87 protein-coding genes, 1 tRNA gene, 2 pseudogenes and 1 riboswitch are annotated in these 104,041 nt (G+C 72.9%); of the genes and pseudogenes, 35 read left to right on the top strand and 55 right to left on the bottom strand.

The window, feature by feature from the left end; all coding sequences use genetic code 11:
- From IF37_RS41890 to IF37_RS0111420, 7 genes are all read right to left on the bottom strand, one after another.
- Window positions 1-126, bottom strand: a 126-nt coding sequence (locus tag IF37_RS41890) for an adenosylhomocysteinase (protein WP_158727326.1), incomplete at its 3' end; no start/stop codon positions are given.
- 324 nt (window positions 127-450) lie between these two features.
- Window positions 451-1,431 (bottom strand): cation diffusion facilitator family transporter, encoded by a 981-nt coding sequence (locus IF37_RS0111445; RefSeq protein ID WP_030740113.1) that lies wholly within the window; start codon window positions 1,429-1,431, stop codon window positions 451-453.
- A gap of 167 nt (window positions 1,432-1,598) precedes the next feature.
- Window positions 1,599-2,750, bottom strand: a complete 1,152-nt coding sequence (gene manA / locus IF37_RS0111440) for a mannose-6-phosphate isomerase, class I (protein WP_030740110.1) — start codon at window positions 2,748-2,750, stop codon at window positions 1,599-1,601.
- Between the two features lie 91 nt (window positions 2,751-2,841).
- The gene (locus tag IF37_RS0111435; protein ID WP_030740107.1) at window positions 2,842-3,969 is read right to left on the bottom strand and encodes an SIS domain-containing protein; all 1,128 of its coding nucleotides are present in this window, start codon (window positions 3,967-3,969) and stop codon (window positions 2,842-2,844) included.
- Window positions 3,970-4,026: 57 nt separating this feature from the next.
- A complete protein-coding gene (locus IF37_RS41885; RefSeq protein WP_079165669.1) occupies window positions 4,027-4,197 on the bottom strand; it encodes a Trm112 family protein in 171 nt (56 codons plus the stop codon).
- Between the two features lie 72 nt (window positions 4,198-4,269).
- Window positions 4,270-5,634, bottom strand: coding sequence for a phosphomannomutase/phosphoglucomutase (locus IF37_RS0111425; RefSeq protein WP_030740105.1), 1,365 nt, complete (start codon window positions 5,632-5,634; stop codon window positions 4,270-4,272).
- 156 nt (window positions 5,635-5,790) lie between these two features.
- On the bottom strand, window positions 5,791-6,216 hold the full coding sequence (locus IF37_RS0111420) for a DUF3499 domain-containing protein (protein WP_079165668.1): 426 nt from the start codon (window positions 6,214-6,216) through the stop codon (window positions 5,791-5,793).
- A gap of 352 nt (window positions 6,217-6,568) precedes the next feature.
- Here IF37_RS0111420 and IF37_RS0111415 point away from each other — a divergent pair, with 352 nt between their 5' ends.
- Complete coding sequence (locus tag IF37_RS0111415) at window positions 6,569-6,955, top strand: metallopeptidase family protein (RefSeq protein ID WP_030740099.1); 387 nt, start codon at window positions 6,569-6,571, stop codon at window positions 6,953-6,955.
- Between the two features lie 111 nt (window positions 6,956-7,066).
- On the opposite strand, the gene IF37_RS0111410 is transcribed toward IF37_RS0111415, so the two are convergent.
- From IF37_RS0111410 to IF37_RS0111400, 3 genes are all read right to left on the bottom strand, one after another.
- On the bottom strand, window positions 7,067-8,548 hold the full coding sequence (locus IF37_RS0111410) for a DUF5719 family protein (RefSeq protein ID WP_030740095.1): 1,482 nt from the start codon (window positions 8,546-8,548) through the stop codon (window positions 7,067-7,069).
- Window positions 8,545-12,318: a glycosyltransferase family 2 protein gene (locus IF37_RS0111405; protein ID WP_106981755.1), complete on the bottom strand. Its 3,774-nt coding sequence runs from the start codon at window positions 12,316-12,318 to the stop codon at window positions 8,545-8,547. Before IF37_RS0111405 ends, IF37_RS0111410 begins: the two co-directional genes overlap by 4 nt.
- Window positions 12,319-12,534: 216 nt before the next feature.
- A complete protein-coding gene (locus IF37_RS0111400; RefSeq protein WP_003975777.1) occupies window positions 12,535-12,798 on the bottom strand; it encodes a WhiB family transcriptional regulator in 264 nt (87 codons plus the stop codon).
- A gap of 691 nt (window positions 12,799-13,489) precedes the next feature.
- Between IF37_RS0111400 and IF37_RS0111395 the strand changes: the two genes are divergently transcribed.
- From IF37_RS0111395 to IF37_RS0111380, 4 genes are all read left to right on the top strand, one after another.
- The gene (locus IF37_RS0111395) at window positions 13,490-14,068 is read left to right on the top strand and encodes a cysteine dioxygenase family protein (protein ID WP_253915730.1); all 579 of its coding nucleotides are present in this window, start codon (window positions 13,490-13,492) and stop codon (window positions 14,066-14,068) included.
- Window positions 14,069-14,102: 34 nt separating this feature from the next.
- Window positions 14,103-15,062 carry a 2-phospho-L-lactate transferase gene (cofD, locus tag IF37_RS0111390; protein ID WP_030740084.1) on the top strand — a complete coding sequence of 320 codons (960 nt, stop codon included), beginning with the start codon at window positions 14,103-14,105 and terminating at the stop codon, window positions 15,060-15,062.
- Window positions 15,059-16,387: a coenzyme F420-0:L-glutamate ligase gene (locus IF37_RS0111385; RefSeq protein WP_030740072.1), complete on the top strand. Its 1,329-nt coding sequence runs from the start codon at window positions 15,059-15,061 to the stop codon at window positions 16,385-16,387. The genes cofD and IF37_RS0111385 overlap by 4 nt, the downstream gene beginning before the upstream one ends.
- 101 nt (window positions 16,388-16,488) lie before the next feature.
- On the top strand, window positions 16,489-17,511 hold the full coding sequence (locus IF37_RS0111380; RefSeq protein ID WP_030740069.1) for a DNA-3-methyladenine glycosylase: 1,023 nt from the start codon (window positions 16,489-16,491) through the stop codon (window positions 17,509-17,511).
- 89 nt (window positions 17,512-17,600) lie between these two features.
- Here IF37_RS0111380 and IF37_RS0111375 read toward each other — a convergent pair whose 3' ends face one another.
- A complete protein-coding gene (locus IF37_RS0111375; RefSeq protein ID WP_030740067.1) occupies window positions 17,601-18,683 on the bottom strand; it encodes an NDP-sugar synthase in 1,083 nt (360 codons plus the stop codon).
- Window positions 18,684-18,884: 201 nt separating this feature from the next.
- Here IF37_RS0111375 and IF37_RS0111370 point away from each other — a divergent pair, with 201 nt between their 5' ends.
- The 4 genes from IF37_RS0111370 (at window position 18,885) to IF37_RS0111355 (ending at window position 24,773) form a co-directional block, all read left to right on the top strand.
- Entirely contained in the window at window positions 18,885-19,640 is a 756-nt protein-coding gene (locus IF37_RS0111370; protein ID WP_030740065.1) for a TIGR03089 family protein, read from the top strand.
- A 153-nt stretch (window positions 19,641-19,793) separates the two neighbouring features.
- Window positions 19,794-20,981 carry an LCP family protein gene (locus IF37_RS0111365; protein ID WP_030740063.1) on the top strand — a complete coding sequence of 396 codons (1,188 nt, stop codon included), beginning with the start codon at window positions 19,794-19,796 and terminating at the stop codon, window positions 20,979-20,981.
- 231 nt (window positions 20,982-21,212) lie between these two features.
- Window positions 21,213-23,039, top strand: coding sequence for an LCP family protein (locus tag IF37_RS0111360; protein ID WP_030740059.1), 1,827 nt, complete (start codon window positions 21,213-21,215; stop codon window positions 23,037-23,039).
- Between the two features lie 81 nt (window positions 23,040-23,120).
- Window positions 23,121-24,773 carry an LCP family protein gene (locus IF37_RS0111355; protein ID WP_253915729.1) on the top strand — a complete coding sequence of 551 codons (1,653 nt, stop codon included), beginning with the start codon at window positions 23,121-23,123 and terminating at the stop codon, window positions 24,771-24,773.
- Between the two features lie 115 nt (window positions 24,774-24,888).
- Here the strand turns inward: IF37_RS0111355 and IF37_RS0111350 are convergent, their stop codons facing one another.
- Entirely contained in the window at window positions 24,889-25,917 is a 1,029-nt protein-coding gene (locus IF37_RS0111350; RefSeq protein WP_030740054.1) for a glycosyltransferase family 2 protein, read from the bottom strand.
- A gap of 250 nt (window positions 25,918-26,167) precedes the next feature.
- Between IF37_RS0111350 and IF37_RS0111345 the strand changes: the two genes are divergently transcribed.
- Complete coding sequence (locus IF37_RS0111345; protein WP_030740051.1) at window positions 26,168-27,541, top strand: LCP family protein; 1,374 nt, start codon at window positions 26,168-26,170, stop codon at window positions 27,539-27,541.
- Window positions 27,542-27,557: 16 nt separating this feature from the next.
- Here IF37_RS0111345 and IF37_RS0111340 read toward each other — a convergent pair whose 3' ends face one another.
- Window positions 27,558-28,118: an acyl-CoA thioesterase gene (locus IF37_RS0111340; RefSeq protein WP_030740048.1), complete on the bottom strand. Its 561-nt coding sequence runs from the start codon at window positions 28,116-28,118 to the stop codon at window positions 27,558-27,560.
- Between the two features lie 118 nt (window positions 28,119-28,236).
- On the opposite strand from IF37_RS0111340, the gene IF37_RS0111335 reads away from it, so the two are divergent.
- Window positions 28,237-29,550, top strand: a complete 1,314-nt coding sequence (locus IF37_RS0111335) for an LCP family protein (RefSeq protein ID WP_030740018.1) — start codon at window positions 28,237-28,239, stop codon at window positions 29,548-29,550.
- Between the two features lie 70 nt (window positions 29,551-29,620).
- Here the strand turns inward: IF37_RS0111335 and IF37_RS0111330 are convergent, their stop codons facing one another.
- The gene (locus IF37_RS0111330; RefSeq protein ID WP_030740014.1) at window positions 29,621-29,986 is read right to left on the bottom strand and encodes a four-helix bundle copper-binding protein; all 366 of its coding nucleotides are present in this window, start codon (window positions 29,984-29,986) and stop codon (window positions 29,621-29,623) included.
- 185 nt (window positions 29,987-30,171) lie between these two features.
- Window positions 30,172-31,329, bottom strand: a complete 1,158-nt coding sequence (locus tag IF37_RS0111325; RefSeq protein WP_030740011.1) for an acyl-CoA dehydrogenase family protein — start codon at window positions 31,327-31,329, stop codon at window positions 30,172-30,174.
- Window positions 31,330-31,509: 180 nt separating this feature from the next.
- On the opposite strand from IF37_RS0111325, the gene IF37_RS0111320 reads away from it, so the two are divergent.
- Window positions 31,510-32,853, top strand: coding sequence for a UDP-glucose/GDP-mannose dehydrogenase family protein (locus IF37_RS0111320; RefSeq protein WP_030740008.1), 1,344 nt, complete (start codon window positions 31,510-31,512; stop codon window positions 32,851-32,853).
- A gap of 94 nt (window positions 32,854-32,947) precedes the next feature.
- Here the strand turns inward: IF37_RS0111320 and IF37_RS0111315 are convergent, their stop codons facing one another.
- Entirely contained in the window at window positions 32,948-33,454 is a 507-nt protein-coding gene (locus IF37_RS0111315; RefSeq protein ID WP_030740005.1) for a CGNR zinc finger domain-containing protein, read from the bottom strand.
- Between the two features lie 85 nt (window positions 33,455-33,539).
- Between IF37_RS0111315 and IF37_RS0111310 the strand changes: the two genes are divergently transcribed.
- Together IF37_RS0111310 and IF37_RS0111305 are read left to right on the top strand one after the other, a co-directional pair.
- Window positions 33,540-33,899 carry a VOC family protein gene (locus IF37_RS0111310; protein ID WP_030740002.1) on the top strand — a complete coding sequence of 120 codons (360 nt, stop codon included), beginning with the start codon at window positions 33,540-33,542 and terminating at the stop codon, window positions 33,897-33,899.
- A gap of 34 nt (window positions 33,900-33,933) precedes the next feature.
- The gene (locus IF37_RS0111305; protein ID WP_030739999.1) at window positions 33,934-34,326 is read left to right on the top strand and encodes a VOC family protein; all 393 of its coding nucleotides are present in this window, start codon (window positions 33,934-33,936) and stop codon (window positions 34,324-34,326) included.
- A gap of 105 nt (window positions 34,327-34,431) precedes the next feature.
- Here IF37_RS0111305 and IF37_RS0111300 read toward each other — a convergent pair whose 3' ends face one another.
- The 3 genes from IF37_RS0111300 to IF37_RS0111290 are packed head-to-tail and all read right to left on the bottom strand — an operon-like array spanning window position 34,432 to window position 37,273.
- Window positions 34,432-35,610 (bottom strand): dipeptidase, encoded by a 1,179-nt coding sequence (locus tag IF37_RS0111300; RefSeq protein WP_030739996.1) that lies wholly within the window; start codon window positions 35,608-35,610, stop codon window positions 34,432-34,434.
- A 5-nt stretch (window positions 35,611-35,615) separates the two neighbouring features.
- Window positions 35,616-36,137, bottom strand: coding sequence for a 5-(carboxyamino)imidazole ribonucleotide mutase (gene purE / locus IF37_RS0111295; RefSeq protein WP_079165667.1), 522 nt, complete (start codon window positions 36,135-36,137; stop codon window positions 35,616-35,618).
- Window positions 36,134-37,273, bottom strand: coding sequence for a 5-(carboxyamino)imidazole ribonucleotide synthase (locus IF37_RS0111290; protein WP_030739980.1), 1,140 nt, complete (start codon window positions 37,271-37,273; stop codon window positions 36,134-36,136). The genes purE and IF37_RS0111290 overlap by 4 nt, the downstream gene beginning before the upstream one ends.
- Before the next feature lie 194 nt (window positions 37,274-37,467).
- Between IF37_RS0111290 and IF37_RS0111285 the strand changes: the two genes are divergently transcribed.
- Window positions 37,468-37,971, top strand: coding sequence for a GtrA family protein (locus tag IF37_RS0111285; protein ID WP_030739977.1), 504 nt, complete (start codon window positions 37,468-37,470; stop codon window positions 37,969-37,971).
- Window positions 37,972-38,056: 85 nt separating this feature from the next.
- On the opposite strand, the gene IF37_RS0111280 is transcribed toward IF37_RS0111285, so the two are convergent.
- Window positions 38,057-39,328 (bottom strand): ATP-binding protein, encoded by a 1,272-nt coding sequence (locus IF37_RS0111280; protein WP_030739974.1) that lies wholly within the window; start codon window positions 39,326-39,328, stop codon window positions 38,057-38,059.
- A 35-nt stretch (window positions 39,329-39,363) separates the two neighbouring features.
- Complete coding sequence (locus tag IF37_RS0111275; RefSeq protein ID WP_030653180.1) at window positions 39,364-40,041, bottom strand: response regulator transcription factor; 678 nt, start codon at window positions 40,039-40,041, stop codon at window positions 39,364-39,366.
- A 491-nt stretch (window positions 40,042-40,532) separates the two neighbouring features.
- Here IF37_RS0111275 and IF37_RS0111270 point away from each other — a divergent pair, with 491 nt between their 5' ends.
- Window positions 40,533-42,038 (top strand): peptide MFS transporter, encoded by a 1,506-nt coding sequence (locus IF37_RS0111270; protein WP_030739971.1) that lies wholly within the window; start codon window positions 40,533-40,535, stop codon window positions 42,036-42,038.
- A 167-nt stretch (window positions 42,039-42,205) separates the two neighbouring features.
- On the opposite strand, the gene IF37_RS0111265 is transcribed toward IF37_RS0111270, so the two are convergent.
- The 3 genes from IF37_RS0111265 to IF37_RS0111255 all read right to left on the bottom strand — a co-directional run bounded on the left by IF37_RS0111265 (window position 42,206) and on the right by IF37_RS0111255 (window position 44,058).
- Entirely contained in the window at window positions 42,206-42,436 is a 231-nt protein-coding gene (locus IF37_RS0111265; RefSeq protein WP_301540319.1) for a hypothetical protein, read from the bottom strand.
- 289 nt (window positions 42,437-42,725) lie between these two features.
- On the bottom strand, window positions 42,726-43,295 hold the full coding sequence (locus tag IF37_RS0111260; protein WP_030739966.1) for an ATP-binding protein: 570 nt from the start codon (window positions 43,293-43,295) through the stop codon (window positions 42,726-42,728).
- Window positions 43,296-43,680: 385 nt separating this feature from the next.
- On the bottom strand, window positions 43,681-44,058 hold the full coding sequence (locus tag IF37_RS0111255) for an STAS domain-containing protein (RefSeq protein WP_030739962.1): 378 nt from the start codon (window positions 44,056-44,058) through the stop codon (window positions 43,681-43,683).
- A 247-nt stretch (window positions 44,059-44,305) separates the two neighbouring features.
- Here IF37_RS0111255 and IF37_RS0111250 point away from each other — a divergent pair, with 247 nt between their 5' ends.
- Complete coding sequence (locus IF37_RS0111250; RefSeq protein WP_030739960.1) at window positions 44,306-45,202, top strand: RNA polymerase sigma factor SigF; 897 nt, start codon at window positions 44,306-44,308, stop codon at window positions 45,200-45,202.
- A 335-nt stretch (window positions 45,203-45,537) separates the two neighbouring features.
- Here IF37_RS0111250 and hutI read toward each other — a convergent pair whose 3' ends face one another.
- The 4 genes from hutI to hutU form a co-directional block, all read right to left on the bottom strand.
- Complete coding sequence (hutI, locus tag IF37_RS0111245; RefSeq protein ID WP_030739958.1) at window positions 45,538-46,710, bottom strand: imidazolonepropionase; 1,173 nt, start codon at window positions 46,708-46,710, stop codon at window positions 45,538-45,540.
- A 32-nt stretch (window positions 46,711-46,742) separates the two neighbouring features.
- Entirely contained in the window at window positions 46,743-48,080 is a 1,338-nt protein-coding gene (locus IF37_RS0111240; protein ID WP_030739956.1) for a formimidoylglutamate deiminase, read from the bottom strand.
- Entirely contained in the window at window positions 48,077-49,279 is a 1,203-nt protein-coding gene (locus IF37_RS0111235) for an allantoate amidohydrolase (protein WP_030739954.1), read from the bottom strand. Before IF37_RS0111235 ends, IF37_RS0111240 begins: the two co-directional genes overlap by 4 nt.
- Window positions 49,280-49,353: 74 nt before the next feature.
- The gene (hutU, locus tag IF37_RS0111230; RefSeq protein ID WP_030739951.1) at window positions 49,354-51,018 is read right to left on the bottom strand and encodes a urocanate hydratase; all 1,665 of its coding nucleotides are present in this window, start codon (window positions 51,016-51,018) and stop codon (window positions 49,354-49,356) included.
- Between hutU and IF37_RS0111225 the strand changes: the two genes are divergently transcribed.
- From IF37_RS0111225 to IF37_RS0111205, 5 genes are all read left to right on the top strand, one after another.
- Entirely contained in the window at window positions 50,991-52,556 is a 1,566-nt protein-coding gene (locus IF37_RS0111225; protein WP_301540318.1) for a diaminopimelate decarboxylase, read from the top strand. The genes hutU and IF37_RS0111225 overlap by 28 nt on opposite strands.
- A gap of 180 nt (window positions 52,557-52,736) precedes the next feature.
- Window positions 52,737-53,120 carry a hypothetical protein gene (locus IF37_RS0111220; RefSeq protein ID WP_079165665.1) on the top strand — a complete coding sequence of 128 codons (384 nt, stop codon included), beginning with the start codon at window positions 52,737-52,739 and terminating at the stop codon, window positions 53,118-53,120.
- Window positions 53,117-53,932: a hypothetical protein gene (locus IF37_RS0111215; RefSeq protein WP_030739945.1), complete on the top strand. Its 816-nt coding sequence runs from the start codon at window positions 53,117-53,119 to the stop codon at window positions 53,930-53,932. Before IF37_RS0111220 ends, IF37_RS0111215 begins: the two co-directional genes overlap by 4 nt.
- A 31-nt stretch (window positions 53,933-53,963) precedes the next feature.
- Window positions 53,964-54,443: a roadblock/LC7 domain-containing protein gene (locus IF37_RS0111210; protein ID WP_030739942.1), complete on the top strand. Its 480-nt coding sequence runs from the start codon at window positions 53,964-53,966 to the stop codon at window positions 54,441-54,443.
- Window positions 54,444-54,453: 10 nt separating this feature from the next.
- Entirely contained in the window at window positions 54,454-54,828 is a 375-nt protein-coding gene (locus IF37_RS0111205) for a hypothetical protein (protein WP_030739940.1), read from the top strand.
- Between the two features lie 7 nt (window positions 54,829-54,835).
- On the opposite strand, the gene IF37_RS0111200 is transcribed toward IF37_RS0111205, so the two are convergent.
- Together IF37_RS0111200 and IF37_RS0111195 are read right to left on the bottom strand one after the other, a co-directional pair.
- Entirely contained in the window at window positions 54,836-55,420 is a 585-nt protein-coding gene (locus tag IF37_RS0111200; protein WP_030739938.1) for a hypothetical protein, read from the bottom strand.
- Window positions 55,421-55,541: 121 nt separating this feature from the next.
- Window positions 55,542-56,384, bottom strand: coding sequence for a MurR/RpiR family transcriptional regulator (locus IF37_RS0111195; RefSeq protein ID WP_030739936.1), 843 nt, complete (start codon window positions 56,382-56,384; stop codon window positions 55,542-55,544).
- Window positions 56,385-56,512: 128 nt separating this feature from the next.
- Between IF37_RS0111195 and IF37_RS0111190 the strand changes: the two genes are divergently transcribed.
- Window positions 56,513-57,925 (top strand): cytosine permease, encoded by a 1,413-nt coding sequence (locus tag IF37_RS0111190; RefSeq protein WP_030739933.1) that lies wholly within the window; start codon window positions 56,513-56,515, stop codon window positions 57,923-57,925.
- Window positions 57,926-57,935: 10 nt separating this feature from the next.
- A complete protein-coding gene (locus IF37_RS0111185) occupies window positions 57,936-58,400 on the top strand; it encodes a hypothetical protein (RefSeq protein ID WP_030739930.1) in 465 nt (154 codons plus the stop codon).
- Between the two features lie 482 nt (window positions 58,401-58,882).
- On the opposite strand, the gene IF37_RS0111180 is transcribed toward IF37_RS0111185, so the two are convergent.
- A complete protein-coding gene (locus tag IF37_RS0111180; RefSeq protein WP_030739927.1) occupies window positions 58,883-60,274 on the bottom strand; it encodes a cystathionine beta-synthase in 1,392 nt (463 codons plus the stop codon).
- Between the two features lie 160 nt (window positions 60,275-60,434).
- Between IF37_RS0111180 and IF37_RS0111175 the strand changes: the two genes are divergently transcribed.
- The 3 genes from IF37_RS0111175 to IF37_RS0111165 all read left to right on the top strand — a co-directional run bounded on the left by IF37_RS0111175 (window position 60,435) and on the right by IF37_RS0111165 (window position 63,926).
- The gene (locus tag IF37_RS0111175; protein WP_030739923.1) at window positions 60,435-61,454 is read left to right on the top strand and encodes an SGNH/GDSL hydrolase family protein; all 1,020 of its coding nucleotides are present in this window, start codon (window positions 60,435-60,437) and stop codon (window positions 61,452-61,454) included.
- 141 nt (window positions 61,455-61,595) lie between these two features.
- Window positions 61,596-62,816, top strand: a complete 1,221-nt coding sequence (locus IF37_RS0111170) for an acetyl-CoA C-acetyltransferase (RefSeq protein WP_030739920.1) — start codon at window positions 61,596-61,598, stop codon at window positions 62,814-62,816.
- A gap of 327 nt (window positions 62,817-63,143) precedes the next feature.
- Complete coding sequence (locus IF37_RS0111165; protein ID WP_030739917.1) at window positions 63,144-63,926, top strand: hypothetical protein; 783 nt, start codon at window positions 63,144-63,146, stop codon at window positions 63,924-63,926.
- A 21-nt stretch (window positions 63,927-63,947) separates the two neighbouring features.
- Here the strand turns inward: IF37_RS0111165 and IF37_RS0111160 are convergent, their stop codons facing one another.
- Complete coding sequence (locus IF37_RS0111160; protein WP_253915728.1) at window positions 63,948-64,259, bottom strand: hypothetical protein; 312 nt, start codon at window positions 64,257-64,259, stop codon at window positions 63,948-63,950.
- 99 nt (window positions 64,260-64,358) lie between these two features.
- On the opposite strand from IF37_RS0111160, the gene IF37_RS0111155 reads away from it, so the two are divergent.
- Window positions 64,359-64,589 carry a DUF4287 domain-containing protein gene (locus IF37_RS0111155; protein ID WP_030653267.1) on the top strand — a complete coding sequence of 77 codons (231 nt, stop codon included), beginning with the start codon at window positions 64,359-64,361 and terminating at the stop codon, window positions 64,587-64,589.
- 55 nt (window positions 64,590-64,644) lie between these two features.
- On the opposite strand, the gene IF37_RS0111150 is transcribed toward IF37_RS0111155, so the two are convergent.
- Both IF37_RS0111150 and IF37_RS0111145 read right to left on the bottom strand, forming a co-directional pair.
- Window positions 64,645-65,505: a Bax inhibitor-1/YccA family protein gene (locus tag IF37_RS0111150; RefSeq protein WP_030739911.1), complete on the bottom strand. Its 861-nt coding sequence runs from the start codon at window positions 65,503-65,505 to the stop codon at window positions 64,645-64,647.
- Between the two features lie 362 nt (window positions 65,506-65,867).
- A tRNA-Leu gene (locus IF37_RS0111145) sits at window positions 65,868-65,951 on the bottom strand.
- Between the two features lie 425 nt (window positions 65,952-66,376).
- Here IF37_RS0111145 and IF37_RS0111140 point away from each other — a divergent pair.
- Entirely contained in the window at window positions 66,377-67,147 is a 771-nt protein-coding gene (locus IF37_RS0111140) for an ABC transporter ATP-binding protein (protein WP_030739909.1), read from the top strand.
- Complete coding sequence (locus IF37_RS0111135; RefSeq protein ID WP_030739907.1) at window positions 67,147-69,675, top strand: ABC transporter permease; 2,529 nt, start codon at window positions 67,147-67,149, stop codon at window positions 69,673-69,675. Before IF37_RS0111140 ends, IF37_RS0111135 begins: the two co-directional genes overlap by 1 nt.
- A gap of 87 nt (window positions 69,676-69,762) precedes the next feature.
- Here the strand turns inward: IF37_RS0111135 and IF37_RS0111130 are convergent, their stop codons facing one another.
- Entirely contained in the window at window positions 69,763-71,055 is a 1,293-nt protein-coding gene (locus IF37_RS0111130; protein ID WP_030739905.1) for a cyclopropane-fatty-acyl-phospholipid synthase family protein, read from the bottom strand.
- Window positions 71,056-71,274: 219 nt separating this feature from the next.
- Entirely contained in the window at window positions 71,275-72,654 is a 1,380-nt protein-coding gene (locus IF37_RS0111125; RefSeq protein WP_079165664.1) for an NAD(P)/FAD-dependent oxidoreductase, read from the bottom strand.
- 539 nt (window positions 72,655-73,193) lie between these two features.
- Here IF37_RS0111125 and IF37_RS0111120 point away from each other — a divergent pair.
- Window positions 73,194-73,466 (top strand): type II toxin-antitoxin system Phd/YefM family antitoxin, encoded by a 273-nt coding sequence (locus IF37_RS0111120; RefSeq protein ID WP_030739901.1) that lies wholly within the window; start codon window positions 73,194-73,196, stop codon window positions 73,464-73,466.
- On the top strand, window positions 73,463-73,732 hold the full coding sequence (locus tag IF37_RS0111115; protein ID WP_030739898.1) for a type II toxin-antitoxin system RelE/ParE family toxin: 270 nt from the start codon (window positions 73,463-73,465) through the stop codon (window positions 73,730-73,732). The genes IF37_RS0111120 and IF37_RS0111115 overlap by 4 nt, the downstream gene beginning before the upstream one ends.
- A gap of 5 nt (window positions 73,733-73,737) precedes the next feature.
- On the opposite strand, the gene IF37_RS0111110 is transcribed toward IF37_RS0111115, so the two are convergent.
- The 13 genes and pseudogenes from IF37_RS0111110 to IF37_RS0111050 all read right to left on the bottom strand — a co-directional run bounded on the left by IF37_RS0111110 (window position 73,738) and on the right by IF37_RS0111050 (window position 88,334).
- Window positions 73,738-74,679: a Ppx/GppA phosphatase family protein gene (locus tag IF37_RS0111110; RefSeq protein ID WP_030739895.1), complete on the bottom strand. Its 942-nt coding sequence runs from the start codon at window positions 74,677-74,679 to the stop codon at window positions 73,738-73,740.
- Complete coding sequence (locus IF37_RS0111105; RefSeq protein ID WP_030739892.1) at window positions 74,676-75,212, bottom strand: DUF501 domain-containing protein; 537 nt, start codon at window positions 75,210-75,212, stop codon at window positions 74,676-74,678. The genes IF37_RS0111110 and IF37_RS0111105 overlap by 4 nt, the downstream gene beginning before the upstream one ends.
- A gap of 29 nt (window positions 75,213-75,241) precedes the next feature.
- The gene (locus IF37_RS0111100; RefSeq protein ID WP_030739889.1) at window positions 75,242-75,718 is read right to left on the bottom strand and encodes a septum formation initiator family protein; all 477 of its coding nucleotides are present in this window, start codon (window positions 75,716-75,718) and stop codon (window positions 75,242-75,244) included.
- Window positions 75,719-75,821: 103 nt separating this feature from the next.
- Window positions 75,822-77,108, bottom strand: coding sequence for a phosphopyruvate hydratase (gene eno, locus IF37_RS0111095; protein ID WP_030739886.1), 1,287 nt, complete (start codon window positions 77,106-77,108; stop codon window positions 75,822-75,824).
- 309 nt (window positions 77,109-77,417) lie between these two features.
- On the bottom strand, window positions 77,418-78,155 hold the full coding sequence (locus IF37_RS0111090; RefSeq protein ID WP_030739883.1) for a transglycosylase family protein: 738 nt from the start codon (window positions 78,153-78,155) through the stop codon (window positions 77,418-77,420).
- A 4-nt stretch (window positions 78,156-78,159) separates the two neighbouring features.
- A riboswitch (cyclic di-AMP (ydaO/yuaA leader) is annotated at window positions 78,160-78,334 on the bottom strand.
- A gap of 183 nt (window positions 78,335-78,517) precedes the next feature.
- On the bottom strand, window positions 78,518-79,669 hold the full coding sequence (locus IF37_RS0111085) for a transglycosylase family protein (protein ID WP_030739881.1): 1,152 nt from the start codon (window positions 79,667-79,669) through the stop codon (window positions 78,518-78,520).
- Between the two features lie 232 nt (window positions 79,670-79,901).
- On the bottom strand, window positions 79,902-81,173 hold the full coding sequence (locus IF37_RS0111080) for a cytochrome P450 (protein WP_030739878.1): 1,272 nt from the start codon (window positions 81,171-81,173) through the stop codon (window positions 79,902-79,904).
- Between the two features lie 218 nt (window positions 81,174-81,391).
- The gene (locus tag IF37_RS0111075) at window positions 81,392-82,453 is read right to left on the bottom strand and encodes a nucleoside triphosphate pyrophosphohydrolase (protein ID WP_079165670.1); all 1,062 of its coding nucleotides are present in this window, start codon (window positions 82,451-82,453) and stop codon (window positions 81,392-81,394) included.
- 95 nt (window positions 82,454-82,548) lie between these two features.
- Window positions 82,549-83,211 carry a SurA N-terminal domain-containing protein gene (locus tag IF37_RS0111070; protein ID WP_030739872.1) on the bottom strand — a complete coding sequence of 221 codons (663 nt, stop codon included), beginning with the start codon at window positions 83,209-83,211 and terminating at the stop codon, window positions 82,549-82,551.
- A gap of 198 nt (window positions 83,212-83,409) precedes the next feature.
- Window positions 83,410-83,562, bottom strand: a pseudogene (locus tag IF37_RS45660) (peptidoglycan-binding protein); the annotation flags it as partial.
- Between the two features lie 300 nt (window positions 83,563-83,862).
- Complete coding sequence (locus IF37_RS0111060; RefSeq protein WP_301540321.1) at window positions 83,863-85,356, bottom strand: serine/threonine-protein kinase; 1,494 nt, start codon at window positions 85,354-85,356, stop codon at window positions 83,863-83,865.
- A 38-nt stretch (window positions 85,357-85,394) separates the two neighbouring features.
- The gene (locus IF37_RS0111055; protein ID WP_052845096.1) at window positions 85,395-85,955 is read right to left on the bottom strand and encodes a hypothetical protein; all 561 of its coding nucleotides are present in this window, start codon (window positions 85,953-85,955) and stop codon (window positions 85,395-85,397) included.
- Window positions 85,956-86,099: 144 nt separating this feature from the next.
- Window positions 86,100-88,334 carry an N-6 DNA methylase gene (locus IF37_RS0111050; protein ID WP_030739862.1) on the bottom strand — a complete coding sequence of 745 codons (2,235 nt, stop codon included), beginning with the start codon at window positions 88,332-88,334 and terminating at the stop codon, window positions 86,100-86,102.
- Between the two features lie 189 nt (window positions 88,335-88,523).
- Between IF37_RS0111050 and IF37_RS0111045 the strand changes: the two genes are divergently transcribed.
- Both IF37_RS0111045 and IF37_RS0111040 read left to right on the top strand, forming a co-directional pair.
- Complete coding sequence (locus IF37_RS0111045) at window positions 88,524-89,216, top strand: hypothetical protein (RefSeq protein ID WP_030739859.1); 693 nt, start codon at window positions 88,524-88,526, stop codon at window positions 89,214-89,216.
- A 128-nt stretch (window positions 89,217-89,344) separates the two neighbouring features.
- Complete coding sequence (locus IF37_RS0111040; RefSeq protein ID WP_030739856.1) at window positions 89,345-90,103, top strand: hypothetical protein; 759 nt, start codon at window positions 89,345-89,347, stop codon at window positions 90,101-90,103.
- Between the two features lie 81 nt (window positions 90,104-90,184).
- Here IF37_RS0111040 and IF37_RS0111035 read toward each other — a convergent pair whose 3' ends face one another.
- The 4 genes from IF37_RS0111035 to IF37_RS0111020 form a co-directional block, all read right to left on the bottom strand.
- Window positions 90,185-90,901: an HNH endonuclease family protein gene (locus IF37_RS0111035; RefSeq protein WP_030739854.1), complete on the bottom strand. Its 717-nt coding sequence runs from the start codon at window positions 90,899-90,901 to the stop codon at window positions 90,185-90,187.
- Between the two features lie 411 nt (window positions 90,902-91,312).
- Entirely contained in the window at window positions 91,313-94,843 is a 3,531-nt protein-coding gene (gene mfd, locus IF37_RS0111030; protein ID WP_030739852.1) for a transcription-repair coupling factor, read from the bottom strand.
- A 229-nt stretch (window positions 94,844-95,072) separates the two neighbouring features.
- Window positions 95,073-97,655, bottom strand: coding sequence for an ABC transporter permease (locus IF37_RS0111025; protein WP_030739850.1), 2,583 nt, complete (start codon window positions 97,653-97,655; stop codon window positions 95,073-95,075).
- Window positions 97,652-98,440 (bottom strand): ABC transporter ATP-binding protein, encoded by a 789-nt coding sequence (locus IF37_RS0111020; protein ID WP_030739849.1) that lies wholly within the window; start codon window positions 98,438-98,440, stop codon window positions 97,652-97,654. Before IF37_RS0111020 ends, IF37_RS0111025 begins: the two co-directional genes overlap by 4 nt.
- 445 nt (window positions 98,441-98,885) lie before the next feature.
- On the opposite strand from IF37_RS0111020, the pseudogene IF37_RS39245 reads away from it, so the two are divergent.
- Window positions 98,886-100,381 (top strand): annotated as a pseudogene (locus IF37_RS39245) (MFS transporter).
- Window positions 100,382-100,513: 132 nt separating this feature from the next.
- Here the strand turns inward: IF37_RS39245 and IF37_RS0111010 are convergent.
- Both IF37_RS0111010 and IF37_RS41870 read right to left on the bottom strand, forming a co-directional pair.
- On the bottom strand, window positions 100,514-101,386 hold the full coding sequence (locus IF37_RS0111010) for a hypothetical protein (protein WP_030739846.1): 873 nt from the start codon (window positions 101,384-101,386) through the stop codon (window positions 100,514-100,516).
- A gap of 195 nt (window positions 101,387-101,581) precedes the next feature.
- On the bottom strand, window positions 101,582-104,041 hold a 2,460-nt coding region (locus IF37_RS41870), incomplete at its 5' end, for an SUKH-4 family immunity protein (protein WP_106981753.1).

Here is a 104,041-nt window from a genome sequence, read left to right as displayed (position 1 = left end):
ATACTCCTTGCGGATCGCCATCAGACCGGGCATCTCATGCTCGGCGAGGGTGATCTCCTTACGGCCGAACTCGGCCAGCGACAGGTCGGCGACCTTGAAGTCCTGTCGGTTCTCGACAGTCGTCATTGCGAGCTGCTCCTCGGGGTTGGGGCGAGGTGGGTACGGCTGGTCTGCGCGGCGGCGGACACAGGGGTGCCCGAGAAGAGGACACAGGCATGCCCGCGTGCGCGCAGCGCAGTCCGTCGGAGGCCCTCTCTCCCTCGGCCGGTCCATGGTGACCACCCGACCGCCATCAGCAGCGACGTCTGGCTCCGTCCCAAGCTACACCGCACGCCCCCGTGGGCCCCAGTCCGCCGTCGGATTCCTCTGGTCTTCCTCCGGCCGTTCTCGAGGCGGGCGGTACGCCGGCAGCGTGCCGGGGCGGGGCGGGGAACCGGCCGGCTGCCCGGGTCAGTGACCGGCGGGGTGCGGGTTGGGGCCGCCCGGGGTGGCCTCCGGGTCCGGGCCCTTGGCGGCCTCGGTCTCGCTGTATATGTCGGGCTCCAGGTAGATCACGCGGGCGATGGGGACGGCGGCGCGGATGCGGGCCTCGGCGGCGTCGATGGCGGTCGCGACCTCGGCGGCGGTGTCGTCGTGCCGGACGGCGATCTTCGCGGCGATCAGCAGTTCCTCGGGGCCGAGGTGCAGCGTGCGCATGTGGATGATGCGGGTGACCGTGTCGCCGTCGACGATCGCGGCCTCGATCTTCTTGACGTCCTCGACGCCCGCGGCCTCGCCCAGCAGCAGCGACTTGGTCTCGGCGGCCAGGACCAGGGCGATCAGGACGAGCAGGACACCGATGCAGACGGTGCCGATGCCGTCCCAGACGCCGTCGCCGGTGAGCAGGGAGAGGCCGACGCCGCCGAGGGCGAGGGCCAGACCGATGAGCGCGCCGAAGTCCTCCAGGAGGACGACGGGCAGCTCGGGCGCCTTGGCGCGGCGGATGAACTGGGCCCAGGAGAGCCTGCCGCGCAGCTCGTTGGACTCCTTGATGGCGGTGCGGAAGGAGAAGCCCTCGGCGATGATCGCGAAGAGGAGGACGCCGACCGGCCAGTACCAGTGCTCCAGTTCGTGCGGGTGGCGGATCTTCTCGAAACCCTCGTAGACGGCGAACATGCCGCCGACGGAGAAGAGGACGATGGAGACCAGGAAGGCGTAGATGTACCGCTCGCGGCCGTAGCCGAAGGGGTGTTGCGGGGTGGCCTCGCGCTGTGCCTTCTTGCCGCCGACGAGCAGCAGGAACTGGTTGCCCGAGTCGGCGAGCGAGTGGACGCCCTCGGCGAGCATCGAGGAGGAGCCGCTGAACGCGAACGCCACGAACTTCGATGCCGCGATCGCGAGGTTGGCGCCGAGTGCCGCCACGATCGCCTTGGTACCGCCTGACGCGCTCATGTGTCCGCGTTGTCCCTTCGCCTGTGCCGGCCTCGTACTTCTGTCCGGGCAGGTACCCGGCTTTGCCCGGCCTTTGCCGGTGGATCATTCTTGCAGCCCGCCGGGCACCGACGCGTCAGGTGTCCACAACCCCGGTCATATGATCCGCGGTCTGTCCACAGCCCCGGTCAGACGATCACGGTGGCGCGGAAGACGGTGCCCGTTCCCGAGATCTCCGCCTGCTCGCCGGCCGGGACGAACACCGAGCGGCCGGGGCCCAGTTCCTGCTCGCCGGCCCGGACGGCACCGGCCGTGCAGAGCAGGATCTGCGGGGTGTCCCGGGTGAGGTCGTGGCTGGCGCCGCCCTCGGGGAGGACGTAGCGGGAGAGCCGGAACTCGTCGATCGGCGTCTCGTAGACCTCTTCGCCGTCCGGCGACGCCTCCGGGCGCAGCACGCCCGGGTCGCTCGGGGTGAAGCGGACGATCCGCAGCAGTTCGGGGACGTCGACGTGCTTGGGGGTCAGGCCGCAGCGCAGGACGTTGTCGGAGTTGGCCATGATCTCGACGCCGAGGCCGCTGAGGTAGGCGTGCGGGATGCCGGCGCCGAGGAAGAGGGCCTCGCCGGGCTGGAGCCGGACGTGGTTGAGGAGCATGGCGGCGATGACGCCCGGGTCGCCCGGGTAGTGGCGGGCGATGTCGGCGTAGGGGGCGTAGGCGCCGCCGAGGCGGACGCAGGCCGCGGCGGCCTCGGCGACCGTGCGGGCGGTCTCCTCGGGGTCGGCGCTGAGGATCGCGGTGAGGACCTCGCGCAGGGCGGCGTCCTCGGGGTGGGCGTGCAGCAGGTCGACGTACGGCTTGAGGGAGTCCACGCCGAGTCCGTCGAGCAGACCGGCGGCCTGGAGCGGGGCGCGGAAGCCGCACAGGCCGTCGAACTCGGTGAGCGCGCAGATCAGCTCGGGCTTGTGGTTGGCGTCCTTGTAGTTGCGGTACGGGGCGTCGATCGGGACGCCGCGCCGCTCCTCGTCGGCGTACCCCTCCTGGGCCTGCTTCAGGTCGGGGTGCACCTGGAGCGACAGGGGGGCGCCGGCGGCGAGGATCTTGAGCAGGAACGGCAGGTGGGGGCCGAACTTCGCGACCGCGCGGGCGCCGAGTTCGCGTTCCGGGTCGGCCTGGATGACCTCGACGAGGGTGCCGCGGTGGGTGCGCGACGGGGCGCCCGGGTGCGCTCCCATCCACATCTCCGCCTGGGGCTCGCCGGTCGGCGCGACGCCGAGCAGGTGCGGGATGGCGGTGGGGGAACCCCAGGCGTAGGGGCGGACGGTGTTGTCGAGGCGGTCCATGTGTCTTCTCTGTCTCCGTACGTACGCGACTCGGCCGGCGTCGTCGCTTCCCCCCGCGCCGCTGGGCGCGGGGGGCCGGCCACGAGTCAGATCAGGCCCCCGAAGCGAGCGCCAGGTAAACGGCGGCGAAATCCGTGACGGCGATCAGTTCCGCCAGGGTCTCCAGTTCGCCGCCCTCCTCCGGCTCCAGTTCGCTGATCGGCGTGTCGTGGCTGAGGGCCACGTCCCGGGCGGCCGGGGCGGCGGTGAGGCCGCCGATCGGGCGGTCGCGGAGCAGCACCACGCGCGCGTGCAGCGCGGGCGGCTCCTCCACGCGGTCGCGGAAGAAGTCGTCCGGGTCGGCGCTGGCGGCGAGCGGACCGGCCAGCAGGGCGCTGTGCTCGGCGAGCGCCTCGGGCAGTTCCGCGACCAGGGCGGGGCGGCCGGCGAGCTCGGCGAGGGCGGCGGCGAACCGGCGGCCCGCCGGACCGGCCGAGGTGCCCTCCGTCCACACGACGGGGAGCGCGTCGGCGAGTTCGGCGGCGAGGGTCTTGGCCGAGTTGCTGTAGGTCGCGATGGCGGGGCCGCAGCGCTCGGCGATGTGGTCGAGGCGGTCGGCGACCTTCTCCAGGGCCTCCGGCGGGGCGCTGAGCAGGCCGATGCGGTCCAGCAGCGCCAGCAGCGGGGTGAGCAGCGCCCAGAAGACGCCCGGGGAGGACGCGGCGACCGGCTCCCCCTGGTCGTAGGGGGCCGTGGCCATCGGCACGAACAGGCCGTGGGCGCCGTCGACCGCCTCGGCGAGCGGGGTGTGGGGCGGAGCCACGCCGACGACGGTGCAGCCGCGGCGGTAGGCCTGGTCGGCGAGGAGGGAGAGGCTCGGTTCGGTGCCGTCCGGGGTGGCGATGAGCAGCAGGTCCACGGAGCCGGCCCAGCCCGGGAGTTCCCAGCGCAGGGCGCCCGCGGCCGGGGCCACGCCGACGGGGGCGAGCCGGACTACGGGGCTGCCGACACCGGCCAGGGTGCCGAGGAGGTCGGCGGTGTGGGTGGCGGCGGCGCCGGGGCCGGCGATGAGGACGGCGCGGGGGCGGCCGTCGGGCTTGAGGTCGCCGACGCCGGCCTCGGCGGCGTGCCGGGCGGCGGTGCGGACGCGGGCGCCGGCCTCCGCCGCGCCGCGCAGCAGACCTAGGCGGTCGGCCGCGGCGAGGCCCTCCGGGGTGTCGAGCAGCGATTCGTCCAGCATGGGCGGCAGCCTCCGATCGCCGGGGTCCTGTGGGTGCTACGAGGGGCGGGTGCCGCGTCAGACGGGGCGGCGGGCCTCGTCGACCAGCAGGACCGGGATGCCGTCGCGGACCGGGTAGGCGAGGCCGCAGTCCTGGCCGGTGCAGATCAGCTCGCTGTCCTGCTCCTTCAGGGGGGCGTGGCAGGCCGGGCAGGCGAGGATCTCCAGGAGGCCGGCTTCGAGCGCCATGGGGTGTCCCTTCGGGAGCGGGGGTGGGTCTGTGGACATGCCCGGTCAGCGTACCGCCGTTGGGCAGGCGGATCAGCCCCTGATGATCGCCAGCGCCTCGTCGCGGATCTTGGCCATCGTCGCCGCGTCCTCGGCCTCGGCGTTCAGGCGGAGCAGCGGTTCCGTGTTGGACGGGCGGACGTTGAACCACCAGTCGGCCGCGGCGACCGTGAGGCCGTCGAGGTCGTCGAGGGTGACGCCGGGGCGGCCCTCGTACGCGGCCCGGATCGCGGCGAGGCGGGCGGCCTGGTCGGCGACGGTGGAGTTGATCTCGCCGGAGCCCGTGTAGCGGTCGTACTGGGCGACCAGGGCGGAGAGCGGGCCTTCCTGGCCGCCGAGGGCCGCGAGGACGTGCAGGGCGGCCAGCATGCCGGTGTCGGCGTTCCAGAAGTCCTTGAAGTAGTAGTGCGCCGAGTGCTCGCCGCCGAAGATGGCGCCGGTGCGGGCCATCTCGGCCTTGATGAAGGAGTGGCCGACCCGGGTACGGGCCGGGGTGCCGCCGTGTTCCCGCACGACCTCGGGGACGGTGCGGGACGTGATCAGGTTGTGGATGACGGTGCCCGTGCCGCCGTTGCGGGCCAGTTCGCGGGCGGCGACCAGCGCGGTGATCGCGGACGGGGAGACCGGGTCGCCGTTCTCGTCCACGACGAAGCAGCGGTCGGCGTCGCCGTCGAAGGCGATGCCGAGGTCGGCGCCCTCCGCGGGGACCCTCTTCTGGAGGTCCACGAGGTTGGCCGGGTCGAGCGGGTTGGCCTCGTGGTTGGGGAAGGTGCCGTCCAGTTCGAAGTACATCGGGACGAGGGTCAGGGGCAGGCCGTCGAAGACCGAGGGGACCGTGTGGCCGCCCATGCCGTTGCCGGCGTCGACCACGACCTTCAGCGGGCGGATGGAGGAGAGGTCGACGAGGGAGCGGAGGTACGCCGCGTAGTCCTCCAACGTCTCGCGGGAGGTGAGGGTTCCCGGGCGGTCGACGGGGCGCGGGGCGCCCTCCGCCAGCCAGCGCTCGGCCAGCTCGCGGATCCGCGCCAGGCCGGTGTCCTGGCCGACCGGGGCGGCACCCGCGCGGCACAGCTTGATGCCGTTGTACCGGGCCGGGTTGTGGGAGGCCGTGAACATGGCGCCGGGGAGGTCCAGCGCGCCGGAGGCGTAGTACAGCTGGTCCGTGGAGCACAGGCCGATCTCGGTGACGTCCACGCCGCGGTCCGCCGCGCCGCGCGCGAAGGCGCGGGAGAGGGCGGGGGACGAGGGCCGCATGTCGTGGCCGACGACGATGGCCGCCGCCCCCGTCACGTCCGCGAAGGCGGCGCCGAAGAGTGCGGCCAGTTCCTCGTCCCACTGGTCCGGGACCACTCCGCGCACGTCGTACGCCTTCACGATCTGTGACAGATCAGCAGTCACGGCCAACCCTCCTGAAGTCCTATGGGTGCCCACAAACTACCCGTCCGGGGTGAGCGGGGGACGTGCGGACACCGGGTGGACCCGCCGTGGGCCCCCTGCGGTAACGCCCGCGCGAGGCGAATCGTCACGCCTGGCGGGGGCGGCGCGGGCCGGCCTTCACTTGTCCGGGGAGCGCAGCACTCTCAGGTGGCCGCGGCGGGCGACCTCCATGGGGTCCGCGGCACGGGTCGTGCCACCGCCCGCCTCGGCCGTGCGCTCCTGCGGGCGGGCCGCCTCGCGCACGGCGTTGGCCAGCGCCTCCAGGTCGTCTCCGCTGGGCCGCGCGGGCGCGGAGCCGTCGAGGAGCCGTACGACCTCCCAGCCGCGCGGGGCGGTGAGGCGCTCGGAGTGCTCGGCGCACAGGTCGTAGCAGTGGGGTTCGGCGTAGGTGGCGAGCGGGCCGAGGACCGCGGTCGAGTCGGCGTAGACGTACGTCAGCGTCGCGACGGCGGGTCGGCCGCAGGCGGTGCGCGAACAGCGACGTACAGGGCTCACGACGATGGACGGTACCGCACTCTTGAGCGGGCCGCGACGACTCCCCACCAGGTCACTCCACCGTGTCGCGCTGTGATCCGCCCCACACCCCCTTGGGGACGGACCCCGCTGACCTGCGCGGACCGGGCCATAAGGGGTGCCGGACGGGCCGCTGCCCGGTCATGACTCGGTACAAACACCGTCAATTGCCTTGAGTTCGGCGGTCTGGGAGAGTTACGGAAACGAGCCAGACGTTGGCTGGAACGGTCATCCCGCGACACGGGGAGCCGGGGGCCGGTTCGCCGCGTGGAACCGGACGGGCGCAGGGCGCGGGGACTACGCTTCACCAGTGATGGACAACCGTGTACCGCCCCGTGCCACCGGACCCGGACCCCGTCGCCGTGATCGCCACGGGCGGGGCATGCGAGGGCCGATCGCGCCGCCGCAGGTGCCGCTGGCGGCCAGCCGCGCCGAGGTGTTCGCGGACCTGGTGCAGGACTCCGTGGAACGTCTGGAACGGCACTGGCCGCAGCTGGCCGACATCGACTTCCTGGTGCTGGAGGTGCCCCGGCTGGACGGGCGGGGCGAGCAGGCGGCATGGGCGGACGGGACCGTGCCGCTCGGTGGCACCCTCCCCGCGCAAGACGGTCGGCGGGCCCGGGTGGTCGTGTACCGGCGGCCGGTGGAGATCCGGACCAAGGGACGGGACGAGCGCGCGGCGCTGGTGCACGAGGTCGTGGTGGAGCAGGTGGCCGAGCTGCTCGGGCTGACGCCGGAGACGGTGGATCCGCGGTACGGGGAGGACTGAGGAGCGGGGAGTTCCGTCGGACTCCCGCCGTCCGCCCCGTACCGGTGCCGGCTCCGGGGTTCCCTCGGAGCCGGGGTCACCTCTGAAGCCGGGGCGCCGAAGGAGCCGGGGTCACCTCTGGAGTATCGAGAGGTCTTCCCGCGTCTGGGGTACCGCCACCGTCCCGTGGTCGTTCGACACGGTCTGGACGGTGAAGGCGGGGACGCCCCCCTCGCTGACCGCGAGGGTGCGGGAGGCGTAGACCGGGGCGCCGGAGACGGGTTCCACCGTGAGGGCGTACGTGCCCTTGCCGCCCGCCGGGACCGGGGCGTCGATGTTCTGGGTGGTGCCGGACTTGATCGTGTACGTCTTCGTCACCGGGCTCCCGCCCTCGCTGCCGGCCGACGCCGTGACCTTGACCGTGGCCGTTCCGCCGGGGGCCGTCAGGGCCAGGGTCGTGCCCTTGGCGCTGTTGTCGGCCGAGGTCGCACGGGTGCCGACGGCGGCGGTGGCCGGGATGAACGCCATCTCCTTCCTGTCCCCCTCGCCCCGGACCACCTGGAGGGCCGCGACGACCGGGACCTGCTGCCGGCCGGTGGGGGTGAGGACCAGGGAGCCGGCCTCGCCCCGGGTGACGTCACCGAGGTCGACCGCCGTCGTCATGCCGGACTTGACGTGCACGCTCTCGTTCCCGGCCGGGGTGATCAGGCCCTGGGGCGAGGCCAGGCGGATCTTCAGGTCGGCGTCCTCGTCGCCGGGGGCGAAGGCGATCAGACGGACGTCGGTGGCGTCCTTCGGGATGCCGGGCAGGACCAGGCTGCCGGCCGGGTCGGCGGCGGCGGCCAGCCAGTCGCCGCCCGCCTTGTCGTCGAGGGCCTGCACGGCCGCGCCGACCCGGCCGCTGCGCACGCTGACGTGCACGGTCAGGTCGGTCTGCCGTTCGTCGGTGAGCGTGGACAGCAGGATCGCGTCGCTCGCGTGCGGCTTGACGGTGAGGTTCTCGCCCAGCGGGGCCTTGAGCGCGCCGTCCTTGCCGTACAGCCCGATGTCGACGACGGCTGCGGCCGAGTCGTCGGGGTTGGTCAGGTGGACGTAGTCGGTGCGGCCGGCGGCGGTGCTCGCGCCGGGGAACCAGAACTCGGTGTCCGGGCCGGCGCAGTTGACACCCAGGAGGCCGCGGCCGGTGCCGACGGCGACCTCGGTGGTCTCCTGGACGGTCCAGCCGGGCGCGAACCCGCCGTCCGCGGTGCCGATGAGCGCCGACGCGTCGCCGCCGGAGGTGTCGCCGGTGGCCGGCGTGCCCGGCGCCTTCGGCGTGAGCACGGGCTGCCCGGTCTTCTTCCCGGTGCCCTTGCCGGTCCCGTCGGCCGCCACCAGCCGGGCCGCGCCGTCGCGCGCGGCGCCCCGGGTGACGGGGGTGAACGAGGTGTACGACGTGTCGGCGATGTCCGAGGAGCTCGGCGCCGGGCAGAGCAGGCCGGTGCGCTCCACGGGCAGGTGCGCGGCGGCCACCGGGGCGGCGCCCGACGCGGCCGGTGGGTCGAACGCGGCGAACGCGGTGACGGCGGCCAGTGCGGCCGTGCCGGCGATCAGGGACAGGGTGGTGCGGTTCACTGCTGGCTCCCGTCGGGACGCCGGCCGCCGGTGCCGTGGGGGTGCTGGGCCTGGTCGTAACCCTGCTGGGCGGGGTCGTAGCCCTGCTGGGCCTGGTCGTAGCCCTGCTGGGCCTGGTCGTAGCCCTGCTGGGCCTGGTCGTACCCCTGGTGCCCGTAGGCCGAGGGATCGTAGGCCGCCGGGTCGTAGGGCGGCTGGTCGTCGGTGCCGTTGTAGCCGTACGGGTCGTACGGGGTCGTCTGGTAGGGGTCGGGCTGCTGATACGGCTGCTGGTCGTAGCCGGTCGCGGTCTGGTACGGGTCCGTGCCGTAGCCGGAGTGCCCGGCGGACTCGTAGGAGGCCGGGTCGTACCCGTCGTAGGACTGCTGGTGGGGCACGGCGGCCGGGGCCTGGTCCGGGAGCGGGGGCTGGTCCGGGAGCGGCTCGTCCGGGAGCGGCGTGTCCGGCCGGTCCTCGGCGGGCGGTTGCTGCTCCTCGGTCTGGGCGCGCAGGCGGCGGGCGCGGCGGCCCTCGCCCGTGGCGGCCTGGGCGGGCACGGGCTGCTCCTCGGGCAGGTCGTCGTCGACGTCGCGGCGGCGGCCGGGCAGGGCGAGGACGACCAGGACGACGGCGAGGGCGCCCTGCGCCCAGAGCCAGGCGGTGTGGGCGAGCGGGGCGTCGTAGGTGACGTCCAGCCGGCCTCCGCCGGCGGGCAGCCGGAAGCCCTGGGCCCAGCCGTCGACCGTGGTGCGGGTGAGCGGCTTGCCGTCGAGGGTGGCCATCCAGCCGTCGGCGGCGCTGTCGGCGAGGCGCAGGACGCGGTCGCCGGAGCCGGAGGGGATCGTGGTGTGGATCTCCACCGGGCCCGCGGCGACCGGCTGGGCCTTGCCGGAGCCGTCGGCGGCCACCACGGCCGCGCGGGCGACCTCCTGGTCGACGCGCCACAGGGCGCTGCCGTCCTGCTGGCTGAGCCTGCTCAGGCCGGGGGTGGCGTCGAGGACGCGGGCGATCTCGCGGGGGGCGCCCTTGTGGACGAGGACGTAGCGCACGGCGAAGCCGCCGAGTTCGTCGGCCTGGTCGGCGCCGGAGCCGGCGACCAGGTTGGCGACGGTCTTGTCCAGGCGGGCGTTCCCGCCGTCGGCGGCGGCGAGTTCGGCGTCGCCCATGCGGGCACCGGAGCCGCGGACCAGGCTGTAGCGCACGCGCGCGGTGGAGTCGCTGTCCAGGACCAGGGTGCGGGCCTGGTCGCCGCCGGCGGAGTCCTCGGCGACGAACGCGGGCACCTGGGCCGGGTCGCGGCGCTCCAGGGGGCCGTCGGCGCCGCGGATCATCCAGCCGGCGGCGACGAGCAGCGGACCGGCGGCCGAGGCGAAGGCGATCAGGGCGGCGACGGGCTGGCGCCAGCCGAAGCTCTGCTCGGCCACGCGCGCGCGGGCGCCGTCGGCGCCGAGCGCGGCGGCGGCCAGCAGGGCGATGCCGTAGACCAGGGTGGCCGGGCCGGCCCAGGCGGACTTGTCGGACAGGACCGCGAAGACGAGGCCGGTCAGGGCGACGGCCCAGGCGGTGCGGATGCCGAGCTGCCGTTCGGAGCGCAGCAGGGCGGCGAGCGCGGCGAGCACGATGCCGATGAGCATCAGGCCGTGCACGGTGCCGGGGCCGCCGGGGGTGGCGCCGAGCAGGTCGAGCGCGGAGGCGGCCGAGGCGCCGTACTCCAGTCCGGCCTCCTGGAAGAAGCCGGTCGGCAGGAGGGTCAGCGACCAGGGGGCGAGGACCAGCAGCGGGGTGCCGAGCTGGGCGAGGAAGCGCAGGCCGTGGGCGACGAGGTCGCCGCGGCGCAGCACGAGCACGCCGAGGCCGAGCAGCAGCGCGATGGGCCAGACGATCGGTGTGAAGGCGGTGGTGAGGGTCAGCAGCAGTGCGTACGCCCAGGTGGCACGCCAGCTGCCGCGGGCGCCGCCGCGGTTGGCCAGGCCGCTCGCCGCGATGCCCGCGCGCGCGATGAGCGGCAGCAGCACGGCGAGGACGGCGGTGCCGACGCGTCCGCCGGCCAGGGCGCCGGTGGTGGCCGGCAGGAAGGCGTAGGCGATGGCGGCCCAGGCGCGCAGCAGCCGGGAGGTGACCAGGGGCCGGGAGGCGAAGTAGGCGGTGAGTCCGGCGAGCGGCACCGAGCAGACCAGCAGGATGGTGACGGCGAGTCCGGTGGAGCCGAACAGCAGCGAGGCGAGGGTCGCGACGATCGCCAGGTAGGGCGGGGCGGACGAGGTGGCGCCGGTGCCCGACGGGTGCCAGGCGTCCAGGTACCGCGACCACAGGTCGCCCGCGCCGGCCGGGGCGGGCAGCAGGGCGCCGCCGCCGAGCGCGCCGCCGCCGAGCAGGGCGCGGCAGGCGGCGAGGGAGATGAGCAGCAGCGCGAGGAAGAGCACCGGGCCGGGTCTGCGGGCGATCCGCTTGAGCCGGGCGAACTGCTCGACCTCCAGGAAGTCGGCGTCGTCGCCGCCGGGTCCGGACTCCACGGCGCCGCCGTGCCGGCCGGCCGAGGAGGTGTCGGTGTCGTGGCCGCTGCTGAGGTTGCCGGCGATCTGTTCCACGGTGGCCCGGACGGTGGCGCCGGGCGGCGGGAAGAGCTGGCGCAGTTCGCCCTTGTCGATCCGGGAGGGTCCGCGGCGGCGCCGGGCGGCGATGATCCGCTCCGGCCGCAGCAGGGTGCTCAGCAGACCGCGGATCTCGTCGACGGCCTGGCCGGGGACCTTGCCGACGAGGTAGGCGAGGGTGCGCAGCACGGTGCCGAGGACGAGTCGCAGCAGCACCCAGGGCAGCGCGGCCGTACGGGTGTTGACGAGCAGGGTGTAGACGGCGCCGGCCTTGTCGACCTTGTGCGGGGAGGCGGCGGTGCGGCCGGCGCAGTCGACCGTGCGGCGCTCGCGCGAGGCGGCCTCGGCGTGCCGGACGACGGCGTCGGGGGCGATCAGGACGCGGTGGCCGGCGGTGTGGACGCGCCAGCACAGGTCGATGTCGTCGCGCATCAGGGGCAGCCGGCGGTCGAAGCCGCCGAGCTGTTCGAAGACGTCGCGGCGGATGAGCATGCCGGCGGTGGAGACGGCCAGCACGCCGCGGACGTGGTCGTGCTGGCCCTGGTCCTGTTCGCGGCGGTCCAGGCCGGTCCAGCGGCGGCCGGAGTTGGCGATGGAGACGCCGACCTCCAGCAGTTGGCGGCGGTCGTACCAGCCGCGCAGCTTGGGTCCGACCACCGCGACGTCGTCGCGGCCGAGTTCGAGTTCGTTGTCGACGACCCGCAGCATCTGGGCGAGGGCGTCGGGTTCGGGGGCGCAGTCGTCGTGCAGCAGCCACAGCCACTGGACCGGCTCGCCGTGCGGCAGTTCGGGCAGGTCGTAGGCGTCGTCGCGCCAGGTGCGCGTGACGGGGTCCCAGCCGCTGGGGCGCTTGAGGTAGGGCAGGTCCTCCGGGGTGAGGACGGGGGCGGTGCGGCTCGCCTCCTCCACTGCCTGGCCGAAGCCGGTGCGGCGGGCGAGGTGCAGGACGCCCGCGTCGCCGAGGGCGTCGCCGAGCAGCCGGGCGGAGTCGTCCGCGCTGCCGGTGTCGGCGGCCACCGCGTGCTGGACGGGGCGCTCCTGGCCGAGCAGCCCGGCGAGGGCGTCGGGCAGCCAGCGGGCGCCGTCGTGGGAGACGAGGACCGCGGTCACCACATGGCGCGGGAACTCGGGCGGGCGGGACGGGTCAAACACGGCGGTGGCAGCGCCGTGTCGGGCTGCCGCATGGCTGTGCACGGACATCGAGGTACGGGCCCCGGTTCGATGGACTGCGGTGGACGCCTCTGTCTCCCCGTGCGTCGGGGGACAGCGGGGCGCCTCGGACGAGCGACCACACTATCGGCTGCCCAGGGCGAGAGCCCGCCGCCTGTGGACAACCCACCGGTTACGCACCGTTGGTGACGTTCCCACGCATACGCGCGCGGGTGTCCGTGAGTACCGCGCGCGTGGGCGACCGCCTCAGACGGCGGCCTTCTTGAGGCGGCGGCGCTCACGCTCCGACAGACCGCCCCAGATGCCGAAGCGCTCGTCGTTGGCGAGGGCGTATTCCAGGCACTCGGAGCGGACCTCGCAGGCGAGGCAGACCTTCTTCGCCTCTCTGGTGGAGCCGCCCTTCTCGGGGAAAAAGGACTCCGGGTCGGTCTGGGCGCAGAGCGCGCGCTCCTGCCAGCCGAGTTCCTCGTCCGCGTCGTCGACCAGCAGTTGCTGCACCAGCTCGGTCATGTGCGCCCCTCGTCAGTCTTTCGCGTCCCCGTGCGTGGCCGTCACCGTTCTCGGCTGAACGACACGAGTGAAATTACAAGTGTGCTGCTCCGGGCGAGTCAAGCCGAGATCTGCTATTGGGCCCGTTATTCACTCTGCGGAACCAAGGCCAAGCGGAAAGTGTTCAAATCGCCATAAACCTTGACACGCAGCCGGACCCACGGGGGCGATCGGACCCCGTACAGCGTCTCTGTACGAGTGAAGACGCCTCCGTGTTCGATCGCGTTCCGCGGGGCTCTAGCGCTCGGATGTGCCCCATGTGTCCCGAGACCCGCGAGAACAAACCTTTCATCTGCCAGATCGACCGGATGAGGTGAAACATGTCCCACATGGCGGGCCCCGAGTTGACAGTGCGGGTGTGAACCGATGTCCTAGTGGGCATGCTCGCGAACTTGGCACTCACCTCGACCCGCACCGCCGGGTCCCTCGGTGCCGCCCGCGCGCGCTGTAGCTGTTGCCGCTGTCACAGCTGTTGAGCCAAGCCCGCTCCGGCTGTCCCCGAGTCCATCCCGGCTCGGTCGCGTTCCGCGTTCCCCGATCCCTCATCCAGGGCATCCTCGCCCGCCCGTGACCCGGGCGGACCGTACGCGTCACCCCAGTACCGCCTCCCGGCTCCGGCCCCCCACTCTTCCGCCGAGGACCACCGCACCCGATGAACAGCGACAACGACCTCCAGATCGCCGGCGACATCCTCGAAGTCCCGCACCTGCTCCAGCCGCCGCGCGAACACCCGGCCACCGTCGCCGAGTTCGTGGGGCTCGCCCGCTCGATCGCCGCCGACCGGGACCAGTGGGCGCACCTGGTCCGGTACGACGCCACCACCCGCTGGTACCACCGGCTGCGCACCGGCCCCGGTTACGAGGTCTGGCTGCTGTCCTGGGTGCCCGGGCAGGGCAGCGGACGGCACGACCACGGCCGCTCCTCCGGCGTGCTCAGCCTCCTGGAGGGCACCCTCACCGAGCACACCGCGCGCGGCACGCGCACGCTGACGGCGGGCGCCCAGCGGGTGTTCGGGCCGGGGTACGCCCACGAGGTCGTCAACGACGCGCTGGAGCCCGCGGTCAGCCTGCACGTCTACCACCCGGGCCTGACCGAGATGCCGATGCTCCCCCGGTCCGGGCCCGGGACGGCCGGGGAGACGGGCGGGGGAACGGCAGCGGGTACCACCGAAGGCGCCCTCACGTCCCCGCACTGCGCGCCGCACCCCGGACCGCACCAGGTGTCCGCCTGACGCGTTGTCGTATCCGCCTGCCAGACTGGCTCCCATGCGCATTGTGGTTCTGGCAGGCGGCATCGGCGGTGCCCGTTTCCTGCGTGGTCTGAAGCGGGCCGTGCCGGACGCGGACGTCACGGTCATCGGCAACACCGGCGACGACATCCATCTCTTCGGGCTGAAGGTCTGCCCGGACCTCGACACGGTGATGTACACGCTGGGCGGCGGCATCAACGAGGAGCAGGGCTGGGGGCGGAGCGACGAGAGCTTCCACCTCAAGGAGGAACTGGCGGCCTACGGGGTCGGGCCGGAGTGGTTCGGGCTCGGGGACCGGGACTTCGCCACGCACATCGTGCGGACGCAGATGCTCGGCGCGGGCTATCCGCTCAGCGCGGTCACCGACGCGCTGTGCGACCGCTGGCAGCCGGGCGTGAAGCTGATCCCGATGTCGGACGACCGCGTCGAGACGCACGTGGCGGTCGAGCTGGAAGGCGAGCGCAAGGCGATCCACTTCCAGGAGTACTGGGTGCGGCTGCGCGCCTCCGTCCCGGCCCAGGCGATCGTCCCGGTCGGTGCCGAGCAGGCCAAGCCGGCGCCGGGCGTGCTGGAGGCCATCGCCCAGGCGGACGTCATCCTCTTCCCGCCGTCCAACCCGGTGGTGTCCATCGGCACGATCCTCGCCGTGCCCGGCATCCGCGAGGCCATCGCGGAGGCGGGCGTGCCCGTGGTCGGCCTCTCCCCGATCGTCGGGGACGCGCCCGTGCGCGGGATGGCCGACAAGGTGCTCGCCGCGGTCGGCGTGGAGTCCACGGCCGCCGCGGTCGCCGCGCACTACGGCTCCGGTCTGCTGGACGGCTGGCTGGTCGACACCGTGGACGCGGGCGCGGTCGAGCGGATCGAGGCGGACGGCATCCGCTGCCGGGCCGTGCCGCTGATGATGACCGACGTCGACGCGGCCGCGCGGATGGCGCGGGAGGCGCTGGCGCTGGCCGAGGAGGTGCGGGGAGCGTGAGCGGGACGGCGTCCGCCGGGACGGGCGAGCGGCCGGAGTACCGGGTATGGGCCCTGTCCGGCATCCCCGAGGTGCGGCCGGGCGACGACCTCGCCAAGCTGATCGCCGCGGCCGGGCCGGACCTCGCCGACGGGGATGTCGTCGTCGTCACCTCGAAGATCGTCTCCAAGGCCGAGGGCCGCGTCGTGCGGGCGGCGGACCGGGAGGCGGCGATCGACGCGGAGACCGTCCGCGTCGTGGCCCGGCGCGGCACGCTGCGCATCGTGGAGAACCGGCAGGGCCTGGTCATGGCCGCCGCCGGGGTCGACGCCTCCAACACCCCCGCCGGGACCGTCCTGCTGCTGCCCGAGGACCCGGACGCGTCCGCGCGCGCCATCCGGGCGGGCCTGCGCGACGCCCTCGGTGTCGACGTCGGCGTCCTCGTCACCGACACCTTCGGGCGGCCCTGGCGCGCGGGGCTCACGGACGTCGCGATCGGCGCCGCCGGGCTGCGTGTGCTGGACGATCTGCGCGGGGGCACGGACGCCCACGGCAATCCGCTCAGCGCGACCGTCGTCGCCACGGCGGACGAGCTGGCCGCCGCCGGTGACCTGGTCAAGGGCAAGGCGGCGGGCCGCCCGGTGGCCGTGGTGCGCGGACTGCCGCACCTGCTGGATCCCGCCGCCGGCGCGGGCGCGCGGGCGCTGGTGCGCTCCGCCCGGGACGACATGTTCCGGCTCGGCACGTCGGAGGCGGTGCGGGAGGCCGTCACCCGGCGCCGTACCGTGCGGTCCTTCACCGATGAGGCCGTGGACCCCGGTGCCGTCCGCCGCGCGGTGGCCGCCGCGGTCACCGCGCCCGCCCCGCACCACACCACGCCCTGGCGGTTCGTGCTGCTGGAGTCGGCCGAGTCGCGGCTACGGCTGCTCGACGCGATGCGCGACGCCTGGATCGCGGACCTGCGCCGGGACGGCAGGAGCGAGGAGTCCATCGCGAAGCGGATCCGGCGCGGTGACGTGCTGCGCGACGCGCCGTACCTGATCGTGCCCTGCCTCGTCATGGACGGCTCGCACACCTACGGGGACGCCCGGCGGGACGGTGCCGAGCGGGAGATGTTCGTGGTCGCGATGGGCGCGGGCGTGCAGAACCTGCTGGTGGCGCTGGCCGGGGAACAACTCGGCTCGGCGTGGGTGTCGTCGACGATGTTCTGCCGGGACGTGGTCCGCGAGGTGCTGGAGCTGCCGGCGCACTGGGATCCGATGGGCGCGGTGGCGGTCGGCCGCGCGGCGCGGGAGCCCGGCGAGCGGCCGGAACGGGACGTACGGGCCTTCGTCGAGGTGCGGTGAGACCGGGGCGGGCGGCACGGCCGGCTCCCGCCGCTCCCCGCGAACGCCTAGTCTCGTAGGACTGGCACCGGCACCTCAAGGCACTACCCCGGGACTCATTCGTGGCAGGACGCTTCCCCCAGCGGCCCACGCGCAGCACCGTGCGCGGCGGGCAGGTGGCGGTGCCCGCGGGGGCCGCCGCCGCGATACCCCGGCAGGCGGTGGTGCCCGCGCGGACCCGGCGGTGGGCGCCGGACGGGCCGCTGGACCTCGGGCTGACCCTCGGGCCGCTGCGGCGCGGGCCCGCCGACCCGACGTTCCGGGCCACCGCGGACGGGTCCGTGTGGCGGGCCTGCCGTACGCCCGCCGGGCCGGGCACGCTGCGCGTACGCGCGTACGGCGGTGAGGTGCTCGGCGAGGCGTGGGGGCCGGGCGCCGGGTGGCTGCTGGAGCAGCTGCCGGAGCTGCTCGGCGGCGCCGACGACCCCGGGGCGTTCGTGCCGCGGCACCGGGTGGTCGCCCAGGCGTGGCACCGGCGACCGGGGCTCCGGCTCACCCGGACCGGGCTGGTGCTGGAGTCGCTGATCCCGTCCGTGCTGGAGCAGAAGGTGACGACCGACGAGGCGTACCGGGCGTGGCGGCTGCTCGTGCGCGGGTTCGGGGAGCCGGCGCCGGGGCCCGCGGGGACGGGCGACCGGCCGATGTTCGTGATGCCGGCGGCGCGGACGTGGGCGCTGATCCCCTCCTGGGAGTGGCACCGGGCCGGTGTGGACGACAAGCGCGCGTCGACGATCCTGCGGGCCGTGCGGGTCGCCGCGCGGCTGGAGCAGGCCGTGGGGATGGAGCCGGTGCAGGCCCGGGCGCGGCTGGAGGTCGTGCCGGGGGTGGGGCCGTGGACGTCGGCGGAGGTGGTGCAGCGCAGTCACGGGGCGGCGGACGAGGTGACCGTCGGGGACCTGCATCTGCCGGGGATCGTCGGGTGGGCGCTGGCGGACGACCGGGACGCGGACGACGCCGGGATGCTGCGGCTGCTGGAGCCGTACGCCGGGCAGCGGCACCGGGCCGCCCGGCTGATCCTGCTGAGCGGCCGGATACCGGCCCGGCGCAAGCCGAAGATGCCCCGGGTGGACATCGGCCTGCTGTGAGGCTCCCCGGCGGTAACGCCCCCGGGGGGCTCCCGCCGCCGGGACCCCTCACGCGGGATGCCGCCCGGCGCCGGCGGAACGCCGCCGGGCTACTGGTCCGGGGAGAACCGCACCGCCCCCGCCGGGATGCGGGCGTCGCACCACACCCGTACTCCCTCGCGCAGCTCGTTGTCCGCGCCCACGACCGCGCCGTCGCCGACCACCGCGCCGGTGAGGACGGAGCGTTCGCCGACGCGGGCGCGGGCGCCGATGAGGGAGTCGGTGATGACGGCGCCGGGTTCGATCACGGCGCCGGGAAGGATGGCCGAGCCGAAGACGCGTGCCCCCGCCGCCACGAACGCGCCCTCGCCGACCACCGTGCCGCCGGTCAGCTTGGCGTCGGGGGCGACCTCGGCCGTGGGCAGCACCAGGCGGTCGCCGCAGCGCCCGGGCACGGCGGGCGAGGGCGCGCGGCCGAGGACCAGGTCGGCCGAGCCGCGGACGAAGGCGGCCGGGGTGCCGAGGTCCAGCCAGTAGGTGGAGTCGACCATGCCCTGGAGGTGGGCGCCGGCCGCGAGCAGGCCGGGGAAGGTCTCGCGTTCGACGGAGACCGTGCGGCCCGCCGGGATCGTGTCGATGACCGAGCGGCGGAAGACGTACGCCCCCGCGTTGATCTGGTCGGTGACGATCTCCTGCGGGGTCTGCGGCTTCTCCAGGAACGCCAGCACCCGGCCCGTCGCGTCGGTGGGCACGAGGCCGTAGGCGCGCGGGTCGGTCACTCGCGTCAGGTGGAGCGAGACGTCCGCGCCCGTCGACTCGTGGGTGTCGACCAGGGCCGCGATGTCCAGGCCGGTCAGGATGTCGCCGTTGAAGACCAGTACCGGGTCGTCGGGACCGGAGTGCAGCCGGGCGGCGACGTTGCGGAGGGCGCCGCCCGTGCCGAGCGGCTCCTCCTCGGTCACGTACTCCAGGTGCAGGCCCAGCGCGGAGCCGTCGCCGAAGTACGGCTCGAAGACCTCGGCCAGATAGCTGGTGGCGAGGACGATGTGCTCGACGCCCGCCGCCCGCGCCCGCGCCAGCTGGTGGGTGAGGAACGGCACCCCGGCGGCCGGGACCATCGGTTTGGGCGTGTGCACCGTGAGCGGTCGCAGCCGGGTGCCTTTGCCGCCGACCAGGAGGATCGCTTCTGTCACCTGTCGTCTCTGCTTCCTGCCGGGACCGGCCGCACTACTCGTGTCACTCGTTTCGGCCGGTCAGTGTATGCAGACCGGGCGACGCCGCCTTCGGTGGCCGCGCGGTGTCCCGCGAGATCGGCGCACGGTTCCCCCGTCCGCGCGGGCCGGTCCCCCGTCCGGCCCCCGTGCGCGCACCCGCCCGCGCGTACGCTGTGCCGGGTGAACGCCACCGATCGCACCCCTGCCGACCTGCTGTCCTCCGCGCTCGCCGCGGACCCCGGCCGCCCCCTGGTGACCTTCTACGACGACGCCACGGGTGAACGCGTCGAGCTCTCCGTGGCCACCTTCGCCAACTGGGTGGCCAAGACCGCCAACCTCCTCCAGGGCGATCTCGCCGCCGGGCCCGGCGACCGGGTCGCGCTGCTGCTGCCCGCGCACTGGCAGACGGCGGTGTGGCTGCTGGCCTGTTCCGCGGTGGGCGCGGTCGCGGACGTCGCCGGGGACCCGGCGGTGGCCGATGTCGTCGTCAGCGGGCCCGACTCGCTCGACGCCGCCCGCGCGTGTCCCGGCGAGCGGGTGGCGCTGGCGCTGCGACCGCTCGGCGGACGGTTCCCGCAGACCCCCGCCGGGTTCCTCGACTACGCCGTGGAGGTGCCGGGCCAGGGCGACCGGTTCGCCCCGTTCGCCCCGGTGGACCCCGAGGCACCCGCGCTCATCGTCGCCGGGCGGGAGTTCAGCGGGGCGGAGGTCGTCGAACGGGCCGCGGCCGAGGCGCCCTCGCTGGGTCTGACGGGTCCCGGGTCGCGCCTGCTGTCCGCGGTGCCGTACGACACCTGGGAAGGGCTCGGCGCGGGACTGTACGCGCCGCTGGCCGTGGGGGGCTCCGTGGTGCTGTGCCGGAACCTGGACCGGCTGGACGAGGACGCCCTGGCCAAGCGCATCGAGAGCGAGCGGGTGACGGCCGTACGGCGGTGACGCCGGCGGCCGGTCCGGGACCCGGTCCGCCGCGCCCCGGACCGGCCGCCCTCACCCGAGTGGAGCAGCAAAGGGCGCTGCCCCGGCCCCTCCCCCGCCATCGTCGTAAGTGCAGCACGCGACGCGCGTACGCCATGAGGGGATGGCCTCACCGTGAGCGACACCGCAGGCAAGCCCCCCGGCCCCGACCCCGGGCCGGGGGCCTCGGCCACCGGGGACGGGCTGGCACGGCGCCGATGGCGGCGCCGGCTACGGAACTCGGCGCTGGGAACGGCCGCGCTCCTCGTCGTGGCCGGCGGCGCCGGCTGGGCCGTCTACGCCAAGCTCAGCGGCAACATCACGGCCGACGAGGCGGCCGCCGCCGAACTGGCGCGCTACGAGCGGGAGCGGCCCACCTCACTGGTCCGGGGCGCGCAGAACATCCTGCTGATCGGGTCCGACACACGGGCCGGGGACGGCAACGGCGCGTACGGCAAGGATCTCGGCACCGAGCGGTCGGACACCACGATCCTGCTGCACCTGGCCGCGGACCGGGGCAGCGCCACCGCCGTCTCGCTGCCCCGGGACCTGATGGTGGACATCCCCGCGTGCCGGCAGCCGGACGGCAGGCGCAGCGATCCGGTGTTCGCGATGTTCAACCAGGCGTTCCAGGTGGGCGGTTCGGCGTGCACGATCCGGACCGTCGAGAGACTCACGGGCATCCGCGTCGACCACCACATGGTGCTGGACTTCAGCGGGTTCAAGGAGATGGTGGACGCCCTCGACGGCGTCCAGGTCTGCCTGCGCGAACCCGTGGACGACAAGGCGGCGAGACTGCGGCTGCCGGCCGGGAAGGTCACGCTCGACGGTGAGCAGGCGCTGGGCTTCGTACGCGCCCGCGAGTCGCTCGGCAACGGCAGCGACACCGGGCGGATGGAGCGTCAGCAGCGGTTCCTCGGCGCGCTCGTCGCCAAGGTGCGGAGCGAGGACGTCCTGCTGAACCCGGTGAAGCTGTATCCGCTGCTGGACGCGGCGACCTCCGCGCTGACCACCGATCCGGAACTGGCGAGCCTGCGCGGTCTGTACCAGTTGGCGCGCGGACTGCGCGACACCCCCACCGAGCGGGTGCGGTTCCTGACGGTCCCGCGGGAGTCGTACGTCTACGACGCCAACCGTGACCAGCTCGTGGAGCCCGAGGCCGAGGAATTGTTCGCACGGCTGCGCGCCGATCGGCCGGTGGCGGTGGCCGAGGAGAATTCACAGGATGTTCCCGGGGAAGTCACAGGCGCGGACGACCCGCAAGGCCCGTCGCCCGCCCCCACGTTCAGCGGCCGCACCGCCGCCGATCACTCCTGCGGGTAAGGGGTTGGCCAAGAGCGCGGACTTTCATTCAGAAAATGAGATGGATTGCCCGGTTGTAGGGACGTCGAATTTGTCACCGGCGTCGCTCGACGCTGAACTGGGCGGATAGTGTGAGCGATCCGGTGCACCATGCCGCGAGGTCCGTCCTGGGGTCGTGCACTGTTTCACCGAGACCCGTGCGCCTTGGAGGGGGAAGGCGCCGCGTGGCCCCGACGGAGGATTCGGACAACCGTGGACGCGCAAGGCCGTGGGCGGGCGGAGAACATCGACCCCGCAGACCAGTGGGTACTCAATCCGAACACCGGCGAATACGAACTGCGACTGGGTCCTTCCACAGCGCAGTCGCCGGTTCCCGGACCACGTAGACCCTCCTCCCGGGACGGCGGTGACGAAGCCGGCGGCCGTTCCCGGCCGACGCCCGGGGAGAACCGACGGACGACGGAGGAGAACCGGCGGGCGTCCGGGGAGACCCGGCGGACGACCGGGGAGACCCGGCAGGGATCCCGGGCGCGCGGCGCCGAGGTGCCCGCGCCGCGTTCGGCCCGGCGCCGGGGCGGCGAGCCCGAGCCCGCCCAGGGGCGGCGCGCCTCCCGGCGGCCGGCGAAGAAGAAGTCGACGGCGAAGAAGGCGCTGCTGTGGACCGGCGGGACGATGGCGTTCGTGATGGTCGCCGCGGCCGGCGCCGGCTACCTGTACGTCAAGCACCTGAACGACAACATCACGTCCGTCCCCGACGACGGGGCCAGCACCGGCGGCTTCCGCAAGGACGAGGCGATCAACATCCTGCTGATCGGCACGGACAAGCGCACCGGCAAGGGCAACGAGGGCTACGGCGACGCGGGCAGCGTCGGCCACGCCGACACCAACATCCTGCTGCACGTCTCCAAGGACCGCTCCAACGCGACCGCGCTGAGCATCCCGCGTGACCTGATCGTCGACGTCCCGGACTGCCCCACCACGCAGGAGGACGGCAGCCAGAAGGTCATCCCCGGCACGCAGGGCGTCCGCTTCAACACGAGCCTCGGGCAGGACGGCCGCACGCCGAGCTGCACCATGCGCACGGTGACCGAACTGACCGGGATCACACCGGACGACTTCATGGTCGCCGACTTCAACGCCGTCAAGACGCTGACGGAGGCGGTCGACGGCGTCGACGTCTGTCTGGGCAAGGACATCGACGACCCGGACTCGCACCTGAAGCTCTCCGAGGGCACGCACCGGATCTCCGGCGAGCAGGCGCTGGCGTTCGTCCGCACCCGGCACTCCGTCGGCTTCGGCGGCGACCTGAGCCGGATCGGGCTCCAGCAGCAGTTCCTGGGCGCGCTGATGCGCAAGCTGAAGGGCAACGACACCCTCACCAGCCCGACGAAGATGGTGAAGCTGGCGGAGGCGGGCACCAAGGCGCTGACCGTCGACGACAAGCTGGACAGCATCGGCAAGCTGAAGGACCTGGGCCTGGAGCTGGGCAAGCTCGATCCGAAGAACCTGGCCTTCACGACGCTGCCGGTCAAGGACAACCCGGCCGACGGTGTCGTGCACAAGACGGTGATCGTCGACGAGGCCCTGGCGCCGCAGGTCTTCAGCGCCATCCAGAACGACGTCTCCTTCACCGACGTGAAGAAGAAGCAGCAGAAGGAGAAGAAGGACGCCCAGGCCGCCCGGCTGAAGGGCCCCAAGGCGCCCGCCTCCGAGGTGCGGGTGCGCATCCTCAACGGCGGTGCCCAGACCGGCAGCGCCCAGGCGGCGCTCAACTGGCTCCAGAACGACCAGGGCGTCACCAAGTCGGAGAACGCCGGCAACGCCCCCGCGCAGCTGAGCAGGACCACGCTGGAGTACGCGCCCGACCAGGCGGCCCAGGCGCGCCGGCTGGCCGCCCTCATGGGACTGTCCGGGTCGGCGCTGAAGCCTGGCGAGAGCGTGACCAACTCCCAGGGCCTGCCGGCGATGACGCTGACCCTGGGCAAGGACTTCAAGGGGGCGGGGGTCTCCCTGACGGCCCCGGCGAAGGCGCCGGACGTCGACAAGTCCACAGCAGACAAGGTTCAGTGCGCCAAGTAGGTAACCCAACGGGCCCGTCGCGCGTCTAACCCGGCGCGGGACGGGCCCGTTGCCCGGCGCAAGGGTGGGGAGGGCAGGGAATTGGCGCAGAGCGAGGTGCGCGAGGAGGTTCCGGCGGTCGAGGACACTATGTCGCTCACCCCGAAGACCTCCGACGCGCCGGCGGGTCCGGGCCGGCGCGGGAGCAGACGACGACGGCCGGGTGGTGAGAAGACCGACCGGCCGCGCCGCAGACGACGTGCGCTGCGCTGGTCGGCGACCGTGCTGGCGGTGGTGATACTCGGCACGGCGGGCGCCGGATACCTCTACTACCAGCACCTCAACGGCAACATCCAGAAGGGGCGGCGGGCCAACGGCGACGACTCCAAGGCGCAGCGGACCGCGCCCAACGCGGCCGGCCAGACGCCGCTGAACATCCTGCTGATCGGCTCCGACAGCCGGAACTCCAAGGAGAACGTCAAGCTCGGCGGCAGCCGGGACCACGCCGGCGACCCGCCGCTGGCGGACGTGCAAATGCTCATCCACCTCTCGGCGGACCGCAAGAGCGCCTCCATGGTGAGCATCCCCCGGGACACCCGGGTGGACATCCCCGAGTGCAAGGACCCCGCCACCGGCAAGGTCTATCCGCCGACGAACGACATCATCAACGTGACCCTGGCCCGTGGCGGCGCCGGCTGCACGCTGCTCACCTGGGAGAACCTCACCGGGGTCTACATCGACCACTGGATGACGATCGACTTCGCGGGTGTGGTGCGGATGGCCGACGCCATCGGGGGCGTCGACGTCTGCGTGCGGCAGAACGTGTGGGACCGCCCGACGCCGGACGTCTCCGGGGGGTCCGGGCTGAAGTTGAAGGCCGGCACCTGGAAGGTCAAGGGCGAGCAGGCCCTCCAGTGGCTGCGTACGCGGCACGCCTGGGGTGACGACCTGATGCGGGCCCGCGCCCAGCACATGTACCTGAACTCGATGATCCGCACGCTGAAGCAGCAGAACGTGTTCACCGACAGCGGCCGGCTGATGGACCTGGCCGATGCGGCCACCAAGTCGCTGAAGGTGTCGGAGGAGATCGGCTCCGTCAAGAAGCTCTACGACCTGGGCATGCAGATGAAGTCGGTGCCGACGGACCGGATCACCTCGATGACCATGCCCAACCTGAAGGACCCGCAGAACGGCAACCACGTCGTGCCGGACCAGGCCAACGCCGACAAGATGTGGGAGATGATCAAGGACGACGTCCCGTTCGACAAGAACGGCGGCAAGTCCGACGGCGCGAAGAAGGACCCGGACAAGGACAAGCCGGCCAAGACGCCCTCGCTCGACGCGGCCCGGCTCGGGGTGCTGGTGCAGAACGCCACCCGGACCTCGACCGAGGCGGCGGTGCGGCAGCGGGCGTCGGCGATCGGGCAGGTGCTCGTGGCGAAGGGGTACGCCCGGGCGCAGGCCGACGCCTCGGGCAGTCTGGCCGAGGACAAGACGGTCGTGCGGTACCCGAGCGCGGACCTGGAGGGCGACGCGCAGGCCGTGGCCAAGGCGCTGGGCATCCCGATGAACTCGGTGCAGAAGTCCACCGACGTGTCGGGCGTCACGGTCGTCGTCGGCGCCGACTGGCGCGAGGGCACGTCGTACCCGAAGCACGCCGAGCCGAAGGCCGGGGACCTGCCCGACAACTCCGACGCCGTCAACGGCTCGGACACGTCGAAGTGCATGGACGTGTACAGCGTCTACCGCTGGTAGCAGCCCGGTACCGCCCGGCGGACACGGCGAAGGGGCCCCTCCTCGGCGAGGAGGGGCCCCTTCCCGTGGGCCGGGTTCCCGGTGCGTCAGGCCGGGCCGGGTCCGCCAGGCGGCGTCAGGCGGGGTCCAGGACCGCGGGGCGCCGGGAGGCGATGACCTTCCGCGCCAGCGACCTCGGGCTGGTCAGGAAGCCCCAGCCCCACGACATGTGCATGGTGGCGAGGGCCACCGGTATCCGGAGCCGGGCCTTCGGCGGCAGCCCCCGGCCGGCCGGGACGGAGCCCGCGACGATCGCGGCCAGGTAGCCGCCGGGGATCACGAAGCCCCACGGGGTCAGCACCACGCCGGCCACCAGACCCGCCGCCATCGCGCACACCGCCGTCGGCGGGGCGAGGTAGCGCAGGTTGATGGAGCCGGAGTGGTAGCGGGCGACGACGTGCCGCCAGCGGCCGTAGTCCTTGTACTGCCTGGCCAGCGCCCGCACGGACGGCCGCGGCCGGTACGACACCTTCAGCTCGGGCGAGAACCAGATCAGCCCGCCCGCCTCGCGGATGCGGAAGTTCAGCTCCCAGTCCTGGGCGCGGATGAACTCCTCGTTGTAGCCGCCCTGCCGCTCCAGCGCCTCGCGCCGGAACACCCCGAGGTAGACGGTCTCGGCGGGGCCGGCCTGGCCGCCGGTGTGGAAGGCCGCGTTGCCCACGCCTATCTTCGAGGTCATCGCGGCGGCCACCGCGTGCTCCCAGGCGTTCTCGCCCTCGGCGTGCATGATGCCGCCGACGTTCTGCGCGCCGGTCTCCTCCAGGAGGCGGACCGCGGTCGCGATGTAGTCCGGGGAGAGCATGCCGTGGCCGTCGACGCGGACCACGACCGGGTGCCGGGACGCTTTGATCGCCGCGTTCAGCGCCGCGGGCGTGCGGCCGGTCGGGTTCGGGACGGTGTGCACGCGCGGGTCTTCGGCGACCAGCTCGGCGGCGATCTCGTCCGTGCGGTCCGTGGACGGACCGAGGGCGATCACGACCTCCATCTCGCCGGCGTACTCCTGCGCGAGGATCGCTTGGACGGCCCCGCGCAGATGCCGTTCCTCGTTGAGGACGGGCATGATCACGGACACTGCGGGGAGCCGCACGTCGGGCTTGGCGTTCATAGGGGCCTCACGTTACCGCGAACGGGGGACACGGGTGCGCGCCACCGGGTCCGCGACGCGGGCTGGAGATCGTATCGGCCTACTGTGCTCCCGGATCCCACGTACGGCCTCGTCCGGAGGTGTCCCCTTGCACAGCCCGCCCCGGTCCCCGGCGCCCCCACAGCGCCGCCCGCAGCCGCCCCGCCGTGTGCCGCGCCCGCCCGAGCGGTCCGTGCGGTCCGTCCGGCCGCCCCGGCGGCCACGCTGGGCCATGCGGGCGGTCACCACGCTCTCGGTCGTGGTGCTCGCCTCCGCCGGGATCGGCCACGCCGTCGTCAGCAGCCTGGACGCGGGCATCGCCCGGGTCGACGCCTTCAAGGACATGAAGAACCGGCCCCGGGCGGGACACGGCATGAACCTCCTGCTGGTCGGCACAGACGGCCGCGACAAGATCAGCGAGGCGGACCGGCGCGCCTACCGGCTGGGCGGACAGCCCTGCCACTGCACCGACACCATGATGATCGTGCACATCGCGGAGGACCGGGAGCGGGCCACCGTGGTGAGCCTGCCGCGCGACTCCTACGCCGAGGTGCCCGCGCACGTCGACCGCAACTCGGGGCGGCGGCACGGCCCGCACCCGGTCCGGCTCAACGCCGCCTACGCGGAGGGCGGCCCCCAGCTGACCATCCGCACGGTCGAGAACATGACCCACGTGAAGATCGACCACTACCTCGAGGTGGACTTCACCAGCTTCATGAAGACCGTGGACGTGCTCGGCGGGGTCGAGGTCTGCACCCCGGTCCCGCTGAAGGACCGTTACACCGGGCTCGACCTCGCGGCCGGCACGCACACCCTGCGGGGCGGGCAGGCGCTCCAGTACGTGCGCGCCCGGCACCTCGACGGGGCCAGCGACCTGGGCCGGATGAAACGCCAGCAGCGGTTCCTGGCCGCGCTGATCGAGAAGGCGACCTCCTCCGGGGTGCTGCTCAACCCGATGCGGTTCCGGGACGTGACCCGGGCGGTGCTCGGCTCGGTCCGCGCCGACGCGGGCTTCGGCACCGACGAGCTGCTCGACCTCGGTCGGGCGATGCGGGACTTCTCGCCCTCCTCCTCCGAGTTCACCACCGTGCCCATCGGGCAGATGAACTACCCGGTCAAGGGCATCGGCTCGACCCTGAAGTGGGAGCCGGCGCGGGCGGAGAAGCTGTTCGGCGCGGTGCGCGACGACAAGCCGCTCAGCACGGACCGCCCGCGCCCCGCCCCGGGACGGGCCCCGGTCCCGGTCCCGGTGGAGGTGGCCCCGGCCACGATCCGGGTGCAGGTGGCGAACGGCACCGGCACGGTGGGGCTGGGCAAGCGGATGGACGCGGCGCTCGCGGCGACCGGCTTCGCCACCACCCGCCGGCCGGTGACCGCCCCCGTGCACGTGCCGCACACCGTGATCTCCTACGACCCCCGCTGGGACCGCTCCGCCCGCTCGCTGGCCGCGGCCCTGCCCGGCAGCGAGCTGCGCCCGGTGCCGGGTCAGGGGCCGCTGCTGAAGGTGACGGCCGGCGCCGACTTCAAGGAGGTCCGCACGGTGCGCTTCGAGGACCCCGGGCAGCCGGAGCAGAACGTGGTGCGGGGCAACGAGGTGGTGTGCTGAGCGCTCCGCCGGCGCGTCAGTCCTGGAAGCCCTCCGCCGCCCTGCGCTCGCGCAGCTCGCGGATCGCCCGGCGGCGGGCCAGCCGGTGGGTGCGTCGGATCTGGGCCTCCTGGCAGCGGCGGCGGTCGCGGTCGGTCTCGGGGACGACCGGCGGCACCCGGCGCGGCTTGCCGTCGGCGTCCACGGCCGTGAAGACCAGGTAGGCCGAGCCGACCTGGGTGGCCGGGGCGGACTCGTTCCAGCGCTCGGCCAGGACCCGCACGCCGATCTCCATGGAGGTCCGGCCGGTCCAGTTCACCTGGGCCTTCACATGGACCAGGTCACCGACGCGGACCGGTTCGAGGAACGCCATCTCGTCCATGGACGCGGTGACGGCGGGGCCGCCGGAGTGCCGGCCGGCCACCGCGCCTGCGGCGTCGTCGACCAGCTTCATGATCACCCCGCCGTGCACCGTCCCCAGCAGGTTGGTGTCGCTGTGGGTCATGATGTGGCTGAGGGTGGTGCGCGAGGCGGATGTCGGCTTGCCCGGGATCTCCGGGTCCGTGTCCTGTTCCGCTTCCGTGGACTGGTCTGTCATGCCCCCACCCTATGCCGACGGCTCATTCGCTGGATTTGTGTCGGGTTCGCAACAGCGGCGCCCTGATTTTCCGACAGGCCTTGTATGGGACATAGCAGCGCCCTGCACACTGGGGCCCATGAATGACTGGCCCGAGGGATGGTCCGACGACAACCGCGGCCCCCGCTACGGACGCGGCAGCGCCGGCGCACAGCCGGAGAGTGCCCGCGTGATGCGTCAGGTACGGCGCGGCCCGGGAGCGCCCGGACCGCGCCCGGCGTACGGCGACCGCGGCCCGGCGGCGCCGCCGTCCGGGGCCGGGGTGCCGCGGCAGCCGTCGTACGTCGACGGCCGGGGGCACGAGAGCGGTGCCGGCTACGACAGCGGTTACAACACCGGACAGGTCTACGGCGGCCCCGGCGGCCGTGGCCCAGGCGATCCGCCGGGTGCCCCCACCCGGTCGCCGCGCCCGGCGCCGAACTGGCGGCGCCGGATCAAGTGGACGGCGATCACGGTGGCCACCGTGGTGGTCGTCACATCGGTGGCGACCTACTTCTGGGCCGACTCCAAGCTGCGCCGCGAGGTGGACCTGTCCAAGGTCATCGACCGGCCCGAGGGGGGCGACGGCACCAACTACCTGATCGTCGGCTCGGACAGCCGTGAGGGCATGTCCAAGGAGGACGAGAAGAAGCTGCACACCGGCGGTGCCGAGGGCAAGCGCACGGACTCGATGATGATCCTGCACGTCGGCGGCGACAGCGACACGCTGATCTCGCTGCCGCGCGACTCGGACGTGGTCGTCCCGTCGTACGAGGGGTCGACGTCCGGGAAGGTCTACCCGGCGCAGGGCCGGCACGCCAAGCTCAACGCGACCTACGCCGAGGACGGGCCGACGCTGCTGGTCCGCACGATCGAGGCCAACACCGGTCTGCGCATCGACCACTACGTGGAGATCGGCTTCCAGGGCTTCGCCGGCATCGTGGACGCGGTGGGCGGCGTGGAGATCGACATCGACAAGGGCTTCAAGGACAAGTGGTCGGGCGCCGACTTCAAGGCCGGCAAGCAGACCCTGGACGGCCAGCAGGCCCTCGCCTTCGTCCGCACCCGGCACGCGTTCGCCGCGTCCGACCTCCAGCGCACCAAGAACCAGCAGAAGTTCCTGGCCGCCCTCGCCCACCAGGTGGCGACCCCCTCGACGGTCCTGAACCCGTTCCGGTTCTACCCGACCATGGGCGCGGGCCTGGACTCCCTGATCGTCGACAAGGACATGGGCCTGTGGGACCTGGCCTCGATGTTCTGGGCGATGAAGGGCGTCAGCGGCGGTGACGGCACGTCGATGAACATGCCGATCTCCGGCTCCGTCGGCGGCAACCTCGTCTGGGACAAGGCGAAGGTGAAGACCCTGGTGGACGAATTGAACAACGGCCAGAAGGTCACCGTCACCGGCGACTAGGTCAGGCGCGGTCCGGACCGGGGGCACCCGAGCGGGTGCCCCCGGCCGTGTCCGGGAGGCTCGGCTGGGCTCACATGCTGCCGGCGCCCGCCATCGCCCGGCAGGTCTGCGCACAGCGGCGACACGCCTCCGCACAGCGCATCAGCTGCTGGTCGTCCGGCATGGCCATACACGCTTCGGCGCACATGTCGCACACCTTGGCGCAGAGCGCGCACATCTCGCCGGACATGGGCGAGCGGCGCATCATCATGTCCGCGCACATGCGGGTCGTCTCGGAGCAGTCCATCAGCGCGCGCATGATCTGCATCTGCTGCTGGCCGCCCTTCTGCATGCAGGAGGTCATGGTCTCCTCGCACATGCTGTGGCAGCTCATGCAGGCTTCGATGCACTCCTGCATCTGCTGGGTGAGGGCGGGCATCGCCGGCGACTGGGTCATGGCTCCTCCTGGTGGAGGCGGGGGCCCGGGGCGGGCCCGTGTGCTTCCGTCCTACGTCCGCCGCGCCCGCTCCGCATGTCGGCTCCCGGCGTCCCGGTGCGCCGCCGCCCGGGTCACGGGCGCTCCGTTACGACAAGAAGGCGCCCCCCGGGGGGCGCCTTCCGTGCAGCAGTGAACCCGGGCCGTTACGGCAGGTTGCGGGCCATCACGATGCGCTGGACCTGGTTCGTGCCCTCATAAATCTGGGTGATCTTGGCGTCGCGCATCATGCGCTCCACCGGGTAGTCGCGGGTGTAGCCGTAGCCGCCGAGGAGCTGGACGGCGTCGGTGGTGACCTCCATCGCGACGTCCGAGGCGAAGCACTTGGCGGCGGCGCCCAGGTAGGTCAGGTCGGCGTCGCCGCGCTCGGAGGCGGCGGCGGCCTGGTAGGTGAGGGCGCGGGCGGCCGAGATCTTCATCGACATGTCGGCGAGCATGAACTGGATGCCCTGGAAGTCGGCGATCGCCTTGCCGAACTGCTTGCGCTCCTGGACGTAGCCCTTGGCGTAGTCCAGGGCGCCCTGCGCGACACCGAGCGCCTGGGCGGCGATGGTGATGCGGGTGTGGTCCAGGGTCTTCATCGCGGTGGCGAAGCCGGTGCCCTCCTCGCCGATCATGCGGTCGGCGGGGATGCGGACGTTGTCGAAGTAGACCTCGCGGGTCGGGGAGCCCTTGATGCCGAGCTTCTTCTCCGGGGCGCCGAAGGAGACGCCCTCGTCGGACTTCTCCACCACGAACGCGGAGATGCCCTTGGAGCGCTTGGCCGGGTCGGTGACGGCCATCACCGTGTAGTACTCGGAGACGCCCGCGTTGGTGATCCAGCGCTTCACGCCGTTGAGCACCCAGTGGTCGCCGTCGCGGACGGCCCTGGTCTTCATGCCGGCCGCGTCCGAGCCCGCCTCCGGCTCGGAGAGGCAGTAGGAGAACATCGCGTCGCCCTTGGCCAGCGGGCCCAGGTACTTCTTCTTCAACTCCTCGCCGCCGGAGAGGATCACCGGGAGCGAGCCGAGCTTGTTCACCGCGGGGATGAGGGAGGAGGAGACGCAGGCGCGGGCCACCTCCTCGATCACGATGACCGTGGCGAGCGCGTCGGCGCCGGAGCCGCCGTACTCCTCCGGGACGTGCACGGCGTGCAGGTCGCCTGCGACGAGGGCGTCGAGGGCCTCCTGCGGGAAGCGGGCCTCCTCGTCCACCGCCGCGGCGTACGGCGCGATCTTCGCCTCGACCAGTGAGCGGACGGCGTCGCGGAGCATGTCGTGCTCCTCCAACGGGCGGTACAGGTCGAAGTCAGCCGATCCGGCCACGGTCTCTCACGCTCCAAAGACGCAGTGATACTGACGCTAATTACCGTTAAGTAACTCAAATTTTAGAGGGCTGCCCGCAGCACGCCTACGTGAGCTGCACGACAGCTGGGAAATTGCCCGGCGGGCGGCCCGACTATGCTCAGCTCCGCATCACCGACGGACCCGAGCTGGAGCGCACCCATGAGCCTGAAGATCACCGTGATCGGCACCGGCTACCTCGGCGCCACGCACGCCGCGGCCATGGCGGAGCTGGGCTTCGAGGTGCTGGGCCTGGACGTCGTACCGGAGAAGATCGCCCTGCTGGAGCGCGGCGAGACCCCGATGTACGAGCCGGGACTCGAGGAGTTGCTGCGCCGGCACGTGGCCGGGATCGAGGGGTCCACCGGGCGACTGCGGTTCACCACGGACTTCGCCGAGGCCGGTGCCTTCGGCGATGTGCACTTCGTCTGCGTGAACACCCCGCAGAAGCACGGCGAGTACGCCTGTGACATGTCGTACGTCGACTCCGCGATCGCCTCCCTCGCCCCGCACCTGCGCGGCCCCGCCCTGGTCGTGGGCAAGTCCACCGTGCCGGTGGGCTCCGCGGACCGGCTGGCCGCCTACCTCGCCGAGCACGCCCCGGCGGGCGCCGACGCCGAGCTGGCGTGGAACCCGGAGTTCCTGCGCGAGGGCTTCGCCGTCCAGGACACCCTGCGCCCGGACCGGATCGTGGTCGGCGTGCGCGGCGAGCGGGCGGAGAAGCTGCTGCGCGAGGTGTACGCCACCCCCATCAACGCGGGCACGCCGTTCGTCGTCACCGACTTCCCCACCGCCGAGCTGGTGAAGACGGCCGCGAACTCCTTCCTCGCCACCAAGATCTCCTTCATCAACGCGATGGCGGAGGTGTGCGAGACCGCCGGCGGCGACGTGGCCAAGCTGGCGGAGGCCATCGGGCACGACGACCGGATCGGCCGCAAGTTCCTGCGCGCCGGCATCGGCTTCGGCGGCGGCTGCCTGCCCAAGGACATCCGGGCGTTCATGGCCCGCGCGGGCGAGCTGGGCGCCGACCAGGCGCTGACCTTCCTGCGCGAGATCGACTCCATCAACATGCGCCGGCGCGGCCAGATGGTCGAGATGACCCGGGAGGCGCTCGGCGGCGGCTCCTTCCTCGGCAAGCGGGTCGCGGTGCTCGGCGCGACGTTCAAGCCGGACTCGGACGACGTCCGGGACTCCCCCGCGCTGAACGTGGCCGGTCAGATCCACCTCCAGGGCGGCCAGGTGACCGTGTACGACCCGAAGGGCATGGACAACGCCCGCAAGGTCTTCCCGACCCTCGGCTACGCCGGTACCGCGCAGGAGGCCGCCCGGGGCGCCGACGTCGTCCTGCACCTGACCGAGTGGCCGGAGTTCGGCGAGCTGGACCCGGTGGCGCTGGGCGAGGTCGCGGCGGCCCGGGTGCTCCTGGACGGGCGCAACACGCTCGACCCGGAGCTGTGGCGGCGGGCCGGCTGGACGTACCGGGCGATGGGCCGGCCCACCGCCTAGCCGCGCGCGTGACGACGCCGGTTCGGCCGAGGCTCAGTCGGCCGAACCGGCGTCTGTCCGCATTCTGCACCATCGCCACCACCGCGGCCGTGCCTCACGGCCCCTTCGCCCGGTAGCGCCGCATCTTCGCGCGCGCCCCGCACACCCGCATCGAGCACCAGCGCCCCCGGCCGGCGGGGCTGCGGTCGTAGTACGCCCAGTGGCAGGTGTCCGCCTCGCACGCCTTGAGCCTGGTCCAGGTGCCGGCGACGAGCGCCCCGGCGACCGCGGCGGCGACCCGGGCGACCAGGGGGCCCGCGTCGGCGGGGGCGAGCCGGGCCGAGCCGTCGCGGTCGTCGACGGCGACGCGCAGCGGGGCCCGGGCGAGCAGGGTGCCGAGCGGGGTCACCGCGCGGTGCGGCGGATGACCGGCGTGGGCGAGCAGCGCGGCGCGCAGCGACTCGCGCAGTTCCCGGGCCTCGGCGAGGCCGTCCTCGGTGATCCCGAGGTGTCCGCGGCCCTCGGGCGTGTCGAGCGCGTCGGTGCCCGCCTCGATGTCCAGTGTGTTCACCAGCGACTCGACCAGGGCCAGGTCGCCCGGAGCGGCGGATCTCTCGCTCATGCTTGCGACGTTACCCCTTCTGCGGGAGCATCGGGTCACCCGTTACCGGTTACCCGCTCTTACGGGTAACCCGAGGAGGTGCTCGATGGCTCTCGCCAAGCTCGACGTCGTGGTCCTGGACTGTCCCGACCCGCATGCGCTGGCCGGTTTCTACGCCGCCGTGCTGGGCGGCGCCGTGGAGGGCGAAGGGGAGTGGGTGGACCTGAAGCTGCCCGGCGGGCCCTCGCTGGCCTTCCAGCGGGCGCCCGGGTTCGTGCCGCCCCGGTGGCCCGCGGCGGACGGCTCCCAGCAATTCCACCTGGACCTGGCCGTGCCGGACCTGGACGTGGCCGAGAAGGGGGTGCTGGAGCTGGGCGCGCGCCCGCTGGACGCGGAGGACCGCTCGCGGACGTTCCGTGTGTACGCCGACCCCGCCGGGCACCCGTTCTGCCTCTGCGCCTGCTGAGGCGGGCGCGCCGAAGGACCGACAGGAGGACACCATGGCGTCCGTGGCCCGTATCCGTTCCGTCGTGCTGGACTGCCCCGACCCGCACGCGCTGGCCGCCTTCTACGCGGCGGTGGCCGGGGGCACCCCGCGGGCCGAGGACGACGACTGGGTCGTGCTGGAGGTGCCGGACGGTCCCCGGCTGGCCTTCCAGCGGGCCGAGGGGTACACCGCGCCGCGGTGGCCGCGCGCGGACCGCGACGGGCAGCAGTTCCACCTGGACTTCGAAGCGGGCCCGGCCTGGGCGGACGTCGACGCGGCGCACGAACGGGTGCTCGCGCTCGGGGCCCGCCCGCTGGACCTGGAGGACCGCGGGAAGAAGGACTTCCAGGTGTACGCCGACCCGGCCGGGCACCCGTTCTGCCTGTGCCGGATCGAGCGGGCCTGAGCCCTCGGAGGGCGTCCGGGCCGGTGGTCCGGGCCACGGCGGGCCGGGGCCGGCGGGGCGGACGGGACGCGGCGGCCCGGTCCGTCCCCGCGCGGTCGGCCGCGGTCAGCCGTCCAGGGACTCGATGGTCGCGTGGGACGGGCCGCGCACGGCCTGGAGGTCACGGGCCACGTCCTCGGCCGCGCCCAGTACCCGTACCGCGTTCTGCCAGGTCAGCTTGGCCAGGTCGGTCCGGGACCAGCCGCGGTCCAGCAGTTCGGCGACCAGGTTGGGATAAGTGGAGACGTCGTCCAGGCCGTCCGGGGTGAACGCGGTGCCGTCGTAGTCGCCGCCGATGCCCAGGTGGTCGATGCCGGCCACCTCGCGCATGTGGTCGAGGTGGTCCGCCACCGTGGCGACCGTGGCGACCGGCCGGGGGGTGCGCTGCTCGAAGGCGCGGTGCAGCTTCATCGCCTCGGGGCTGGTGTCGAGGTGGTGCAGGCCGTGGGCGCGCAGGTTCTCGTCGGCCGCGGCGGTCCAGTCGACCGCCGCCTGGAGGACGAACTTGGGCACGAACGTCACCATCGCCACGCCGCCGTTGGCGGGCAGCCGCTCCAGGACGTCGTCGGGGATGTTGCGCGGGTGGTCGCACACCGCGCGGGCGGAGGAGTGCGAGAAGATCACCGGCGCGGCGCTGGTGTCCAGCGCGTCCCGCATGGTCGTGGCGGCGACGTGGGAGAGGTCGACCAGCATGCCGAGCCGGTTCATCTCGTGGACGACCTCGCGGCCGAAGGCGGACAGACCGCCCACGTTCGGCTCGTCGGTCGCGGAGTCCGCCCAGTCCACGTTGTCGTTGTGGGTGAGCGTCATGTACCGCACGCCGAGCGCGTACAGGCCGCGCAGGGTGCCCAGGGAGTTGGCGATGGAGTGACCGCCCTCGGCGCCCATGAGGGAGGCGATGCGGCCCTCGGCGCGTGCCGAATCCAGGTCGGCGGCGGTCAGCGCGGGGGCCAGGTCCGCCGGGTAGCGGGCCAGCAGTTCCCGGACGCAGTCGATCTGCTCCAGCGTGGCGGCCACCGGCTCGGGCTGGTCGGAGGGGACGTACACCGACCAGTACTGGGCGCCGACCCCGCCCCGGCGCAGCCGCGGCAGGTCGGTGTGCAGCCGGTCGGGGTGGTCCCCGGCGATGTCCAGGGCGTCGAGGTCGTAGTGGACCTGCTCGCGCAGCGCCCACGGCAGGTCGTTGTGGCCGTCGACGACCGGGAACTCGCGCAGCAGCTCGCGGGCCGCCTCCAGCTCGCTCATGCCGGTCACTTCCCGAAGCCGAAGCCGCCGGCGCCCTCGACCTTGGCGCGCAGCCGCTTGCCCTTCTCGGTGGCCTGGTCGCCCAGGTCCTGCTGGAAGTCGCGCATCCGGTGCAGCAGTTCCTCGTCGTGCGTGGCGAGGATGCGGGCGGCGAGCAGACCGGCGTTGCGGGCACCGGCGACGGAGACCGTGGCGACCGGGACACCGGCCGGCATCTGCACGATGGACAGCAGGGAGTCCATGCCGTCGAGGTACTTCAGCGGCACGGGGACGCCGATGACCGGCAGCGGCGTGACCGACGCGAGCATGCCGGGCAGGTGGGCGGCGCCGCCCGCGCCCGCGATGATCACCTTCAGACCGCGGTCGGCGGCCTGCTCGCCGTACGTGATCATCTCGCGGGGCATGCGGTGCGCGGAGACGACGTCGACCTCGTAGGCGATCTCGAACTCGTCCAGGGCCTTGGCGGCGGCCTCCATGACGGGCCAGTCGGAGTCCGACCCCATGACGATGCCAACAGCGGGGCTCATTCGGTGATCGTGCCTCTCAGGTAGCCGGCTGCGTGACGGGCGCGCTCCAGCACGTCGTCCAGGTCGTCGCCGTAGGTGTTGACGTGTCCGACCTTGCGGCCGGGCTTCACGTCCTTGCCGTACATGTGGATCTTGAGCTGGGGGTCGCGGGCCATGCAGTGCAGGTACGCGGAGTACATGTCCGGGTAGTCGCCGCCCAGGACGTTGACCATCACGGTCCACTTGGCGCGCGGGCGCGGGTCGCCCAGCGGCAGGTCCAGGACCGCGCGGACGTGGTTGGCGAACTGGGAGGTGATCGCGCCGTCCATCGACCAGTGGCCGGAGTTGTGCGGGCGCATCGCCAGCTCGTTGACGAGGACGCGGCCGTCGCGGGTCTGGAACAGCTCGACGGCGAGGTGGCCGACGACGCCCAGCTCCTTGGCGATGGTCAGGGCCAGCTGCTCGGCGTGCAGGGCCAGGTCCTCGTCCAGCTCGGGCGCGGGGGCTATCACGGTGTCGCAGACGCCGTTGACCTGCTGGGACTCGACCACCGGGTAGGCGACGGCCTGGCCGTGCGGGGAGCGGACGACGTTGGCGGCCAGCTCGCGGACGTAGTCGACCTTCTCCTCGGCGAGGACCGGGACGCCCGCGCGGAACGGCTCGGCGGCCTCCTCCGCGGTCTCGACGACCCACACGCCCTTGCCGTCGTAGCCGCCGCGGACGGTCTTCAGGACGACCGGGAAGCCGTCCCCCTCGGCCGCGAACCGGACCACGTCCTGTGGATCGGCGACGATCCGGTGCCGCGGGCACGGGATGCCGATCGCGTCGAGCCGCGCGCGCATCACGCCCTTGTCCTGGGCGTGCACCAGTGCGTCGGGCCCCGGGCGCACGGGGATGCCGTCCGCCTCCAGGGCCCTGAGGTGCTCGGTGGGTACGTGTTCGTGATCGAAGGTGATCACATCGCACCCGCGCGCGAACTCGCGCAGCGTGTCCAGGTCGCGGTAGTCGCCGATGACGACATCGCTGACGACCTGCGCCGCGGAATCCTGAGGAGTGTCACTGAGGAGCTTGAACCTGATGCCCAACGGGATGCCCGCTTCGTGCGTCATACGCGCGAGCTGCCCCCCGCCGACCATGCCGACTACCGGGAACGTCACACCCCTAGCGTATCGGCCACGCCGGGGCGGCCCGGCCGCGTCCCCCTCACGATCTCTTGACCCGCGGCTTCCCCGCCCCTTTCCCGCCGCTTCCCGGTCCGTTTCCGTGGTGTGGCCCGCCGCACAGGCACCGGCGGCCCGGCGCGGCTAGCATGGCGGGGTTGACGAAACCTGACGACGGGAGCTGCACAGCCATGGAACCTCGTTCCTCGGGGGTGCAACGGCTCGTACGCGAGATGGTGAAGTTCGGTGCCGTCGGCGGGGCCGGCGTCCTGGTCAACCTCGGCGTGTTCAACCTGGTCCGGCACGTCTCCGGACTGCCGGTGGTGCGCGCCAGCGTCATCGCCACGGTGGTGGCCATCGCCTTCAACTACGTGGGCTTCCGGTACTGGACCTACCGGGACCGCGACAAGGGCGGACGCACCAAGGAACTGACCCTGTTCCTGCTGTTCAGCGCGATCGGCCTGGTGATCGAGAACGGCGTGCTGTACCTGGCGACCTACGGCTTCGGCTGGGACAGCCCGCTCCAGAGCAACGTCTTCAAGTTCGTCGGCATCGGCGTCGCGACCCTGTTCCGTTTCTGGTCGTACCGCTCCTGGGTGTTCCGGGCGCTGCCGGACCGGGAGGCGGAGACGATCCTGGTGGCCGAGGCGACGCCGCGGCACGAGCCGGAGACGAAGTCCCAGCGGGTGCCGTAGCCACACGGCGCCACGTCCGGCGGGGCGGGGCGACGCGTTACGGCGGGCCGGCGGAAGCCACGCGGTACGCCGGGCCGGCGGGGCGTCAGCGCACCGTCGGCCGCTCCTCCTCCGCCTTGCGCGCCGGGGGCGTGCGGGACAGGAACAGGCCGAAGACCGGGGGCTGCGCCTGGAGCAGCTCCAGCCGGCCGCCGTCGGCCTCCGCGAGGTCCCGGGCGACGGCCAGACCGATGCCCGTGGAGTTCCGTCCGCTGATCGTGCGCTCGAAGATCCGCGCGCCGAGGTCGGCCGGCACGCCCGGCCCCTCGTCGGTCACCTCGATCACGGCCTGGTTGCCGGTGACCCGGGTGCGCAGCGCGACGGTGCCGCCGCCGTGCATCAGCGAGTTCTCGATCAGCGCGGCCAGCACCTGGGCGACCGCGCCGGGCGTGCCCACCGCCGTCAGATGGCGCTTGCCGGAGCTGACCACGGCCCGGCCGGCGCTGCGGTAGGCGGGCCGCCACTCGGCGAGCTGCTGCTGGATGACCTCGTCGAGGTCGAAGGAGACCGCGGAGCCGGTGCGCGGGTCGCGGGAGTTGGTCAGCAGCCGCTCCACCACGTCGGTCAGCCGTTCCACCTGCGTCAGCGCGATGGTCGCCTCCTCCTTCACCGTGTCCGGTTCGTCGGTGAGGGTGATCTCCTCCAGCCGCATGGACAGGGCGGTGAGCGGGGTGCGCAGCTGGTGCGAGGCGTCGGCCGCGAGGCGCCGCTCGGCCGTCAGCATCCGCCCGATCCGCTCGGCGGAGGAGTCCAGCACATCGGCGACCCGGTCCAGCTCGGGCACGCCGTACCGCTTGTGCCGCGGGCGCGGGTCGCCGGAGCCGAGCCGCTCGGCGGTCTCGGCGAGGTCGGTCAGCGGGGAGGCGAGCCGGTTGGCCTGGCGCACGGCGAGCAGGACGGCCGCGACCACGGCGAGCAGCGCGACCAGGCCGATGATCAGCAGGGTGCGTCCGACCTCGCGGGTCACCGCGGAGCGGGGCTCCTGCACGGTGACCGTCTCGCCCTCCTCGCCGTGCTGCGTGGAGTGGATCGTGTCGCCCTCGGGCTTGGTGCCGATCTCGATGGGCGGCCTGCCGGGCATCGAGATGACCGCGTACTGGTCCTTGCTGACCGGGTTGCGCAGCACGTCCGCGTTGACGTTCTCCGCGGCGAGGATGCGGCTGTCCACGATGCTGGCCAGCCGCACCGCCTCCGACTCGACCCGCTCCTGGGCGCTGTTGCTGATCGTCCGCGACTCCACGATCACGAGGGAGACGCCGAAGACGGCGATCACCACCAGCACGACGGCGAGGGTGGACTGGATGAGACGTCGACGCATGGTCCGTTACCTGTGGTGATCGCCGGGGTCCGGGCTCAGCTCTTCTCGAACCGGAAGCCCACGCCGCGCACGGTGGCGATGTACCGGGGGTTCGCCGCGTCGTCGCCGAGCTTCTTGCGCAGCCAGGAGATGTGCATGTCGAGGGTCTTGGTCGACGACCACCACGTGGTGTCCCAGACCTCGCGCATCAGCTGGTCGCGGGTGACCACCCGGCCCGCGTCCCGCACCAGCACCCGCAGCAGGTCGAACTCCTTGGCGGTCAGCTGGAGCTCCTCGTCGCCCATCCACGCGCGGTGCGACTCGACGTCGATCCGCACCCCGTGCGTGGCCGGCGGCTGCTGCGGCTCGGCGGCACCGCGCCGGAGCAGCGCCCGCACCCGGGCGAGCAGTTCGGCGAGCCGGAAGGGCTTGGTGACGTAGTCGTCGGCGCCCGCGTCCAGGCCGACGACGGTGTCCACCTCGTCGGCCCGCGCGGTCAGGATGAGGATCGGCACGGTGTGGCCGTCGGCACGCAGCCGGCGGGCGACCTCCAGGCCGTCCATGCCCGGCAGGCCGAGGTCCAGCACGACCAGGTCGACACCGCCCTGCATTCCGGCGTCGAGCGCGGCGGGTCCGTCCTCGCGCACCTCGACCTCGTAACCTTCGCGGCGCAGGGCGCGGGCCAGCGGCTCCGAGATGGACGCGTCGTCCTCGGCGAGCAGTACACGGGTCATGAGGTGATGGTAGACCGCCCGTGCGCGGTGCCGGGGTGTGATCGGTTGCAGGGATTCTTACCTTGCGCCCCCGCTGGTCCGAACCATCGACCTGTGGATGCGATCGTAGAAGAGACCTTCGAAACCGGTCCCGCGGTTCCCGCGACACCTGTGATCCGCGTCTCAAGACCTTCCATATCCGGCGGTGTCCTGCCGTATGGTGATCTGAACGCCTGTAGTACACCGGGGACCTTTGGCGGGCAGTGGACGCTGAAGGTCTCTTTTGTGTACGGGCTGACCAAGATCAGCCCGAAAAGGAATGACCTCTGGCCGGGCTCCGGACGCAGCGACGCGTCGTGGGGCGTGGATCCCGGTGGTCGCCGTCCGCCGCTCCGCGATCCGGCAGCGGGCTCCCCCCGGGCGTGGGGGTGGACGACCGATCCGCCGGTGCCGGCCGCACCCCACCGGGCGCGCAACGCTCCAGCCGCGCGTCCAGACAGCAAGGAACGACCATGGCGTCCAGCCTGACGAAGGACTCGGTCCGCCGGGGCACCCCCGGTTCCGAGAAGACCTTCTTCGGCCACCCCCGCGGACTGGCCACTCTCTTCATGACCGAGATGTGGGAGCGTTTCTCCTACTACGGCATGAGGGCCCTGCTCCCGCTGTATCTGGTGGCCCCGGGTGGCCTGCACCTCAGTGCGGGCACGGCGAGCGCGATCTACGCGGTGTACCTGTCGCTCGTCTACCTGCTCGCCCTGCCCGGCGGCTGGTTCGCCGACCGTCTGCTCGGTCCCCGCAAGACGGTCGCCGTCGCGGGCGGCGTCATCATGCTGGGCCACCTGTGCCTGGCGCTGCCCACCGCCGCGAGCTTCTACGTCGGTCTGATCCTCGTCGCCATCGGTTCGGGTCTGCTCAAGGCCAACATCTCCACGATGGTCGGCCACCTCTACGACGGCCCGGAGGACCCGCGCCGGGACGGTGGCTTCACGCTCTTCTACATCGGCATCAACCTCGGCGCCTTCGTCGCCCCGCTGGTCATCGGCACCATCGGTGAGAACGTCAACTGGCACCTGGGCTTCGCGCTGGCCGCGGTCGGCATGGCGCTGGGTCTGGCCCAGTACCTGCTGGGCGGCCGCCACCTGAACCCGAAGAGCAGCCGGGTCCCGACCCCGCTGTCGGCCGCGGAGAAGTCCGCCACGCTGCGCAAGGGCCTGATCTGGCTGGCCGTCGCCGCGGTCTTCTACGGCATCGTGGGCGGCACCGGTCACTTCACCCTGAACTGGGCGCTGATCCCGCTCACCCTCATCGGCCTGATCGTGCCGATCGTGGTCATCGCCCGGATCCACCGGGACAAGGACCTGGAGCCGGCCGAGCGCTCGAAGGTGTCGGCGTACATCTGGTTCTTCGTCGCCGCCGCCGTCTTCTGGATGATCTACGACCAGGGCGGCTCGACCCTGTCGCTGTTCGCCGAGAAGAACGCCAAGAACTCGGTCCTCGGCTGGGAGTTCCCGGTCTCCTGGTACCAGTCGGTCAACCCGGTCATGATCATGGCGCTGGCCCCGGTCTTCGCCTGGCTGTGGCTGTGGCTGAACCGGCGCGGCAAGGAGCCGAGCACCATCGTGAAGTTCGCCTCCGGCCTGGTGCTGGTGGGTGCGTCCTTCTTCGTCTTCCTCGCCCCCCTGTCGATCGCCGAGGGCGGTCACAAGGCCGCCGCGCTGTGGCTGGTCGCGATCTACTTCGTGCAGACCGTCGGTGAGCTGACGCTGTCGCCGGTGGGTCTGTCGGTGACGACCAAGATGGCGCCGAAGAAGTACGCCTCCCAGATGATGGGCGTCTGGTTCCTCGCGGTGACCGCGGGTGACTCCGTCACCGCCCTGCTGTCGAACCCGGCCGTCGGCGGCGTCAACCTCGACAAGATGGGCTTCGTCGCCCTGGAGGGCGTGCTCGCCGTGGTCGCGGGTGTCGCGGTGTGGATGTACCGCAACAAGGTCAAGAAGCTGATGGGCAACGTCAACTAGCCCGTCCCGGCCCTCCGTCGTTGCGCGTCGGCCTCCGGCCGGGGCGTGTGGGGTGGCCCCCGGCCGGATCGTGTGGGGTTGGCCTCCGGCCGGATCGGTTGCGCGGGACCCCGGCCGGGGCGTGTGGGCCGGCTCCGGCCGGATCGTGTGCGTTGGCCCCCGGCCGGTCAGCGGGACCTGCGCCGTGGCATGTACGTGAACACGGCCGCGCCCAGCAGGATCGCCGTGCCCGCCACCAGGCCCAGGGCCTTCAGCGCGCCGTGGTCGCCGGCGCCGGTCTCGGCGAGGCCGCCGTCGTCGCCGCTCGCGGCCGAGCCCGCGGAGCCGCCCGACGCCGCGGAGCCGCCGGACACCGACGTGCCCCCGGCCGCACCGCCGGGCTGCCCGGTGGTGTCCACGGTAGGGTCGGTCCACCCCATCCGTTCCTGACGGCATATCAGATTCGGGCGTCAAGGTACGCCCGGGGCCGCGAGGAAGGAAGACGCGGTACGCGGAGGATGTGTGCGGATGCCGCCGTCCGCCGTCCGCCGGACACCGAGCCGTACCGGCGCGGCGCCGCACCGCGCGGGCACGCCCGGGGCCGGACGCGCCCCGCGGCCGGCACGCCACCACGGTCGCGGGATGAGCCGAGCGCGGGATCAGCCGGTCACGCGATCAGCCGGTCACGCGATCGGCCGGGCGGGGTGCTCACGCCGGTGCGCCCAGCTCCGCCCAGACCGTCTTGCCCGGCGTCTCGGGGGCGCGCACGACGCCCCAGTCCAGGCACAGCCGCTGCACGATGAACATGCCGTGGCCGCCGGGACGGCCGGCGCGGTGCGGGGTGCGCGGGGCCGGCTGGCCGGAGCCCCGGTCGGAGACCTCGATCCGGATCACCTTGTTGTCGCAGGCGAGCAGCAGTGCGTCGGGGCCCTCGGCGTGCAGGCAGGCGTTGGTGACCAGCTCGGAGACGACGAGCAGCACGTCTTCGGCGGCGGCGCGCTGTTCGCCGCCGTCGGCGGGGAGCCAGCCCCACGCGTACAGCGCCTGGCGGGTGAAGTCGCGAGCGAGCGGCACGACCCCGCTCTCGCCTTCCAGGCGGAGTCTGCGCATCTGCCGAGCGCGGGGCTGCGCGGCGCCGCCGGTCTGCCCGGACGGCACGGACGGCGCGGCTGCCCCCGTGGCCGCGCCGACGGCCGGCGCGGTCCCCTCGGACGCCCCGGAAGCGCCGCTGGGCTCCGGGCCGCGGTCGCCCGGCGAGTAAGGCCGGGTGGTGCTCATCAGCGCTTCACCTCACCGATTCACCGGTTCACATTTCAAAAGTGCGGTCAACAGTCCGAACGGCGGTCCGGCCGACGGACCGGCCGGGGCCGGACCGCCGGTGCCCGCCGGTCGTCGCAGGCCGGGACGTCTGCCGAGCGCCCGGCGGACGGGGTCGCGTACCCAGCCCGTGCTCCGGACACATGTTCCGTCCAGGTCGTTCGTCGGCACGTCCCGTACCGGCCGTGCCCGGTCCGGTGCGGACCCGGTGGCCGGCGGGACGCCTCTGCCTTCTTCTGCCCTCTCCTGCCCGACCGACCCGGGGTAACACCCCCGTGTTCGACGTGACACGCGCGACGCGCGGGGGAGCCGGTGCGCGGACCGGTCCGGACCGAGGGCCTGCGGGTCAGTCGGCACCGTCGGCCAGGGCCGCCTCCACGGAGTCGTGCACGGTGAAGACCGCCTCGGCCCCGGTGATCTCGAACACGCGGGCGACGACCGGCAGCATGCCGGCCAGATGGACTCCGCCACCGGCGGCGTCCGCCTTCAGCCGGGCGCCGAGCAGGACGTTCAACCCCGTGGAGTCGCAGAACTCCAGGCGTGAGCAGTCCACCACGAGCCGGGTGAATCCCTTGTCCAGAAGGTCGTCGAGGGGCTCGCGCAGAAGATCGGCGGTGTGGTGATCGAGTTCACCCGCCGGCGTCACAACGGCGCTGGAGCCCTCCTCCCGCACCTCCACCAGAAGCCGGCCCGACTGTGCGCTGCCGACCGTCCCGTGGTCCATGCCGTCTCTCTCCCGAGGTCGTGGCTGCTGATGCCCTCGAACATTACGCCTTCCATGCGCACTTCGATACCCGAACATCCGCACAGAATCGGACATACTACCACAGAACGCACTTGCGACTCGCTCGGTTCAGCGGGTAGGGCTAGTAAAGACACACATCCCTACACGCCGGCCACGGAGGCGCCCGCACACCGCAGTGCACGTTCTGGCTTCGGCAGCCGTATGCCGAGAACGATGGAGGACACCCATGTCACCCCGGCTCGACGCATCGCATACCCCGATCGCGACGTCGACACCCCCACCGGTTCAGCTGGATCATCCCATCGACACCCTCGACGCCTTCGAGGGACTCCCGGAGATCCCCCCGTACGACGAGATCGGCGCGGTCGACGCGCGGGCCCTGTCCAAGACCCTCTTCGAGCGGCTGGAGTCGCTGGAGGAAGGGACGCACGAGCACGCGTACGTCCGCAACACCCTCGTCGAGCTCAACCTCGCGCTCGTCAAGTTCGCCGCCTCCCGCTTCCGCTCGCGCAGCGAGCCGATGGAGGACATCATCCAGGTCGGCACCATCGGCCTGATCAAGGCGATCGACCGTTTCGAACTCGCCCGCGGCGTCGAATTCCCCACGTTCGCCATGCCGACCATCATCGGCGAGATCAAACGATTCTTCCGTGACACCTCGTGGTCCGTGCGCGTCCCGCGCCGGCTCCAGGAGCTGCGGCTCGACCTCGCCAAGGCGGGCGACGAGCTGGCGCAGCAGCTGGACCGCGCCCCCACGGTCGCGGAGCTGGCCGAGCGCCTCGGCATCTCCGCCGACGAGGTCGTCGAGGGCATGGCCGCGTCCAACGCGTACACCGCCTCCTCGCTGGACGCCCAGCCCGAGGAGGACGACACCGAGGGCGCGCTGGCGGACCGCATCGGGTACGAGGACCACGGGCTGGAGGGCATCGAGTACATCGAATCGCTCAAGCCCCTGATCGCCGGGTTGCCGCCCCGGGACCGGAAGATCCTCTCCCTGCGTTTCGTGGCGAACATGACCCAGTCGGAGATCGGTGAGGAACTGGGCATCTCCCAGATGCACGTGTCCCGGCTGCTCTCGCGCACCCTGGTCCGGCTGCGCAAGGGGCTGACCGTGGAGGAGTGACCTCCGCTCCGCCCGGCCGCGCGAACGGCCCTCGGGAAGCGGCTCGGCCGACGGTGCCGGGCCGCTTCGCCGTGTGCGCCCACTCCACCGGACAGGCGAGTACCCGGTGCCGCAATCCTCATGCGGCCACGCCGGGGGCTTCTCCCCGCCCGCCGGTACGAGCGGCGCGTGTGCGCGGGGCGTACGCGCCGGGCGGCAGCCTGCCCCGCGCGCCGGGTGGGAGCCGACCGCGCGCGCCCGACGGCGGCCGACCGTGCGGCCGGGGCGGAAGCCCGTCGTGCGACCGGGACGGAAGCCGGTCCGGTGGGTCCGGTGCCCCGGTGGAACCCCGCTGGTCAGACGACGCGTGCGCCGCCCCGCCACACCTCTCGGACCAGCGGCACGCCCGGGCGGTAGGCCAGGTGGACGTGGCTCGGGGCGTCGAGCACCACGAGGTCGGCCCGGGCGCCGGGGGCGAGCCGGCCGATGTCGGTGCGGCGCAGGGCCGCGGCGCCGCCCGCGGTGGCCGACCAGACCGCCTCGTCCGGTGTCATCCGCATGTCGCGGACGGCCAGGGCGATGCAGAAGGGCACCGACGACGTGAAGGACGAGCCCGGGTTGCAGTCGGTGGACAGGGCGACCGTGACACCCGCGTCCAGCAGGCGGCGGGCGTCCGGCCACTCTGCGCGGGTGGAGAACTCGGCGCCGGGCAGCAGGGTGGCGACCGTGGCGCCGTTCGCCAGGGCGTCCACGTCCGCGTCCGTGAGGTGGGTGCAGTGGTCGGCGCTGGCCGCGTCCAGTTCGACGGCGAGCTGGACGCCGGGGCCGTAGGTGAGCTGGTTGGCGTGGATGCGCGGGTGCAGGCCCTTCGCCTTGCCGGCCGTGAGGATGGCGCGGGCCTGGTCGCCGTCGAAGGCGCCCTTCTCGCAGAAGACGTCGATCCAGCGGGCGTGCGGCGCGCAGGCGTCCAGCATCTCGCCGGTGACCAGGGCGACATAGGCCGCCGGGTCATCGGCGTGGTCGGGGGAGACGATGTGCGCGCCGAGGTACGTCACCTCGTCGGTGTGCCGCGCGGCGATGCGCAGGGCGCGGGCCTCGTCCTCGACCGTCAGGCCGTACCCCGACTTGGTCTCGAACGTGGTCGTGCCCTGGCGCAGGGCCTCGGCGAGGTAACGGGTGAGGTTCGCCTCCAGTTCCGCGTCGCTCGCGGCGCGGGTGGCCGCGACCGTGGTGCGGATGCCGCCCGCGGTGTAGGAGCGGCCGGACATGCGGGCGTTGAACTCCTGCGTCCGGTCCCCGGCGAAGACCAGGTGGGAGTGGGAGTCCACGAAGCCCGGCAGCACCGCCCGGCCGCCCGCGTCGACCCGGTTGTCGGTGGCGGGTGCTTTGCTGGAGGCACCGGTCCACACGACACGGTCGCCGTCGATGACGACGGCCGCGTCCTGGACCAGACCGAGGGGGGTTCTGTCGCCGAGGGAGGGGTCGTTGGTGACCAGCGTGGCGATGTTGGTGATGACGGTGCTGCTCATGGTGTCGTCCTCGTGGGGGTGGTCGGCGTTCCTCAGTCCCGCAGTGCCCGGACGGCGTCGGCCAGGGCCCGGGGCACGTCGGGCACGCGGGTGTGCGCGCCGTCGCGTACGACGTGCCGGCCGCCCACGACCGTGTGCCGTACGTCCGCCGCGCCCGCCGCGAATACGGCCGTCTCGGCGCCCAGCCTGGGCAGCGTCCCGGCCGTCCTGACCGAGTCCAGGGCGATCGTCGTCAGGTCGGCGAGCGCGCCGGGCTCGATGGTGCCGGCCTCGTCCCAGCCCAGGGCGGCGTGGCCGTCGGCGGTGGCGGCCCGCAGCAGCGCCGCGGCCGTCCAGTGGCCCCGGGTGCGGGAGCGCAGCCGCTCGTTCAGCTCCATCGCGCGCGCCTCTTCGAGCAGGTCGATGACGGCGTGGCTGTCGGAGCCGAGGGAGAGCGGGGAGCCGGCCCGCTGGAGGGCGACGGCCGGGCCGATGCCGTCGGCCAGGTCCCGCTCGGTGGTGGGGCACATGCAGGTGCCGGTGCCGGAGCCGCCGAGCAGGGCGATGTCCTCGTCGGTGAGGTGGGTGTTGTGCACGCCGGTGGTGCGCGGTCCGAGCACCCCGTGGTCGGCGAGCAGCCGGGTGGGCGTGCGGCCGTGGGCGGCGAGGCACGCGTCGTTCTCCGCGGTCTGCTCCGAGAGGTGCACGTGCAGTGGGGCCCGCCGCTCCCCGGCCCAGCGGGCCACGGTCTCCAGCTGCTCCGCGGGCACGGCCCGTACGGAGTGGACCGCCGCCCCGATCCGCGCGTGGTCCCGTTCCTTGAGAAGTGCACAGCGTGCGGCCCAGGTCTCCGCGTCGCCGTCGGAGAAGCGCGCCTGGTGGGCGTTGGGCGGCTCGCCGAAGCCGGAGGAGAGGTAGCAGGTGTCGAGGAGGGTGATCCGGATGCCGGCGTCGGCGGCGGCGGCGATCAGCGCCTCCCCCATGGCGTTGGGGTCGGCGTAGGGGGTGCCGCCGGGGGCGTGGTGCACGTAGTGGAACTCGCCGACGCAGGTGATGCCGGCGAGCGCCATCTCGGCGTACACCGCGCGGGCGAGGGCGTGGTAGCTCTCGGGGGTGAGCCGGTCGGCGACGGAGTACATCACCTCGCGCCAGGTCCAGAAGGTCCCGGTGCCGACCTGGACGGTGCCGCGCAGCGCCCGGTGGAAGGCGTGCGAGTGGGCGTTGGCCAGGCCCGGCAGGGTGAGCCCGCGCAGGATCCCGGCGCCGGGCGGCGGGGCGGGCACGTCGGTGCGGACGGCGGTGAACCGGCCGTCCGCGACCTCCACCAGCACCCCCGGCTCGACACGGGTGTCGAGCCAGGCGTGCTCCAGCCAGTACGTCCCTGTGGTCACGCGCGGGCCAGTCCTTCCAGTACGTCGGCGAGTGCGCGCACCCCGGCCACGCAGTCGTCCTCGGCCGCGGACTCGGCCGGGGAGTGCGAGACGCCGGTGGGGTTGCGCACGAACAGCATGGCGGTCGGGATGCTCCCGGAGAGGATCCCGGCGTCGTGTCCGGCCCCGGTGCCGAGGACCGGCACCGTGAGTCCGGTGTCCCGGCCGAGGATGCGGCCGAGTTCGTCCCGCAGCGCGTGGTCGAACTCCACGACCGGGGTGAAGGACTCCCGGACGACGTCGAGGTCGATGCCGTGGGCGTCCGCGTACTCCCGGGCCGCCTTCTCCACTCCCCCGACGACCTCGTCCAGGGTCTCCTGGTCGGCGGCGCGGGAGTCGAGCCAGCCGCGCACCAGCGAGGGGATGGCGTTGACGCCGTTCGGCTCGACGGCGATCTTGCCGAAGGTGGCCACGGCACCGGCGAGCCCGGCCGCGCGGCGGGCGGCGAGCACGGTCTCGGCGTACGGCAGCATCGGGTCGTGCCGGTCCGCCAGCCGGGTGGTGCCGGCGTGGTTGGCCTCGCCCCGGAAGTCGAACCGCCACCGCCCGTGCGGCCAGATGGCGCTGGCGACGCCCACCCGGTCACCGGACAGGTCCAGCGCGCGCCCCTGCTCGACGTGGAGTTCCACGAACGCCCCGATCCGGGCGAGCCGCTCGGGGTCGGGCCCGATGGCCTCCGGGTCGTACCCGGCGGCCTCCATGGCGCGCGGCAGGCCGATCCCGTCGCCGTCGGTGAGCCGGTGGGCCTGCTCGGCGGTCAGCTTCCCGGCGGTGAGCCGGGAGCCGACACAGGCGAGCCCGAACCGGGCCCCTTCCTCGTCACCGAAGTTGACGATGCCGAGCGGCTTGCCGAACCGCACGCCCCTGGCGCGCAGTTCGTCCAGGGCGGCGAAGGAGGAGACGACCCCGAGGGGGCCGTCGAAGGCCCCGCCGTCCGGTACGGAGTCCAGGTGCGAGCCGGTGACGACGGCGTCCCCGGCGGCCGGGTCCCCGAGCCAGGCCCACTGGTTCCCGTTGCGGTCCACCTCGTACGCCAGCCCCCGGGCCCGCGCCTGTTCCTCGAACCAGGCCCGGCAGTCGCCGTCGGCGCCGGTCCAGGCGTAGCGGCGGTAGCCCCCGGAGCCGGAGTGGCGTCCGACGGGGAGCAGCTCGCGCCACATCTCCTGGAAGGAGGGCACGCGCGCGGCGGCCACCGGCGCCCGTCCGTCGCCCGCCGGCTCAGCAGAGCCCTGGCTCACGCCTCGTCACCCTCCCGCATCGGGACCCGGACCCCGCGTTCCCGGGCGACGGACTCCGCGCCGTCGTACCCCGCGTCCACGTGCCGGATGACGCCCATCCCGGGGTCGTTGGTGAGAACGCGCCGGATCTTCTCGCCGCCCAGCTTCGTGCCGTCGGCCACCGTGACCTGACCGGCGTGGATGGACCGCCCCATGCCCACGCCGCCACCGTGGTGGATGGAGACCCAGGACGCGCCGGACGCCACGTTCACCATGGCGTTCAGCAGCGGCCAGTCGGCGATCGCGTCGGACCCGTCGAGCATGGCCTCGGTCTCGCGGTACGGCGAGGCGACGGAACCGCAGTCCAGGTGGTCGCGGCCGATGGCCAGCGGAGCCGCCAGCTCACCGGAGGCGACCATGTCGTTGAAGCGCTCGCCCGCCTTGTCCCGCTCGCCGTAGCCGAGCCAGCAGATCCGCGCGGGCAGGCCCTGGAAGTGGACGCGCTCGCCGGCCAGCTTGATCCAGCGGGCCAGGGACTCGTTCTCCGGGAACAGTTCCAGGATCGCCTTGTCGGTCTTGGCGATGTCCGCCGGGTCGCCGGACAGTGCGGCCCAGCGGAACGGGCCCTTGCCCTCGCAGAACAGCGGGCGGATGTAGGCCGGTACGAAGCCGGGGAAGGCGAACGCGCGGTCGTACCCCGCGAGCCGGGCCTCGCCCCGGATGGAGTTGCCGTAGTCGAAGACCTCGGCACCGGAGTCCAGGAAGCCGACCATGGCCTCCACGTGCTTCGCCATGGACTCGCGGGCGCGGGTGGTGAAGCCGGCCGGGTCCTTCGCCGCCTCGTCCGCCATGTCCTCGAAGGCGATGCCGACGGGCAGGTAGGACAGCGGGTCGTGGGCGGAGGTCTGGTCGGTGACGATGTCGATGGGGGCGCCCATCGCGAGCAGCCGGGGCAGCAGCTCCGCCGCGTTGCCGAGGACGCCGATGGAGAGCGGGCGGCGGGCGTCGCGGGCCTCGGTGGCCAGTTGGAGGGCGTGCTCCGGGGAGTCGGCCCGGACGTCCAGGTACCGGTGCTCGATGCGGCGCTCGATGGCGCGCGGGTCGCAGTCGACGCAGATCGCGACGCCGTCGTTCATGGTGACGGCGAGCGGCTGGGCGCCGCCCATGCCGCCGAGGCCGGCGGTGAGGGTGATCGTCCCGGCGAGGGTGCCGCCGAACTTCTTCGCGGCGACGGCGGCGAAGGTCTCGTAGGTGCCCTGGAGGATGCCCTGGGTGCCGATGTAGATCCAGGAGCCGGCGGTCATCTGGCCGTACATGGTCAGGCCGAGCGCCTCCAGGCGGCGGAACTCCTCCCAGTTGGCCCAGTCGCCGACCAGGTTGGAGTTGGCGATGAGGACGCGCGGGGCCCACTCGTGGGTCTGCATCACGCCGACCGGGCGGCCGGACTGGACCAGCATGGTCTCGTCCTGCTTGAGGGTCCTCAGGGTGCGGACCATCGCGTCGAAGGAGCGCCAGTCACGGGCGGCCTTGCCGGTGCCGCCGTAGACGACGAGCTTGTCGGGGTGCTCGGCGACCTCGGGGTCGAGGTTGTTCTGGAGCATGCGCAGGGCGGCCTCCTGCTGCCATCCCAGGGCGCTGAGTTCCGTGCCGCGCGGTGCTCGTACGGGGCGGGGTCCCGACATCGTCTGCCTCCTCCTGTGCCTACGTCTATTCACATCCTGTCTTCATGAATAGAGCTAGTCAATACATCGGAGGGCCCCGTCGGGGCCTGCCGGGTGTTTGGCTTGAAGCACCGGTGGCCGGCACACAGGACGGAGAGGCCGTGGAGGACGTCGAGGTCGTCGAGGTCGTGGAGGATCGCGGGAGCGGGGGCCGGGAGCGGGCGGCCCGGCGGGACCGGGCGGTGCGGGCGGCCGTCGAGCAGGGACTGCTGGGGCCGGAGACGGCCGTGGTCGGGCTGCTGGACGTGGTCGGCATCCGGGAGGCGGCGGCGGCGCTGCGGACGGCGTTCGCCGCGGTCACGGCACCCGGCACCCCGGTGCTGCACGCGTTCGCGGTGAAGGCGACCCCGCTGGTGCCCGTGGTGCGGCTGCTGCACGAGGCGGGCATCGGCGCGGAGGTGGCGAGCCCCGGGGAGCTGGCGCTGGCCCGGGCGGCCGGGGTGCCGCCCGCCCGGACGGTGCTGGACTCGCCCGCGAAGACCCCGGCGGAGCTGCGCGAGGCGCTGGCCCTCGGCATCGCCGTGAACGCGGACAACCCGCAGGAGCTGGACCGGCTCGACGCCCTGGTGCGCTCCGCCCCCACCCGGTCCCCGCTCGGCGTCCGGGTCAATCCGCAGATCGGCGGCGGGTCGATCGGGGCGACCTCGACGGCGACGCGGACCTCGAAGTTCGGGGTGGCGCTGCGGGACGAGGGAGCGCGCGCCTGGGTCGTGCGGGCGTACACGGAGCGGCCGTGGCTGACCCGGCTGCACGCCCACACCGGCTCCCAGGGCATCCCGCTGCCGCTGCTGGCCCAAGGCGTGGCGGAGGTCTACGCGCTCGCGGAGGAGATCAACGCCGTCGCCGGGCGGCACCAGGTCGACACGGTCGACATCGGCGGCGGGCTGCCGGTGAACCTCGCCTCGGAGGAGACGACGCCGACGTACGCGCGGTACGCGCGGCTGCTGGCCGACCGGGTGCCCGGGCTGTTCGACGGGCGGTACGGGCTGGTGACCGAGTTCGGGCGGTCGCTGCTGGCCGAGCAGGGGACGGTGGTGGCCCGGGTGGAGTACGCCAAGAGCGCGGGCGGGCGGCGGATCGCGGTGACGCACGCGGGCGCACAGGTGGCGGCGCGGACGGTGTACGCGCCGGACGCCTGGCCGCTGCGGATCGCCGCCTACGACGCCGAGGGGCGGCCGAAGACGGGGCCCGGGGTGCCGCAGGACATCGCGGGGCCGGCCTGCTTCTCCGGTGACCTGCTCGCCGAGGGCCGGTCGCTGCCCCTGCTGGAGCAGGGCGACTACGCGGCGGCGCTGGACACCGGCGCCTATTACTTCGCCCACCACTACGCCTACAACTCCCTGGCCCGGCCGGGCGTCCACGGCTACGCGCCGGACGGCGCCGGGGGCATCGCCTTCGCGACCGTACGGCAGGCGCAGACGGTCGCCGAGGTGGTGGCCGAGTCCGGAGGCGCGCACGCGTCCGCGCTCACCGGCCTCCGCGCCGCCGGGAACCGTTGACACAACCCCTTCCGCCTCTCGGGCGGATGGATCAACGGCCGTGTCACACAGGTCAGTTGACCCACACTAGTCCGCCGCAAGCATGTTCCACCAGAAAATGCCAAAGGCCTCACCCCCCGCGCACACGATGCGTAGTGTCGGCGTCACTCAGCCGGAGTCCCAGGCGGGAGGGGAGCCACGGTGCCCGGAATCGACGAGTGCTTGCTGGAAGCGATGCGGTTGCCCGGAGCCCGGGGAGCCGCGCTGGTGGACTGGACGAGCGGACTGGCCCTCGGCACGGTCGGGGAGGCCCCCGGCGGCGACCACGAGACGACCGCCGCCGAAGCCGCCGAACTGGCCCGGATGGCCGCCGAGCACGGCACCTTCACGGCGCGCGGGGAGGGCCTGCCCCCCGTCGAGGACGTGATCATCAGCAACGGTGACAGCTACCACCTGCTGCGCTTCGTGGACACGTCCTTCGACAGCAGCGTGTTCCTGCACCTGTGGCTCGGCCGCGAGGAGGGCAACCTCGCCCTCGCCCGGATCCGGCTCGGCGAGATGGCCGCCCGGCTGGTGCTGGGATGACCATGGTCGAGACCCCTCCGCCGGCCCTCCCGGTGCGCGACAGACGGGCCATGCGCGCGCTGTCGCCGATGCTGACCCGGCTCGCCGAGGAACGCGCCACCGGCGTCCTGGTCCGCGAACACGGCGTCCTGCACCTCGCCGAGGGCCGGGTGGTGCACGCCGAGAGCCCCCTCGCCCCGAGCCTCGGCGTGCTCCTCACGGCCCACGGCACCCTCGCGGGCGCCGCCTGGCAGCGGGCCCGGGCCCAGACGGCGGGCCCCCCGCTCGCGGCCGAACTCCTGCTGCGCTCCGGGGTGCTGCCCACCGGCGCGCTGGAGCTGTGCCACCTGGACGCGCTGTACGACGCCGGGTACTTCGCGCTGGCGCCGAGCAGCACCCCGGGCCGCTTCCGGTACGACCCCGGGCCCCGGCTCGGCCCGCTGCCCTCCGTCCCGGTGGTCGCGCTGGAGCGCGAGACGCTGCGCCGCCGCCTGCTGCTGCACCGGCTGTGGCCCGACCCGGCCGCCGACACCGCCCCGCTGATCCGCGCGGACCCGGCCGCCGGCCGCGCCCCCGCCGCGACCGTCACCCCCCGGCAGCGGGCCGTCCTGGACCGGGTGGACGGCGTCCGCACGGCCGCCGACATCGCCCGGGACCTGGGCCGGCAGGCGTTCCACACGCTGGTCGACGTGCGCCGGCTCACGGCGGCCGGGCACATCGGCCCGGCGGCACCGGCCTCTTCCGCCCCCGTCCCGGCCCCGCCCCACGTGGTCACCACCGACCCCGACATCGCGCTGCTGAAGAGGCTCAGGGATGCGCTGGAGGCGCTTTGAGAGGCACCGCCCCGCCGAGAGGAGAGACCTGATGGTGGCCGAAGAGGACCTGCGGACCGTCCTGGCGGAGCTGCACCGGCTGCGCACCCGGGTGCCGCAGCTGACCGGCGCCCTCGCGGCCGGCGTCGACGGTCTCGTCGTCGCCCACGACACCCCCGGGGTCGATCCCGAGGGCCTGGCCGCGCTCACCGCCGCCGCGCTCGGCGTCGCCGTACGGGTCGCCGACGCCACCGGCAACGGCGGCTTCCGGGAGCTGCTGGTGCGCGGCGAGCGCGGCTACGTCGCCACCTACGCGGCCGGCCGGACCGCCGTGCTGACGCTGCTCGCCCAGGACCGGGTCAACGTCGGCCGGCTGCACCTGGAGGGCCGCCGGGCCGGCGCCCGCATCGGGGAGCTGCTGGACGCCGCCGAGGCCGTACGCCCGCATCCCCGGACCGCTCCCGCCCGCACCCGCACCGCCCGCGCGCCCCGCGCCACGGCCGCCGAGGCGCGCACCGCAACCGACAGCTGAGAGGACCGCCATGGCCAACACCGAGACCGCACTGAAGGAAGCCCTGACCTCCATCGAGGGCGCCACCGGCGTCGCGCTCGTGGACTACACCAGCGGGATGGCGCTGGGCACGATGGGCGGCAGCAAGAGCTTCGACCTGAACGTGGCCGCCGCCGGCAACACCGACGTCATCCGCGCCAAGATGCGCACGATGGAGATGCTGGGCCTCAAGAGCGGCATCGAGGACATCCTGATCACCCTGTCCGACCAGTACCACCTGATCCGCCTGCTCAGCAGCCGCGGCGGCAACGGCCTCTTCCTCTACCTGGTCCTCGACTCCTCCCGGGCCAATCTGGCGATGGCCCGGCACCAGTTGAAGCGGATCGAGGCGGACCTGGAGGTCTGACGGCGGCTCACACCAGGGCCGCGGTACGGCGGCGGGCCCCGCCCGGGGCCGCGTCGCCGGCCGCGACGCCCGTGCCGCGCAGGTCCCGCACGGCCTTGCCCGCCGGGCGCCCGCCGCGCCGGTCCAGCCAGTCGACGCGCACCCACAGCAGCGTCTCGCCGGCCCGCTCCAGCCGTCCGAGCCAGGCGGCCTTCAGCCACAGTCCCGTGCCGAGCCCGGCCAGCAGCAGACCGCCGGCCGCGGGCACCGCGAAGGCGGAGCCGAGCGCGACCGCCCAGCCCAGCAGCAGCCACCACCGGTGGCCCCGGCGCCAGACGCGCGTGGTCACCGCGCGGTCCTGGAGCACGTCGTACCTGCTCGCGCGGGCGGTCCGGCGGGCGAGGGCCGTGTACCGGCCCCGGCGGGCCAGCGCCACCCAGGCCGCCCCGGCCAGGAAGAGCGCCGCCCCGGCCAGCACCCCGATCCGGCGTCCGGTCACCCCCTCGGGCACCGCGCCGATCCCCGCCGCGGTCACCCCCAGCCACCACAGCGGGGCCGCCCCCGCCCGTACGACGACGGCCACCCGGGCCAGTCCCTGTCCTCCGCGCGCCACGTCGGCCTCCCGTGTCACGTGTCCGCAATGCGCCTGTGTCTCCCGGAGAAGCTAACGGCAGAACGTGAGACGAGTCTGAGAGAACGCGCCCGGAAGGGGGCGCGGAAGGGTCACGGCGGGGTCATTCGGCGAACAGGCCCCGGGCCGCCGCCCGCGTGTCGAACTCCTCCAGCCGGGCCTGGGCGTCCGGCAGGTCGTCGCAGAGCGCCTCCAGCAGCACCCGGCCGAGCAGCATCGGCGCGCACGCGGTGTCGAAGGCGAGCCCGGTGCCGACGGCGGCGGGCAGCAGCAGGTCGGAGTACTTGGCGACCGGCGCGAACGCCGAGTCGGCGACCGTGACCACGGTCAGGCCCGCGTCCCTCGCGTAGGCGAGGGTGTCGACGACCTCGCGGGGGTGCCGGGGCAGCGCGAAGCAGAGCAGGGCGGTGGCGCCGGCCCGGACGGCGGCGTCGATCCGGTCCTGGATCATCGTGCCGCCCTCGTGCAGCAGCCGGACGTCCGGGTGGACCTTGGCGGCGAAGTAGGCGAAGCCGTACGCCTGCGAGGCGGCGGCGCGCAGTCCGAGCACCGGCAGCGGGCGGGAGGCGGCGAGGACACGGCCGGCCTTCCGCACCGGGAGCGGGTCGGCGAGCAGTTCGGCGAGGTGCCGCAGGTTCTCGATCTCGGCCTCGACGGCCTGCTGGTACTCGTTGTAGGCACCGGCCCCGGCGGCCGGTTCGGCCGGGACGACCTCGCGCAGGTGCTTGCGCAGGGCGGGGTAGCCGTCGAAGCCGAGGGCGACCGCGAACCGGGTCACCGACGGCTGGCTGACCCCGGCCAGTTCGGCCAGCTCCACGCTGGACAGGAACGGCACGTCGGCGGCGCGGCGCACCATGCTGTGCGCGATGCGGCGCTGGGTCGGCGTGAGCCGGTGCCCCTCGAAGAGCGCCTGCAACCGGTTGGCAGGGCTGTCGCTCGCGCTCATGACGTACTCCCCCTCCAGATCTCCTCGACGCCCCGGGAGAGTACAGCGCCGGGGCATTGACAAACACCAGCCCTATTCAGACAGTGTGTCGCTGCATACCGTTATACAGCCCAGCGTGGGGAGACCGCATGGCACCGCTCGTGGAACTGCGCTCCATCGACGTCGTCCCGGACGAGGAACGGCACGGCACGGCCTTCAGCCAGTTCACGCTCTGGCTCGGGGCGAACCTCCAGATCACGGCCGTCGTCACGGGCGCCCTCGCGGTCGTCTTCGGCGGCGACGTGGTGTGGTCGGTGACCGGCCTGCTGCTCGGCAACCTGCTCGGCGGCGCGGTGATGGCCCTGCACTCCGCCCAGGGCCCGCGCCTCGGGCTGCCGCAGATGATCCAGTCCCGGGCCCAGTTCGGGGTGCGCGGGGCGGTCGTACCGCTGCTGCTGGTGGTGGTCATGTACATCGGCTTCTTCGCGTCCGGCAGCGTGCTCGCCGGACAGGCGGTGGGCGAGCTGACGCACACCGACGACACCACGGGGATCATCGTCTTCGCCGCCGTCACGGCGGTCACGGCGACCGTCGGCTACCGGGTCATCCACGCGCTCGGCCGGGTCACGAGCACCGTGTGCGCACTCGCCTTCGTCTACCTCGCCGTACGCCTGCTGGACCGCGCCGACGTCTCCGCGCTGGTGCACGACGCCCACTTCTCGCTGCCGGTGTTCCTGCTGGCGGTGTCCCTGTCGGCGTCCTGGCAACTGGCGTTCGGCCCGTACGTGGCGGACTACTCGCGCTACCTGCCGCGGACGACGTCCCCGAAGGCCACCTTCGGGTGGACCCTGGCCGGCTCGGCGCTGGGCGGCCAGTGGTCGATGACCTTCGGGGTACTGGTCGCCGCCACGGCGGGCGGGGAGTTCCTGGACAGCCAGGTCGGCTACGTCGTCGCCCTCGGCGGCACCGGACTGGCCGCGTCCTTCTTCTACTTCGTCATCGCCCTCGGCAAGCTCACCGTCAACGTCCTCAACACCTACGGCGGCTTCATGTCGATGGTGACGAGCGTGAGCGGCTTCCGCGGGCAGCGGCAGTTGTCCCGGGCGGGCCGGGCCGGGTACATCGCGCTGGTCATGGTGGCCGGCACCGCCGTGGCCCTGCTGGGCAAGGACAGCTTCCTGTCGTCCTTCAAGGACTTCCTGCTGTTCCTGCTGACGTTCTTCACCCCCTGGTCGGCGATCAACCTGGTCGACTACTACCTGGTCTCCAAGGAGCGGTACGACCTCCCGGCCCTCGCCGACCCGCACGGCCGGTACGGCGCCTGGCGCTGGGACGCCCTCGCCGTGTACGCGGCCGGGCTCCTCGCCCAGCTGCCGTTCCTCGCGACGGGCTTCTACACCGGCCCGCTGGTGGCCCCGCTGGGCGGCGCGGACATCTCCTGGCTCGTCGGCCTGGCCGTGCCGGCGCCGCTGTACCTGCTGGTCGCCCGCCGCGGCCCGGTGGCCGCCCCGGTCCCGGACCCGGGGGCCAGCCCCAGTGCGGCGGAGCGGACGGCTTCCTAGGCTGCCCGGTATGGACAGACTCGATCCGCGCGACGCCGGCCCCCGGGAGGACCCCGGCCTCAGGACGGACCCCGACCTCGGCAAGGAGCTCGACGCGACCGTGCGGGCCCGCCGGGATCTGGGCGACGACTACGACTCCGCGCTGGTGGACTCCTTCCTGGAGAAGGTCGAGCGGCGGATCGGCGAGACGGTGGACCGCCGGGTGCGCCGGCACCTGGCCGAGCGGAGGACGGCCGAGGCCCGCGGGGCCCGGCGCCCGAAGGCCGACTCCTGGGCCGAGCGCCACGGCTTCGCCCTGATCACCCTGGTCCTGTCGATCCCGCTGTCCGCGATCGCCGGCGCCCTCGCCGGGCTGCCGGGGATGGTGGTCACCTGGATCGGCATCGTCGGCGTCAACGCGGTGCAGGCCGTCCGGCTCGACCCCGGCCTCCTCCCCACCCGCCGCGCCCCGGCCACCTCCCGAAACGACGACTGACCGCCCGGCGCCGCCCCACCCGGAAACGGGAGGCCGGAAGGCCGGAAGGCCGAGAAGGCCGGAAGGCCGAGAACGCCGGAAGGCCGAGAACGCCGGAAGGCCGAGAACGCCGGAAGGCCGGGAAAGAGGTTGTCGCGGGGACCGCCGCACCCCCGTTGCCGGGGGGCGGGACGACGGCGGTCCCCGCGAGGGACGCGGGCCGGGTCAGGGCCGGGCTTGCGCGTCCATGGCGTCCATGGAGGTCCGGGAGCCGCTCCGGAGGTCCTTGGCGCCGTTCGGCGCCGGTTCGGGCGGGGAGCCGCTCCCGCCCGCCGACATCCACCAATGTGCCGGACCCGTGTTAAGCGGGTGCTGCGCGCACATGACACGCTCGTACCACTTCCGCGAACCCCCGCCCCGCGCCCGCCGCGCGCCCGTGCCCACGCCGGGTCCGCCGCGGTCCCGGGCGGTCCGCCGGCCGGCCGTCTCCCGCCGGCCGTCCGCTACTTGGCGCCGCCCTTGGCCAGGAAGGCGAGCAGGTCCTGCCGGCTGACCACACCGGTCGGCTTGCCCTCGACCAGCACGATCGCCGCGTCCGCCGTGCCGAGCACCTGCATCAGGTCGCCGACCGGCTCGCCGGAGCCGACCTGGGGCAGCGGGGAGCACATGTGCTTCTCCAGCGGGTCCTCCAGCGAGGCGCGCTTGCTGAACAGGGCGTCGAGCAGCTCGCGCTCCACCACGGAGCCGACGACCTCGGCGGCCATCACGTCAGGGTGACCGGCGCCGGGCTTGACGACGGGCATCTGCGAGACGCCGTACTCGCGCAGCACCTCGATGGCCTGGCCGACGGTCTCCTCCGGGTGCATGTGCACCAGGGACGGGATGGAGCCGGCCACCTTGTCGTTCAGCACGTCGCCGACGCGGGCGCTCGGGCCCTCGTCCTCCAGGAAGCCGTAGTCGGCCATCCACTCGTCGTTGAAGATCTTCGACAGGTAGCCGCGCCCGCTGTCCGGGAGCAGCACCACCACGACGTCGTCCGGGCCGAGCCGCCCGGCGACCTCCAGCGCGGCCACGACGGCCATGCCGCAGGAGCCGCCCACCAGCAGGCCCTCCTCCTTGGCCAGCCGGCGGGTCATCTGGAAGGAGTCCTTGTCGGACACGGCGACGATCTCGTCCGCGACGGTGCGGTCGTAGGCGGTCGGCCAGAAGTCCTCACCGACGCCCTCGACCAGGTACGGCCGCCCGGAACCGCCGGAGTACACCGAGCCCTCGGGGTCGGCGCCGACCACCTTGACCGCGCCCTGGCTGGCCTCCTTCAGATAGCGGCCGGTGCCGGAGATGGTGCCGCCGGTGCCCACGCCCGCCACGAAGTGGGTGATCTTCCCCTCGGTCTGCTCCCACAGCTCGGGACCGGTCGAGTGATAGTGCGAGAGCGGGTTGTTGGGGTTGGAGTACTGGTCGGGCTTCCAGGCGCCCGGGGTCTCACGGACGAGCCGGTCGGAGACGTTGTAATAGGAGTCCGGGTGCTCGGGGTCCACGGCGGTCGGGCAGACGACGACCTCGGCGCCGTACGCGCGCAGCACGTTGATCTTGTCGGTGCTCACCTTGTCGGGGCAGACGAAGATGCACTTGTAGCCCTTCTGCTGGGCCACGATGGCAAGACCCACGCCGGTGTTGCCACTGGTCGGCTCGACGATCGTGCCCCCGGGCTTCAGCTCCCCGCTGCGCTCGGCCGCCTCGATCATGCGCAGGGCGATGCGGTCCTTCACGGAACCGCCCGGGTTGAAGTACTCCACCTTGGCCAGGACGGTCGCCTGGATGCCCTTGGTCACGCTGTTGAGCCGCACCAGCGGGGTGTTGCCGACGAGGCTGATCATCGAGTCGTGATATTGCACCGTTGTCTCCGGTCGCCGCAAAAAGATGTGTTCGTAGTGGTGTCGCCAGCCTAAGGCCAGCCGTGCGGGGGACGGCGTCGTTCACTCTCCGCTGAGATTGGCGCACGGCCCGTACGGGGCAAGGAGTGGGTGTACGGCTACGAGGAGGTGGCGGCGACGCATGACGAGCATGTCGAGGGCGCGGGTGGCCCGGCGCATCGCGGCCGGGGCGGCGTACGGCGGCGGCGGGGCCGGGCTGATCGGCGCGGCCGTGGTCGGTCTGGTGCTGGCGGAGGTCCGGCTGGCGCGGCGCCATGTGGGCAACGGCGGCGGCGGGAGGGTGCCGACGGCCGACGGCGTGTACGGCCATGCGTACGGCGTCCCGGGCGAGCCGCCGCTGCGCCTGACCATGCTCGGGGACTCCACGGCGGCGGGGCAGGGGGTGCACCGGGCGGGCCAGACCCCGGGCGCGCTGCTGGCCTCGGGGCTGGCGGCGGTGGCGGAGCACCCGGTGGAGCTGCGGAACGTGGCGCTGCCGGGGGCCCAGTCGGACGACCTCGACCGCCAGGTGGCCCTGGTGCTGTCGTCGCCCGCGCCCGTCCCGGACATCTGCGTGATCATGGTCGGCGCCAACGACGTGACCCACCGGATGCCGCCGACCCGCTCGGTGCGGCACCTGTCGGCGGCGGTACGGCGGCTGCGCACGGCCGGGGCCGAGGTGGTGGTCGGCACCTGTCCCGACCTCGGCACGATCGAGCCGGTGCAGCAGCCGCTGCGGTGGCTGGCCCGGCGGGCGTCCCGGCAGCTCGCGGCGGCCCAGACGATCGGCGCGGTGGAACAGGGCGGGCGCACGGTGTCGCTGGGCGACCTGCTCGGCCCCGAGTTCGAGGCGAACCCGCGCGAGCTGTTCGGGCCGGACAACTACCACCCGTCGGCCGAGGGCTACGCGACGGCGGCGATGGCGGTGCTGCCGACGGTGTGCGCGGCGCTGGGTCTGTGGCCGGCCGAGGAGGACCGGCCGGACGAGTCGCGCCGCGAGGGCTTCCTGCCGGTCGCCCGGGCCGCGGCCGAGGCGGTGTCGGAGGCGGGTACGGAGGTGGCGGCGGCGATGCCCGCCGGTCCGCGCGGGCCATGGGCGCTGCTCAAGCGGCGGCGCCGGCGCCGGGTGCCGGAGGCCGAGCCGGCGGCCCCGTCGCTGTGACCGGCCGCCGCCCGCCCCCGGAAGCCAAGCAAGCGCTTAGACAATTGCGGTCAGCGTCACACCGCGACACCGGTGACCTGGACCATACGTACGGGTAACTTCCCAACCGGCCCTGCCCAACCTCCTTCCACTGGAGCCGTGATGCCCGAAGCCGTCATCGTCTCGACCGCCCGCTCCCCCATCGGCCGCGCGAACAAGGGCTCCCTGAAGGACCTGCGCCCCGACGACCTGACCGCCACGATCATCCAGGCGGCGCTCGCCAAGGTGCCCGAGCTGGACCCCCGGGACATCGACGACCTGATGCTCGGCTGCGGCCTCCCGGGCGGCGAGCAGGGCCACAACCTCGGCCGGATCGTCGCCGTGCAGATGGGCATGGACCACCTGCCGGGCTGCACGATCACCCGCTACTGCTCCTCCTCCCTCCAGACCTCCCGGATGGCGCTGCACGCCATCAAGGCGGGCGAGGGCGACGTCTTCATCTCGGCCGGTGTCGAGACGGTCTCCCGCTACGCCAAGGGCAGCTCCGACGGTATGCCGGGCACCCACAACCCGCTGTTCGCCGAGGCCGAGGCCCGCACCGAGGCCGTCGCCAAGCAGGAGGGCACGACCTGGCACGACCCGCGCGAGGACGGCCTGCTGCCCGACCCGTACATCGCGATGGGCCAGACCGCCGAGAACCTGGCGCGCGCCAAGGGCATCACCCGCCAGGAGATGGACGAGTTCGGCGTCCGCTCGCAGAACCTCGCCGAGCAGGCCATCAAGAACGGTTTCTGGGAGCGGGAGATCACCCCGGTGACCCTCCCCGACGGCACCGTGGTCAGCGCGGACGACGGCCCGCGCGCCGGCGTCACGATGGAGGGCGTGGCCGGTCTGAAGCCCGTCTTCCGCCCGGACGGCCTGGTCACCGCCGGCAACTGCTGCCCGCTGAACGACGGCGCCGCCGCGCTCGTCATCATGTCGGACACCAAGGCCCGCGAGCTGGGGCTGACCCCGCTGGCCCGGATCGTGTCCACCGGCGTTTCCGGCCTCTCGCCCGAGATCATGGGCCTCGGCCCGGTCGAGGCGAGCAAGCAGGCGCTGCGGCGGGCGGGGCTGACCATCGACGACATCGACCTGGTCGAGATCAACGAGGCCTTCGCCGCCCAGGTGATCCCCTCCTACCGCGAGCTGGGCATCGACCTGGACAAGCTGAACGTCAACGGCGGCGCCATCGCCGTCGGCCACCCCTTCGGCATGACGGGCGCCCGGATCACCGGCACGCTGATCAACTCGCTCCAGTGGCACGACAAGCAGTTCGGCCTGGAGACGATGTGCGTCGGCGGCGGCCAGGGCATGGCGATGGTGATCGAGCGCCTCAGCTGACCCACCGCCCGCGGCGGACCCGACGTCCGCGGCGGACCCACCGTCCGTAGCGGACCCCGCACGGCAGGTCGCGGAACGGCCCGGAACCGGGGAGGAACGAGGTTCCGGGTCTTTCCGTGACCCAATCTCGCCCATGATGTGACCTATCTCGCCTGCTCTGAACATCCGCGCAGGTCAACACGGGTCGGCACGGCGCACGACACCACCACGAGCCTGAAGAACTGTCCGTTTCGTGACGTTACGCACTGACAGCTGGTTAGTCCACCCTTCAAGCTGATGTAGGAAGTCGGGGGTCGACTGCGAACCAGGAGTCTGTCAGTGAGCGCCATGCCGATCGCCTTGCTGCTCACCACGGCCGCCACGGGTGCCGTGGGCGTCGCCGTTCTGCGCACCGTCCTGAAGCTGCGCCGCCAGCTCACCGAGCTCCAGCGGCAGCTCGCCGAGGACGGGGCGGCCGGCACGCGCGCCCCGCTGCCGCACGCCCGTGCCGCGGCCGACGCCGACGAGATACGCGCGGCCGTGGCCGAGGCGCTCGCCGAGGAGCGGGAGCGCGAGCTGGCCGAGGCGCGTGCCTTCTGGGCGGCCCAGGAGGCACGGGACGCCTCCGACGCGCCGTCGCTGTTCGGTCTGCCCGAGGCCGATCTGTTCCTGCCCCGGCAGGCGGACTTCACCGGTCTTGAGCCGCTGGAGCCGGTGTCCGAGCCGACCGCCGACGCCGACGAGTTCGCCGGGGAGTCCCCGGAGCTGGCCGCCGCCCGCCGCCGGCACCCCTCGCACCCCGACTTCGTCCCGGTGCAGTTCCCGGCCGGCAACGACCACGAGCGCACGGTGACGGCGCTGGAGGAGCTGGCCGCCGGGCGCATCGGGCTCGCCGACGTCCGTCCCGGTCCGCTGGGCACGCTCGACGTCTACGTCTTCGCCGACGGCACCACCCTCTGTATGACCCCGGGCCACCGCGAGACGGCGGAGCGCCTGGCCACGGCCCTGGAGTCGGGCGAGTCGCCGTACCTCCTGGGCGGCTCGGGCATCTCCGGCGCGTACACCCTGACGTTCGCGTACGGCGAGGAGACGGTCTTCGTCCTCGCGGACAGGGTCATCGCGTCCGTCTGAGGCACCGGCGGTCAACGGCCCTCAGACCCCAGCCCGCTGCCGTGCCTCCTCCACCAGCCGCACGGCCTCGGCGACTTCTTCGGCGCTGCTCAGCACCAGGGCCAGGTCGTGCGCGGCCACCAGGATCTGGTCGGCCACGGCGAACATGCCCGCGTCCGGCATCTGGCGGGGCTCGCTCCCCGGCTCCTCGACGGCCTGGGTCCGCCGGGCCAACTCCCTGGCCAGGGCGAGGGCCTCCGCCGCGGCGCTGCGCTGGAGCCGGCTCTGCGGTGCCGCCCGCAACCGGTCGGCGAAATGATCCACTGCTTGGGTCAGGGGCGTCGTATCAACCACGCGCCGAGCGTAACGCGCCGCACTGTTGCCAAGACGCGAACGCTCGGGCACGGTGACCTGAAGGACCGGCTTACATCCCCTTTGTGTCCGGAGGCGCCGATGTCCCATGTCTTCTCCGAGGAGACCCACCGCAACCTGCTCGCCCGCATCCCGCACTGCACCGGTCGTGAAGTCTCCGACTGGCTGCGCACCGTCGAAGAAGGCCCGGCACTGTTCCGCTTCGAGGAGAAGGTCAGCTGGCTCCGGCACGAGTACGACCTGGCGTACGGCCACGCCAAGGCGATCGTGCACGAGTACGACCTGAGGAGGGCGGCGCGCAAGCTGCTCTGAACGCCCAAGGGCCCCGGGCGGCTTGCCCGGGGCCCTGGCGCGTGCGGCGGACGCGCTAGTCGTTGCTGCTGAAGATGGCCACCAGCCGCAGCATCTCCACGTAGATCCAGACCAGCGTCATGGTGAGGCCGAACGCGGCGAGCCAGGACTCCTCGCGCGGGGCGCCGTAGGCGATGCCGTCCTCGATCTGCTTGAAGTCGAGGGTCAGGAAGAACGCGCCGAGCACGATCGCGATGATGCCGACGAGCGCGCCGAGCGGCCCGAAGCTGCGCAGTCCGCCGTTCTCGGCGACGCCGAAGGCCACCAGCAGCAGGTTGACCGCCATGACGACCATGAAGGCCATCGCGATGGCGAGGCCCACGCGGGCGTAGCGGGCGGTGACACGGATCCAGCCGGCCTTGTAGATCAGCAGGGTGGCGCCGGAGACCGCCATGGTGCCGAGCACCGCCTGGAACGGGGCGCCGCTCCAGCGGCTGTTGAACATCTCGCTGAAGACGCCTAGGAAGACGCCCTCGAAGGCGGCGTACCCGAGGATCAGCGCGGGCGACGGGGTGCGCTTGAAGCTCTGGACCATCGCCAGGACGAACGCGATCAGCGCGGAGCCGACGGCCAGGCCGTAGCTGGTGCCCGAGACCGGCAGCAGCGCCCAGGCGAGGACGGCGCCGACGGCGACCGTGCCCAGCGTGAGGGCCGAGCGGACGACGACGTCGTCCATGGTCATCCGGCCGGTGGCGGCCGGGGCCTGCGGCTGTACGCCCAACTGCGCGTCCGGCTGGGCGTACGGGTTCTGCGCGTAGGGGTTCTGCGCGTACGGGTTGCCCTGTGCGTACCCGGCCTGCGGTGCGGTGTTGAAGCCGGCGTAGCCGTTGTCGCGGCTGAAGCCCCGTCGCGAGAAGACCGGGTTACTGCTCCTCATTTCACTCCTCCATGACTGCCGGTGCAGTCTTGGCTCAAGAGTAATGGATTGGCAAAGGATCGACCATGATACTTGAGGAGGATCTTCCCCCTGCCCTGCTTCGCAACACGCTACGCGCGCTTCCGATTCCCAGCCATGGACGCGCGGCCGGGCGGAGAAGCTGTGCACGCCTGGGCCAGGCCGGTCTCGGCCGCGCGGGAGACGGTGAACACCCGGAGGTCGCAGACCTCGGCCGGGCGGAGACGGTCACGGACCGGCCCCCGGTGAGCGCGGGGAGGTCGACACGGTGCGCGGCGGGTACGGCGCGATGGGCGTACCGAACCGGATGACCGGTTCTCGTACGCGCGAAGGTGTCGGAGAAGTGCCCGGAGCCGGACTTGAACCGGCACGCCCGCGAAGGGGCAGCGAGGTTTAAGCTCGCCGTGTCTGCATTCCACCATCCGGGCAGGCCATGGGCTCCGCATCGAGGGTCCGAGCCTATCGGCAGCCATCCCCCGAACAGCGGACGGGTGGACCGATGTTGTCTTATTTTATTGACGTCTGAGGGTGCATCAGCCCCTGGAACGCGCCATCCGCACTTGCCAAGAGCGTGCCGTGACGGGTGCGCACGCGTACACGAAATGACGGAATTTCACCGCCCGAACAAGGCCGGTCCACCGGTTCTGTACGTACCGGCGGGACGCTCACCCGGCCTGCCCCTTCCCGGGGCCGGTCTCGGGGTCGGCCGTCCTCCCCAGGTATGACACGGCGGCCCCCCGTCCGACCCCGGTCGCCCCCCGGAACCGGAACAGCGACTGACTCCCCGCCCTCCCGGCGCCGGGACGATGGAGTGGTCCCCAGGAACACGTCGTCCCGACAGGAGCACCTTCCCGTGACCACCACACCCACCGCCGGCCGGACCACCGCCGTGGCCGCACGCGCCACGGAGCTGTCGAAGATCTACGGGCAGGGTGAGACCCGGGTGGTCGCCCTGGACCGCGTCTCGGTCGACTTCCGGCAGGCGGAGTTCACCGCGATCATGGGGCCCTCCGGCTCCGGCAAGTCCACGCTGATGCACTGCGTGGCCGGACTGGACACCTTCACCTCCGGGTCCGTCCGGATCGGCGACACCGAGCTGGCGTCCCTGAAGGACAAGCAGCTCACCCGGTTGCGCCGGGACAAGATCGGCTTCATCTTCCAGGCGTTCAACCTGCTGCCGACCCTCACCGCCCTGGAGAACATCACCCTCCCGATGGACATAGCGGGGCGCAAGGCGGACCGGGCGTGGCTGGACCGGGTCATCGGGATGGTCGGGCTGTCGGGGCGCCTGAGCCACCGGCCGTCGCAGCTGTCCGGCGGCCAGCAGCAGCGGGTCGCCGTCGCCCGGGCCCTGGCCTCCAGGCCCGACATCGTCTTCGGCGACGAGCCGACCGGGAACCTCGACTCGCGCTCCGGCGCCGAGGTGCTGGGCTTCCTGCGCAACTCCGTGCGCGAGCTGGGCCAGACGGTGGTCATGGTGACCCACGACCCGGTGGCCGCCGCCTACGCGGACCGCGTCGTCTTCCTGGCCGACGGCCGGATCGTGGACGAGCTGCGCTCCCCCACGGCCGACTCCGTCCTCGACCTCATGAAGCAGTTCGACGCGAAGGGCCGTACCAGCTGATGTTCCGCACCGCCCTGCGCAACGTCCTCGCGCACAAGGCCCGGCTCCTGATGACCGTGCTCGCCGTCATGCTCGGCGTGGCGTTCGTCTCCGGGACCCTCGTCTTCACCAACACCATCTCCGATGCCTATCAGAAGAGTTCGGCCAAGGGCTTCGAACAGGTCGACGTCGCCATACGGCCCGAGTACCAGGACTCCCGGGGCGACAAGGTCGGCAAGGTGCCCGAGCTGACCCAGGCCCTGCTCGACAAGGCCGCCAAGGTGCCCGGGGCCGCCTCCGCCACCGGTGTCGTCTCCGGCTTCACCGCCGTCGCCGGCAAGGACGGCAAGCTCGTCGGCGGCGACTGGCAGTCCGCCGGCGGCAACTACTGGGGCACCGAGGACCCCCGCTACCCGCTGGTCGGCGGCCACGCCCCGCGCGGCGGGGACGAGGTGCTGATCGACTCCGCGACCGCCGAGCGGGCCGGCTTCCGGGTCGGCGACACCGTGCGTCTCTCCGTCGACGGCCCGGTCCTCACCCGTACCGTCAGCGGCATCTTCACCACCGACGACGGCAACGTGGCCGCCGGCGGCAGTCTCACCCTGTTCGACACGCCGACCGCGCAGTCCCTGTTCGGCAAGAAGGGCACGTACGACGAGATCGACGTGCGGGCCGCGGCCGGCACCGGCCAGGGGGCGCTCAAGGCAGCCCTGGACAAGGCCCTGCCCGCGAAGCTGGTGAAGACCACCACCGGCGCGCAACTCGCCGACGACCAGGCGCGGGCGATCTCCTCGTCCATGGGCGGTCTGAAGCAGGCCCTGCTGGTGTTCGCCGGCATCGCGCTGTTCGTCGGCACGTTCATCATCGCCAACACCTTCACCATGCTGGTCGCCCAGCGCACCCGCGAGCTGGCCCTGCTCCGGGCGGTCGGCGCCTCCCGCCGCCAGGTCACCCGCTCGGTGCTCGTCGAGGCGTTCGCGGTCGGCGCGGTCGCCGGTGTCACCGGTCTGGCCGCCGGCATCGGCATCGGCGCGGGCCTGCGCTCCCTGCTGGGCTCCTTCGGCGGGAGCATGCCCGACGGACCGCTGGTGATCAGCGGCGGCACGGTGCTGACCGCCCTCGCCGTCGGCATCCTCATCACCATGCTGGCCGCCTGGCTGCCCGGCCGCCGGGCAGCGAAGATCCCGCCGGTGGCGGCGATGGGCAGCGTGCACGCCAAGGCGACCGCCAAGTCCCTGGTGCTGCGCAACACGCTGGGCTCGCTGTTCGCGGCGGCCGGTGTCGCGGTGGTCCTCGCGGGCACGCGGATGAACGCCGACAGCGGCCAGGCCGTGCTGGGCCTCGGCGCGGTCCTGCTCGTCATCGGCGTGTTCGTGCTGACCCCGCTGCTGTCCCGGCCGCTGATCGCCGCCGCCGCGCCGGTCCTGCGCGCCTTCGGGGTGTCGGGCAAGCTGGCCCGGCAGAACGCGGTCCGCAACCCGCGCCGCACCGCGGCCACCGCCTCCGCGCTGATGATCGGCCTGACCCTGATCACCGGCATGACGGTGATGGCGGGCAGCCTCCAGACGTCCATCGACAAGATGGCCAGCTCCGCGATCCGCGCCGACTACGTGGTCTCGATGGCCAACCGCGGCCCGCTCTCCCCCGACGTGGCGCGCAGGCTCGCCGCCGCCGACGGGGTCACCGCCAGCAGCCCGCTGCGCAACGGCGAGTCCCGCGTCGACGGCGGCACGGAGTTCCTGACCGGTGTCGACGGAGCGGCGATCGGCCGGCTGACGGACCTGAAGGTGACCGACGGCTCCTTCACCGTGGGCGGCACCCGGGTCGTGGTGGACCGGGACCGGGCCGAGGACCACGGCTGGCGGGCCGGCTCGCGGTTCACCGCGCACTTCGAGGACGGCACGGCGCGGCGGCTGACCGTGGCGGGCGTGTACGAGGGCAACGACATGCTCAACGGCATCATCCTCGACAACGCGGTCCTCACCCCGCACCTGGCCGATCCGGCCGACATGCAGGTGATGGTCAAGACCGCGGGCGGCGCCACCGACGCGGCCAAGGACGGCCTGGAGAAGGCGCTCGGCGACAATCCGGCGATCAAGGTCCAGGACAAGCAGGACATCTCCGACGACATCGCCAAGATGTTCACGCTGATGCTGAACATGGTCTACGGCCTGCTCGGCATGGCGGTGATCGTCGCGGTCCTCGGGGTCGTCAACACCCTGGCGATGTCGGTGTTCGAGCGCTCCCAGGAGATCGGCATGCTCCGCGCGATCGGCCTGGACCGCCGGGCGGTCAAGCGGATGGTCCGCCTGGAGTCGCTGGTCATCTCCCTGTTCGGCGGGGTGCTCGGCATCGGTCTCGGCGTGTTCTTCGGCTGGGCGGCCGGTGAACTGCTGGGCACGAAGATGCCGACGTACGAACTGGTCCTGCCCTGGGGCCGGCTGGCGGTCTTCCTGCTGCTGGCGGGCACGGTCGGGGTGCTGGCCGCCCTGTGGCCGGCCCGCCGCGCGGCCCGGCTGAACCCACTGGCCGCCATCAAGTCCCCGTAGCCCGTACACCGCGAGAGGGGCCCCGTACGTCACGGGGCCCCTCTTTCGTGCCGTGTGCCGTGGGCCCGCGGGCCCGTGGGCCGCGGGTCAGGCGTTCCAGGTGCGGGTGCGCAACGGGAGCCCGGAGTCGCCGGACTCGGGGGTGCGGACCGCCAGGACCTGGTTGACGCCGATGCGGTTGCGTTCGAAGGCGAGCGCGGAGGCGGCCATGTACAGCCGCCAGACGCGGGCGCGGCCGGGGCTGGTGAGCCGGACCGCGTGGTCCCAGTCGGCCTCCAGGTTGGCGACCCAGCGGCGCAGGGTGCGGGCGTAGTGCTCGCGGATGGACTCCACGTCCCGGACCTCGAACCCGGCCCGCTCCAGCTGGGTGACGGTGGTGCCGACCGGCGCGAGTTCGCCGTCGGGGAAGACGTAGGCGTCGATGAACCGGTCGACCTCGTACGCCGATTCGTCGCTCTGCGGGCGGCGGGCGATCTGGTGGTTGAGCAGCCGGCCGCCGGGCGCCAGCAGGGAGTACAGCTGCCGCGCGTACTCCAGGTACCGTTCGGCGCCGACGTGCTCGGCCATGCCGATGGAGGAGATCGCGTCGTACGGGCCGTCCACGACGTCCCGGTAGTCCTGGACCCGGATCTCCACCCGGTCGGCCAGCCCCTCTTCGGCGACCCGCTTGCGGGCGTACGCCGCCTGCTCCTGGGACAGCGTGATCCCGACGACGCTCACGCCGTGCTCGCGGGCCGCGTGGATCGCCATGGAGCCCCAGCCGCAGCCGACGTCCAGCAGCCGCTGGCCCTCCTTCAGGCCGAGTTTCGCGCAGATCAGTTCGAGCTTGTCGCGCTGGGCGGACTCCAGCGTGCCGGCGTCCTCCCAGTACGCGCAGGAGTACACCATCGACGGTCCGAGGACGATCTCGTAGAAGTCGTTGCCGACGTCGTAGTGGTGGCTGATCGCCTGCTTGTCGGTGCGGCGGGTGTGCAGACGGCGGCGGGGTCTGCGGATCTCCTCGCTCGGCGGGGCGGGCGGGATCGGCGGGCCGGCCAGCAGCAGGAGCTCGCGGGCGGCGGCCCGGACGCCGGGGTCGCGCACGGCCTGGCGCAGGCCGCGGGCGTCCTCGTCGCGCTCCCAGACGAGGCCGGCCATCGCGTCCAGCGCGGTGTACAGGTCGCCCTCGACGTCGAGGTCTCCGGAGACCCAGGCGCGGGCGAGGCCCAGTTCGCCCGGTTTGAACAGCATCCGGCGCAGGGCCCGGCGGTTGCGCAGGACGAGCGTCGGCGCGTCCGGCGGCCCCGCCTCCGATCCGTCCCACGCCTTCAGGCGTACCGGGAGCGGGCCTCCCAGTACCTGCTCGGCAAGATTCCTCAGCCGCGGCGCGGCTTCGGCCATGGCGCACACCTCCAAGACGACGATCCCGGATGTCCGTTCACCACGTAAACACCGCGTGGTCCCGAGCACACTCCCGCAATGGAGTTACGACTGGGCAAAACAGTCGGGTGGACTACGGACCCGCCGTCGCGGGAACGCCGAAGGACCTCCCGCACCACGGATGGCGGGAGGTCCTTCGGGTCGTGCTGTGACCGCGGGGGCCGGGGTGTGACCGGGAGGTCAGGAGGCCTTGGCCTTCTCCTCGGTCTTGGCGGCGGCGACCGGCGCCGGCTTGGCGGCCTCGTAGAACTCCTCGCGGGGGTTCTCCATGGCGCCCAGGGAGACGACCTCGCGCTTGAGGAACATGCCGAGGGTCCAGTCGGCGAAGACGCGGATCTTGCGGTTCCAGGTCGGCATCGCCATGCCGTGGTAGCCACGGTGCATGTACCAGGCGAGGCGGCCCTTGAGCTTGATCTTCATCTTGCCCATGACGATCATCGCCACGCCCTTGTGCAGGCCGAGACCGGCGACCGCACCCTTGTTGGCGTGCTCGTAGTCCTTCTGCGGGAAGCCCCGCATACCGGAGATCACGTTGTCGCCGAGGACCTTGGCCTGGCGCAGCGCGTGCTGGGCGTTCGGCGGGCACCAGGCGTTCTCGTTGCCCGCCCGGCGGCCGACGAGGTCCGGGACCTGCGCGTTGTCGCCGGCGGCCCAGATGTAGTCCGTGCCGGTGACCTGGAGGGTCGGCGCGCAGTCGACGTGGCCGCGCGGGCCGAGGGGCAGACCGTAGCGGGAGAGCGCCGGGTTCGGCTTGACGCCGGCGGTCCACACGATCGTGTTGGCGTCGACCTCGAGGCCGTTCTTGAGCACCACATGGCCGTCGACGCAGGAGTCCATCGAGGTGGAGAGGTAGATCTCCACGCCCCGGCTCTCCAGGTGCTCCTTGCCGTACTGGCCGAGCTTGGGGCCGACCTCGGGAAGGATCTTGTCGGCGGCGTCGACGAGGACGAAGCGCATGTCCTCGCGGGACACGTTCTTGTAGTACTTGGCGGCGTCCCGTGCCATGTCCTCGACCTCGCCGATGGTCTCCGCGCCCGCGAAGCCACCGCCGATGAAGACGAAGGTGAGCGCCTTGCGGCGGATCTCCTCGTCGGTCGTGGAGTCGGCCTTGTCCAGCTGCTCCAGCACGTGGTTGCGCAGGCCGATGGACTCCTCGATGCCCTTCATGCCGATGCCCTGCTCGGCGAGGCCGGGGATCGGGAAGGTGCGGGAGACCGCGCCGAGCGCGATGACCAGGTAGTCGAAGGGCAGCTCGTACGCCTCGCCCACCAGCGGGGCGATCGTGGCGACCTTGCGGTCCTGGTCGATGGTGGTGACCCGACCGGTGAGGACCTCCGCCTTCGGCAGCACGCGTCGCAGCGGGACGACGACGTGGCGAGGGGAGATGCTGCCGGCGGCGGCTTCGGGGAGGAAGGGCTGGTAGGTCATGTACGACCGAGGGTCGACGACCGTGACGGTCGCCTCGCCGTAGCGCATCTTCTTGAGGATGCGCCGAGCTGCGTACAGGCCTACGTACCCACCGCCTACTACGAGGATCCTGGGACGCTCCGTGGTGCTCATGGCATCGAGTATCCACCTGCCTCAGGGGGGGTGCTCGTGCGCCCCTTCACAAGGTCCGACAGGCCCTGTGTTAAACTCCGCGACTCGCGTGACGCAGATCATGGGCGCCGGAGGGAACCGCGGGGCGGTTCGCCCCGTTGTCAAGGCCGCGTGAGCTGCCCCTCCAGGGCCGCAGGGGCCTCACGGGGGTGCCGTGACGGATGCGGAACGCCTCGTTCTGGGTCACCTCCGCGTCCATCATCTGAACATGTTCAAACGTTTCCTGATGCCCCGGAAGGGCCAATAGACCCCCTCCGGGGGTGCCCTGCGGACCAATTACTTGTGAAGAACTTCACGAAGTTTTCCGCACGACCCGGACCGAGGGTCGCCGGCGGGGCCCTCAGGGGCGCTCAAACGTTATCGGACCTGCTCAGCGGATGGCTACCGATGGGTAACAAAAGAGAGCCACGCCACCGGCCACACGAACGCCCGTCCAGGATCACTCGCGCGCGACCCCCTGAGCGGAGTCTCGTGTACACGCTCGCGCGTACACTGGCTTCATGACTGAGAACACCGTGACCGTGCGGGAAGCCCGCGCGCACCTCGCCGACCACATCAACCGAGCCGAGGAAGGCGTTCCGACCGTCATCACGCGCAACGGCGCTCCGGTGGCGGCCGTGGTCCCGATCGCGGACTTCGAGGCCCTGGAGGAAGCCGCCGACGTCATGCTGGCGCGCGAAGCCGAAGCGGTCCTGGCTGAGGGCGGCCCCACGGTGACGATGGCGGAACTGCTGGCGGACCTGTTCACCGAGCAGAACGGCGACGCGGCGTGAAGTACGCCTTCCGGTTCACCACAGCGGCGCAGCGGCAGCTCCGGGCCATCAGCCGCCCCGACGCCATGCGCATCCTGACCGCGCTGACCGCGCTCGGTGACGACCCGTACCGCGAGGACGCCGACGTCAAGAAGCTCACCGGCCCGTCCGGGCTCTACCGGCTCAGGGTCGGAAGCTACCGAATCGCCTACCAGGTCGACGATGGCGAATTGATCATTCTCGTCGTCAAGGTAGGCGACCGGCGGGATGTGTACCGCAAGCTGTAGGCGGGTCAGGCCAGGGACCAGCCGATTCCGTCCAGGATGTCGTGCTCGCTCACCACGACCTCCTCGGCTCCGGTCCGCTCCATGATCGCGAGCAGTACGAGGGCGCCCGCGCCGATGACGTCGACCCGCCCCGGGTGCATGGACGGGATGGCGGCGCGCTCGGCGTGCGTGGAGCGCAGCAGCCACTCGGTGATCTCGCGCACGCGCTCCCGGGAGATCCGGGAGTGGTGGATGCGCGTGGAGTCGTACTCGGGCAGTTCCTGGGCGATCGCGGACACCGTGGTCACGGACCCCGCGAGACCCACCAGGGTGTGCGCCTCGCGCAGCGGCACGGTCTGCCCGGCCAGGTCCAGCGCGGCCTCGATGTCGGCCCTTATGGCGGCGATCTGCTCGGCGGTGGGCGGGTCGCTCACCCTGCCCTCGTGCACCAGGTGCCGTTCCGTCATCCGCACACAGCCGACGTCCACCGACCGCGCGGCGCGCACGTGGTCGTCGCCGACGACGAACTCGGTGGAGCCGCCGCCGATGTCCACGACGAGATAGGGCCTGGCCAGGTCCGCGCGGCCGGTCAGCTCCTTGGTCGCCCCGGTGAAGGAGAACTCGGCCTCCTGGTCGCCGGTGATCACCTCCGGCTCCACGCCGAGGATCTCCAGCACGCCGCGGACGAAGTCGTCCCGGTTCTCGGCGTCCCGGGAGGCGGAGGTGGCGACGAAGCGGACCCGCTCGGCGCCGTGCTCCTTGATCACCGCCGCGTACTCGCGGCAGGCGGCGAAGGTGCGCTCCAGCGCCTCGGGGGCGAGCCGGCCGGTGCGGTCGACGCCCTGGCCGAGTCGCACGATCGTCATCCGGCGGTCCAGCTCGGTCAGTTCGCCCGTCGCCGGGTCGGCGTCGGCGACCAGCAGCCGGATGGAGTTGGTACCGCAGTCGATGGCGGCGACCCGGGTCACCGGCCCTCCTCTCCGGCCTCGTCGAGCGTCACACAGGCCCCCTTGCGCCACCACTCGGGCAGCATCGCCAGCGCCTCGTCGCCGAGCGGGTTCACGCCCGGACCGGCCGCCAGCGAGTGGGCGACGAGCACGTGCAGGCACTTCACCCGGTCCGGCATGCCGCCCGCGCTCGGGAAGCCCTTCAGGACCTCGATCTCGTCCCGGCGCCGGATGTAGTCCTCGTGCGCGGCGCGGTAGGCCGCGGCCAGCTCCGTGTCGTGCTGGAGCCGCTCGGTCATCTCCTTCATCACGCCGTTCGCCTCCAGCGTGCCGATGGCGGAGGACGCCTTGGGGCACGTCAGGTAGTACAGCGTCGGGAAGGGCGTGCCGTCGGGCAGGCGCGGTGCCGTCTCCACGACGTCCGGCTGACCGCATGGGCAACGGTGCGCGATGGCCCTGAGGCCCCGCGGCGGACGGCCCAGCTGCTGCTTGAAGGCCTCTACGTCCGCGTCGGTGGGCTCGGTGCGCGGAGTGGGCGGCGGAGGGGTTTCCATGACTGCTTTCAGGGTGGCTTTCTCTGCGTTCACTGGTCGGAGGCGTCGGACTTGTCGACGCCGTCCCAGACGTTCGCGTACCAGGGCCGGTGCGCGGCCCCGAGGTCGGTGCGGGACTGCTTGGCGGCGCCGGGGTCGACGACCACGTACCCCGTCTCACCGGGGCGCACGTAGTGCAGCCGGCGGCGGATCTGCTGCTCGGCGTAGGCGTCGTCCTGCCAGCGCGCCTTGAGGTCGCGCAGCTGCTCGACCCGCCGGCGGGCCTGCTCCTGCTGGCGCTGGACGTCGGCGATCTCCGCGCGCTGGGAGACGTACTGCCGCATCGGATAGGCGAGCGCGACGACCAGCGAGCACACGACCAGGGCGAGCAGCGCCGCGCGGCCGGTCAGCCGGGAGCGGCGGGCCTGCCGCTTGGTCTGGGAACGGTAGACGCGGGCCGCCGTCTGCTCGCCGAGCAGTCGCAGCCTGGTCGCGGTGGAGAACCGGTCACGGTCCTTCACGGCCATCTTCCCGCCTCCCGTTCACACGCGCGTACGTCCCCGGACACGGTACGGGACCGGGTCCGGGGACGTACGTACGACTTGGCTACGACTTGGCCCAGGCGGGCGCTCAGTCCTTGAAGCGCGGGAAGGCGGAGCGGCCGGCGTACACCGCGGCGTCGTCGAGGATCTCCTCGATGCGCAGCAGCTGGTTGTACTTGGCGACGCGCTCGGAGCGGGCCGGGGCGCCGGTCTTGATCTGGCCGCAGTTGGTGGCGACGGCCAGGTCGGCGATGGTGACGTCCTCGGTCTCGCCGGAGCGGTGGGACATCATGCACTTGAAGCCGTTGCGCTGGGCCAGCTCGACGGCGTCCAGGGTCTCGGTCAGCGAGCCGATCTGGTTGACCTTGACCAGCAGGGCGTTGGCGGTGCCCTCCTCGATGCCGCGGGCCAGGCGCTCGGGGTTGGTGACGAACAGGTCGTCGCCGACCAGCTGGACCTTGTCACCCAGACGGTCGGTGATGACCTTCCAGCCGGCCCAGTCGTCCTCGAACAGCGGGTCCTCGATGGAGACGAGCGGGTAGGCCGCCACCAGCTCCTCGTAGTACTCCGTCATCTCGGCGGCGGAGCGCTCCTTGCCCTCGAAGAGGTACTTGCCGTCCTTGTAGAACTCGGAGGCGGCCACGTCGAGCGCGAGGGCGATCTGCTCGCCGGGGGCGTAGCCGGCTTCCTTGATCGCTTCCAGGATGAGGTCGAGGGCCTCACGGTTGGAGCCGAGGTTCGGGGCGAAGCCGCCCTCGTCGCCGAGGCCGGTCGACAGGCCCTTGTTCTTCAGGACCTTCTTCAGGGTGTGGTAGACCTCGGTGCCCCAGCGCAGGGCCTCGGAGAAGGACTCCGCGCCGATCGGGGCGATCATGAACTCCTGGATGTCCACGTTGGAGTCGGCGTGCGAGCCGCCGTTCAGGATGTTCATCATCGGCACCGGCAGCAGGTGCGCGTTCGGGCCGCCCAGGTAGCGGAAGAGCGGGAGGTCGCTGGCCTCGGAGGCGGCGTGGGCGACGGCGAGCGAGACGCCGAGGATCGCGTTGGCGCCGAGGGAGCCCTTGTTGTCGGTGGCGTCCAGGTCGAACATGGCCTGGTCGATCAGCCGCTGCTCGGTGGCGTCGTAGCCGACCAGCTCCGGGCCGATCTGCTCGATGACGGCGAGGACGGCCTTCTCGACGCCCTTGCCCTGGTAGCGGTTCGGGTCACCGTCGCGGAGCTCGATGGCCTCGAAGGCGCCGGTGGAGGCGCCGGACGGGACGGCGGCACGACCCGTGCTGCCGTCGTCGAGGCCGACCTCGACCTCGACCGTGGGGTTGCCTCGGGAGTCCAGGATTTCCCGGGCTACGACGACGTCGATGGACGGCACGAGCATCTCCTTCTTGGATGTGACGCTGGAAGTGCGGGGCTGGTGTGCCTTGCGACTAGAGCCTAACCGTCCCGGGGTCGTCGGCCACTGACCGACCGCCCCGTGGACACGCCGACGGTACCTTTTGTTTCTGCCCGAAACAAAGGGCTGGGGCGGACTCGGCGCCCCGCGGGCGTGAAAAAGCCCCGCCCCGGCGCGTACGGGGGAACACGCGCCGGGACGGGGAGCCCGTGGGGACGGGGTGGCCCGCGCGGGGCCTCGGGCAGGGCCCGCGGGCGGGCGCGGGCCCCGGGGTCCGGCCTGCGGCCGGGAGGGTCACTTCAAGTGCAGCTGCTGACCCGGGTAGATGAGGTTGGCGTCCTCGACGATGTCCTTGTTCAGCTCGAACAGCTTCTGCCAGCCGCCCTTGACACCGTGCTCGGCGGCGATGGTGCTGAGCGTGTCGCCCGCGGCCACCTTGTACTCGCCGTCGCCCTTCTTGACCGTCTTGCCGGTCGGGGTGGTGACGGTCTTGCTCTTGGTCCCGCTCTGGCCCGCGGAGGCGGCCGGGCGCTCGGCGGAGCGGGAGGCGGCCTGCTGGTCGGTGGAGCGGGTGGTGGTGCTGCCCGCGGTCGACTTGGAGCCCGTGCCGCTGCCGGAGCCGGTGCCGGAGGAGGTGCTCGGGGCGGAGCCGTTGTACGGGGCGCTCGACAGGCCCTTGCCGCAGACCGGCCAGGCACCCTTGCCCTGCGCGGCGAGGACCTTCTCGGCGACGGCGATCTGCTGCGCCTTGCCGGCCTGGTCGGCCTGCGCGGCGTACTGGGTGCCGCCGTACGCGGCCCAGGTGGAGGCGGAGAACTGAAGGCCGCCGTAGTAGCCGTTGCCGGTGTTGATGGACCAGTTGCCGCCGGACTCGCACTGGGCGACGGCGTCCCACTGGGAGGAGGTGGCGGCGGAGGCGTTGCCGGCCGCCATCAGCGGGGCGGCGACGGCGGCACCGGTGACACCGGCGAGCGTGATGGCGCGGACGGCCTTGGACGGACGACGGTGCTTGCCCTTGCCGGTAAACAGCATGGATCTATCCCCTCACCGACGCCTGCGAGGTGAGCTGTCGGGTTCGGGCCGGTTGAGTTGCCCGGCCGCACCTCCCGCTTGCGCGGAGTGCGGCTTCACCCCCAGCCGGTTCCAGCCTCAACTGCTGGCCCCGGCGCCTACCTTGGGTCCCCCGCTCCTGCCTACGGCGCTTGACGCGACGACTGTTCCCGGGCGACCGCCGGCAGGATTCGGCGTGGCGGATGCCGGGGCTCGTGGTGACGAGCGGCCTTGACCGTAAGCAGGTGATCCACGGAATTTCAAAGACGATCAGGGCTTCTGAGACTCATCCCACACTTTCACCAAACCGGACATTAGGTCGGTAAGCGGGGCGCCAACTCGCCCTATCCGGCGTCCGTTTCGCCCCCGACTTCCAGGGTCTGACCGGCCCTGATGTGATTCGGGTCGGCACCGATCGCCTTCTTGTTGCCGGCGTACAGCGCATGCCACCCGCCGTCGACGTCCAGGGAGTCGGCGATGGAGGCGAGGGAGTCGCCCTCACGGACGGTGTAGGTGCCCGATTCACGGGAGGCGTGCCGGCCGGACGACGAAGCCTTCTGACCGTTTGTCACGGTTTCGTCCGCCGTCGCGCCCCGGTGACGTCCGCCACTGCCGACCGAGCCGGTGTCGACCAGACTCCAGGAACCGGCGGCCCGCTGCGGGTTGTACTCGATCCCGGCGTCCGGGGTGGCCGTGGGAGCGCCGCCGGCCTCCTGCGGGCTCACGGGGTCCGTCGAGGGCGTCTCGCCGGACCCGGCGGTGCCGGTCCCGGCGGAACCGGTCGCCGTGCCCGCGTCCTTGCCCGCACCCTTGCCCTTGTCCACGCCCTTGCCCGGCTTCGCGGCCGGCTTGCCGGTCGCGTCCGGCGAGGAAGGGGCATCCTGGGCGGAGCCTTCCTCGGAGCCGGTACCGGCCGAGGGCGACGCGTCCGGCAGGGCGGACGGGTCGGTGTCGTCGACGGAGCCGGAGGTTCCGGAGTCATCCGACTTACCGGAGTTCCCGGACTTGCCGGAGTTACCTGACTTGCCGGAGTTTCCGGATGTGTGACCCGAACCGGACGAGTCGTCCGAGCCGGCGGTGCCACCGGAGCCGACTCCCGTGTCGAGGTCCACGGAGCCCGAGTCCGAGGTCAGGCCGGACAGCAGGGCGCAGGTGGCCCACGGGGTGGTGCCCTTGGCGGCGAGGATCTTCTCGGCCACGGCTATCTGCTGGTTGCGGCTGGCCTGGTCGGCGCTGGCCGCGTACTGCGAGCCGCCGTACTTGTCCCAGTCGTCCTGGGAGATCTGGAGACCGCCGAAGTACCCGTTGCCGGTGTGCGCGCTCCAGGAGCCACCGCTCTCGCACTCGGCCACCTTGTCCCACGTGGTGCCGTCGGCCGCGTTGGCGCTCGCGGCGCCGAGGAGCGGGATGGCGATGGCGGAGCCGGTCACTCCGGCCGCGACGAGGAGGGCCGGGGCCTGGCGGGGGCGACGGTGTCGCCCGTTCCCGGAGAGCATGCAGAAGCCTTTCGAGCGACAGCAGGGCCGGCGCGGTGGAAGATGCTCCGCACCACGCTGATGGGTGAACGTATAGGCACACGATCACTTGTCACAAGTTCATGCCGCACAGATCACATGAAGATCACAAAGCTGAACGCCTGTCATCTTCGTCTGGAGGGATGTGTTCAGGCGGTGTGTCCGGTTTACATGTCTACCTGGCGTGATCAGATGGTTCGTACGGCCGGTGTGGTCAGTCGGTGGGAGTGAACTCCACCGGCAGCGTGCGCAGTCCCCGCATGATGAGCCCCCCGCGCCAGCGCAGTTCGGCCGGGTCGGCGGCGAGCCGCAGATCGGGCAGGCGGGTGAGCAGGGTGGCCAGCGCGGTCTGGCCCTCCAGACGGGCGAGCGGGGCGCCGAGGCAGTAGTGGATGCCATGGCCGTAGCCGAGGTGCTGGTTGTCGCGGCGGGCGAGGTCCAGCACATCCGGCTCGGCGAACCGCTCCGGGTCCCGGTCGGCGGCGGCGAGGACGACGAGCACCGGATCGCCCGGCGCGATGTCCTGTCCGCCGATGCTGAGCGGCTCGGTGGCGAACCGCCAGGTGGCCAGCTCCACCGGACCGTCGTAGCGCAGCAGCTCCTCCACGCCGGTCTCCAGCAGGTCCCGCTCCCCGCGCGCCAGGGACTCCTCCAGCGCGCGGCGCTGGCCGGGGTGGGTGAGGAGGGCGTAGGTGCCGTTGCCGATGAGGTTGACGGTCGTCTCGAAGCCGGCGAACAGCAGGATGAACGCCATGGCGGCGACCTCGTTCTCGGTGAGGTGCTCGCCGTGGTCGGAGGCGCGGATGAGGCCGGAGATCAGGTCCTCGCCCGGCGTGGGCACGGCGGGCAGCGCCGCGCGCTTCCGGTGGATCAGCTCGGCGAGGTAACCGCGCATCTTCTTCACCGACCGGGCGACCCCGCCCCGGGGCCCGCCGCCGTGCCGGATCATCATCCCGGCCCAGTCCCGGAAGTCGTCCTGGTCCTCGCGCGGCACACCGAGCAGGTCGCAGATGGCGTAGATGGGCAGCGGGAACGCGAACTCGTGGATCAGGTCGGCGGAGCCGGTCTTCGCGAACCGGTCGATGAGGTGGTCGGTCAGCTCCTGCACCCGGGGGGCGAACTCGGCGACCCGGCGCGGGGTGAACGCCTTGCTGACCAGCCTGCGGAGCCTGGTGTGGTCCGGCGGGTCGATGTTCAGCAGGTGCGTCATCAGCTCGGCCTTGCGCTCGCCGGGGATGCCGGTCTTGCCCTTGGCGTGCGCGGGCTCGTCGTGGTGGGCCGGATTCTTGCTCAGCCGCTGGTCGGCCAGGGCCTGCCGGGCATCGGCGTACCGGGTGACCAGCCATGCCTCCACGCCGCTCGGCAGCCGCGTCCGGTGCACCGGGGCGTGCTCGCGCAGCCAGGCGTAGGCGGGATAGGGGTCGGTGGCGAACTCCCACGTGAAGAGGGCGGGGGTCGGCTGGTCGGGCTGGTGCTGCTCGGTCACCCCTTGACGGTATCCGGCGTGCCGGGGGGCTTGCCGGGGGGCGCCTTCGGGGCGGCTCGCCGGGGTCTCCGGGCGGTGACGCCGCGGCTCCGGACCGCGCTTCGGCTACCGCGCTCGCCCTGCGCTGTCTCCTCCCCAGCTCCGCTTCCTCCCCTGCTCCGCTTCCTCGCCTGTTCTGCCTCCTCTCCCTCTTCCACTTCCGCTTCCTCCTCTCCTCCCTACTCCCCTTCCTCCCCTTCCTCTCCTTCTTCCTCCACCGTGCCTCCCGCTCCGGCGCCCGTCGTCCGGGCGGCCTCGGTGTCCTTGATCGCGTCCCGGTACGCCCGCGCCGCCGCGCGCAGCGCCGCCTCCGGGTCGACGCCGTCCGCCTCGGCGCCGACCGCCAGCGCGAGAAGCCGGTAACCGATGCCCTCGCCCGCCGGCAGGGGGACGTCCAGGCCCGCCGTGCGCACGCGGGAGGCGAGCTTGGCGGCGAGGGCCAGGCCGGGCTGGCCGAGCGGGACGCCCTCCGTGACCGAGGTGCGCCGCTTCTCCTCCGCCTTGGTGCGCAGCCAGTGCTCCTTGACGTCCTCGGGGGTCTCCGCCTCCTCCTCGCCGAAGACGTGCGGATGCCGGTGGATGAGCTTGGCGACGATGCCGCCGGCCACGTCGTCGACCGAGAACGGCGCGTCCGGGTCCTCCTCGGCGATCCGCGAGTGGAAGACGACCTGGAGGAGGACGTCGCCCAGCTCTTCGCGCAGCTCCGCCCGGTCACCGGCCTCGATCGCCTCGACCAGTTCGTACGCCTCCTCGATGCCGTACTTGGCCAGCCCCTCGTGGGTCTGCCGGGAGGACCAGGGGCATTCGGCGCGGATGCGGTCCATGACCTGTACGAGGTCGAGCAGGCGGGCGCCGGGCAGGTCGTAGGAGGCGGGGAGCAGTTCCAGCTCCGGCATGGCGACCCGGCCGGAACCGGCCAGCCGGGCGAGGCCGTCGGTGAGCGCCGGTTCGCCCTCGCCCGTCGCCACGACCACCACCGTCCGCCCGCCCGCGCAGGCGTCGACCAGCTCCCGCGCGGTGGGAGACGCCTGCGCCACCGCTATCCCGGCCTCACGCAGATACGGCAGCTGCGGATGCGCGCCGTCCGCGCACAGCACGGTGTCGGCGGTGCGCAGCGCCTGCCAGGCGGGCCAGGAGAGCAGGCCGGGGGCGACGCGGTGGCTGGTGGTGAGCAGGACGACGCGGCCCGGGGCGGCTTCCGGGCCGGGCCGGGGACCGGCGGCGGGGCTGATTTCGTTCACGATCCGAACGTAACCCACGGCGCCGAAGAGCGGATCGAGTTATCCACAGGGCCGGGAGAACGTGTGATCGCGTGATCAGGTGATCGTATGACGGACTAGGTCGTCAGCGGCTGGCCGCCCGTCGTGGTGGCGGTGGCCTCCCGCACCCACGGCGTGCCGGTGTCCACCCGGCTGCTCTTCTGCACGTCCCACGAGCCGTAGCGGGGATTGAGGTCGACGTGCAGCTCCGCGGACGCCTTGGACAGGGCCTGCCAGAAGGCGGGCCGGCTGGTGTCGGTGCCGAGCTTCGCGGCGAGCTTCTGCGCCTCCAGCTGGAGGCGCAGGTTGTCGTCGAGGCGGGCCGGGGCGATGCCGTACTTCTGGAGCCAGGCGGTCTCCAGTCCCTTGCCGCCACCGGTCTGCTGCTCCAGGCCCGCGCGCATCTGCTGGATCTCCTTGCGGGTGACCGTGACGGCCTGGTCGCGGGCGGCGCGGTGCAGCACCCGGTCGAGCACCATGTTGTGCAGGGTGTCGCGGGTGAGGCTGCTGGTGGAGGAGACGACCTGCTGGTACTGCGTCTCGTCCGGCACCGCGGCCCGCTGCGCCCGGCGGACCTCGTCGACCCGGTTCTCCAGCTGGGCGACGGTGATCCGCTGCCCGCCGACGACGGCCGCGGCACCGGGGTGCGCGTCGCTTCCGCAGGCGGTCAGCAAGGGTGCCGCGGCGGCGATCGCGGCGGTGAGGACGAGCGCGGTGCGACGGCGGCGGCGGCGGTGCAAGGAAACCTCCCGAGGAGATTGCAACGACAGGTGCGGCGCGCCAGCGCCTCCGCCAGGGGTGCTGGTCGGGCGACGGGCGGGCGCACCGAGTCTTGCGGTGATCGATGGTAGGCAGTGGGCAGGCTGCGGCCAACCCATTCGACCAACGATTCACGCGCTCTTCGGGCACCGCCGCGCCGCTCCCGGCGGGCGGCCGGGTCAGCCGATGATCGCCACCGGCGCGTCCCAGGCGTCCCGGTCGACGGTCGGCGTGACACCGCCGTGCGACTCCTTGCTGTTGACCATGTACTGGTGGGCGCGGCTGTGACCGGTGAACTGAGTGGAGCCCCACGACCAGTCCGCGGTCGTCGTGGCTGCCCGCCTTCATGCCGAGCGCGGACGCCTTGGCCTCGGCGTCGGCGGCGTCCTTCGCGCCCAGGGCCTCGTCGCGCACGGAGGTGCACCCCGTGCGTACCGAACCGTGCGTACGGAACGCGAAAATGCCTGCCGAACCCGGAAACGGCCGCCGGGAACGTGTCCGGCGAAGCGTGTCCTTCCGGGACGTGTCCGGCGAAAAAGAACCGCAAGGTATCGAGCGCCGGGTCCGCTGCCGGGAAACAGCCGCCCCTGTAGTGCTCAAGATCCTCCCAGGAGGAGGCACATCCGTGCGGCCTAGCCACGCACCTGCCCCAGCCACTGGAGCGTCCGCCGGACCTCCACCGCCAGCGGGTGACCGGGACCGTGCAACCGCTCGACGTCCATGACCAGTCGCGCCAGTGTGTCGTGGGCCGCCGGCCGGTCGCCGAGGGCGAGCAGCAACTGGCCGATGCGCCGGCGCACCTCGTACGCGAGCTGCGGGTCCCCGGAGACGTACTGGTTCTCGTAGTACGGCAGCAGCGCGCGGTACTCGGCGAGCGCCGCCGCCGGTTCGCCGAGCTGCTCCAGGCACTGCGCGGCCTCGTAGCGGTAGCGCAGCGACTGCGGGTCCGCCTGTCCGGCCTCGGCGGCGCGTTCGTCGGCGAGCCGGCGCAGTTCGGGCAGCGCGCGCCGGTACTGGCCGTCGTCCATGAGCGTGGCCGCGTACTGCTTGCGCAGGGTGCGCACGACCGGGGAGTGCTCGCCGTGCTGTTCGGCGGCGGCCGGCAGGATCGCCCCGAGGATGTCCACGGCCTGTGTGATGCGGCCCTCGCCCAGCAGGCGTTTGACCTCGTCCACGGCGGCGGCGACATCGGGCTTCCCGGCCGCCTGCGGCGCCGGCGCGACCGGGGCGGGCTGGTGCGCGGGCGTCCGCGCGCGGTCCGGCCAGGGGGCGTGCGGACGCAGGAAGGGGCGCGTGGGGTCCAAGGGTGCGCCGGTGGGGGTACCGCGCGCGGGCAGCAGCCCCGCCAGGTCCTCGTACACCTCCTGCGCGGACGCCGGCCGGTGCTGCGGGTCCTTGGCGAGCAGGCGCAGCACCAGGGTCTCCAGCGCCTCGGGCACCTCGGGACGGATCCGGCGCACGGGCAGCGGCGGCTCGTACAGGTGCCGGTGCAACACGCCGAGCGCCGTGGAGCCGGCGAACGGCACCTCGCCGCTGAGCAGTTCGTGCATCAGCACGCCGAGCGCGTACAGGTCGGTGTACGGGCCGACCGCGCCGCCCATCGCCTGCTCCGGCGCCATGTAGGCGGGCGAACCGATCGGGGAGCCGGTGTGTGTGAGCCGGGTGGTGTCGGTGTCCATCACCGAGGCCACGCCCAGGTCGAGGACGGTGATCGTGCCGTCCTGCTTCACCATCACATTGCGCGGCTTCAGGTCCCGGTGCACGATCGGCACGGCGTGCACGGCGCTCAGCACGGCGCACAGTTGCGCGGCCACCGCCACCGCCCACTGCCACGGGTACGGGTCGTGTTCGGCGAGGTGGTCGGAGAGGTCGGCGCCGTCGACGTACTGCATGACGAGGAACAGTTCCTCGCCCTCGCTGCCCGCGTCGTGCACCGTCACCAGACCGGGGTGGTCCACCTGCGCCGTCACCCGACACTCCCGCAGGAACCGGCGGCGCAGCTCGTCCGCCTCCTGGCCCGCCACCTTGTCGGGGCGCAGCAGCTTCACCGCCACGCGCCGGTCGAGCCGCCGGTCGTACGCCGTCCAGACCTGGCCCATGCCGCCCTGCCCGATCAGGGTGGACAGTTCGTACCGGTCGGCGACGACACGCCCTGTCGCCACGGTCACCGTCCGCCCTCAAGGCCGTCCTGCTTGCGCAGGGGCTGGGGCACGGGCGGGTGGGGTACCGGGGGCGGGGTGTGCGGCGTGACCGGCGACGACGCCTGCGGGACCGGCGACACCTGCGGGACAGGCGGGACCGGCACGGTCGTCGCGCCGTACGGTGCCGCGGTGGCCGGGTAGCCGTACGCCGCGGCCGGGTTCGGCGCCTGGTAGCCCTGCTTGCGCACCAGGAAGTGCCGGATGTCCGCGGCGAGGTAGTACGCGATCGTGCCCACGAGCGTGCAGAGCAGCAGTGTGAGGCCGACGTAGCCGCCGGTGGTGTGGATCTCGTCGCCGGGCTCGGACGCCAGCAGCGTGATGCTGAGGACGTCGGCGGCCAGCACCGCCACGAACAGCCCCCAGTCCAGCGACCGGCGCGTGACGGCCGCCAGCCGCAGCAGCATCACCCAGGCCAGGAACCCGATGGAGAGGATGCCGACCGCCACGAACAGCACACGCAGGAGAACCAGCCACGCGGTGTGCGGCGGCGGCTGCACCGGCTGTCCGTAGCCGTGGCCTTGCATGGCTGCTCCTGGTCCTGGGAGTGGGCGTGCCCGTCCGCCCGGCACGGTCCGCGGGGGCGGACGGCACCGGACGTGCGATCGTCGCATCGAGCATATGGCCCGGCAGGGACAAGCGGTCCGACTTGTACCGAACCGTTGTCCGGTTCACCGGTCCGGGACGGGCCCGGGTCGGTTCGGGGCCACCGTGCCGTCGGTGAGGCCGTCGTACATCCCGCGCACCAGCTGTTCCCCGAGCCGGCTCGCGTGCCGGAGGGCCCGCTCGAACTCGTCGAGTGCGCGGAACCGCTCGCCGTAGCGCCGCTGTTCCTCCAGCGGGAGCCGGGGCAGGTGCAGCCGGCGCACGTCCAGGCGGGTCGCCGTGGAGGCATAGCTGCTGGCCTGCCGGTTGTTGGCGGTGCCGCGCAGGAACCCGGCGAGGAACCACGGGTCGAGCGCGGTGCGGTCGGGGCGCAGGAGGACCAGGTTGCGCCCCAGGGCGGCGCCCCGCGTCGCCTCGTCGACCACCCGTGCCACCGAGCCCCCTCCGAGCACCGGTACGACGACGTCGCCCGGCTCGGTCAGGACGGCCTCCTCCTCGCTCTCCGGCAGCGTGCCGGAGGGTGCCGTTCCGGCGAGCACGTCGTGGTCGGTGAGCACCGGCACGCGCGCGTGGCCGCCGTTCCCGCCGGTCCGCATCACCAGCGCGCCCCCGCGCGCGAGTTCGCCGACGGTGGTGAGCGGCCAGCGCACGGGCGGTGCCGGGTCGGCGGGCGGCGGGGTGAGGTCGGCGGTCAGCCGCAGGGTCGCGCCCAGACGCTCACGCACCTGCGTGAGCTGCTCCGCGCCGTCGGCCACCGCGGGCGGCGGCAGGTGGCGCGCGGGCGCGAAGTCCACGTCGTCGTCGAGCAGGTCGATGACCGGCACGGACCGGGCGAGCCCCGGCCGCTCCGCCAGCCGCCCCGCGCGCGCGAACGCGCGCCAGGCGTCCAGTACGCCCTCCCGGACCGCCGCCCAGTCGGGACCGCCCCGCCCCTCTCCGGCGAACCGGCCCGTGTCCACGAGCAGCACCTCGGGCGACGCCGGCGTCCGGTCCGGCCGGCGCAGCACCCACAGGTGCAGCGGGATGTTGTACGGCGGCGCCGCACCCACCGGCAGCGCGACCACGGCCCGCAGCGCGCCCCGTCGCAGCAGGTCGGCGCGGATGCGGCGCCCGGAACGCCGGGAGGCGACGGCCGGCGGCATGAGCAGTACGGCGGTGCCGCCGTCGGTCAGCCGGGCCAGCGCGTGCTGCACCCACGCCAGCTCGGACTCGGTACGCGCCGGGAAGCCGTACTCCCAGCGGGGGTCGTAGGCGAGTTCGTCATGGCCCCAGTTGCGCTCGTTGAACGGCGGATGGCACAGCACCGCGTCCACGCGCAGCCCGGGATGGGCGTCGGCGCGCAGGGTGTCGCCGACGGCGGCGCGCACGGTGGCCCGGCCGTGCAGGGCCAGCCGCAGCGCGCTGAGCGCGGCGAGGTCCGGGGCGCTGTCCTGGGCGTGCAGCTCCTGTTCGGGGCGGGCGTCGACGGCGCGCAGCAGGGCGCCGGTGCCGCAGGCCGGGTCCAGGACGGTGCGGGCCGGGCCGGCCAGGTCCGCCATGAGACCGGCCAGCTCGGCCGGGGTGAGCGTGTACTGGCGGGGGTTGGCGTCCAGCTGCCGGCCCAGCAGGAACTCGAACGCCTGCCGCGCCCCGACCTCGGCGGCCAGTTCGGCGGCGCCGCGCAGGAGGGGGACGGAGGGGAGGAGCTGGGGGCCGGTGGGGGTGCGGAGTGCGGGCGCGGTGGGAGTGGCTTTTGTGTCCGCCGTGGCTCGCGGTGCTGCGTTGGCTGCTGCGCAGGTAGTGACCGGCGTGCCGGTGATCGACGTGGCGTGAACGTCGGATGCGGTGTGAACTGTCGGCGGAGTGTTCACAGTCGGCCGCGTCGATGATGAGTTCACACCGTGCTCGGTGTCCAACGGCCCGCCGCCACCGAAGCGCGCGGCCAGCACCTGACCCAGCGCACCGGGCAGCATCGCGGCCAGCCGGGCGTCGGAGCCGGCACTCGCGTCGAGCCAGACGGTGGGACGCTCATGGATCAGCAGCAGCGCGCAGCCGGTGTGCACCAGGGCCGTCAGCGGGCCTTCCGGATGACCGGCGAGCTGCTGCCAGACCCGTTCGCGCAGTGGCACCTCGGCGAGTTTCCCCTGCTTGCGCAGCCACCCCTCGACCTCGGCGAGCGCGAAGGACGGGCTGGTCTCGGTACCGCCCACCGGCCTGGGGAAGTCGGCGTGCCGACGGCGCCAGTTGCTGACGGCGGCGCGGCCCACCCCGGCGAGCCGCGCGATACCGGCCGCGGTCACCTCTGTCGCGTTGTCCTGCACCGGCCCCGCTCCCCTCGTCCCGTGTGTGCACCGAGCATACCGGCGTACACGACAGACCGTCATTCACGAGCGTGCACACGACTGCATCCCTTCACACCGTTGACTCGGTTCACAGACTCTGGTCTTATTGACCCAGCGAACGAGCGGTCACCGGAGGGGGAGGCCGCCGCATTCGGGGAGGATTTCGCCATGGGCATGAAGGCCAAGGTCGTGGTCGGCGCCGTCGTCGGGATCGCCATCATCGGTGCCGTGTCCGCGAACGCCGGCAGTGACGGCAAGGACGGCGGTTCCGGCGGCGACAAGGGGGCGTCGGCGTCGGCCGGTCACAAGGCCGGTGGATCCGGCGGCACCGGACAGCCCGGGGGCAGGAAGGCGGCCGAGGAGAAGAAGGCGGCCTTCGGCGGCGACGGCGAATACCAAGTCGGCTCGGACGTGCGGCCGGGGACGTACCGCACGACCGGCAACACCGACGGCATGTGCTACTGGGAGCGCGCCAAGGACGCCTCGGGCGAGATGGACTCCCTGCTGGCCAACGACAACGTCAGCGGCACCAGCTATGTGACCGTCAAGGCCACCGACAAGCTGTTCAAGTCCACCGGCTGCGAGGACTGGGAGGCCGTGGACCCCAAGGCCAAGGGCACGCCCGCCACCTCGATGGACGGCGACGGAGGCATGTTCAAGGTCGGCACGGACATCGCGCCGGGCACCTACAAGTCCACCGGAGGCGGCGACTCCTGCTACTGGGAGCGCACGAAGGACGCCGACCACGGGCTGGGCTCGATCATCGCCAACAACAACGTCACCGGCACGGCCGTCGTCACCATCAGCCCGTCGGACGCCTACTTCAAGACGAACGACTGCGGCGACTGGAAGAAGGCCTGACCCTTCCGATCCGCCCCGGGGCGGGGGCTCCCCACACCGGGACGGCAGCGCGCTCCACCCCGCCCACCCCCCACACCCATCACCCCACCCACCCCCACACTCGTCACCTCTTCCAGCAAGGAACCGTCATGCGTCGTACCGCTCTTGCCGCCCTCTGTCTCGCCGCCGTGGCCACGGCGGGGCTCACCACCGGCTGCCAGTCGGGGCAGGACACGGCCGACAGCAAGCCGAAGGGGCCGTTCGCCGGGCTGAGCGGCGGCCGGATCGCCGAGCGCGCCTTGAAGGCCACCACGGGTGCCTCGTCGGTGCGGATGAAGGGCCGGATCACCGACGACGAGAGCAAGGGCACCGTCGACATCGACATGGCGCTCAACCACGAGGGCGAGTGCGCCGGCACGATGAGCATGGGCGGCCAGGGCAAGGCGGATCTGATCCGGACCGGCAGCAGCGTCTACATGAAGTACGACGAGGCGTTCCTGCGCGCACAGAGCGAGGGCGAGTCCAAGGAGGACACGGACGCGGCCGTGGCGATGCTCGCCGGGAAGTGGACCAGGATGGCCGTGAAGGGCCAGGACGCCAAGGACATCGCGAGCTTCTGCGACCTGGACTCGGTGCTCGGTGACGTGAGCGGCGACGACTCGTCGGCCACCACCCGCGGGAAGACCACGGAGGTCGACGGTACGCCCGCGATCGTCCTGCACGAGAAGGACGGCAAGGACCGCTACACGGCGTACGTGGCAACCGAGGGCAAGCCGTACCTGCTGCGGGTCGACAGCGCGTCCGGCGCCAAGGAGCCGGAGCACCTGAGCTTCACCGACTACGGCCGTCCGGTCCCCGCGACCAAGCCGACGGGGAAGATCATCGACCTGGACGCGCTGGACGGCTGACCCGGGACCGGGGCGACGGAGTCGGCGGTGGCGCCGCCCGGCGGGGCGGTGACGCGCACCGGCTCCGCCGGCCGGGGCGCGTCACCGGGCCCGGAAGCGCTCGGGTGCCTTGGTCGGATTGCCGCCACTGGGGAGTTTCTGGTCCGGGCAGCCGGCGAGGACCTTCTTCATCGCCGACCGCTCGGCGGTGGTGACCCACAGGCCGTACTTCTTCTTGACCGCGACCTGCGCCGCGACGTAGGGGCACCGGTACGCCTTGTCGGGCGGCAGCCAGGTGGCCGCGTCGCCGTCCCCCTTGCCGCGGTTGGTGCTCGCGTCGACCGCGATGAGGTTGAGCGGATCGTTGGCGAGGGCGATGCGCTTGCTGGGGGCCCAGTACTTGGCGCCCTTCTGCCAGGCGTCGGAGAGGGCCACGACGTGGTCGATGTCGACCTGGCTGCGGCCCCGCCGGTAGCTGATCTCCTTGCCGGAGTAGGGGTCGGGGTCCAGCAGACCGGAGGAGACCTTGCAGGTGCCGCCGGTGAACCGCACGTTCTTCAGGTCACGCTTGAGTATGTCGTCGCGGGTGTCGCAGGAGTTGGAGTCGGTGTCCGCCCAGGCGGTGCCGAACCGCTCCCGGGAGTAACCGGTCTTCGGCGCCCGCCCCTTGACGGTCAGTGAGTCGGCGGCGGCCAGCGCCGCTCCCCCGCCCCCGGTCCGTTCCGGCCCGGCGGCCCCGTCGGTCTGCTCGGCCGTACAGCCGGTCACGACGGCCAGCAGGGCCACCGCGGTGACCGCTCCGCCCCTCAGACGCGTCACGGTGCGCCCCCTTGCTCGTGCTGGTCCGCCTCTTTGGTGGGGGCGGATCGTTCCGCTCCCCACCGTAACGTCCCCCGAGCGCCCAGCAGATGGGGCGTTAACGGCTCACAACGGGGCAAGCAGGGGGCAACTGGGGCAGCACGCGGGGCAGTTCACTCGACCTGGTGACCGGCGCCAGGGCGGCCCGGCGGCCGGCCGGGACAGGCGGGACGGGCGGGACAGTCGGGAGGGCAGCCGGGACGACACCGCGCGCGCCCCGCACCCCGTCCAGGACCCGGCGCACCCCCGGCCGGCCCGGGGCGCCTCGTACACCACCCGTCGGCCGGCCCGGGGCCTCGTGCACCACCCGCCGACCGTCCAGGCCCCCGTGCCCCGCCCGCCCCTCAGCCGAAAACCCCCACACTCAGCCCCTCAGCCCAGGACCGAGGTGAGGAACTCCCCGACCCAGGCCAGCAGTTCCCGGCCGACCAGCGGCTTGCCGCCGACCTTCGCGGTCTTCGGTCGCGGGACCAGCACCTGGTGCGCGGCCGGCTTGATGACCGTGCCCGGGTAGAGCCGCTTGAGCCGCAACTCCTGCGACTCGCGCAGCTCCACCGGGGCGAAGCGGATGTTGGTGCCCTGGAGCACGATCTCGCCGACACCGCAGGCGCGCGCGAGCATCCTGAGCCCGGCCACCAGCAGCAGGTTCTCCACCGGCTCGGGCAGCTTGCCGTAGCGGTCGGTGAGTTCCTCGCGGACGGCCTTGATGTCCTCCTCGGAGTTGGCCGAGGCGATGGCCCGGTAGGCCTGGAGGCGCAGCCGCTCGCCGGGCGCGTAGTCGTGCGGGACGTGCGCGTCGACGGGCAGCTCGATCTTGACCTCGAGCGGCGGCTCCTCCTCGACCCCGCCGGTCTCCAGCTGGCGCCGGTAGTCCGCGACGGCCTCGCCGACCATGCGGACGTAGAGGTCGAAGCCGACGCCGGCGATGTGCCCGGACTGCTCGCCGCCGAGCAGGTTGCCGGCGCCGCGGATCTCCAGGTCCTTCATCGCCACGTACATGCCCGCGCCCATCTCCGTGTGCTGGGCGATGGTCGCCAGGCGCTCGTGCGCGGTCTCCGTCAGCGGCTTCTCCGGCGGGTACAGGAAGTAGGCGTAGCCGCGTTCCCGGCCGCGTCCGACCCGGCCGCGCAACTGGTGCAGCTGGGACAGGCCGAAGTTGTCGCCGCGCTCGACGATGAGGGTGTTGGCGTTGGAGATGTCGATGCCGGACTCGACGATGGTGGTCGACACCAGCACGTCGAACTTCTTCTCCCAGAAGTCGACGACGACCTGTTCCAGCGCGGATTCGGACATCTGGCCGTGGGCGGTGGCGATGCGCGCCTCGGGGACGATCTCGCGGAGCCGGGCCGCCGCGCGGTCGATGGACTCCACGCGGTTGTGGATGTAGAAGACCTGGCCCTCGCGCAGCAGTTCGCGGCGGACGGCCGCGCCGATCTGCCGCTCCTCGTACGGCCCGACGAAGGTGAGCACCGGGTGGCGCTCCTCGGGCGGGGTGGTGATCGTGGACATCTCGCGGATGCCGGTGACCGCCATCTCCAGGGTGCGCGGAATGGGCGTGGCCGACATGGTGAGCACGTCCACGTTGGCGCGGAGCTTCTTCAGCTGCTCCTTGTGCTCGACGCCGAAGCGCTGTTCCTCGTCGACGATGACCAGGCCCAGGTCCTTGAACTTGGTCTCGGAGGAGAACAGGCGGTGGGTGCCGATGACGACGTCGACCGCGCCGTCCTTCAGCCCCTCCAGGACGGCCTTGGCCTCGGTGTCGGTCTGGAAGCGGGAGAGCGCCTTGACGCTGACCGGGAACTGCGCGTACCGCTCGGAGAACGTCCCGAAGTGCTGCTGCACCAGCAGGGTCGTGGGGACGAGGACGGCGACCTGCTTGCCGTCCTGTACGGCCTTGAAGGCGGCCCGCACCGCGATCTCGGTCTTGCCGTAGCCGACGTCGCCGCAGACCAGGCGGTCCATCGGGACGGACTTCTCCATGTCCTCCTTGACCTCGGCGATGGTGGTGAGCTGGTCCGGGGTCTCCGCGTACGGGAAGGCGTCCTCCAGCTCGCGCTGCCAGGGGGTGTCCGTGCCGAAGGCGTGCCCGGGGGCGGCCATGCGCGCCGAGTACAGCTTGATCAGGTCGGCGGCGATCTCCTTGACGGCCTTCTTCGCGCGGGCCTTGGTCTTCGTCCAGTCGGCGCCGCCGAGGCGGTGCAGGGTGGGCGCCTCGCCACCGACGTACTTGGTGATCTGTTCCAGCTGGTCGGTCGGGATGTAGAGCCGGTCGCCGGGCTGGCCGCGCTTGGCGGGCGCGTACTCGACCACCAGGTACTCGCGGGTGGCGCCCTGCACGGTGCGCTGCACCATCTCGATGTAGCGGCCCACACCGTGCTGCTCGTGGACGATGTAGTCGCCGCTCTCCAGGGTGAGCGGGTCGATGGTCTTGCGGCGTCGGACCGGCATCCGGGCGCCGTCGCGGCCGGCGGCCTTCTGGCCCGTGAGGTCGGTCTCGGTGAGGACGGCGAGCCTGAGCGCCGGGTCGACGAAGCCGTAGTCGATGCAGCCGCAGGAGACGTGGACGACGGACGGGCTCAGGGCGCCGAGGTCGACGTCCAGGCGGGCGGCGATGCCCTCGCCGCCGAGCACCTCCACGGTGCGCGCGGCCGGGCCGTGGCCCTCGGTGACGAACACCGTGCGCCAGCCGTCGGCGAGCCAGCCCTTGGTGTCGGCGAGGGCCCGGGCGGTGTCGCCGCGGTAGGTCTCGGGCGCGTGCATGCCGAGCTTGAGGGTGTCGGCGTCCAGCTCCTCGTCGGCGGCGAACGGCGAGACGGACCACCACATCATGCCCAGCTCGCGCGCGCGGTCGCGGACGTCGGCGATCGACCACAGGGAGGCCGCGCCGACGTCGATGGGGGCCTCGCCGCCGCCTGCGGTGGCCGCCCAGGATGCCTGGAGGAACTCCTGGCTGGTGGCGACGAGGTCGGCGGCCCGGGTGCGGACCCGCTCCGGGTCGCAGACGAGGGCCATGGCGCCGGCGGGCAGCACGTCGAGCAGCAGTTCCATGTCGTCCACGAGGACGGGGGCGAGGGACTCCATGCCCTCGACCGCGATGCCCTCGGCGATCTTGTTCAGGAGTTCGCCCAGCTCGGGGTGGTCCTCGGCGAGGGCACGCGCGCGTGCGCGCACGTCGTCGGTGAGCAGCAGCTCGCGGCACGGGGGCGCCCACAGACCGTGTTCGGCGACCTCCAGGGAGCGCTGGTCGGCGACCTTGAAGTAGCGGATCTCCTCGATCTCGTCGCCCCAGAACTCGATGCGCAAGGGGTGTTCCTCGGTGGGCGGGAAGACGTCCAGGATGCCGCCGCGTACGGCGAACTCGCCGCGCTTCTCGACCAGCTCCACGCGCGCGTAGGCGGCCGCCGCGAGGGCCTGGACGACCTCGTTCAGATCGGCGCTGCGGCCAGTCCTCAGGGACACCGGTTCCAGGTCGCCGAGTCCCTTGACCTGCGGCTGGAGCACGGAGCGCACGGGGGCCACGACGACGGAGACCGGGCCGGTCTCGGGGTCGTCGGGGCTGGGGTGGGCGAGGCGGCGCAGGACGGCGAGGCGGCGGCCCACGGTGTCGCTGCGCGGGCTGAGCCGCTCGTGCGGGAGGGTCTCCCAGGAGGGGTACTCCACGACGCCCTCCGGGGGGAGGAGGGTGCGCAGGGCGGCGGCGAGGTCCTCGGCCTCCCGGCCCGTCGCCGTGACCGCCAGCACCGGGCGGCCGGCCTCCCGGGCCAGGGCGGCCACGGCGAAGGGGCGGGCCGCCGCGGGGCCGACGAGGTCGACGTGCGGGCGGTTGCCGTCCGCTGCCGCCGCGATCGCTTCCGCGAGGGCGGGGTCCTTGACTACGGCGTCGAGCAGACCGTGCAGGCTCATGGAGGGGTTTTCCGTCCAGGGTGTCGGCAACACGAAGGACCCGACACGTGTGACGGGCCGGGGCTGTCCAGCGTACGACGGTGCGGGCGGCGGTGCGGGAGGCTGTGGACGACGCCCGGGTCCGGGACGGCACGCGACCCGGCGCCGGGAGGCCCCCCTCGGGGCTTCCCGGCGCCGGGTCCTCCTCCGCAACCCCCGTGTGCGGTGGCCGTCGGACCGGTCCGTGCGGCTAGTCGGTGGCGATCGCGGCGAGCACGTTCATCCGGCCCGCCCGGAACGCCGGGACGAGCGCGGCGAACAGGCCCACGAAGGCCGAGCCGACGAAGACCCCGATGATCGTCGGCCAGGGGATCTCCAGGACCGTCAGCCCCTCCAGCGCCAGGAGCTTCTGCGCGGTGGCGCCCCAGCCCATGCCGAGGCCGAGGCCGAGCAGCGCGCCGAAGACGGCGATCACCACGGACTCCAGGCGGATCATGCGGCGCAGCTGGCGGCGGGAGAGGCCGATGGCCCGCATCAGGCCGATCTCCCGGGTCCGCTCGACCACCGACAGGGCCAGGGTGTTCACCACGCCGAGGACGGCGACGATGATCGCGAGCGCCAGCAGGCCGTAGATCATGTCGAGCAGCTGGCCGATCTGGTCCTTCAGCGCCTTCTTGTAGTCGGTCTGGTCCCGCACGGTGAGGGCCGGGTCCTCGCGCAGCACCGACTTCAGCGCCCGGTAGGCGGCCGTCTCCTGCCCGTCCCGGGCGGTGGCGAAGACCAGCTGGTCGAGGGGCATGCGGTCGGCCGGGACGTGGGTCTTCACGGTGGCGATGGAGGTGTACATCGCGCCCTTGTCGACGACGACCTCGTCGCTGGTGATCGCGCGGACCGTCAGCTTCGCCGTCCTGCCGCCCTCGAAGTGGACCGCGACGGTGGAGCCGAGCTTGACGTGGTGCTCCTTGGCGAAGCCCTCGAAGACGGACATCGAGCCGGGCCGGTAGGCGTCGGCGAGGGTGCCGGCCACGGTCTTGGTGCGCACGTCCTGCGCGTAGCCCGGGTCGGCCGCGTTGATCGTCTCCTTGGTGGTGGTGCGGCCGTCGGGGGTGGTGAGGGAGGCGTCGAGGATCTTGTACTCGGTGACCCGCTCCAGGCCGGGCGTCTTCTTGATCTTGCGGACCGTCTCGGGCTTGACCATCTGGTACTGCTGCTCGCCCTGGATGATGAAGTCCGTGCCCACGGTCTTGTCCAGCTGGTCGGTGGCGGAGGCCACCATGGAGGAGCCGACCACCGACAGGCAGGCGACCAGGGCCAGGCCGATCATCAGGGCGGCGCCGGTGGCGCCGGTGCGGCGCGGGTTGCGCAGCGCGTTGCGCTCGGCCATCCGGCCCACGGGCCCGAAGATCCGCAGGATGACCGCGCCGAGGACGCGGACCAGGCCGCCGGCGAGGAGCGGGCCGATGACGACGAAGCCGATCAGGGTGGTCACCACGCCGAGGCCCAGCCAGCCCGAGCCGGTCTTGGCCTGGTCGGCGGAGGCGGCGGCGTACAGGCTCCAGGCTCCGGCGGCGGTCAGCAGCAGGCCGAGGACGGCGCGGACGGCGCCGGAGCGGGCGCCGGCCGGGGCGTGGGCGTCGCGCAGGGCGGCCATCGGGGAGACCTTGCCGGCGCGCCGGGCGGGCAGGTAGGCGGCGAGGACGGTGACGACGACGCCGAGGAGCAGGCCGAGGGCGGGGGTGGTCCAGGCGACGGTGAGGTCGTCGGTGGACAGGTGCATGCCCATCTGGCCCATGAGCTTCATCAGGCCGACCGCGATGCCGACGCCCGCGCCGACACCGAGCGCGGAGCCGACGACGCCGAGCAGCAGCGCCTCGACCAGCACCGAGCGGTTGACCTGCTTGCGGGAGGAGCCGATGGCGCGCATCAGGCCGATCTCGCGGGTGCGCTGGGCGACCAGCATGGAGAAGGTGTTGATGATCAGGAAGATGCCGACGAGGAAGGCGATCCCGGCGAAGCCGAGCATCGCGTACTTCATGACGTTGAGGAGGCTCTGGACCTCCTTCTGGTTGGCGGCGGCGACCTCCTTGGCGGTCTGCACCTTGTAGCCGTGGCCGAGGACGGCGGTGACGTTCCGCTTCAGCCGCTCGTCGCTCACGCCGGGGGCGGCGGTGACGCTGACGCCGGTGTAGACGCCGGTCCGTCCGATCAGGGTCCGCTGGGCGGTCTCGGTGTCCAGGTAGAAGATCGCCGCGCCGGGGTTGGTGACCTTGAACGCGGCGATGCCGGACACGCGCGCGTGGTGCGTGCCGACGACCGTGATCACGCCGATCTCGTCGCCGAGCCTCAGGCCGTGCTTGTCGGCGGTGTCGGCGTCGACCATGATCTGGTCCGGGCCCTTGGGCGCCGCACCGGAGGTGATCTCCATGGTGCGGGCGTCGTTGCCGTTCCAGTTGCCCACGATGGTGGGGGCGCCGCTGCTGGGCGACAGCTTCTCCTTGCCGCCGTCGACGACGGTCACCGAGGTGGAGACCACCGCGCCCTCCGCCGACTTCACGCCCTCGGCCCCGCGGGCCGCACCGACGACGGAGGCGGGCAGGACCGGCGGCTTGCCGGTGCGGGAGGTGGTCTCGCCGTCGTCGGAGGCGCTCTCGGGGCTGACCGTGACGTCCGAGGAGGTCGCCTGGAACAGCTTGTCGAAGGTGGTGTTCATGGTGTCGGTGAACACCAGCGTGCCGCAGACGAACGCCACGGACAGCAGGACCGCGACCGCCGACAGCGCCATGCGGCCCTTGTGCGCGACGAAGTTGCGCATCGAGGTCTTCAGGACGGTCATGACGTACGCCCCCGGGCGTCGAAGTCCTTCATCCGGTCCAGGACCTGATCGGCCGTCGGCTGGTACATCTCGTCGACGATCCGGCCGTCGGCGAGGTAGAGCACGCGGTCGGCGTAGGAGGCGGCCACGGGGTCGTGGGTGACCATGACGATGGTCTGGCCGAGTTCGTCCACCGAGCGGCGCAGGAAGCCGAGGATCTCGGCGCCCGCGCGCGAGTCGAGGTTTCCGGTCGGCTCGTCCCCGAAGATGATCTCCGGGCGGGCGGCGAGGGCACGGGCCACGGCGACGCGCTGCTGCTGGCCGCCGGAGAGCTGGGTCGGGCGGTGCCTGAGCCGTCCGGTGAGCCCGACGGTGTCCACCACCCGCTCCAGCCAGGCCCGGTCGGGCTTGCGGCCGGCTATGTCCATGGGCAGCGTGATGTTCTCCAGGGCGTTCAGCGTGGGCAGCAGGTTGAACGCCTGGAAGATGAAGCCGATCCGGTCCCGGCGCAGCTGGGTGAGCTTCTTGTCCTTCAGGCCGGTGATCTCGGTCTCGTCCAGGTGGATCTGACCGCTCGTCACGGTGTCGAGTCCGGCGAGGCAGTGCATCAGGGTGGACTTGCCGGACCCGGACGGGCCCATGATCGCGGTGAACCGGCCGCGGGCGATGTCCACGTCGACGTGGTCCAGGGCGACAACGCGGGTCTCGCCGGACCCGTACGCCTTCACGACCTGCCGTGCCCGCGCGGCAACGGCCGTACGCCCTCCAGTGCCCCCGTGCCTGGGAATGGTCACAGCCGATGTCACGGTATGTCTCCTATGTCGGTTGACACGTCGGTGCCGGTGGCCCGGAGTGCCGGAAGGTCGTCTTGGATACGCCGATGAGTCTGGCGGTCGGCGGGAGTGCCGCGCGCTGGTGCGGAGCCCCCTCTTTCCGGGGGGTAAACCCCACCGTCAACCGTGCGGTGGACCACCCCCGTGCCGCCCCCCGACGGCATACGGCCAGATTACGGAGGACCCGCCCGCGGTCTCGTCCTCCGCCGGGACGACCCCTCCCGGAGCCGGGGTACGGAGGAACCCCTAGGGGGGCTCCACCTCGGGGTGGAGCCGTTCTCGGGGTCGCCGCACCCTTCGGCGGGCCTCGCCGCCGGTGCCGGGCAGGGGCCCCGGTCCCGCGGAAAGCCGGGATCGCGGACATGGATGCAGGGGGCAACGGGGTAGCTTCCGGCGGGAAGCACGGGAGGGGTGCGCGGTGGGGAGTACACGACCGGCGATACGCGGCGGCACGGCCCGACGCCACGGAGACCGGCGGCGCGGGGCGGTCGTGGCCGCGCTGATGCTGGCGATGGCCCTGGCCGCGCTCGACTCCACCATCGTCTCCACGGCCGTCCCGCAGATCGTCGGCGACCTCGGCGGGTTCTCCGTCTTCTCGTGGCTGTTCTCCGGCTACCTGCTCGCCGTCACCGTCACGCTCCCCGTGTACGGCAAGCTGTCCGACACCTTCGGCCGCAAACCGGTGCTGGTGGTGGGCGCGACCGTGTTCCTGCTGGGTTCGCTGCTGTGCGCGGCGGCCTGGAACATGGGGTCGCTGATCGCGTTCCGGATCGTGCAGGGCCTGGGCGGCGGGGCGTTGCAGGGCACCGTGCAGACCCTGGCCGCCGACCTGTACCCGCTGGCGGAGCGCCCGCGGATCCAGTCCCGGCTCTCCACCGTCTGGGCGGTCTCGTCGGTGGCCGGGCCCGGACTCGGCGGAGTCCTCGCCGCGTACGCCGACTGGCGCTGGATCTTCCTGGTCAACCTGCCGATCGGCGTCACCGCCCTCTGGCTGGTCGTCCGTCACCTGCACGAGCCGGAGCGGGAGAAGGCGCCCCGCGCGCGCGTGGACTGGGGCGGCGCCCTCGCGGTGTTCGCGGCCGGCGGTGTGCTGCTGACCGCGCTGGTGCAGGGCGGCGTCGCCTGGCCGTGGCTGTCGGCGCCGTCGCTGGCCCTCTTCGGCACGGGTCTCGCCCTCGTCTGCGTGGTCGTGGCCGTGGAACGGCGGGCGGCGGAGCCGATCATCCCGGGCTGGGTGTGGCGGCGCCGCACCATCGCGGCCGTCAACCTGGCGCTCGGCGCGCTGGGGCTGCTGATGGTGGCCCCGGCGGTGTTCCTGCCGACGTACGCGCAGTCGGTGCTGGGGCTCGCGCCGGTCGCCGCCGGGTTCGTGCTGTCGGTGTGGACGCTGAGCTGGCCGGTCTCCGCCGCGCTGAGCCAGCACGTCTACCGGCGCATCGGCTTCCGGGACACCGCGCTGCTCGGCATCGGCCTGGCGGCGCTGCTCCTGTGCGCGTTCCCGTTCCTGCCCTACCCCGGCTCGTGGTGGCAGCCGGCGCTGCTGATGCTGCTGCTGGGCGGGGCGCTGGGCCTGTTCCAGCTGCCGCTGCTCGTCGGGGTGCAGTCGACCGTGGGCTGGTCGGAGCGGGGCACCACGACCGCCTCGGTCCTGTTCTGCCGGCAGACCGGCAGACCCTCGGCGCGTCCCTGTTCGGCGCCGTCGCCAACGGGGTGCTGGCCGCACGGCTGGGCGGGGCGGGCGACCTGGACTCCGTCACCCGGGCACTGGACGCCGGTACGGCCCCGGAGGCGACCCGGCGGGCGATCGCCGGGGCGGTGCACGCGGTGTACCTGGGGGCGGCGGGCGCGGCCGCCGTGGCGTTCGTGGTGCTGCTGCTGGTCGCGCCCCGGCGGTTCCCGGTACTCCAGGAGTGAACGGCTCTTGCGGCCCTTGGAACGCGCCTTCCGCCGGGGGCGGCCGGCACCGCGCCTCCGCGGCCCGGGGGCGACGCTGCGACACGCGCCCCGCGGTGACGCGCGGGGGACGGTGCCCGGGCGCCGGCCGCGCTACTCCATCGCCACCCGGCCGGTCAGCGAGATGAGGCTGTCCCGCACGGAGTCCATGTGCGCCTGCACGTCGTCCCAGGTGTCGCCGTGCTCGCGCAGCACCCGCTCGGTCTCCTGGGCGATCAGCTCCTCGCGCACGCGCGCCTCGGCGACGATCTCCACGGCACGCGCGCGGGCCGCCTCCTGACAGCGCAGGCCGTACTCCTCCGCCTCCGCCAGGGCCCGCGTGGCCTCCGCCAGCGCGGCCTCGGCCCGGCTCGCCCGCTCGGCGTGCGCGGCGTCCAGCGCCGCCATCCGCTCGGCCTCCTCGCGCTCGGCCGCGGCCCAGCGCTCGGCCTGCTCCCCGGAGAGCTCGGTGAGCGCGCCCGTGCCGAGTTGCCGCGCCTCGCGCAGCACGGCGAGCGCCTGCCCGCGCTCCGCCTTCACGTCGTGCCGGGCCGCGGCCCGGATCCCGTCGGCCTCGGCCTGCGCGGCGACCAGCCGCCGACGGGCGTGTTCGTCGGCCTCCGCGCGGATCGCCTCCGCCGCCTCCGCCGCCGCCCGGCGCACCCGGTCGCCGCGCGACTCGGCCTGCGCGATCTGTTCCTGGGCCGCCCGCCGCGTCCGCTCCAGCAGATCCGCCGCCTCCTCCCGCACACGCTGGAACAGGCGCCGCGCGCCGTCGCCGAGCGCCTCGTACGTCTGCGGCACGAGCTGGGCGACCTCCTCACGCGCGCGTACGGCCTCCGCCTCCATGTCCCTGGCGAGCACGGTCAGCCGGGCGGCGCGCTCCCAGGCGGCGTCCCGGTCGTCGGACAGCGCCTCCAGGAACGCGTCGATCTGCTCGGGGCGGTAGCCGCGCCCCCGGACGGTCGCGAAGCCGTGCGGCGGCATCGATGCGCTGCTCACCCTGGGGACTCCTCTCCACCGGACATACACGACAGGATGATTTCGTGCACATCTTGATGGATCGGACGTATCAGTTCATAACACGACACTCCGCAGCACCCACGGGAAAACGCGTCGGGCCCTTCACGCGCACGCGTGAAGGGCCCGACGACTCACACCGCCCGACGGGCGGCGGACTCCCTACAACAGCCCGTCCCACATCTGCTCCAGCAGCACCGACCACCAGCTCTCCGGCGAACCGAGCGCCGCCGGGTCCAGCGCCGCCAGCTGCGCCTGGAAGTCGACGGTCCAGCGGCCCGCCTGCTCCTGGTTCAGCCCGTACCGCAGCCGCCACATCCGGCCCAGCAGCGCCAGGCACCGCGCGAACTCCGGCAGCCCCGTGTTGACGAACTGCGGCGGCACCGGCGCACCGCCCGGCCCCGCCTCCACCGGCACGGCCACGATGTTCGCCGTCCCGTACTGCACACACACCGCCTTGCCGAAGTCGGTGCCCATCACCAGGTACGAGCCCGCGTCCGCCGCCGGCCGCACCCCGCGCTCGGCCGCCAGCTCCGCCAGCGTCGGCACCGGCCGGCCCGGCTGCGCCTGCGCCCAGAAGAACGGGCCCATGTCCAGCGGCAGTCCGGCCACCACCAGCGTGTGCGCCACGATCGGCGGCACTCCCTGCCGGGACACCGCCTGCTGCTCGAACCGGAAGATCCCCGGCCCGAACGCCGCCGCCAGCTCCTGCGCGACCCCCTCCGGCGGAATCGGCGGCACGGCCTGCACCGGCGGCAGCGGCGCCCGCACCGGCGCCGGCCGCGCGGGACCGTCCGCCACCTGGTGCAGCTCGCCCTGGTGGGCCAGCAACTGGTGCATGCCCTGCTGCCGGCTCGCCTGGTCCGTGCCGTACGGCGCGATGCTCGTGATCCGCGCCTGCGGCCACTGCTCGCGGATCATCCGCGCGCAGTAGGCACCCGGCAGCGCGCACGACTCCAGCTCGGTGTGCAGCTCCAGCACCTGGTCCGGCGGCACGTTCATGGCCCGCAGCTCGTGGAAGATCTGCCACTCCGGGTGCGGCACACCCGGCGCCGAACGCCGGATCAGCTGCTGCTCGGAACCGTCCTGCGCGCGGTAGCGCAGAACGGCCTGGTAACCGGGGCCGACCATCGGCTGACCCTGCGGATACCCGTACGCCTGCCCGGGCACCGGTGCCCCCGGCGGCGGCATCGCGCCGGGCGGCATCGCGCCGGGCGGCATCGGCGGCCGGGCACCCGGAGCGCCCGGAGGCACGCCGAGTGCGCCGGGCGCGGGCGGCGGCGGAGGCACGCCGGGACCGGCCACCGGCGGAGCGGACAGCACGGTCTCGGCGTGGTGCACGGGTCCCCGAGGCGCACCCGGGGCACCGGGCGCCGGGGCACCGGGGGCGTGCGGGGGCTGCGGGGCACCTGGGGTGCCGGGAGCGGCAGGTGGCAGAGGCATGCCCGGGGCGCCCGGGGCGCTCGGAGGCCGGGGTGCGCCGGTGCCCGGCCGGTTCGGGTCGGCGAACATCGTGGCCGCCTGGTGCACACCACCCGGAGGCGTACCGCCCGGAGCGCCCGGTGGCACGCCGGGGGCGCCCGGAGGCTGCGGCACGCCCGGTGCCCGGGTCCCGTCCGCGCCCCCCGGACCGGCCGGCGCGCCCGGACCGCCCTGCTGGCCCTCGGGGCCCTCAGGACCGAGGGACGACACCAGCTGCGTCGGCACGTACCCGCCCGCGGGCGCACCCGGCCCGGGCGGCGGCACGCTGCCCGGGCGTGCGCCCGGCGCGCCCGGGACACCCGGGGCACCCGGTGGCGGAGGCGGCGCACCCGCTCCCCCGCGCGCCTTCTTCGGCGGCGGCGCCGCCTTGCTCGTCGCGGCGTCCGCTATGTCCCCGGCGTGCGGCGCGAGCGGCCGCGCGGGCGCCCCCGCACCCTGACCCGGACCCCGGCCCTGAACCGGGCCCTGGTTCAACCCCTGATCCTGGCCCTGACCCCGAACCGGACCCTGGCCCTGATCCTGGCCCGCAACCGGACCCTGACCCGCCGGAGGCCGCGGCGCGTCCGGCGCACCGCCCGGCGCCTGCGGATACCCGTACCCCGGCCCGCCCGGAGGCGGCGGATAGCCGTACGACGGGGCCGACGGCGGCGGGGGCGGCGGCGTGCCGCCCTGCGGGGCACCCGGCACGCCGGGTGCCGTGCCGTGCGCCGGAGGGTACGGCGGCACACCCGGCGGCGGGGTGCCCGGAGCCGCCGGTGCCTGACCGTCGACCGGCGCGCCCCGAGGCGGCGTGGGCGTGCCACCCTGACCGGCACCCGGCGCACCCCCCTGGGTGCCCGGCGCGTCGAGCGCCGGCACGACCGCCGTCGGCGGCAGCGCGCTGCCACCCGACATCAGCGCCGTCGGCGCGTCCGGCACCGACCCCGGCGGGCGCGGCGCACCGTCCACGTCACCCAACGGCGGCGCGAACACCGTCGCGGGCAGCGGTACGGAACGGTCGTCCTCGCCGGACTCCGCGTTCGTGTCGGTCCCGGCCCAGGGCGTCGCCCCCGGCGGAACCCCCACCGGACCGGCCGCGGCCGGCGCCTCGCCCCGCGCCCCGCCGGCCGCAGCGGCGGGAACGGCCGGCCCGCCCGCACC

The sequence above is a fragment of the Streptomyces sp. NRRL S-31 genome (assembly GCF_000718775.1).
GTDB lineage: Bacteria > Actinomycetota > Actinomycetes > Streptomycetales > Streptomycetaceae > Streptomyces.
The sequence above is the reverse complement of the archived record's forward strand: the minus strand, read 5'-3'. Positions and strand labels throughout refer to the sequence as shown.

Bases quoted from the DNA above. Each gene is read 5' to 3' on its own strand.
- IF37_RS0111445 (WP_030740113.1), bottom strand. From the start codon at position 1,431: ATGAGCGCGTCAGGCGGTACCAAGGCGATCGTGGCGGCACTCGGCGCC.
- manA (WP_030740110.1), bottom strand. From the start codon at position 2,750: ATGGACCGCCTCGACAACACCGTCCGCCCCTACGCCTGGGGTTCCCCC.
- IF37_RS0111435 (WP_030740107.1), bottom strand. From the start codon at position 3,969: ATGCTGGACGAATCGCTGCTCGACACCCCGGAGGGCCTCGCCGCGGCC.
- IF37_RS41885 (WP_079165669.1), bottom strand. From the start codon at position 4,197: ATGGCGCTCGAAGCCGGCCTCCTGGAGATCCTCGCCTGCCCGGCCTGC.
- IF37_RS0111415 (WP_030740099.1), top strand. From the start codon at position 6,569: ATGCGAGGGCCGATCGCGCCGCCGCAGGTGCCGCTGGCGGCCAGCCGC.
- IF37_RS0111405 (WP_106981755.1), bottom strand. From the start codon at position 12,318: ATGTCCGTGCACAGCCATGCGGCAGCCCGACACGGCGCTGCCACCGCC.
- IF37_RS0111400 (WP_003975777.1), bottom strand. From the start codon at position 12,798: ATGACCGAGCTGGTGCAGCAACTGCTGGTCGACGACGCGGACGAGGAA.
- IF37_RS0111395 (WP_253915730.1), top strand. From the start codon at position 13,490: ATGAACAGCGACAACGACCTCCAGATCGCCGGCGACATCCTCGAAGTC.
- cofD (WP_030740084.1), top strand. From the start codon at position 14,103: ATGCGCATTGTGGTTCTGGCAGGCGGCATCGGCGGTGCCCGTTTCCTG.
- IF37_RS0111350 (WP_030740054.1), bottom strand. From the start codon at position 25,917: ATGAACGCCAAGCCCGACGTGCGGCTCCCCGCAGTGTCCGTGATCATG.
- IF37_RS0111345 (WP_030740051.1), top strand. From the start codon at position 26,168: ATGCGGGCGGTCACCACGCTCTCGGTCGTGGTGCTCGCCTCCGCCGGG.
- IF37_RS0111340 (WP_030740048.1), bottom strand. From the start codon at position 28,118: ATGACAGACCAGTCCACGGAAGCGGAACAGGACACGGACCCGGAGATC.
- IF37_RS0111335 (WP_030740018.1), top strand. From the start codon at position 28,237: ATGAATGACTGGCCCGAGGGATGGTCCGACGACAACCGCGGCCCCCGC.
- IF37_RS0111330 (WP_030740014.1), bottom strand. From the start codon at position 29,986: ATGACCCAGTCGCCGGCGATGCCCGCCCTCACCCAGCAGATGCAGGAG.
- IF37_RS0111320 (WP_030740008.1), top strand. From the start codon at position 31,510: ATGAGCCTGAAGATCACCGTGATCGGCACCGGCTACCTCGGCGCCACG.
- IF37_RS0111315 (WP_030740005.1), bottom strand. From the start codon at position 33,454: ATGAGCGAGAGATCCGCCGCTCCGGGCGACCTGGCCCTGGTCGAGTCG.
- IF37_RS0111310 (WP_030740002.1), top strand. From the start codon at position 33,540: ATGGCTCTCGCCAAGCTCGACGTCGTGGTCCTGGACTGTCCCGACCCG.
- IF37_RS0111305 (WP_030739999.1), top strand. From the start codon at position 33,934: ATGGCGTCCGTGGCCCGTATCCGTTCCGTCGTGCTGGACTGCCCCGAC.
- IF37_RS0111300 (WP_030739996.1), bottom strand. From the start codon at position 35,610: ATGAGCGAGCTGGAGGCGGCCCGCGAGCTGCTGCGCGAGTTCCCGGTC.
- purE (WP_079165667.1), bottom strand. From the start codon at position 36,137: ATGAGCCCCGCTGTTGGCATCGTCATGGGGTCGGACTCCGACTGGCCC.
- IF37_RS0111285 (WP_030739977.1), top strand. From the start codon at position 37,468: ATGGAACCTCGTTCCTCGGGGGTGCAACGGCTCGTACGCGAGATGGTG.
- IF37_RS0111280 (WP_030739974.1), bottom strand. From the start codon at position 39,328: ATGCGTCGACGTCTCATCCAGTCCACCCTCGCCGTCGTGCTGGTGGTG.
- IF37_RS0111275 (WP_030653180.1), bottom strand. From the start codon at position 40,041: ATGACCCGTGTACTGCTCGCCGAGGACGACGCGTCCATCTCGGAGCCG.
- IF37_RS0111270 (WP_030739971.1), top strand. From the start codon at position 40,533: ATGGCGTCCAGCCTGACGAAGGACTCGGTCCGCCGGGGCACCCCCGGT.
- IF37_RS0111260 (WP_030739966.1), bottom strand. From the start codon at position 43,295: ATGAGCACCACCCGGCCTTACTCGCCGGGCGACCGCGGCCCGGAGCCC.
- IF37_RS0111255 (WP_030739962.1), bottom strand. From the start codon at position 44,058: ATGGACCACGGGACGGTCGGCAGCGCACAGTCGGGCCGGCTTCTGGTG.
- IF37_RS0111250 (WP_030739960.1), top strand. From the start codon at position 44,306: ATGTCACCCCGGCTCGACGCATCGCATACCCCGATCGCGACGTCGACA.
- hutI (WP_030739958.1), bottom strand. From the start codon at position 46,710: ATGAGCAGCACCGTCATCACCAACATCGCCACGCTGGTCACCAACGAC.
- IF37_RS0111235 (WP_030739954.1), bottom strand. From the start codon at position 49,279: ATGTGGCGCGAGCTGCTCCCCGTCGGACGCCACTCCGGCTCCGGGGGC.
- hutU (WP_030739951.1), bottom strand. From the start codon at position 51,018: ATGTCGGGACCCCGCCCCGTACGAGCACCGCGCGGCACGGAACTCAGC.
- IF37_RS0111215 (WP_030739945.1), top strand. From the start codon at position 53,117: ATGACCATGGTCGAGACCCCTCCGCCGGCCCTCCCGGTGCGCGACAGA.
- IF37_RS0111210 (WP_030739942.1), top strand. From the start codon at position 53,964: ATGGTGGCCGAAGAGGACCTGCGGACCGTCCTGGCGGAGCTGCACCGG.
- IF37_RS0111205 (WP_030739940.1), top strand. From the start codon at position 54,454: ATGGCCAACACCGAGACCGCACTGAAGGAAGCCCTGACCTCCATCGAG.
- IF37_RS0111195 (WP_030739936.1), bottom strand. From the start codon at position 56,384: ATGAGCGCGAGCGACAGCCCTGCCAACCGGTTGCAGGCGCTCTTCGAG.
- IF37_RS0111190 (WP_030739933.1), top strand. From the start codon at position 56,513: ATGGCACCGCTCGTGGAACTGCGCTCCATCGACGTCGTCCCGGACGAG.
- IF37_RS0111185 (WP_030739930.1), top strand. From the start codon at position 57,936: ATGGACAGACTCGATCCGCGCGACGCCGGCCCCCGGGAGGACCCCGGC.
- IF37_RS0111175 (WP_030739923.1), top strand. From the start codon at position 60,435: ATGACGAGCATGTCGAGGGCGCGGGTGGCCCGGCGCATCGCGGCCGGG.
- IF37_RS0111170 (WP_030739920.1), top strand. From the start codon at position 61,596: ATGCCCGAAGCCGTCATCGTCTCGACCGCCCGCTCCCCCATCGGCCGC.
- IF37_RS0111165 (WP_030739917.1), top strand. From the start codon at position 63,144: ATGCCGATCGCCTTGCTGCTCACCACGGCCGCCACGGGTGCCGTGGGC.
- IF37_RS0111155 (WP_030653267.1), top strand. From the start codon at position 64,359: ATGTCCCATGTCTTCTCCGAGGAGACCCACCGCAACCTGCTCGCCCGC.
- IF37_RS0111150 (WP_030739911.1), bottom strand. From the start codon at position 65,505: ATGAGGAGCAGTAACCCGGTCTTCTCGCGACGGGGCTTCAGCCGCGAC.
- IF37_RS0111135 (WP_030739907.1), top strand. From the start codon at position 67,147: ATGTTCCGCACCGCCCTGCGCAACGTCCTCGCGCACAAGGCCCGGCTC.
- IF37_RS0111130 (WP_030739905.1), bottom strand. From the start codon at position 71,055: ATGGCCGAAGCCGCGCCGCGGCTGAGGAATCTTGCCGAGCAGGTACTG.
- IF37_RS0111125 (WP_079165664.1), bottom strand. From the start codon at position 72,654: ATGAGCACCACGGAGCGTCCCAGGATCCTCGTAGTAGGCGGTGGGTAC.
- IF37_RS0111120 (WP_030739901.1), top strand. From the start codon at position 73,194: ATGACTGAGAACACCGTGACCGTGCGGGAAGCCCGCGCGCACCTCGCC.
- IF37_RS0111105 (WP_030739892.1), bottom strand. From the start codon at position 75,212: ATGGAAACCCCTCCGCCGCCCACTCCGCGCACCGAGCCCACCGACGCG.
- IF37_RS0111100 (WP_030739889.1), bottom strand. From the start codon at position 75,718: ATGGCCGTGAAGGACCGTGACCGGTTCTCCACCGCGACCAGGCTGCGA.
- eno (WP_030739886.1), bottom strand. From the start codon at position 77,108: ATGCTCGTGCCGTCCATCGACGTCGTCGTAGCCCGGGAAATCCTGGAC.
- IF37_RS0111090 (WP_030739883.1), bottom strand. From the start codon at position 78,155: ATGCTGTTTACCGGCAAGGGCAAGCACCGTCGTCCGTCCAAGGCCGTC.
- IF37_RS0111085 (WP_030739881.1), bottom strand. From the start codon at position 79,669: ATGCTCTCCGGGAACGGGCGACACCGTCGCCCCCGCCAGGCCCCGGCC.
- IF37_RS0111055 (WP_052845096.1), bottom strand. From the start codon at position 85,955: ATGCAAGGCCACGGCTACGGACAGCCGGTGCAGCCGCCGCCGCACACC.
- IF37_RS0111045 (WP_030739859.1), top strand. From the start codon at position 88,524: ATGGGCATGAAGGCCAAGGTCGTGGTCGGCGCCGTCGTCGGGATCGCC.
- IF37_RS0111040 (WP_030739856.1), top strand. From the start codon at position 89,345: ATGCGTCGTACCGCTCTTGCCGCCCTCTGTCTCGCCGCCGTGGCCACG.
- mfd (WP_030739852.1), bottom strand. From the start codon at position 94,843: ATGAGCCTGCACGGTCTGCTCGACGCCGTAGTCAAGGACCCCGCCCTC.
- IF37_RS0111025 (WP_030739850.1), bottom strand. From the start codon at position 97,655: ATGACCGTCCTGAAGACCTCGATGCGCAACTTCGTCGCGCACAAGGGC.
- IF37_RS0111010 (WP_030739846.1), bottom strand. From the start codon at position 101,386: ATGCCGCCGCACGGCTTCGCGACCGTCCGGGGGCGCGGCTACCGCCCC.